83 protein-coding genes, 1 other RNA gene, 2 pseudogenes and 1 other annotated feature are annotated in these 83770 nt (G+C 44.4%); of the genes and pseudogenes, 21 read left to right on the top strand and 65 right to left on the bottom strand.

What is annotated here, in order from left to right; genetic code table 11:
• Nucleotides 1-491: 491 nt before the first annotated feature.
• From ACLTD4_RS06155 to tadA, 9 genes are all read right to left on the bottom strand, one after another.
• Nucleotides 492-1220 carry a CvpA family protein gene (locus tag ACLTD4_RS06155; protein WP_117622682.1) on the bottom strand — a complete coding sequence of 243 codons (729 nt, stop codon included), beginning with the start codon at nt 1218-1220 and terminating at the stop codon, nt 492-494.
• Nucleotides 1221-1231: 11 nt separating this feature from the next.
• A complete protein-coding gene (locus ACLTD4_RS06150) occupies nt 1232-2065 on the bottom strand; it encodes a Cof-type HAD-IIB family hydrolase (RefSeq protein ID WP_055659954.1) in 834 nt (277 codons plus the stop codon).
• Between the two features lie 94 nt (nt 2066-2159).
• Nucleotides 2160-5300: a hypothetical protein gene (locus ACLTD4_RS06145; RefSeq protein WP_117622683.1), complete on the bottom strand. Its 3141-nt coding sequence runs from the start codon at nt 5298-5300 to the stop codon at nt 2160-2162.
• 30 nt (nt 5301-5330) lie between these two features.
• A complete protein-coding gene (gene recR, locus ACLTD4_RS06140; protein WP_002605640.1) occupies nt 5331-5927 on the bottom strand; it encodes a recombination mediator RecR in 597 nt (198 codons plus the stop codon).
• Between the two features lie 2 nt (nt 5928-5929).
• Entirely contained in the window at nt 5930-6283 is a 354-nt protein-coding gene (locus tag ACLTD4_RS06135; protein WP_002605641.1) for a YbaB/EbfC family nucleoid-associated protein, read from the bottom strand.
• Between the two features lie 16 nt (nt 6284-6299).
• On the bottom strand, nt 6300-7922 hold the full coding sequence (gene dnaX, locus ACLTD4_RS06130; RefSeq protein ID WP_117622684.1) for a DNA polymerase III subunit gamma/tau: 1623 nt from the start codon (nt 7920-7922) through the stop codon (nt 6300-6302).
• A gap of 13 nt (nt 7923-7935) precedes the next feature.
• Complete coding sequence (locus ACLTD4_RS06125) at nt 7936-9015, bottom strand: 6-phosphofructokinase (protein WP_055659948.1); 1080 nt, start codon at nt 9013-9015, stop codon at nt 7936-7938.
• Between the two features lie 233 nt (nt 9016-9248).
• An RNA gene (gene ffs, locus ACLTD4_RS06120) (signal recognition particle sRNA large type) lies at nt 9249-9510 on the bottom strand.
• 119 nt (nt 9511-9629) lie between these two features.
• Nucleotides 9630-10127 carry a tRNA adenosine(34) deaminase TadA gene (tadA, locus tag ACLTD4_RS06115; protein ID WP_055659946.1) on the bottom strand — a complete coding sequence of 166 codons (498 nt, stop codon included), beginning with the start codon at nt 10125-10127 and terminating at the stop codon, nt 9630-9632.
• Between the two features lie 188 nt (nt 10128-10315).
• Here tadA and ACLTD4_RS06110 point away from each other — a divergent pair, with 188 nt between their 5' ends.
• Nucleotides 10316-11011, top strand: a complete 696-nt coding sequence (locus ACLTD4_RS06110; RefSeq protein ID WP_055659944.1) for an anaerobic ribonucleoside-triphosphate reductase activating protein — start codon at nt 10316-10318, stop codon at nt 11009-11011.
• A 16-nt stretch (nt 11012-11027) separates the two neighbouring features.
• On the opposite strand, the gene ACLTD4_RS06105 is transcribed toward ACLTD4_RS06110, so the two are convergent.
• A complete protein-coding gene (locus ACLTD4_RS06105) occupies nt 11028-13541 on the bottom strand; it encodes a DUF6128 domain-containing protein (RefSeq protein ID WP_117622685.1) in 2514 nt (837 codons plus the stop codon).
• Between the two features lie 120 nt (nt 13542-13661).
• Between ACLTD4_RS06105 and nagB the strand changes: the two genes are divergently transcribed.
• Nucleotides 13662-14402: a glucosamine-6-phosphate deaminase gene (gene nagB, locus ACLTD4_RS06100; RefSeq protein ID WP_055659941.1), complete on the top strand. Its 741-nt coding sequence runs from the start codon at nt 13662-13664 to the stop codon at nt 14400-14402.
• Nucleotides 14403-14673: 271 nt separating this feature from the next.
• Here nagB and ACLTD4_RS06095 read toward each other — a convergent pair whose 3' ends face one another.
• Genes ACLTD4_RS06095 through ACLTD4_RS06055 form a run of 9 tightly spaced genes read right to left on the bottom strand, consistent with a single transcriptional unit; the run spans nt 14674 to nt 23070 of the window.
• Complete coding sequence (locus ACLTD4_RS06095) at nt 14674-15336, bottom strand: RraA family protein (protein ID WP_055659939.1); 663 nt, start codon at nt 15334-15336, stop codon at nt 14674-14676.
• 58 nt (nt 15337-15394) lie between these two features.
• Nucleotides 15395-16141 (bottom strand): MBL fold metallo-hydrolase, encoded by a 747-nt coding sequence (locus ACLTD4_RS06090; protein WP_181988618.1) that lies wholly within the window; start codon nt 16139-16141, stop codon nt 15395-15397.
• 13 nt (nt 16142-16154) lie between these two features.
• The gene (locus ACLTD4_RS06085) at nt 16155-17309 is read right to left on the bottom strand and encodes a mandelate racemase/muconate lactonizing enzyme family protein (RefSeq protein WP_055659935.1); all 1155 of its coding nucleotides are present in this window, start codon (nt 17307-17309) and stop codon (nt 16155-16157) included.
• 11 nt (nt 17310-17320) lie between these two features.
• Nucleotides 17321-18334, bottom strand: coding sequence for a zinc-dependent alcohol dehydrogenase (locus tag ACLTD4_RS06080; protein ID WP_117622687.1), 1014 nt, complete (start codon nt 18332-18334; stop codon nt 17321-17323).
• A gap of 13 nt (nt 18335-18347) precedes the next feature.
• Nucleotides 18348-19190, bottom strand: a complete 843-nt coding sequence (locus ACLTD4_RS06075; protein WP_055659932.1) for an amidohydrolase family protein — start codon at nt 19188-19190, stop codon at nt 18348-18350.
• 30 nt (nt 19191-19220) lie between these two features.
• Nucleotides 19221-19934 (bottom strand): PIG-L deacetylase family protein, encoded by a 714-nt coding sequence (locus ACLTD4_RS06070; RefSeq protein WP_055659931.1) that lies wholly within the window; start codon nt 19932-19934, stop codon nt 19221-19223.
• Between the two features lie 16 nt (nt 19935-19950).
• Nucleotides 19951-20796, bottom strand: coding sequence for a carbohydrate ABC transporter permease (locus ACLTD4_RS06065; protein WP_055659929.1), 846 nt, complete (start codon nt 20794-20796; stop codon nt 19951-19953).
• Between the two features lie 18 nt (nt 20797-20814).
• Nucleotides 20815-21729, bottom strand: coding sequence for a carbohydrate ABC transporter permease (locus ACLTD4_RS06060; protein WP_055659928.1), 915 nt, complete (start codon nt 21727-21729; stop codon nt 20815-20817).
• 33 nt (nt 21730-21762) lie between these two features.
• Nucleotides 21763-23070: an ABC transporter substrate-binding protein gene (locus tag ACLTD4_RS06055; RefSeq protein WP_055659925.1), complete on the bottom strand. Its 1308-nt coding sequence runs from the start codon at nt 23068-23070 to the stop codon at nt 21763-21765.
• Nucleotides 23071-23293: 223 nt separating this feature from the next.
• On the opposite strand from ACLTD4_RS06055, the gene ACLTD4_RS06050 reads away from it, so the two are divergent.
• The 6 genes from ACLTD4_RS06050 (at nt 23294) to ACLTD4_RS06025 (ending at nt 29246) form a co-directional block, all read left to right on the top strand.
• Entirely contained in the window at nt 23294-25087 is a 1794-nt protein-coding gene (locus ACLTD4_RS06050; RefSeq protein ID WP_055659923.1) for a sensor histidine kinase, read from the top strand.
• A complete protein-coding gene (locus ACLTD4_RS06045) occupies nt 25080-26198 on the top strand; it encodes a response regulator transcription factor (protein WP_117622688.1) in 1119 nt (372 codons plus the stop codon). Before ACLTD4_RS06050 ends, ACLTD4_RS06045 begins: the two co-directional genes overlap by 8 nt.
• A 59-nt stretch (nt 26199-26257) precedes the next feature.
• Nucleotides 26258-26416 (top strand): hypothetical protein, encoded by a 159-nt coding sequence (locus ACLTD4_RS06040; protein WP_172683672.1) that lies wholly within the window; start codon nt 26258-26260, stop codon nt 26414-26416.
• A 149-nt stretch (nt 26417-26565) separates the two neighbouring features.
• Complete coding sequence (locus tag ACLTD4_RS06035; RefSeq protein WP_117622689.1) at nt 26566-27396, top strand: ABC-2 family transporter protein; 831 nt, start codon at nt 26566-26568, stop codon at nt 27394-27396.
• Nucleotides 27397-27436: 40 nt separating this feature from the next.
• A complete protein-coding gene (locus ACLTD4_RS06030; RefSeq protein ID WP_243009736.1) occupies nt 27437-28246 on the top strand; it encodes an ABC-2 family transporter protein in 810 nt (269 codons plus the stop codon).
• Nucleotides 28200-29246 carry an ATP-binding cassette domain-containing protein gene (locus ACLTD4_RS06025; protein ID WP_117622691.1) on the top strand — a complete coding sequence of 349 codons (1047 nt, stop codon included), beginning with the start codon at nt 28200-28202 and terminating at the stop codon, nt 29244-29246. Before ACLTD4_RS06030 ends, ACLTD4_RS06025 begins: the two co-directional genes overlap by 47 nt.
• A 447-nt stretch (nt 29247-29693) precedes the next feature.
• Here the strand turns inward: ACLTD4_RS06025 and ACLTD4_RS06020 are convergent, their stop codons facing one another.
• The 8 genes from ACLTD4_RS06020 to ACLTD4_RS05985 form a co-directional block, all read right to left on the bottom strand.
• Nucleotides 29694-30911, bottom strand: coding sequence for a phosphopentomutase (locus ACLTD4_RS06020; protein ID WP_117622692.1), 1218 nt, complete (start codon nt 30909-30911; stop codon nt 29694-29696).
• On the bottom strand, nt 30908-32065 hold the full coding sequence (locus tag ACLTD4_RS06015) for a YhfX family PLP-dependent enzyme (protein ID WP_117622693.1): 1158 nt from the start codon (nt 32063-32065) through the stop codon (nt 30908-30910). Before ACLTD4_RS06015 ends, ACLTD4_RS06020 begins: the two co-directional genes overlap by 4 nt.
• Nucleotides 32066-33163 carry an aminotransferase class V-fold PLP-dependent enzyme gene (locus ACLTD4_RS06010; protein ID WP_412331201.1) on the bottom strand — a complete coding sequence of 366 codons (1098 nt, stop codon included), beginning with the start codon at nt 33161-33163 and terminating at the stop codon, nt 32066-32068. It lies immediately after the preceding gene.
• A gap of 79 nt (nt 33164-33242) precedes the next feature.
• Nucleotides 33243-33599, bottom strand: coding sequence for a DUF2620 family protein (locus ACLTD4_RS06005; RefSeq protein WP_055659910.1), 357 nt, complete (start codon nt 33597-33599; stop codon nt 33243-33245).
• Nucleotides 33600-33633: 34 nt separating this feature from the next.
• The gene (locus ACLTD4_RS06000; protein ID WP_055659909.1) at nt 33634-34914 is read right to left on the bottom strand and encodes a YhfT family protein; all 1281 of its coding nucleotides are present in this window, start codon (nt 34912-34914) and stop codon (nt 33634-33636) included.
• 229 nt (nt 34915-35143) lie between these two features.
• Complete coding sequence (locus ACLTD4_RS05995; RefSeq protein WP_055659907.1) at nt 35144-35503, bottom strand: PRD domain-containing protein; 360 nt, start codon at nt 35501-35503, stop codon at nt 35144-35146.
• A 335-nt stretch (nt 35504-35838) separates the two neighbouring features.
• Nucleotides 35839-36771, bottom strand: coding sequence for a GntR family transcriptional regulator YhfZ (yhfZ, locus tag ACLTD4_RS05990; RefSeq protein ID WP_117622695.1), 933 nt, complete (start codon nt 36769-36771; stop codon nt 35839-35841).
• A gap of 632 nt (nt 36772-37403) precedes the next feature.
• Nucleotides 37404-37574, bottom strand: coding sequence for a hypothetical protein (locus ACLTD4_RS05985; RefSeq protein ID WP_181988617.1), 171 nt, complete (start codon nt 37572-37574; stop codon nt 37404-37406).
• Between the two features lie 540 nt (nt 37575-38114).
• Here ACLTD4_RS05985 and ACLTD4_RS05980 point away from each other — a divergent pair.
• Complete coding sequence (locus ACLTD4_RS05980; RefSeq protein ID WP_243008287.1) at nt 38115-38504, top strand: helix-turn-helix domain-containing protein; 390 nt, start codon at nt 38115-38117, stop codon at nt 38502-38504.
• Between the two features lie 122 nt (nt 38505-38626).
• Here the strand turns inward: ACLTD4_RS05980 and ACLTD4_RS05975 are convergent, their stop codons facing one another.
• The 3 genes from ACLTD4_RS05975 to ACLTD4_RS05965 all read right to left on the bottom strand — a co-directional run bounded on the left by ACLTD4_RS05975 (nt 38627) and on the right by ACLTD4_RS05965 (nt 42436).
• A complete protein-coding gene (locus ACLTD4_RS05975) occupies nt 38627-39466 on the bottom strand; it encodes a MerR family transcriptional regulator (RefSeq protein ID WP_117622696.1) in 840 nt (279 codons plus the stop codon).
• A gap of 93 nt (nt 39467-39559) precedes the next feature.
• Complete coding sequence (locus ACLTD4_RS05970) at nt 39560-40939, bottom strand: PTS transporter subunit EIIC (protein WP_117622697.1); 1380 nt, start codon at nt 40937-40939, stop codon at nt 39560-39562.
• A 21-nt stretch (nt 40940-40960) separates the two neighbouring features.
• Entirely contained in the window at nt 40961-42436 is a 1476-nt protein-coding gene (locus ACLTD4_RS05965) for a glycoside hydrolase family 1 protein (RefSeq protein WP_117622698.1), read from the bottom strand.
• 197 nt (nt 42437-42633) lie between these two features.
• On the opposite strand from ACLTD4_RS05965, the gene ACLTD4_RS05960 reads away from it, so the two are divergent.
• Genes ACLTD4_RS05960 through ACLTD4_RS05945 form a run of 4 tightly spaced genes read left to right on the top strand, consistent with a single transcriptional unit; the run spans nt 42634 to nt 45341 of the window.
• A complete protein-coding gene (locus ACLTD4_RS05960) occupies nt 42634-43497 on the top strand; it encodes a MurR/RpiR family transcriptional regulator (RefSeq protein ID WP_117622699.1) in 864 nt (287 codons plus the stop codon).
• Nucleotides 43498-43537: 40 nt separating this feature from the next.
• Nucleotides 43538-43957, top strand: coding sequence for an HIT family protein (locus ACLTD4_RS05955; protein WP_055659891.1), 420 nt, complete (start codon nt 43538-43540; stop codon nt 43955-43957).
• A gap of 30 nt (nt 43958-43987) precedes the next feature.
• The gene (locus ACLTD4_RS05950) at nt 43988-44539 is read left to right on the top strand and encodes a TIGR01440 family protein (protein WP_117622700.1); all 552 of its coding nucleotides are present in this window, start codon (nt 43988-43990) and stop codon (nt 44537-44539) included.
• 52 nt (nt 44540-44591) lie between these two features.
• Nucleotides 44592-45341 (top strand): N-acetyltransferase, encoded by a 750-nt coding sequence (locus ACLTD4_RS05945; protein WP_117622701.1) that lies wholly within the window; start codon nt 44592-44594, stop codon nt 45339-45341.
• Nucleotides 45342-45460: 119 nt separating this feature from the next.
• Here the strand turns inward: ACLTD4_RS05945 and ACLTD4_RS05940 are convergent, their stop codons facing one another.
• On the bottom strand, nt 45461-47131 hold the full coding sequence (locus ACLTD4_RS05940) for a peptide ABC transporter substrate-binding protein (RefSeq protein WP_117622702.1): 1671 nt from the start codon (nt 47129-47131) through the stop codon (nt 45461-45463).
• Between the two features lie 194 nt (nt 47132-47325).
• Complete coding sequence (locus ACLTD4_RS05935; RefSeq protein ID WP_055659886.1) at nt 47326-49059, bottom strand: oleate hydratase; 1734 nt, start codon at nt 49057-49059, stop codon at nt 47326-47328.
• 241 nt (nt 49060-49300) lie between these two features.
• Here ACLTD4_RS05935 and ACLTD4_RS05930 point away from each other — a divergent pair, with 241 nt between their 5' ends.
• The gene (locus tag ACLTD4_RS05930; protein WP_055659885.1) at nt 49301-49537 is read left to right on the top strand and encodes a hypothetical protein; all 237 of its coding nucleotides are present in this window, start codon (nt 49301-49303) and stop codon (nt 49535-49537) included.
• On the opposite strand, the gene dhaS is transcribed toward ACLTD4_RS05930, so the two are convergent.
• The 5 genes from dhaS to metG form a co-directional block, all read right to left on the bottom strand.
• Nucleotides 49534-50097: a dihydroxyacetone kinase transcriptional activator DhaS gene (dhaS, locus tag ACLTD4_RS05925; protein WP_055659883.1), complete on the bottom strand. Its 564-nt coding sequence runs from the start codon at nt 50095-50097 to the stop codon at nt 49534-49536. The two genes, ACLTD4_RS05930 and dhaS, sit on opposite strands and share 4 nt — an antisense overlap.
• Before the next feature lies 1 nt (nt 50098).
• On the bottom strand, nt 50099-50968 hold the full coding sequence (gene rsmA, locus ACLTD4_RS05920; protein ID WP_117622703.1) for a 16S rRNA (adenine(1518)-N(6)/adenine(1519)-N(6))-dimethyltransferase RsmA: 870 nt from the start codon (nt 50966-50968) through the stop codon (nt 50099-50101).
• Nucleotides 50969-50980: 12 nt separating this feature from the next.
• Nucleotides 50981-51745, bottom strand: coding sequence for a TatD family hydrolase (locus ACLTD4_RS05915; protein WP_117622743.1), 765 nt, complete (start codon nt 51743-51745; stop codon nt 50981-50983).
• A gap of 58 nt (nt 51746-51803) precedes the next feature.
• Nucleotides 51804-52559: a TraX family protein gene (locus tag ACLTD4_RS05910; protein WP_117622744.1), complete on the bottom strand. Its 756-nt coding sequence runs from the start codon at nt 52557-52559 to the stop codon at nt 51804-51806.
• A 134-nt stretch (nt 52560-52693) separates the two neighbouring features.
• Nucleotides 52694-54688, bottom strand: coding sequence for a methionine--tRNA ligase (gene metG / locus ACLTD4_RS05905; protein ID WP_117622704.1), 1995 nt, complete (start codon nt 54686-54688; stop codon nt 52694-52696).
• 138 nt (nt 54689-54826) lie between these two features.
• Nucleotides 54827-55090: a binding site (T-box leader), on the bottom strand.
• A 173-nt stretch (nt 55091-55263) separates the two neighbouring features.
• Between metG and ACLTD4_RS05900 the strand changes: the two genes are divergently transcribed.
• Nucleotides 55264-57084 carry a DUF885 domain-containing protein gene (locus tag ACLTD4_RS05900; RefSeq protein ID WP_117622705.1) on the top strand — a complete coding sequence of 607 codons (1821 nt, stop codon included), beginning with the start codon at nt 55264-55266 and terminating at the stop codon, nt 57082-57084.
• 268 nt (nt 57085-57352) lie between these two features.
• Here the strand turns inward: ACLTD4_RS05900 and ACLTD4_RS05895 are convergent, their stop codons facing one another.
• The 3 genes from ACLTD4_RS05895 to ACLTD4_RS05885 all read right to left on the bottom strand — a co-directional run bounded on the left by ACLTD4_RS05895 (nt 57353) and on the right by ACLTD4_RS05885 (nt 58999).
• Nucleotides 57353-57886, bottom strand: coding sequence for a GerMN domain-containing protein (locus ACLTD4_RS05895; RefSeq protein ID WP_055659876.1), 534 nt, complete (start codon nt 57884-57886; stop codon nt 57353-57355).
• Between the two features lie 19 nt (nt 57887-57905).
• On the bottom strand, nt 57906-58364 hold the full coding sequence (locus tag ACLTD4_RS05890) for a MarR family winged helix-turn-helix transcriptional regulator (protein WP_002605672.1): 459 nt from the start codon (nt 58362-58364) through the stop codon (nt 57906-57908).
• Between the two features lie 107 nt (nt 58365-58471).
• Nucleotides 58472-58999, bottom strand: a complete 528-nt coding sequence (locus ACLTD4_RS05885) for a spore maturation protein (RefSeq protein ID WP_117622706.1) — start codon at nt 58997-58999, stop codon at nt 58472-58474.
• A 195-nt stretch (nt 59000-59194) separates the two neighbouring features.
• Between ACLTD4_RS05885 and ACLTD4_RS05880 the strand changes: the two genes are divergently transcribed.
• Nucleotides 59195-59548, top strand: coding sequence for an arsenate reductase family protein (locus ACLTD4_RS05880; protein ID WP_117622707.1), 354 nt, complete (start codon nt 59195-59197; stop codon nt 59546-59548).
• A gap of 236 nt (nt 59549-59784) precedes the next feature.
• Nucleotides 59785-60906 (top strand): annotated as a pseudogene (locus tag ACLTD4_RS05875) (ISL3 family transposase).
• A gap of 255 nt (nt 60907-61161) precedes the next feature.
• Here the strand turns inward: ACLTD4_RS05875 and ACLTD4_RS05870 are convergent.
• Together ACLTD4_RS05870 and ACLTD4_RS05865 are read right to left on the bottom strand one after the other, a co-directional pair.
• Nucleotides 61162-61671: a hypothetical protein gene (locus ACLTD4_RS05870; protein WP_117622708.1), complete on the bottom strand. Its 510-nt coding sequence runs from the start codon at nt 61669-61671 to the stop codon at nt 61162-61164.
• Between the two features lie 13 nt (nt 61672-61684).
• Nucleotides 61685-62500, bottom strand: coding sequence for a DUF4367 domain-containing protein (locus tag ACLTD4_RS05865; protein ID WP_243008286.1), 816 nt, complete (start codon nt 62498-62500; stop codon nt 61685-61687).
• A 111-nt stretch (nt 62501-62611) separates the two neighbouring features.
• On the opposite strand from ACLTD4_RS05865, the gene ACLTD4_RS05860 reads away from it, so the two are divergent.
• Nucleotides 62612-63679 carry an undecaprenyldiphospho-muramoylpentapeptide beta-N-acetylglucosaminyltransferase gene (locus tag ACLTD4_RS05860; protein WP_117622709.1) on the top strand — a complete coding sequence of 356 codons (1068 nt, stop codon included), beginning with the start codon at nt 62612-62614 and terminating at the stop codon, nt 63677-63679.
• 14 nt (nt 63680-63693) lie between these two features.
• Here the strand turns inward: ACLTD4_RS05860 and ACLTD4_RS05855 are convergent, their stop codons facing one another.
• The 23 genes and pseudogenes from ACLTD4_RS05855 to dinB form a co-directional block, all read right to left on the bottom strand.
• Nucleotides 63694-64236, bottom strand: a complete 543-nt coding sequence (locus ACLTD4_RS05855; protein WP_025532466.1) for an RNA polymerase sigma factor — start codon at nt 64234-64236, stop codon at nt 63694-63696.
• Nucleotides 64237-64254: 18 nt separating this feature from the next.
• A complete protein-coding gene (locus ACLTD4_RS05850) occupies nt 64255-64671 on the bottom strand; it encodes an HIT family protein (RefSeq protein ID WP_055659864.1) in 417 nt (138 codons plus the stop codon).
• 19 nt (nt 64672-64690) lie between these two features.
• Entirely contained in the window at nt 64691-65311 is a 621-nt protein-coding gene (locus tag ACLTD4_RS05845) for a rhomboid family intramembrane serine protease (protein WP_055659862.1), read from the bottom strand.
• Nucleotides 65312-65358: 47 nt separating this feature from the next.
• Nucleotides 65359-66798: a DUF6382 domain-containing protein gene (locus ACLTD4_RS05840; RefSeq protein ID WP_055659860.1), complete on the bottom strand. Its 1440-nt coding sequence runs from the start codon at nt 66796-66798 to the stop codon at nt 65359-65361.
• Nucleotide 66799: 1 nt separating this feature from the next.
• Nucleotides 66800-67189, bottom strand: coding sequence for a hypothetical protein (locus ACLTD4_RS05835; RefSeq protein ID WP_117622710.1), 390 nt, complete (start codon nt 67187-67189; stop codon nt 66800-66802).
• Complete coding sequence (locus ACLTD4_RS05830) at nt 67186-67623, bottom strand: prepilin peptidase (RefSeq protein ID WP_055659856.1); 438 nt, start codon at nt 67621-67623, stop codon at nt 67186-67188. The genes ACLTD4_RS05835 and ACLTD4_RS05830 overlap by 4 nt, the downstream gene beginning before the upstream one ends.
• Before the next feature lie 26 nt (nt 67624-67649).
• Complete coding sequence (locus ACLTD4_RS05825; RefSeq protein WP_243008285.1) at nt 67650-68450, bottom strand: pilus assembly protein; 801 nt, start codon at nt 68448-68450, stop codon at nt 67650-67652.
• Nucleotides 68451-68633: 183 nt separating this feature from the next.
• Nucleotides 68634-70514 carry a DUF5702 domain-containing protein gene (locus ACLTD4_RS05820; RefSeq protein WP_117634077.1) on the bottom strand — a complete coding sequence of 627 codons (1881 nt, stop codon included), beginning with the start codon at nt 70512-70514 and terminating at the stop codon, nt 68634-68636.
• A gap of 1 nt (nt 70515) precedes the next feature.
• Nucleotides 70516-70620 (bottom strand): annotated as a pseudogene (locus tag ACLTD4_RS05815) (Flp1 family type IVb pilin); the annotation flags it as partial.
• A 153-nt stretch (nt 70621-70773) separates the two neighbouring features.
• A complete protein-coding gene (locus ACLTD4_RS05810; RefSeq protein ID WP_055650664.1) occupies nt 70774-71142 on the bottom strand; it encodes a DUF6262 family protein in 369 nt (122 codons plus the stop codon).
• Nucleotides 71139-71513 carry a DUF6262 family protein gene (locus ACLTD4_RS05805; protein WP_055650663.1) on the bottom strand — a complete coding sequence of 125 codons (375 nt, stop codon included), beginning with the start codon at nt 71511-71513 and terminating at the stop codon, nt 71139-71141. Before ACLTD4_RS05805 ends, ACLTD4_RS05810 begins: the two co-directional genes overlap by 4 nt.
• Before the next feature lie 15 nt (nt 71514-71528).
• Nucleotides 71529-71951 carry a DUF6262 family protein gene (locus ACLTD4_RS05800; RefSeq protein WP_081034912.1) on the bottom strand — a complete coding sequence of 141 codons (423 nt, stop codon included), beginning with the start codon at nt 71949-71951 and terminating at the stop codon, nt 71529-71531.
• Complete coding sequence (locus tag ACLTD4_RS05795) at nt 71941-73443, bottom strand: site-specific integrase (RefSeq protein WP_055650661.1); 1503 nt, start codon at nt 73441-73443, stop codon at nt 71941-71943. The genes ACLTD4_RS05800 and ACLTD4_RS05795 overlap by 11 nt, the downstream gene beginning before the upstream one ends.
• Nucleotides 73424-75400 (bottom strand): tyrosine-type recombinase/integrase, encoded by a 1977-nt coding sequence (locus tag ACLTD4_RS05790; protein WP_055650660.1) that lies wholly within the window; start codon nt 75398-75400, stop codon nt 73424-73426. The genes ACLTD4_RS05795 and ACLTD4_RS05790 overlap by 20 nt, the downstream gene beginning before the upstream one ends.
• Before the next feature lie 17 nt (nt 75401-75417).
• A complete protein-coding gene (locus ACLTD4_RS05785; RefSeq protein ID WP_055650659.1) occupies nt 75418-76536 on the bottom strand; it encodes a tyrosine-type recombinase/integrase in 1119 nt (372 codons plus the stop codon).
• A gap of 240 nt (nt 76537-76776) precedes the next feature.
• A complete protein-coding gene (locus ACLTD4_RS05780; RefSeq protein WP_002593743.1) occupies nt 76777-77172 on the bottom strand; it encodes a hypothetical protein in 396 nt (131 codons plus the stop codon).
• A 21-nt stretch (nt 77173-77193) separates the two neighbouring features.
• Nucleotides 77194-77541 carry a recombinase family protein gene (locus ACLTD4_RS05775; protein WP_055650658.1) on the bottom strand — a complete coding sequence of 116 codons (348 nt, stop codon included), beginning with the start codon at nt 77539-77541 and terminating at the stop codon, nt 77194-77196.
• Nucleotides 77542-77572: 31 nt separating this feature from the next.
• Complete coding sequence (locus tag ACLTD4_RS05770) at nt 77573-77926, bottom strand: type II toxin-antitoxin system PemK/MazF family toxin (RefSeq protein WP_081034911.1); 354 nt, start codon at nt 77924-77926, stop codon at nt 77573-77575.
• Nucleotides 77927-77978: 52 nt separating this feature from the next.
• Entirely contained in the window at nt 77979-78233 is a 255-nt protein-coding gene (locus tag ACLTD4_RS05765) for a hypothetical protein (RefSeq protein ID WP_002593745.1), read from the bottom strand.
• A gap of 635 nt (nt 78234-78868) precedes the next feature.
• On the bottom strand, nt 78869-79312 hold the full coding sequence (locus ACLTD4_RS05760; protein WP_002593746.1) for an RNA polymerase sigma factor: 444 nt from the start codon (nt 79310-79312) through the stop codon (nt 78869-78871).
• Between the two features lie 319 nt (nt 79313-79631).
• A complete protein-coding gene (locus tag ACLTD4_RS05755; protein ID WP_002593747.1) occupies nt 79632-79835 on the bottom strand; it encodes a hypothetical protein in 204 nt (67 codons plus the stop codon).
• A 15-nt stretch (nt 79836-79850) separates the two neighbouring features.
• Nucleotides 79851-80393, bottom strand: a complete 543-nt coding sequence (locus tag ACLTD4_RS05750) for a hypothetical protein (protein ID WP_055650656.1) — start codon at nt 80391-80393, stop codon at nt 79851-79853.
• Between the two features lie 14 nt (nt 80394-80407).
• On the bottom strand, nt 80408-81646 hold the full coding sequence (gene dinB, locus ACLTD4_RS05745; protein ID WP_055650655.1) for a DNA polymerase IV: 1239 nt from the start codon (nt 81644-81646) through the stop codon (nt 80408-80410).
• Nucleotides 81647-81844: 198 nt separating this feature from the next.
• On the opposite strand from dinB, the gene ACLTD4_RS05740 reads away from it, so the two are divergent.
• From ACLTD4_RS05740 to ACLTD4_RS05730, 3 genes are read left to right on the top strand one after another with little or no spacing between them, the layout of a single operon-like run.
• Entirely contained in the window at nt 81845-82282 is a 438-nt protein-coding gene (locus ACLTD4_RS05740) for a helix-turn-helix domain-containing protein (RefSeq protein ID WP_055650654.1), read from the top strand.
• A gap of 38 nt (nt 82283-82320) precedes the next feature.
• Complete coding sequence (locus ACLTD4_RS05735; RefSeq protein WP_002593751.1) at nt 82321-82842, top strand: ImmA/IrrE family metallo-endopeptidase; 522 nt, start codon at nt 82321-82323, stop codon at nt 82840-82842.
• An 11-nt stretch (nt 82843-82853) separates the two neighbouring features.
• Nucleotides 82854-83438, top strand: coding sequence for a hypothetical protein (locus ACLTD4_RS05730; protein WP_081034910.1), 585 nt, complete (start codon nt 82854-82856; stop codon nt 83436-83438).
• The last annotated feature ends 332 nt before the right edge of the window (nt 83439-83770 follow it).

Below are 83770 nucleotides of genomic sequence, written 5' to 3'. Positions count from 1 at the left end.
CAACTAACTAGCTAATTTATTTCCCGTTTTACTTGTTGTTTGGTTCGTATACAATAATTGTATTCGTTCTGAATTTTCTCATTCAAAGCCATCAAACAATGGCTTGTTTTATTAGAATTTTCAGGGTTTTACATACTGTTCAATCTTCTGTTTTCAAAGTGCTTTGTGTTGTTATGTTCTCAACAGCAACTCGTTTATATTACCATATCGTCTCTGTTTTGTCAACAACTTTTTTAAATTTTCTTTTCAGCTCTTCAGCTGAGCCTGCACCGGACTGTGTCCGTGCTGGAGTTATAATATATCATGTTCGCCAAATAATGTCAAGGGAATTTGTTCCATTTTCTCAAACAATTTTTTGCAACACTAAATATGCTCTTATTTCTTGATTTTTCCTATATTTTGTGGTTATAACAAAAATCGCCGGACAGACATTTTTTCATTCTGACCAGCGATTTGTTTTAATTGAATATATGATATCAACAATTGCAGACCTACAGCATACCATGGATGACGCTCAAAACAATTGCATTCAGGAAATTATGTTCATATAGAAAGGACAGCCATTTACTGGCTTCCACCTGATGAATCAGTGTCATTCCCCATGAAGTACCGGAGCACGCAGTTAGGACCAGACAGAGAATCCAGAGAAAAATCAGACCCTGAACACCTCCGAGGAGCGCACCCGCAATTTTATTCATTCCAGAAAGGATCGGAAGGCGGGCAATCAAATCCAGCCAGCGCACCACCAGCTTAATCAGAAGATATACGATCGCAAACATCAGGACGAAGCCCACGGAATTTAAAATCATGTCCGCCAGATAGTTTCCTATATAATCAGCAAAGGCATTGACTCCCAAAAACTCATAGACTTCGTGATTATTATTTTCTATCAGCGCCGATTTGACATTCTGAGGCAGATTAAGGTTCTCGATAATCGTCCGCTGTACGGATGGCACATCTTCATCTTTCTCTTCCTCATCACCAGTTTCTTCCGGCAGGCCGATGCCTGCAGCCTGCTTCATGCTGTTAGACAGTGTCTGCTGTATCGATGTATTTTCTTTTAAATATTCTGTTACTTTCGGCATGGATACGTGCACAATTGCCAGAGCCGCCACTAATGCCACCATAGATACCGCAAGCCGGATAAATCCCCTGTAATGTCCGTATAAAACCATGGACAGCAGGTAGACCCCGGCCGCGATCGATAACCAATTTTCCATAAAATTCCTCGTTATAATTCTGCCTCCAGGACGAATCGGTATATGGCCGATGCCACTCCATCTTCGTCGTTTGTGTCCGTAATATAGTCAGCTGCCTTGCAGAGATCCGGTCGGCCATTTTTCATGGCTACGCCGATTCCGGCCTCTAAGATCATGGAGAAATCATTTTCCCCGTCTCCCATAGCCATCGTTTGCTCTCTCTTAAGCCCCAGATGCTCCGCCAGCCGGCGGATACCACCACCTTTTGTCGCTCCTGGCGCGTTGATTTCAAGATTCGTGGGCATGGAGGAGGTAATGAGAATTCCATCGATCTCTTCCAGCACCTTTCTTACCTTTGTTCGTTCTTCTATCTCAGGAAAAAACAAATTAATTTTCTCCACTGGCTTCCGGCAGGTTTCAAGAAACTCAATAATATTCGGATAAACATCTCTGGTCATCCGGACCACTTCCTGAAGCTCCGGCCTCAGACCGTATTCCGTTAAATGTTCGTAGAAACGCGGTTCGGTAATGCCGCGACGCTCAATGTATGGATCGTACATTACGTGATACTGATCAATAATTTTTAATATCTTCAGCGCCAGCTCCCATGGAATGGTACACTCCGACAGCGTTAAATCTTCTTTCATATCCTCTACCACGGCGCCATTCGTTGTAATGGCATACCGTACTCCCGGCAGTTCCCGGACGACTGAAGGAATCCCAGACACGGTTCTTCCGGTCGTCGGAACAATGTGAATGCCTCGTTCCAGGCATTCCGTCAGCGCCTGTCTGTTACGGGAAGACAGACGCTTCTGGCTGTCCAGAAGCGTTCCGTCCAAATCAAGTGCAATTAATCTGATATCCACAGTTCATGCTCCAATTAGTTATTTGATACCGCCGTCCACCAATTCGGTTCCTGTGCAGAATCAAAGGTTTACAGCAGAGTTACCGCCGTTTTGATTAGTAAATAAAATGCTCTTCTTTCAGGATCAGAAGGCCGTCTTTATCGTATTTGGATGAGAATATTCCCTTGACGCGCTTTCCGAAGGATGGCTTTTCTGCACGGTCTGCCGCTTCTTCAATCAGGCCTTCCGCATTCTCTCTTGTCAGCGCCACTCCATCCTCTTCCATGATCTCGATTCGCTCATACAGGGCCAGCATGCTCTTGCCGGTTATGCTGCAGTCAATTTCATTAGCATAACGGCAGGCGTACTGAGCGAACTCGTCAATATCCATCTCTTCCCCGTGACTTCCAGGACCATCATCATTGCGGTAAGACATGGCTTCCTCGCCGTCTTCGTCTTCTTCCACATAGTAATCGTCATTTTCATCATAGGTCTCTTCCGGTTCCATCTCCTCGTAAACCGGCTTTTTACGGTTGCGGAACAGACCTTTTTTCTTTTTCGGCGCCGCTTCCGCATCCGGGAAATCATCGTAAGCTTCCTCTTCATAAGAATCCGTCTCATATGACTGTGCATCTCTGATATCCTGATCGTAAGAATTCTCTTCATAAGGTTCATCGGCGTAAGCCTGCTGACGGCGCGGTTCAGGAATAACCTCCTGGACTGGTGGAGCCGGCTGGCGTCTGACCGGAGCATCATTTCGTTCCGGATAGAGAGGTCTCACCGCAGCTTTGGGAGCAGCAGCCCTCTTAGCAGGCTCTTCATTTCTTACCGCCGGACGCGGCTCCTGTGCCGGAGATATGGTTTGAGTATACTCCTCGCCAGGTTCATAGCCTTCTCCGCTTCCTATGCATTCAAACTTGCTGGCAAGACGCGGATGGTTTCTGTGAAGATTCTCCATCTGTTTGGGATTATCGATCAAAACGACGATCATGCCGCTGTTATCGTGATTCATCAGTTCATATAATTCTTCTAAGGCTTCCGGAGTCAAATCTCCCGCCTCTTCTATAACAAGATCTTTTCCGGCCAGTTTAGATGCGGATGCGAGCACACCTCTTTTGGAAAGCTTCTCTCCTGTAATCTTGGCGACCGGATTTTTTATGCCGGATTCATTATGAATCTGCTTTAATGCCTCTACAGCAATTTTAAGTCCTTTTTCAGGAGTCCTGGCTTCAATCATCAAATGATTTAATACAGGAGGTTCTTCCTCTTCCTCTTCAAGGTCTTCTATCTCAAGAACATCATCTTCTGTACGCCGTTTGTTCAAAACAGTGACATTTACGGTATGGTCTTCCTGTGTGCTGTATTCAGAATCCCCCTGAACGTAAGCGGAATTATCGCATTCTGATTCATCATAGGATGTCTCTGGTTCATCATAGGCAGTCTCTCCATAGACCGGATCATCACCAGTTGATTCACCATCTGCGGAATCGCTGTATGCAGTCTCACTGGAAACCGATTCACCGGAAACTGATTCACCAGTAACCTCGTCACTATAAGCAGCGTCGCCGTATGCAGTATCGCCATAGGCAGTCTTACCGTATGCAGTGTCACCATAAGCAGTCTTACCATATTCCGGATCGTCATAATCAGATGCACCGTAAGCTACGTCATCAGCCAAATCCCCGCCATAGGCCGGTTCTTCAGAAGTATTTTCTCCATAGGCTGCTTCCCCATAGGAGTTATCTCCATAAGCTGCGCCTTCATGGTTGTTTTCTCCATAGGCAGAATCTCCGTAGGTGTTTTCACCATAGGCGGTCTCTCCATAGGTACTCTGGCCATGGGAGGCATCTCCATATGCATGCTCCCCATAGCCTGGCTCTCGATATGCATTTTCTCCATAAGCTGCCTCTCCATACGCATTCTCTCCGTATACCGGCTCGCCATAGGAATTCTCCCCATATCCTGGCTTTCCATAGGTATCTCCGCCATAAGCCCGTCCGCCATAAGAAGTGTCGCCATAGGAGCCGTCCTCATAGGAGGCATCGCCATAAGAAGATTCCCCATAGGATTCTCCATATCCAGAATTTCCATAGGTGTAATCTTCCTCTATCACCGGCTCTGCAGGGACTTCATCAGCCATCTCCGGCATACGCATCATTCCGCGCGGTCTTGGCATCGCAGAGGCAAGGCGCTCTGCATTCCCAGCCATATGGACTACGGCATCCGCTGCACCGTATGCAGCACCAGCCATTCCGTCTGCTGCCCCGGCAAATGCACCTCCTGCATATGCAGTTCCTGCTGCCGCGGTCTCTCCGGCCGCTATGGAAGCGCCATCATATTCAGAGTTCCTCATAACCGGGCGGTTAATCCGTCTGATATCATCGAGTACCCGTGTGTTGTCATGTCTTCTGGGGCGCTGTTCAGCCGGCGGTTCCTCGTAGGACATGCGGGACATCTCCCGGGCCAGTCCTTCCTGAACCTCGGCCTCCTGCATCCTGGCCTGTAAATCTCCATAATAGGGTTCCTCCGGCATGTCCATCCCCGGATTACCATCATCATAGTACTCTTCATCCTGCTCCGGAACATTCATCTGGCCTCCGCCGAGTCCGTATTCCTGTTCCACAGCACGAAGCTTTGCCTCATATTTATCACGGTTTTCCACCAGATCCATCTGGTAGGTCGTAAGCGGTGCGTACTGGATTTTCAGTTCCATCGCCTTATCCACGTATTTTCCAAGACCAAACATCAGCATGATCTTATCGCAGGTCTCCACGCATCTGTCGGCCATACCTGCTATGCTGTAAAGCTCAGCCAGCTCATACAGCCATTTCTCATCAATTTCCTGACTTGTATAAGATTCAAGAGAATGGATTAACTGCTGGGCAGGCGCACCTTTTGCTTTCAAAATTAAATAGCGTAGAAGCTGCTGTCTCGGATCATCTCCGGCCAGATCGCTGAATTCCCTGTAATATGCCTCAGCCTCATCAATATTGCCCTCTTTTAATGCGAGTTCTGCCAGCTTATAGAGCAGACGTTTCCCAATGGGGGCACGTTCAAACGCCAGAAGAAGAATCTCTCTGGCCTCTTCATAGTCCTCATTTTTTTCGTAAACCATGGCTACCATAGACAGCAGGTTCGTGTTCCGCACACGCCTCCAGTCAATGGTATCGGCAATCTTCATGGCCGTCTCATAATCACTCTTGCCGACAAGCTTCTTTATCTGTTCAACTTTAATATTAAACTCGTACTTATCCATTCTTTTGCATCTCCTAACAAGGTTAATGAGTTACAGTTCGACCCGGCCTTCCAGGGCCCGTAACAATGTCACTTCATCTATGTATTCCAGATCTCCGCCGACGGGTACGCCACTGGCAATACGGGTTACCCGCACGCCTGTAGGCTTTATCAGCTTGCTTAAATACATCGCCGTAGTTTCCCCTTCGAGACTGGAATTGGTAGCGATGATAACTTCTTCCACATCACCCTGAAGCCGCTGCATCAGCTCCTTCAGTTTGATATCATTCGGGCCGATTCCCAGCATGGGAGAGATCGCTCCATGAAGCACATGGTAAACACCGTCATACTTCCCCGTTTTTTCGTAAGCCGCCAAATCCCTTGTATCCTCAACAACCATGATGACTTTATGGTTGCGTTTGTCACTTTTGCAGATCGGGCACAGCTCCTGGTCTGTTAGAGTGAAACACTCCTTGCAGTAATGGACATTATGCTTCGCCTCAGTAATAGATGAGGCGAGGCTCGTTACTGATTCCTCCGGCATATTGATAATGTGAAATGCCAGACGCTGTGCAGATTTGCTTCCTATTCCGGGAAGCTTGGAAAGCTCTTCTATTAATTTCGTTATCTGACTGCTGTAATAATCCATGATTAGAAAGGAAAGCCTCCGCCCATACCGCCGAGGCCGCCGGTCAGCTTGGACATGGCCGCACTGCTCTCTTCCTCCATCTGGCGGAACGCCTCGTTGGTCGCAGCCACAATCAGGTCTTCCAGCATCTCAATATCATCCGGATCCACCACTTCTTCAGTAAGCTTCACCGCAGTCACTTCCTTCTTTCCGGAAACGGTAACGGATACTGCTCCGCCGCCCGCTGTCGCCGTATACTCTTTTGTCTCCAGCTCCTTCGTCGTCTCTTCCATCTGACGCTGCATTTTCTGAGCCTGCTTCATTAAATTATTCATATTGCCAGGCATTCCGCCTGAAAAACCGCCACGCTTTGCCATGGTGTATGTCCTCCTGTTAATCTTCTATTATAATATCCATGTGAATGTTTTCTTTTAATTCTTCGTCACTGACGTAAATGGTATCGAGGCGTTCTCCGCCGCCCCGCAGTCTTGCCTTAAAATAAATTGATTTCTGATAATGTTCTTCCACATACCGTTCGATGTCTCCCAGAGTCGTCGGACGGCTGCCAATAATAAAATTGCTCTGGTCTGTGAACACAACGCAGAGACAGCTTTCTCCCGCCGGTTCTACCACCGTATCCCGGAAACTGGCCCGGATCGGACCTCCCAGGTCTTTTACAATCTTTCCCCACTCGTTACGGACCAGATTTAAGTCTTCCAACTGCCCCTTGGGGAGCGCAACGCGTTCCGCAGGTGTCACCGGTTCTGACGGGGCGCCGTTTCCGCCCGTTCTTCCATTGTCTCCGGCCGGTACGGAATCCATACCGATACCACCTGAAGGTATGGCGCCAGTTACAAAGACGCCTTCTTCCAGCTGTTTTTCAATGTTGCCGATTCGCTGAATGACGGAATCCAGATTTTCTTCCATCTCGGGGCGGGTCAGTTTAATGAGAGCCACCTCGATCAGCACCCGCTTCTGGGATGCGTAGCGAAGTTGGTTCGAGAGATCGGAGAACACCCTGATAAACCGCAAAAGCGTCTCTCCATCGACCAGGCCGGCTTCTTCCATCAGAAGATTCATATTCTCCGCTGACATATCCAGCATATTTTCCGCGTCATCCACAGACTTTACAATGAGAAGGTTTCTGAGATACCAGATAAAGTCTGTTACAAACTGCCCCAGCTCGCGTCCCTGGATTACCATCTCCTCCAGACTCTTAATACAGTCCTTCGTCCGGTTCTCCACGACAGCGCGAAATAACTGGCTGAATACCGTAATATCTACGGCGCCGAGGACATCCAGCACATTGTCATATGTCAGAATCTCTCCATAATGGAAGGCCACGCACTGATCCAGAAGGCTCAGCGCATCACGCATGGCCCCATCCGCCGCTTTGGCAATATAGGCCAGCGCCTTGTCCTCCACTGAAATATTCTCAGCTTCGGTCAGCTTCTGCAAATGAGACACAATGGTATCAACCGTAATCCGCTTAAAATCATACCGCTGACACCGTGACATGACCGTGACCGGTATTTTCTGCACTTCGGTGGTCGCCAGAATAAAGATGACATAAGATGGAGGTTCCTCCAGCGTCTTTAAGAGGGCGTTGAAGGCTCCTGTAGAAAGCATATGAACCTCATCAATAATATAAACCCGATATTTTCCTTCCGTAGGGGGATACTGGACCTCGTCCCTGATCTCACGGATATTCTCGACGCCGTTGTTGGAAGCGGCGTCGATCTCCACTACGTTTAAGGAGGAGCCAGCCGCGATATTCTTACACGTCTGGCACTCTCCGCAGGGACTGCCGTCCACCGGATTCTCACAGTTAACCGCTTTCGCAAATATCTTTGCAATACTGGTCTTACCGGTACCTCTGGTACCGCAGAACAGATACGCATGTCCGATACGGTCGGATACTATCTGGTTTTTCAAAGTCTGTACTACATGGTCCTGGCCTCTGACATCCGCAAAGGACGCAGGACGCCATTTCCGGTATAATGCCGTATACGACATGCTCTATGGCTCCTTACTCATCGCCGAAGCTGATGCCTATCATCTTGGCTTCCTTAATGATAGAACTCTCAGGATCGACCGTCTTTAATTTACCGGCAACTTCTTCCAGCGGCACCTTCACGATCTCATCGTTGATCACTGCCACCATATTGCCGTATTCCTTATTCTTAATCAGATACGCGGCCTCCGCGCCCAGACGTGTCGAAAGAACCCTGTCGTATGGACATGGTTCGCCGCCTCTCTGCATATGGCCGGGAACAGTCACACGGACTTCCTGTCCCGTGCGTTCTGTAATCTGAGCGCCGATCTCATAAGCGACCGACGGATAGATCACTCCGTTTTTCTTCTTTTCTTTCAATTCTTTCTTGGTAAGAGCGGCGTCCTCCTTGGAAATGGCACCTTCCGCCACTGCCAGGATAGAGAAACGTTTTCCTCTCTTCGTCCTGCTCTTTAAGGCTTCCACGACAATATCCAGATCATAAGGGATCTCGGGAAGTAAAATAATGTCCGCTCCCCCTGCAATTCCTGCATACAGGGTAAGCCAGCCTACTTTATGGCCCATGACCTCCACAATAAATACACGGCCGTGAGATGCCGCCGTGGTGTGGATGCAGTCAATGGCGTTGGTCGCCACATTGATGGCGCTCTGAAAACCAAAGGTCACATCGGTTCCGTATAAGTCGTTATCAATTGTCTTCGGCAGATGAATGATATTCAGCCCTTCCTCGCGAAGAAGATTTGCCGTCTTCTGACTGCCGTTTCCTCCCAGAACAACGAGACATTCCAGTTTCAGCTTTTTATAGGTGTGCTTCATCGCTTCTACCTTGTCGAGTCCGTTCTCATCCGGTGTACGCATCAGTTTGAACGGCTGTCGAGAGGTGCCAAGGATTGTCCCGCCTTCCGTCAGAATCCCTGAAAACTCTGACTGCTGCATAACACGGTAATCAGCATAAATCAGGCCCTTGTATCCGTCTTCAAAACCAATTATCTCCACATCGTCATACATTCTGTACAGCGCCTTTGCCACACCGCGCATTGTCGCGTTTAAGCTCTGGCAGTCGCCGCCGCTTGTAAGCATTCCAACTCTCATCATCAAAGCACACCCCTTCTTAGATTCATGTTTAGGAAAATAGATACTATATACCCATTTTGTACATAATTATAATACAAAGGGAAGGGTGGGGCAAGGGAAAACTTTGTTCTATCGGGAAATGTAAGAAAATTACCAGTTAAATGGTAATGATTGTACATATAGAAAGACACCGGATTTTGCTTCCCCGGTGTCTTATTGTCTTCTATTCGCTGTATTTTATTTATATTTTTAATCCGTGCGTCTCACTTTGTATCGTTACCACAGGCGTTACCCTGACAGTTAACTCAGTCCAGGCTGCCTCACGGCACACAGGAGGTTCCACTTAGTGCTGCTGCATTCCTGCCCTGACACGGTTCATGAATTCCTGTTGCGTAAGACCCAAACGTCATCGCCACTTATCAGGGGCAGCCCTGCAATAGACGATCCGAGGTGAGACATCACCCCTGCTAGAGCGGATTGCAGGTACAGGGCACCGCTATCTCCCCGGCTGCACGGAAACTTTATGACATGTGTTGGTCTGTATGCGAACTTTCCATATATATACATATATTAACGCACACGTATACATCTTTTCATGTATAGCCAATTTAGTATACATGGAATCCGGCTATTTGTCAAGGAGTCGTCTCTTCCTGTTTTTGTTTTTTTATGGCTGCTTTCTTTTCCCTGAGAGCCTTAAAAAAATCCTTCATAAGCCGCGAACACTCTTCCTCCAAAACGCCGCTCTCCATCTCAACCTGATGGTTAAAACCGTCCTCATGAAGCAAATCGAGCACAGATCCGGCACACCCGGCCTTCGGGTTCATGCAGCCGATTACGACTTTGGGTATTCTGGCCTGGACGATTGCCCCGGCGCACATGGGACATGGTTCCAGGGTCACATACATGGTACAGCCTTCCAGCCTCCAGTCCCCCATCTTCTTACATGCTTTTTTTATGGCAATGATCTCCGCGTGAGACAGAACATTCTTATCAATCGTTCTCCTGTTATATCCCCTCGCAATAATCTTGTCCTCATAGACGATGACGCATCCGATGGGTACTTCCCCGATAGCCCCCGCTTTCCGGGCCTGTCCTATAGCAGCACGCATATATTTTTCATCAGCATTCATGCCGGTCCCTCTTTTCACTCATTTCAAAAATATGGTATACAATGAACACTTGCCAGGTTCTTTCAAACACACCGGGAGGTCTTTCACGAACTTAGTGTTTATGATATACTTACTTTTAAGTGCACTGATAACCAATGCATTTTAGTATATCACGAAAAATACACCATGAAAATAAGGAAGCGAAAATTATGAAAATTTGCGGTCTGCAAAAAACAACTCTCCTGGATTTCCCCGGCCATGTCGCTGCCACCATATTTTTAGGCGGCTGCAACTTCCGCTGCCCTTTCTGCCACAACAGCGGACTCCTGGGAAATGATGCCGAAGAAGCCATGAGTGAGGCTTCTCTCTTCACCTTCCTGAAGCGGCGCACATCTGTCTTAGAGGGGGTCTGCATCACGGGCGGAGAGCCAACACTCTCCGACGATCTGGAAGATTTTATCCGCAGGATCAGGCAGATGGGTTACTTAATCAAACTGGATACCAACGGCTATAAGCCCGCCGTCTTAAAGGATCTCGCCGGGAAAGGGCTTCTCGATTATATCGCAATGGATATCAAGGCCGGCCGGGAAAATTACCCGCGCGTGGCAGGCATTCCCGGCATTCAGATGGAAAAAATAGAGGAAAGTGCGGCATTTCTGATAAATGGCTCCATCCCGTATGAGTTCCGCACCACCGTCGTGAAGGAACTTCATGACAGCCAGGATTTTCTGGATATCGGACGGTGGCTTGAGGGTTGCCGGCACTACTACCTCCAAAACTATGTGGACTCCGGTGAAGTCCTTTGTTCCGGCTTCAGTTCGTGTACCAAGGAAGAGCTTCTGGCTTTTGCAGAAATTCTCCATCCATATATGGCTGGCGTTTCTCTGCGCGGAATCGATTATTGACAGATGGCTGACGGTATCAGCTTCCAATCTTTACATCGGTATACCAGTATCCGAAACGTCCGTCTTCTATTGGCTGATTCTTTGACAGAACAAAATTGGGGAAACCAAACATCGATGCCATATACCGCTCATTACTGTAATAATGCCCCGGGACCCCCAGCAGATAGCGTGGAGTCCCCTCCGGGTTAAACAATTTTGCCAAAATTAAATAGCGGTAATTATAATATCCATGAAGCAGGAAACTGTTATTTCCGTATACCCATATCTCTCTGGGCAGAAGGCCGATATCCTGTGGCTTAATAGTCAGGATTTCACAGCCCTTTTCATAATCAAAATCCAGGATTTTTGTGTGATCCCGTCTCAAATTCTCCCATACCCGTTCGCTGGAATCTTCATCCTCTTCCTCAGTCTTTAACAACCGTTCCAGTTCCATTGGATTGCCCGGAACAGGCTGAGGTTTCTGAGCCTTTTGGGGCTCCGGTGCCTTGGGTTCTTCATCCACCGTATGTGCCAGCGCGGCTCCCGATACTTCATCCGTTCTGTGGGATTCTGCATTTTCCGGTATTATTTCCGGCACTGGTTTTGATGTTGTTAACGGCGATGGTTTTGATGATGAGAACGCTGCTGATTTTGATGCATATCTATCCGGATTTTCACCTCTTACTGCGGCCGGTTCTTCGGGCTCTCCGGATTCCTGTATAGGTTCCGCCATACGAGATTTCGCTGCGTAATTTTCTAAGGCGCTCATTTTGAGAGAATCATGTGTTTCTCCCGCCGGGCGTATGTCAGAACTGTACCACATACTTTCTACCGGACGATTAAGCGGATATCCGCGCATTCCTTTTGGCGCGGCGGTTTCTGAAGAGCTTTGAACAGCGTCTTTTGAGGTCATTTCCGAAATGTCATCAATTCCGTCTGTCGAATACGTTTCTGATATTTCCTGCATGGATTCCTCTGTATGGGAACTGGAAATATTCTGCGTACCGGTCATTGTGCCGGAGATAACAGAATTTTGTGTATTCTCCATGGCATATGTGCCTGGAATGCCATATATATCGCTTGCTGAATGGGCGCCGGACGTTTCATATGTGTCCTGGCTGCCATACATGTCTGGGGCTTGCTGCGCATATTCCGATGCGTGCTGTGATGCATATCCCGATATACGTTCCGGCTCATTTTCCGGACCATTTTCCGGTACTGCCATCTCTGCTTCCCGAAGTTCTGGCGCATATACTCCTGATTTTATTGACTCCGGCGCGCTCAGCTCTGGTTCATTCATCCTCATTTCTTCGGCTAAACGCTCTGAATTTTCCATTTTTTCAAGCTGCTGGTACGATCCGCTTTCCGGTCTGGAGACAAAGGAACCTGATGTATCGGCCCGGTAGCAGATCGTCTCTCCCTGGATATCTTCCAGAAAATCACTCCGGGTTTCAGTCTCTTCCACATTATACAGCATCTCTTCCGGGTCAGCACCACACTGCCCTTCAGCCATAAACGGAGCCTGATTTTTTTCTTCTATATAATAAGATTCCTCCGTATCCGACTCCATTATTCCTGTGTGAAGTGTGGTAACCGTCTCGATATCCGGCATCAGTTCAGCGGCATATTCTACAGCCGGGATACTGGAAAAACCGGTGTAGCTGCGCGCAGAATTACCCTGTTTTCGATATGATCCCTCATCCGCGTGTGCCATTTTCATGGGTTCCTGCTGCTGCCGATACGGTTCCTGAATTGGAGTATCCTTATCTGCAGCCGGTTCCTCCGTGCTGTGAAGATCACTCACCGGCTCTTCCACCGGCACCATTTCCGGCTTCGCCGGCTCATTCATGGATTCTATGTAAGAAGCTTTTGCTCTGGACCATTCCATCCTGGCTTCCTGCTGCCTGATCCATGCTTCCGCCGTCTGCTCCGTCGTATCTGCAGACTGTTCCACCTGTTTTCTGATGCTCTCCGCAAATGCTTTCGACTGCTCTCTGGCGCTCTCTGTAAATGCCTTTAACTGCTCCCGGGACATTTTATCCTGCTTCTCAATTTCCTTTGTTTCCTGGACAGCTTCTACAGGGAACTCTTCCTCAATTTCCTTCATTGCCTTTTTAATCTGCGCTTCCTGAGCCGTTTCTTCTCTTTCCTTTTTCTCGGGAAGTGTGTTGGAAAGTTCTACTTCAGCGGCGTGGGCCACCGCGTCCTCCCAGATCGTCGTGTAAGAGCGCCACGTATTTTCCACATCATGGACCGTCAGACCGTAACACTGATCCATGGGAATTCCGGAGTGTTCCACGTCGCTTACCGAAACGACCGTACGGAATTCCCCGGAACCTCCGCGGATAAAAATATTTCCCAGCAAGATTTCCTTTTCACCGGCCAGCAGATAGACGCCGATATCATTGCCGCCCACATAAACCTTCTTAACATTCACCGTAATCTTACACTGGCTGCCCCGCGTTTCTATTTTCGCGAACCCAATGTTTTTTCCTTTGATTCCGCCTTCATAGGCATAGATATATGAGATTAGTCTCCGATAATTGGACATGATATCACCCCTTTTATAAATATTTTATGCAATTAGCCATTGAAACTATGCCATAAAAATGTTATCCTAATGCTATAAATGAAATAAAATTTTTTTTCAAGAACATGGAGGGCTATAAAAATGAGACTTTACCGCGCAAAGGATTACAATGACATGAGCCGCAAAGCGGCACACATTATTTCCGCTCAGGTTACCATGAAACCAGACTGCGTACTGGGACTCGCTACCGGATCCACACCGATCGGGACCTACAAGCAGTTGATCGAATGGTACAACAACGGTGATCTGGATTTTGCTGAAGTAAAGACTGCCAATCTGGACGAATACAAGGGACTGACAAGAGATAACGATCAGAGCTACTACTATTTCATGCACGAGAATCTGTTCAAACATGTCAACATCAAGGAAGAGAACACCAACATCCCTGATGGCACAGAGCCTGACGCTGCAAAAGAGTGTGCGCGTTACGAAAAGGTAGTCCATGAGTTAGGCGGTGTAGACCTCCAGCTTTTAGGCCTCGGCCATAATGGCCATATCGGCTTTAACGAGCCGGCCGATGAATATCCGAAGGAAACTCATATCGTAGACTTACAGGAAAGCACCATCGAAGCAAACAAGCGCTTCTTCGCTTCCATTGACGATGTTCCGCGCCAGGCTTATACCATGGGTATCGGAACCATCATGAGCGCGAAAAAAATACTGCTGGTAGTAAGCGGCGAGGACAAGGCTGCCATCTTACGTGAAGTCATCTGCGGACCAGTGACTCCTCGCGTTCCAGCTTCCATCTTACAGCTGCATCCGGACGTAACGATCGTAGCTGATGATGCTGCCCTTGCAAAACTCGATGACTGTTGCAAATAAAAACTGCGGTACTGTTTGAACGGTACATAAATGAAAAGCCCCTTCCGGTTTCATACCGGAGGGGCTTTTCGTTTAATCCCATCATTACGTTTAATTCCATTACGTGCGGCATTTAGTGACATATAGTCCATGGAATTTCGTCGTTTTTTGAGTCACAGAATACCTGCCAGAGTCTTATCGGTCATCGTTCTGACACCTCGGCGAATTATTATAACAAACCTAAGGTTGAAAGAACCGTTTAGAATTATGAAAATCATGTAAGGACATCATATTACAGTGCCCCGTACTTATCATATACCTCTCTTAAGGTTCTTCCTTCTAAAAGCTCTTTTCGCGATACGTTCTCCATAGCGGCCTTCTGTTTTGCCAAATCCAGAACATCTTCCTCAACCTCTTTTGGAATCACCACAACTCCATCAAAATCTGCAAAAATCAAATCACCTGGATTCACCAGAACATCACCACAGCGCACCGGAACATCATAATCCACCACCAGCCCCCGTCCTTTACTGTCCAGCGGACGGATTCCCGCATAAAATACGGGAAATCCCATTTTTTTGATGCGGATACAGTCGCGGATCTGGCTGTCACAGACACAGCCAACCGCCTTCCTCATCATAGCCGCTGTCGACATCAATTCCCCCCAGGGTGCGTTTGTCCCTCCGCTGTCTGTAGAGTGAACCGCTACATCATTCTCTCCCAAGCTGTCCATAGCTTCAATCTCTCTTCCATATGGATTATCCTGGACCACATAATCAGTCTCAAGCCACCGGAAAGTCCTGGCCCGCCCTACAAACACACAGCAAGTCTCGTCTAGCGGCCGCAGCCGCTGATGCATAGCCTGATGCCGGTATCCCAATTGATCCAGAATATCACACACTACCGGCACATATAAGTTATCCTTTATCCATTTATACTTTTCATGATCTGTCATTTCTGCATCTCCCTTTTTCTGTCACCTTAAGAATTCACGCTTTCGTACATTAGTGATCTTACCATTCCAGCATCTCCAATGGTTTTAAAATCCGACACTTTTCTTCCATTTCACTCTGAGCGCAGAAATATCGGAATACGTTCGGATTTTCTCCGTTCAGCTCCATGACATCATAATGGTGGGGCACAACATACTGTGGATTAACTGCCTGGGTAAGCAGAACGGCCTGTTCCGCTGTCAGATTCCCAAACTTTCCATTAATGCAGGGCAAAAGAACATCTGCATGAGGACACGCTCTCAGCAGCAAATCGCAGAATGAAGTGTCTGAGGTATGATAGACGCTTTTCCCATTTTCAAATCGAATTCGGTATCCAGTCGTATCGAGAACGCCTTCATCAGTACCCAGTGCAAAAACGCCTTGTATATTGACCCCGCTTACAGCTAATCCATCCCCCTGATCCACGATTCGGATCTGCTGCGGGTTAATTCCTAAAATCTCCAGTTTTTTAGCGGCATGACGCGGCGCCACGAATATAGTCTCCTCTTTATGGGAATAGGCCCGGATTGTAGACGGATCCAAATGATCCAGGTGGTCGTGAGTCACAATATAGATATCCGCTTTTAAATCATAAGGCGATACCGGTGCCGGATAAATCCTGGTAAATAATGGGGAATTCTCCCCGACGCAGTCACTTAAATATGGGTCAATGACCACGGATACTCCTCCGCTTTTTAAATAGAACCCGGATTGACCAAGAAACCATAAGGCGGATTTTTCGACGGACTCATATTCCTGCCAAACCATTATTCTCCCCCCTTTACCATTCATAAACCCGGTATTTTTCTATAGCCTTTTCATTCACTGTGATTCCGAGCCCCGGCCCCTGTGGGACATCCATCATACCATTTTCATCCATCTGTACCGGATTATCAATAATTTCACGAAGCATGGGACTGGAACTCACATTATATTCCAAAAACAGACTCCTTGGGAGCACCGCATTGACATGGAGACTCGCCGCAGTCAGCAAGTCCGTAAGCCATGCGTGAGGACAAACATCAATTCCCGCTGCTTCTGCCTCCCATATAATCTTTCTGATCTGGGTAAAACCTCCACATCGTGAAATGTCGGGCTGCGCAACATCTATCTTCCCTTCCTGAATGAGTCTTCTGAATCCCCAGCCAGTTGCTTCCTGCTCCCCTGCGGCCAGTCTCGTCTTCACCCCTGCCTCTTTCACCTTTCGATAGCCTTCATAGTTCTCCGGATGCAGAAAGTCCTCCAGCCAGTAAATGCGATACGGCTCCAGTCTCCGCAGCAGCTCCACCGCATCATAAGCACTGCGGCTGGTCTTCCAGCCTGCATCCACCAACAGCTCCACACGATCTCCCACGGCTTCTCTTGCCGCCTTCACAAGCTCTATATCACGGATGACATTCTGACCAAAAACTCCCCAGCCAAATTTAATTGCGGTAAAGCCCTTTGACATATAGTAATCGCAGGCTCTCTTTATATCAGCCGGCGTCGGCCGGAATAAAGTGGACGCATACGCTCTCACCTGCTTTCTGTAACCGCCTCCCAACAGCTGATATACCGGTCTTCCCACTGCCTTTCCTATGATATCATAACAGGCAATATCGACCCCTGACATTACCTGGATGGCTACGCCGCGCCGGCCATAGTAGGCGGTCCCCAGGTAAAGCTTATTCCATATCTTCTCCACCTCGAAGGGATCTTCTCCTATAAGCATTTCCCGGATTCCTTCCATCATATCGGACCCCGTCCTCGGCGCGCCGATCAGGGAACTGGCCACATGAGGAGCCGTCTCCACATCAGACCAGCCGGTTATTCCCTCATCCGTACTGATCTTTATCAGAAAACAGTATGCGACACCAGTTGCTTCCTCGCTTCCTGCCGGATTCAAGTATTTATCCGGAGATTCCAGTATGATGCCTTCCACATCTGTAATCTTCACAAGCTACCTCCTCACGTAAATGTCAACGTCACCTTAAGCGCTTCATCTTTTCCCTTTTCCGCCAGTTCGAAAGCCTTTTCCCAATTATCAAATGGAATTCGATGCGTAATCATGTCCTTTAGTCCCAGCTCCTGCTTATCCAGCAGTTCCAGCGCCCTGTCCAGATAATTCTCATCGTTGCAGGAGCCGCATAAATTCAGCTCCTTAACATGAACACGGAACAGATCAATTGCCGGCATTGGCGTAACTGCGGAAAATACGGATAATGTTCCTCTCGCCTTCAAACAGGTAATAGCCGTGTTTACAGCCTGCCCGGTTCCCACACAGAGTACCGCGCTATCGACACCTTCGCCATTTGTCAACTGATATACTTTTTCTGATACGTCTGCCGTTTCACGTTCATGAATCGTATCTCCATTTCCAGCCATAGCCAAGCGGAATGAATGACGCCCTGTAAGAATGACTCTGCCCGGATTGTATGCCCTCAACAGTCTCGTCATAATAATTCCGAAAGGTCCGTCACCAATAATCAGTACAGTCCCGTCCTTTTTTACATTTGCCCGTTCCAATGCTTCGATACATACGCTGACCGGCTCCATCAGGCTTGCCACATCATAGTCCATAGTATTGGGAATCTTCCTTGCGCGGTCGGCTCTGATACAAAAATATTCTGCAAAAACTCCCTCCCGGTTGATTCCCAGATGCTTCATATTGCCACACAGATGCGGCAGCCCTCTTAAGCAGTTTGAACAGGTGCCGCAAGGCATAACCGGATGAGCCGCTATGCGGTCACCTATATTAAATCCAGTTACGTTCTTTCCGACTGCCGCCACCACCCCGGCGCCCTCGTGTCCCATAATCATTGGAAAATGAATTCCAAAGGAGTTGTGTTTGATATCGTTTAAATCAGATGTACAGATCGTCGCCGCCTCTGTTTTAACCAATAATTCGTCCGGGTCAGGCTGGCGAACCGAACATTCTTTTTGTGCCAGCCGCCCTTGTGCTTCCAGAACAAGTGCTTTCATCCCATTCCCCCCCTTATTTGATTCCCAAAATCTCCAGGGAATCCCTGTTTATAATTGATTCAATCAATTGTTCTGATACCGGAGGCAGCCCGGTTCCCTTAACGATAGCATTCACACCTCGAAATCCCCGGATCGAATCCCCTGTCGTCGTTGCGGGGAAATCAGAACCGAAAAAGACCTTATTTCCGGCACCATATTCTTCTACCAGCCGCATTGCGTTATAAAACTGCCACGGCCTGTAATACAACGCTGAAACATCCGCAAATAAATTTGGTTGATGCCGAATGGCGGCAATGCATTCTCCCACCCATGGATGGCCGAGATGCGCCATCACTATCTTAAGATCTGGAAAGTCGCATGCCACCTCGTCCATCAAAACAGGATTTCCATAAGAAAGTGGTACTCCAGAGGAAAATGTCGTTGCCATGTGGGTCATAATGGGAAGATGATGCTTTTCACAATATTCATAGATCTTGTAATACTCCGGAGCATGCGGGTGCAGCCCCTGATAAACCGGACCGATCTTAACCCCTCTGCAGTGATACTTCTCATAGTCCTCTTCCAGCATTCGCATGAAATCAGCCTCTGTCGGATCAATCGATGTAAAAAACAGATACTTTTCAGAATTCTTCGAAACAAATTCCGCTGCTACCCGATTATCCACGCGCCAGCCCGTCTTTTTCCCCCTCAATCCAAATACCACAACACGGTCTGCCTCCTCGGTTCCCTTTAAATACTCTTCTTCTGAGTAATTCCAGGACTCCCGCGGAATGCTACACCTATCCAAGTCGCTGAAAAATGGCTCCGTAAAGTCATCCGGGTACCGCACATAGTGCGTATGTAAATCTACAATCATCTGTTTTCCGCCTTTCCATTTAAAAATAATTTATGGAAGTACCTGAAAGCCTTTCACAAAGCCTCTTGTCCTCATCGGTACAAATGCCTCCGCATGGCTGCAGCCGCACTGACGCCCTCGAAAACCAGAGATTTTTCCAGCCCATTCCTCGATTCCATAGCCATTTCCAAATGCCGCTTTAAATGCCTCATCCTGACTCTGATGAAGCTTTGCAAGTCGCATTTTCTCTGCCATCACGTCATCAATATCCACCCAGTGACTCGGCTCAAACTCAAAGCCATCCGCCGGTTCCACTAAGAATACAGCCGGAAATCCTTCCACAGGCGGCGCAGCCGTCTTAATCATAGGAAATGCCATCTGCATGGCGCACTGCCGCACAAGCCGGTTCACTCTCATATGATCCAAATTGTAATCGACCGGATAATGTGTAAAAATCACGTCCGCCTTTGTCCTCCGAAGAGCATCGATTAAAGCCAGCCTGACCTCTTTTCCGTCAAATAAGAATTCATCCTCAAAGCCCAGGCACTGGTAACTCCCCCCTGCCTCATTTGCCAGTGCCTCCATTTCCATTTTACGGCACTCCGAGGCCTCCTTACTGCTCATCTCCGGGTACTGCACCATCCCCATTTCGCCTCCGGTAAGACAGATAAAGTGCAGGCTGTCCCCTCTGGCCTTCATTTTCAGCATAGTTCCCAGACACATCAGCTCATCATCCTGATGCGCCATAACAGAAACAACATTCATCACATTCTCCTCTTTTCTATCCTTTCACACTTCCCGCCATGACCCCCTTGATAAAGGATTTCTGCATCATCAAAAATAGCAGAATCATCGGAAGACAGGTCAGAAGCGCCCCTGCAAATACAAGATCAAAATTACCAATTCTTGACTGGGCGAATACATAAAGCCTTTGCTGCAGCGTCTGCCTTACCGGATTATTAATCACAATCAGAGGAACCTGAAGATCATTCCACACATAGACCCCTCGCAGAACGAGCACGATTCCCGTAACAGTCTTGAGCAGCGGCATATACACATATGCATAAACCTGAAAATAGCTGCATCCGTCAATTCGTGCTGATTCCATCAGTTCTTTGGGCAGAGACCTCATGAACCCGGTATATAAAAATACAATAAACGGCATAAACATGGCTGAATATATCAGCGCCAGTCCAAAAAAATTATCAGAAAGATGAAGTGTCCTCAAAAGTGTTACAAGCGGTACCATAGCCGCCTGAAACGGCAGTGCTATCAGAGCGACAAACAGCACATAAAGCCGGTTAAAGAACTTATGGTCCGCAATATAGATCCCGTAGGCCGTCATAGACCCTAATAGGATAAAAATCAGACACGATATCACAAGTACTGAGAAGCTGTTAAAAAAAGCGACCGGATAATTCATTTTAGAAAAAGCCGAGATGATATTATCCAGTGTAAAAATATCCAGATTGATGGTGAATGGCTGCAGTGAAATATAGGAACGCTCCTTAAATGCATTATTCACTACATACCAGAACGGTAAAAGGTAAAAGACCATAATGACAATCATAATTCCATTGGTAACTGCCGCCTTCAATCGCCGTTTTCCCCTGACGCTTAAGTTCATCTGTCAACCTCCTTTCGCTCAGTCAGATGACTTTCTGTTCAGAACAAACAATTCTGCTACCGCAAATACCACCGTGATTAAAGTCAGCATAACAGCCATCGCCATCGCCTTCCCCTGTGACATTGCCTTAAACGCATACTGGTATGACATCAGCGCCATGGTCTGTGATGCATATCCTGGCCCTCCCTGCGTCAGAACGTACGGCAGATCAAACAAGGTCAGAATTGCAATCGTAGACACGATGATATTGATGGTCACAGACTGCACAATCAGAGGCAGAGTGATTCTCCAAAGCTTCTGCCACCAGTTGATTCCATCCACAGCCGCCGCTTCGTAAAGTTCCTCGGGGACCGTAGAAAGGCCCCCAAGATAGATTAAAACATAGAATCCTACGGCAAACCACACAATTGCCGCGCTCAGCGCCGGCATTACCGTCTGCTTCTGCCCCAACCAGTCCTGAATCAGGTTTTCCATCCCCATCTTTTCCAGAAGGTACACAAGCGGCCCCGTAGCCGGATTATAAATCGTTCTCCATATAAATCCCACGACTACCATGGAGACAATATTGGGAAGAAACAGGACCACTTTATAGAAATTAGCCGCCCTTCCGATATCATAAATAATTACAGCAAAAAGGATGGCCATAATATTTAAAACCGGTACATACAAGATAATTAAATAGAATGTATTGGAAAAGAGTGTCTTAAACTCCGAAGAAGCAATTACATTCCGGTAATTCTCCAGTCCGATCAAGTGGTACTCCTCTGACACTCCATTCCAGTCAGTAAAACTGTACTTAAACGAAAGAATAATCGGATATACCAAAAATACAGTAACTAACAGGACTGCCGGCAGAACAAACAGCGCCGCATTGATATATTTACTGTCCCGTCCGCTCCATTGTTTCTGTTTTCCGTTGTCTTTTTTTTTCAAAGCCGGCATCCTCCTCTCGCTAAAATCTGTGTTTTATTTCGCTGTATACAAATCCTGTAAAATCTTGGCGGCATCCTCCGGTGATATCTCATCTGTCGCCACCTGTTGAAAGGTCTGCGGAAGACGTGCATAAACGGATGGCGGCAAAATTTCAAACCAGTACGCCCCTGTTACTTCAATCTCCATCAGCCTGTCCACATATTCCTTTACTTCGTCCGTCATCTTCACCTTGTCCTGATCATATTCAATCAGAGACGGAATACTGCCTCTTGACTGCTGATACGTATAAAAACCCTCTTCATTTGCAATATAATTGACGAATTTAATAGCAGCCTCTTTATTCGGCCCATCAGCGACTGCAAATCCTGTTTCCGTTCCAAGAACAACTGCCTGTTTCTGGCCTTCCATGTTCCACGGTGGCACCATCATCCCCACATCAAATGGGCTTTCCATGAAAGAACCTGCCATCCAGATCCCCTGAAAACACATAGCTGCTTTTTCCTGTTTAAAGGAATCGAGGAGAGTGGAAACCATCGCACTGACCGAACCGGTTAGCAAATATCCATTATCATTCAAAATCTTAACCCGTTCAAAAATCCTGGCCTGCTCAGGTGTATCAAACTGGAAGGTACCGGCTGCAATCTCTTTTATGTAGTCAGGATTTTGAGATGCCACTTCCACCGCATTTCCTGTGCTCCAGGCTGTATTGGATATAGCGCCATCTCCCATGGCAACCGCAAGCGGCGCGTATCCTTTATCCTTTAAGGTCTGGCAGACTTGAAGAAATTCATTCCAGTTCTCTGGTTCTTTCGTGATTCCGGCATCCTCAAAAATATTCTTGTTGTAATAGATCAGTGTCGAAGACAGGCCCCCTGCCACTCCAAACAATTTTCCGCTTTCCGAGGTAAAAACCGGTTTTAGACTTTCAACCATATTTTTTGCCGCATCAATCTCTGCCAGATCAATGATCAGGCCGTTTTCTGCTAAATCTGCGCCAAACGAGCCTGCATTGATTGACATCACATCGGGAAGCGTGCCGGCCGCTGCCTTAGGCTGCAAATACTCCTCTACCTCACCGGGCATTGGCGTATATTCAACCTTAATTCCGTATTTCTGAGTAAAATCACTGGCAATCTGTTCCGCCGCATCTAACCAGTCATTCGACATCAAAGCAACAGTAATGGTCGTATCAGACTCCGGCGCCTCTTTTTTGCTCTCTGCTGCCGCCGTTGTTTTTTCGCTGCCTCCCTGGTCACTACCTCCTTTCGTCTGCTGGCACCCAGTCATCATAACCATGGACAGAACTGCCGCCAACATCATCACAAGCTTAAACTTTTTCATAAAATCCTCCTTTTCCTGTGCAGTTTCCAATGTTTCTGCAAAAATTGTGATCTCGTTCCGTATACCTATATTTTATCTGGATTTATTTTCGTTTAACAGGTATGAAATTTATAAAAAGGTTTAAATTCTTTTACAGTTTTATTCGATTCTCCTCTTTATATTTACTCACAAAATATTTAATGGTACAATATAGTAAGTCATATATGGCGAGGAGACATATTTTATGAAAAAATGGTACCTAAATCTCAGTATTAAGTACAAACTACTGATTATGTTTTATTTTTTCCTGGCATTATTATCCATGTCTTTTTACTACTATAATAACAGGATTGCCGCCGCTAACCTTATGGAAAATGTTGGCAATGCCAATCTCTATCTCCTGGAACAGATTAACTCCAATGTTCTGTTTCTGCGGCGTGAAATTGAAGACATGACGACGCAGCTTATGGTTCAGCCACAGGTACAGGCTTACATTCAGCCCTATGATTCTGCCACCAGCGAGACACAGAAAATGTATATCGACTCCAGTCTGAAAAACGCAGTCAATCTTATTACCTCCAAGGATTATGTCTCTTCGCTCTCCGTCTGCGGCTTTCAAAATAACTCTGTTCCATTTATTCGAACAATTGACAGTCGTTTTTCCCTTCCCGACTATGAAGAACTGTCCCATACAGAATTTTTTCAGGCTGCAAAAGCTGCAAAAGGAAAGCCTGTATGGCTGGAAAACTCAGATGAAACATACCTCTTTGCAGCTAATAATAAATACAACCGTATTTTTATGATCCGTATGATAAGGGAGTACAATACCTATGAAAATATGGGATTGATCGTGGTCGGCATCAGCGAACCCGCACTGCGCCGGGAGTACACCCGGGGAATTAATATGAATGAAGGCGGTATTGCCATCTTCAGCAAAGCAGGAAGCCTTATATCAGGAACTGGTAACGCCAACCTGTCACAACTGCCTCAAGATAAACTTCTTCAGTATCAGACAGAGAAAAACGGTGTGGAAATCTACGAATCATCAAAAAACACGCTTCTTTTAAGCCATATAACGGATGAAAAAACAGGCTGGACCTATCTTTATGGAGTACCAACCGCATTGCTTACAAAAAGCATTGACAATTCCGCCAATTACCTCATTCCATTCTGTTTTACAGCACTTTTGCTTTCTCTTCCTCTGGTACTGTTTGCATCTCTCCTGATCATACGACCCATCCGAAAACTGCTGGCCGCCATGCATTCGTTTGAAAACGGTAATTTTGACTCTTCTATATCCTTTCATTACAGAGATGAAATCGGACAGCTTGGCAATGGTTACAACGAGATGGTAAAAAGCCTGGCCGAGTTGATCGATAGAGTCTATGTTCTCCAGATCAGAGAACAGGAAGCAGAATTAAATGCCCTTCAGAGCCAGATTAATCCTCACTTTCTCTACAATACTCTGGATTCTATCTACTGGAAAACACTTGCAAAGGGGGAGACTGAAATTGCTGAAATGGTGTGGACTCTATCCAATCTGTTCCGAACCAGCTTAAATAAAGGAAACCGTTACGTAACGGTGGACCACGAATTTCAGTTTCTTGAACAGTATTTAAGGCTGCAGCAACTAAGATATGGGAGTAAGATTACGTATCAAATTGATTTGGCAGAAAACGCAAAGACTCTTTTTATTCCAAAGCTCATCCTTCAGCCAATCGTTGAAAATGCGATTTACCATGGCCTGGAACCCAAAGGTGAACAGGGATCCGTAACGGTATCGTGTTTCTTACAGGCTGACAAACTGCACTTTCGAATGAGTGACAATGGAGTGGGGATGGAGACCCAGGTCCTCACCGCTCTCCGCGATGGTACAAACCAGTCTACCACCACCGGAGGTTATGCTCTGCATAATGTAAGAGAGCGTCTGCGCATTATCTATCAGAACAATTTTACCATGACCATAACCAGCAATAAGGGCCTGGGAACCACTGTCACTCTGATTCTGCCAGCATTACAGGAGGGAGAATATGCTTAAACTGTTAATAGCAGACGACGAAACCGATACCAGCAATGCAATCCGGCGTACGATTCCCTGGATAGATTACGACATCCTTCTCTGTTCAGAAGCCACTAACGGAAAAGAGGCCATAGAGATTATCGAAGCCGAACATCCGGATATAGCCCTGCTGGATGTCCGCATGCCGCTTTTAGACGGATTGGGGGTTGTAAAATATATTCATGATAAACAGTTAAACGTTCGAACGATCATCCTGAGCGGGTACGATGAATTTTCTTATGCCCAGACAGCCCTTAAGTATGGCGTCTCCGATTATCTGCTGAAGCCATGTCGTATGGAGGATATTATAAGCAGCATTAATAACTGTAAAAAAATGCTTCTCCAGGATCTGGAGCATCAGAACCTTCTGCGAGGAATCGGTCAACCCTTTTTTGACGATCTCGTTGATCTGGCCCAGGATTCTCCAGCGTTTACAGATGCGCAATATATGCAATTTGAAACGCAAAAGAAGAGACTCTTAGAATTTATAGGAGCAGGAGACTCCCGGAAATCCCAGGAGCTGTTGCAGAATATATTCCAATCAATTGAAGCGTATCCCCGAACAAAAAACATTATTATCAATCATTTTCTCTCATTGATGCTGGATGTTATGAAGCTTTGTAAGGACTGTTCACTGTCAATTCCCTCTGAATTATACGCACTGATCGATTACAAACAGATGGCTTGTTTTACAACACTAAAGGATCTGGAAAAAATCACCGATGCCGTAATATCTCAAATTGTGGACAGCATTCGCATAAAATCCGAAAAAAGCGTTTCTGTCCGCGCCGCCGTTGACTATATTCACCAGCATTATAGTGAAACCATTGATTTAAATGTTCTCGCTGGCCATATTCACATAACTCCAGCCTATTTAAGTTTGATCTTCAAGGTTCAGACCGGTGTTAATTTCCTGGATTATTTGACGCAGTACCGAGTCGAACAGGCCTGTCGTCTTTTGAAAGAAACAGGTCTTAAAAATTATGAGATTGCATACGAAACGGGCTTCCGTGATGAAAAATATTTTTCAACTGTATTTAAAAAAGCAACTGGTATGACCCCATCTAGATATCGCAAAATATATTCTTGACTCCTCCTCTCTTCCATGGTATGCTGAAACAAATATTTCGAAAAAAGGAGGTGGACGCTATGCATTGCATCACAATCGAGGCTACAACATTATGGTCAAATATTGACAATGTCGCTGTCATTACGTATAAAAATGACGCTTCCGTGTATCAGTGCGCCCATTTTTACGATAACTGCAGCGTCTACCCTTCAAATTCATCGATTCTCCGGCTGTCCTAACAACTGGTTTTCATGATGATTTATTTACCCGAAGGCGTCTACGCTTTTGGGTATTTTTATGTGATGGAATCATGTTCCTGTCACATAAAAAATCTGCCCTTTTCGGAAAATGGGTTCTATTATTCCATTTTTAGAAAGGTAGTTTTATCATGAATAAATTTAGGACATTTCTTGCCGGACATGGCTGCGGGCCCCGCGCCATTGTCTCCACTATTTTGATGTGTACAAAACAAATTTTTGACGGCGGCATCCTGTGTATCACAGGCGGATACCTTGTTTCTGCCGTACAGTTTGTCATGCTTATTTTTATCTGGACCGCCCTAGACCGGGAAGGTGCCAATTTAGGCGGCATGGCGTTAAATCAGCTGATGACATACACTCTGATGTCGACCGTATTGCATCAGGAATTAAATATTGTTTCACCAGCCACCGCCTCGCTGTGGGAAGGTTCTGTCATTGGACGTTTTACCAGGCCGGTTCCCGTTCCCATAAGCTTTATCGCTGAGACGATCGGACGATGGTGGATTCCGAATTTTCTGTTTTTCGGCCTCCCTCTGCTGATTATCGCCCCGTTTCTGGGCGTGAATCCGGCGCCGGCGGATTTGACATCCGGAGCTTTGGCGCTCATCAGTCTGGCACTTTCAGCTTCTCTTGGATTTGCCATGGACTTATTATTTGCCGCCTTTGCCATGTTCCTGAAAAATGGCTGCTGGGTAGCAAACAATATACGAGAGGCGGCATTTTCCCTCCTGTCGGGGGAAATGATCCCCTTCGCCCTGTTTCCCTGGGGACTGGATCAGGTCTTTTCCTTCCTCCCCTTTGGCTCCATCGCCCATGCGCCGCTCACGATCTATACCGGAACGGCCGCTGCTCCTTTAAGTACCATCGGGCTGCAGCTCGTCTGGAATATCGTTCTGTGGATCGCCGCGGCCAGGGTGTTCAAGAAAAGTAAAGAAAGGATGATCTCTTTTGGTGGATAATTTAAAAATACTTTTACGCCTCTACAGGCAATATACAAAAATGGATCTTTTATGGTTCCTTCGGGACACTCGCTACTGTCTGCTTCAGATCGTTTCAGATACTATATGCGCTTGCTGCACCATCGCCGGCGTATTCCTTCTGTCCGAAAAATTCGGCGGCTTCGGCGGTATGAATCAGGCGGAGATTCTCTTTATGATGGGCTTCTCCACCCTCGTTGACGGAGTTTATATGATGTTTTTTATTGGAAATAATACAGCCATGATAAGCCGTATTATCGGGCGAGGTCAACTGGATCACGTCATGATACAGCCAGTTCCCATATGGGCGGAGCTGCTGGCCCAGGGATTCTCCCCGCTTTCAGGAAGCAGCATGCTTATATGCGGGATTGGACTGACCACATATGCTGTCAACCGGCTACCCATATCCGTCACGATGCCATGGCTTATGCTGCTGCTTATTTATGCAGTAAGCGCTACAGCTCTGATTATCTCCTTTATGACCCTGCTGTCCTGCGCCGCATTTTACGCACCCGCGGCAGCCGAGGAGATCGCCCAGGTGGGCAAGGATTTATTTACATCTCTGAAGACTTATCCGTTAGGTACGATGAGCCATTCAGTAAGACGGCTGTTCCTGACCGTACTCCCAGTGGGACTGGCGGCCTGGTTTCCATCGGCGCTGCTTTTAAAGGCAGGCTACGGCGAATTTGGCCTTCCCATGCTCCTGCAGGCATGTTATCTGCCGACAGCGGCGTTTGCATTGTCACTACTCACAATTTATGTATTTAAGAAAGGAATGAAATATTATGCAGTCAATGGTTCACCACGATACTCCGGCTTTGGTCATAGATAATGTTACAAAACAATACTCCCAATGGCAGAGAAGCGGTCACGCCCGGGATATCTTAAAAAATATGCTTCACCCACAGAAACGCATCATCACCGCTCTCGACCATCTTTCCTTTGAAGTGGCTCCAGGCGAGTTTGTCGCCTACGCCGGGGCCAACGGAGCCGGCAAGAGCACGACCATAAAGATTCTCTCCGGCATCTTGAGTCCTTCTGAGGGCACAGTATCCGTATCCGGCTTAAGCCCGGTCACTGACAGAATTGAGCTGATGCGCCATATCGGTGTACTGTTTGGACAGAGAACAGAGCTGTGGTGGGATCATCCCATCATTACCAGCTTTGAATGGAAAAAAGAGGTGTGGGGCATCCCGGAGGATATATATAAAAAGAACCTTTCCCTGGTGACAGAACTGCTCGATCTGGAAGACATCCTGCGCACCTTTGCCAGGGAACTGAGCCTGGGCCAGCGTATGCGGGCAGACATTGGGATGCTGCTGCTGCACGACCCCTCCGTCATATTTCTGGATGAGCCGACTCTCGGCCTCGACGTGCTGGCCAAACAGCAGATGATACATTTTTTAAAGGAAATTAACCGGGAATGCGGAACCACCATTGTCGTCACAAGCCATGACATGGATGATCTGGAGGAAATGGCACAGCGGATTATTCTGCTCAACAAGGGGCAGATTGCATTTGACGGAAATTTTGACAAGCTCAGAAATACGGCCGGCGCCTGCTCACGCATTGTTGTCACCATGAAGAATCCAGACTCTAAAAAGCAGTCTTTAACATCTGATAAAGCATTAACCGCTCCCACAATCCCGGGGCTGCAGCTGCTTTCTTCCAATGAGGGCATATACGAATATGAGTTTAACCGAAGCCAGACGGAAATCCATGAGGTTCTGGGTAATCTTGCGGGATTTCAGGGAATCGAAGATGTGGAAATCAGAAGAGCTCCTATTGAGGATGTGATAGCGAGACTGTATTTAAGCTGGAAAAAGTCGTAGAAAGCAGAGGATAAAAGAAGTAGTTCACCACCGGTAAACTATTTTCATGGAACAATCGTGTTACAGGGTGGTTGACCTCCTTTCTACATAGAATGGAGGTGGTGCGGGTGAAATTTGACTTTAAGGACTTAATGACTTTTGGGCTGTTCATCCTGGCATTGCTGACTTTCGTTTTTACGTTCTGTCGATAGTGCTTATTTAAAGCATAGAAAAACCACCCTCTATACTTTGACAGGTCAGTGGGTGGCATTTCTATGAATGTAACTTATTAACCAGGTCAACCACTTTGTGGGCGGTTGTTCCTTCTACATTTTTATTATAATCAATTTAAACCTTGATTTCAAGCTTTTCCGAATCTCATTCTGGATTTTTCAGGCGGATTTTCAGCCATTTTTCTGAATCTCATTCTAATTTCTCGATCAGCACGTTACATTCAGTTCTTACCATTCATAATAAACTGAAGTCTGTCATAAATGAAGTTCCATTCTGTGGACTCTTCACCCCAAAGCAGGCGCATACTGACGCACCAACATCTGAGAGCGTCTTTCTGGTGCCTGTTTCACAGCCGCTCATCCCCCTTTTATAAATGAGTAAGGGCACGCATTCCCTCGTATGACGGCTGTGACCGATATCGGGATCATTGCCATGATCCGCCATGACCACCAGGATATCTTCTGCTGTCATTTCTTCCAGCACCGCGCCGATTCCCTGGTCGGCGATCTCAAGTATCTCCCGGTAAGCCGCCGCAGACTGTGAATGGCCTGCAAGATCAGTCTCCTGTACATTTGTACAGATAAAACCTTCTTCCATGCTCTTTACTGCCTGGACAGTAAGCCGCATCACCTCCTCTGTCGGCACACAGGAGATACTCGCACCGCCGTCATTTGCCACAATATCTGCCACTTTACCAATGAGTGTGCAGTCAAATCCTGCGTTTGTCAGTATTGTAGGGGCCTGTACATTTTTATCCACTCCATAGCCCAGATGCCTGCACTGATAGCCATGTTCATAGGATCTCGATTTTGCGGAAGCGATGCCAATATATTTTCCAAGCTTTATCTCTTCCGCATTCCACAAGTCATCCATTGTATTGCCAGTTCCGCCAAACACAATGACCCGCCCCACAGTTACTACCTCACGGACCAGACGGGCAATCTCCAATTCTTTATCAAACGGCATAAAATCAAGCGGTGCAGTCACATTGTAACACATACCCGGATCTGCCTCCAGATTGTCTGCCACAGTAGCATACTGATCGACCAACAGATATTTCAATCCCTGCTTCTCGATCACGCGGACCTCATGGCCGTTCTGTATCAAATGCCTTTTGACCTCTTCCGCCTTATCCAAAAACGGATGAGCCTCCGGCTTTTTCGGAAGCGTTCCCATGATCTCCTGATGGCCCATAAATGTATCCGCGCCATAGTGCATCAGTTCGCATCGTCCAAAATTGGCGGCGGGGCTGAATTTCATATTTCTGCTTTCCCTTCCATATGCATTCATCAGCCCCAGCCGTTCCAAAACCGGCAGCTTCATATCGGGACAGTCCTTTAAAATACTTTCCAGTGTATTGGCCGTTTCATCCCCCGGCCTCACGATATGGGCATCTTTCATGGCCCCGATTCCAAATCCATCCAATACAATAACGATAAATCGCTTTCTCATTTTTCTCTGCCCGCGCTGTCATAGATTCCTTCAATCCTCGGCGCGCCCTTTCTAAGTCCGGTGACTAAAACGACGTCTGATCGGGTTACAAATATCTGATATCGAAATGCCATCACCACGGTTTGGCCGACAGGGCACTCTTTCGATAATCCAAAATGGTAATCAATGCTGTCATCCGAAGGCGGAATTACTTCCACATGTCTTGCGCTTAGGAGATTTTCTCCCACTAACGCATTCTTCATATGGGAACGCCTGTAATGGCCGCCTCCAAAACAGTATCCGCGGCCTTCAAAATTATGTGATATTTCACTTATGTAAACCACGCATGGTTTCTCTGGCTGCTCATGGGCGGCATGCATGGGCGTCGTCCCGGAGAATCCGTGTCCCGGTTCGCCGCAATTTCCTCCGTCCTGCTTCATGCGTTCAATCGTCCGACAGCAGGTTGCAGATGGCGTATTGATGATACGGCAGATTATTCCCTGCGCCTCCAAAATGGCCGCCGCCTTTTTTACAGTCTGTAAATTGGCCGTAGGTATAATGTCATCCAGTTCTTCGTCATACAGGTAACAGGGAAAGGAAGTCACACCCGCGATTCTCACATGAGGGCTTGAAACAACGATACGGCTCACCAGTTCCTTCAATGTATTCAGCTTAAAACCGGCAGTCTGGCCGGAATAGATCATATCTCCATCCCCATATACCCGCAAAAGAATCTCCTGGATTACCCCCAATTCCGACGCAGCCTGATCGATCTGGCGGATCTTCTCCTCAGAGTAGACCGTGATTACCTCCGGGCGGCAGGAGACAATCTGTCTCACTAAAGCCGTCGGTATCTGAACCAGATGTCCCACGTTTCCAATGGGAATCCCATGCTCCATCATCACGGCAGCCTCTTTATAGTCAACTGCCACCGCGCCGGAGTATCCCAGGCGCATGAGTTCCCTGGCCAGATAGGGATTACGACCCAACTGTTTTAGCATAAAATAGAGTTTTACGTCATTTCGTTTGGAACACGCCAACATTTCGGCCGCATTTTGCAGAAAGGTATCCACGTCGATGAGATAAGAATCCGGCGCTATTACTCCCTTTTGATGAAGGCTGAATGCCAGGCGAACCAGTTCGGAATTCCGTTTTACTGTTTGTTCCAGGAACATTTACACCACTCTTTCTACAGATTCTCTTATGATTCTCAAAATAGTGTCGGCTCCGGCTCTCATAGGATTAATACGTATCATCCGATGCTCCAGTTCCGGATCTGCCTTCCGAAACGTGCCGGATATCCGGTAAAACATGGGTACCATCTCATATTTGGATTCCGCACCCACGGGATTGGGCGCAGCACCATATTTTTCAGCTTCCTCCAACACCTGTCCAGCGATATCTTCCCTGAACTCCACTAGAAGGACTTTAGACTGGGCGTTTGCCAGAAATGCCTGCTTTACTGCCGGTATTTCACCGCTGTTCAGGCGTCTGACACATTCCTCATTGACCTGCGCCTGAAGAGCCAGTGCTACCGGCGCATAAACCAATCCATGCAGAACATCGAGCGCTTCATGGCCCTGTACCTGCATACCGCCGGAATAGCTCTCTTTAACCAGCCTGTCAATCAGTTCTTGTTTTCCAACGATTACGCCTACACCTTCCGGACCCAGCAGTTTAAATGCTGAAAAGCAGGAAAGATCCGCTCCGCACTGTACACCAATCTCTTTTACCTTCATGGCCGCATAATTGTCGTCGGTCAGCACAGGGATATCAGCGGTCTCTTTGATCACACGCACCACCTCATGCATATTGTAACGGTCTTCCGGCAGCTGTCTCGTATACTGAACCAGCGTACCCCTGATATCCGGATTCTCCTTCAGGACCCGGCGAAGCTCTTCCAGTTCATTAAAGTCGGCTTCCACCGCGTCAATTCCCATCATTTCGAGAGACGCCGCCGTAGTATTATAGATAGGCGCCCTGTGTACCAGGATCCGGTCGCCGGACCTCATCATGGAATGAAGTCCAAAACGAATTGCGGCACTTCCCGCCCCCCGTACCAGGATACACGCCTCCGCGCCAAATACATCGGCAATCACCTTTTCGGCCTTCCAGGTCGTCACCGGTTTATTAAGGCCCATGACAACACCCAAATCTCCCCTGGTCAGCGATTCATGCCCCTCAAATACTTTTGTCATGCAGTCCACCACAAGAAATTGAAGCCTAACTGCCGCTTCCATGGACATGCTCTGTAACGGATATGTCTGCATCATTTCTCCTTTCTGCCTGTACTGCATTGCGCTGATCGCAGATGCTATGTGACCTTGATTGTGCAATGCAATATCCGGTTTCTCAATTACACATGACTTCTTTCGCAAGCCTTACAATTACCGGAACCACCGTTTTCGATATGGAAGGAGTAAACCCAAATGCTTTCTTTCCCGATTCCAGTGCCTTTCTAATGGTATTTTCATCCGCATCGGCTACTGTCATACACGTTCCATAGCCCAGAATGGCAATGGCCATCGCAAGCGCACCTCCGCCTCCAGTCATACACGCTCCCAGATATAAATCGGCCTTCCCGCCCTTTACATCCATAGCCGCAGCCACATCGTCCTTGATGACGACTTCACCTTCATCTCCCATAGCCGTGACTGCCAGTTCTTTTATCTCTTCTTTTCCCATCTGTCCGCCAATTACTATCTTCATGCTGACTGCTCCTTTCACGCGTCACTGTATAATATTAAACGCTGTACAAACCTACAACTGCCAGTACATTGACCAGAACTCCTACTGCGATTACGGCAATTGGCCCTACCGCCATCCGCACAATCGGTTTCTTAAAATACTCATTCATGACAAAGAAACCGCCGACTACCAAAAATCCAAATCCAGGTGCCATGCCCTCCGCTGCCGACATGGAGCCCACCAGTATGGCTACCTCCAGTAGCTTGGTCATCGCAACACGGATACTGTCAGCTGATTTTTTTATACTTGGAACCTTATCAAACAGTTTTGCAACTACTGCCAGAGACAATGCCTCCAGAGACATTACCACTGCACCAAATACCGCTGCCAGCACTCCGTTCGGTGCCAGAAGACCTGCTGTTGCGGTAAATCCAAATCCATCCGTCACGAAAGTACCTGTTGTCAGGGAAGTCAATGCCTTTAAAGGAATAAAGGATAATGCTCTCGCGAAGCTGATGCTGACTGCAGAAGAAATATTTCCATCCTTTAACGCAACCAGGGACTGTGGACCTTCCATCAGGAGATGCATATTGCAGGCAAGTCCATAGATTGCGCCCATAATGGCAATCCAGATAATGTTCTTTCTAATATTCTTTACACGATCTCCAAAAATAGAAGCCAGATTTCCTGTTGATTCGGATTTATCCCTTACTGCAAATACAATAATAAGAACAAGACCGGTTAACAGGGCAACACCATCAGCAATATCTCCTTTTCCTATAAATACCATGATCTGCCGAAGCAACACAGATGCAACCAGCGATGCCAGACCCTTTTTCCAACCGTAATCCATGGTAATCACAACACACGGGAATGCAATAAATGCAGAAATAACCGGGCCTGAAATATTCTGCCATGCATCAAATACATTAACCGGCAGAGCCTGCATCATATTGACAAACCCCTGGAGACCTGCCAGCAGCAGCACTCCGTACAGACCGCCTACCAGAACGGAAAGACCCGCACCAATCAGACTCTCTTTGTCCAGATACCATTTTTCAATATTCTTTGCCGGGAAGAAAATGCCGATAACATCGGTTCCCAGCCATAGAGAATGGACAAGTATAATGGGTGACATAATAGAATACGGTATTCCAAATCCAATGACCAGACCGAAACTTAAGGCAAACGTCGTCGTTGCAAATTCCAGCCTTGTCATACGTCCCTCCCGGTATTCCGGAACAACCGGTCTTACCGCATCATTAAAAACCGCAATACCCCTGTTAGCTAAAAGTGCCCCAAACGCGCCGGCTAAAAATATAACTATATAACGCATATTTTTCCCTCCTAAAATTTATAGTTTTCAAAACTCCCATATGTAAATGCATTTCTTGCCTTTTTATTTTGCGTTTACTTCTCTCTTTTATTATACGATTCTTCCTATCCTTCTTTTCCTGTCCCCATCTTTATCTCCTTCTCTTTTACATTCAATTTACTGAAGTATCTCATCCCCGTCAGCATACGCTTTACATTAGTGCATTACTGCCTTACAACCTTCCAAACCATCACATAAACAGGTTACATAGATGAACCGTTAAAAAATCCTTTTCCGTATCTGGAAATTCCAGATCAGTCTGATTCAGCATGTATGTCAAAAAATCCAATGCACTGCCATAAACTGGCTCCTGCTTCACTGTCTCTAAAATCTGGCCATCCAGCGGCTTTTCCTCCTTTCCCTCTAAGATCCTCTGCCCGGCCATGGCCAGATGCGTAATAAACATAGCAGCCCTGTCACTGTCTGCCTCCGGTTTTTGATTAATCAGCAGCTTCACCACTGTTTTCGAATAATCAGAAATGCTCTGTGTTATGACACCGCTGCTTAAAAGAATCTCGAGACGCTGATTTAAGGATTCCTCCAGATTCATAATACTCCTCCTCCTTCTTTAATATACAATATTTTGTACATTCATATAAAATATTTCTGCTATACCCTTTTTGACGGCTATATTCCAATTCATTGCGTTACGGCTGTTCGTACACCTGAACGCTGGATTATTTGTTACCACCATCAAAGGCAAACTCGCAGTTTGGCTGTTGGTTATATGGTATAAATATCACGTTGTTGCTTATATTGTATAGATACCGCGGCTGTAATCCTCGCGATATCTATACTACGGCTAACCGGCTGCATTACCAATAAAACGATATCCTGATATACTGATACAGGGTATTCGAGCCCACTGGAATTATTTCTTTTACATCAGAAAAATGGCTCCCGCCTCTTCTCTCTGACCTCAGAAAGAATTCCCAGTACACGTTCCACACTTATATATTTTTTAAGCAGTGCCTTCAATGCTTCGTCACCTGATTTTATCACCAGGACAGCAGTCGAAAAAGAATTATTATAGTCTGTTTCAGCCAATGAAACCACTTTGAGCCTGTCGTGATGATTTTCCAACACGTCGTCATAGTTCCATACTCCAGCATCTATGGTACCATCTATCAGAGCACCAATCGTCTGCTGTGTCCTGATCGGTATCAGTGTTATCTTTTTTCCCTTGACGATATTATCCGTAATCCTGCTTTGGTCAAGGGACTTGCTGTCGTACGCAACCTTCATTCCATCACAGATACCATCTTTTGATTCATCAGCCAATAAGAGCACGTGTTTTGAAAGAAAACTACCCTGTCCGAAATCAAAGGCTATCTCTATCTTCTTGCCGCTGCTTATGGATTGTTCCGCTGCATAGCGGGAACAAATGGCAAACTGATAGGTTCCCGACTCCACAAGTTCAATTCTTCCAACTGCACCTCTCGCATAAGCCATATTAAAGTTAAGTTCATCCAGTTCCGAGTAAATAGCTGTAGCAAATCCCTCATAAGTTAGAGAATATGGCAGCGGCATGATACCCAACAGCTCTTTTCTCATACAGTTTTCCTGTAATTTGTGGTAATCCAGCTTCTCTATATAGGTTCCCTGATGCCCATGATGCTCAAGCACCACTGCACCACACTCTTTTAAATATGTAAAAGCATTCTGAACAGTCCCCCTGGACACTCCAAACTTTTCCTGATACTCGGAGATAGGCTGTATTCTGTCACCCGTATTCTTGGACAGTAAGTCCAACGCCAGCAGACTTTTGGCTAATCCTGTTTTTTGATATAAAATGCTCTTTCCAACTTCATATCCCATCTAAATACCTGCTTTTTTGTTGTTATGTTCAATATTCAATATTTTGTACATTCATACAATATCACATTCAACAAACAATGTCAACAATAATCTCATTACATCTTTGTTTTTTTACAGCATATCCACTAATTTTTTAAGTTAATTGGAATTATATTAAACTGATCATCTTCCTCAAAAGGCCGTTACTGAATTTTGAGTTAAAGATTCTTCCGAATATAGCCAAAATGATCATTCTGAATACAAAGCATTCTGCGTGAAACCAGAATATTTAAGACCAGGGTCATTATCTCTTCCCTATGCTTCAAACATAATACATTAATCGTATTAAATAATCGGTAAAACGCAGCATTATAAAAAACCATGCACATATTATCGAAAAGCTATACCGGCAGGGGCTGATGGTTAATAACAATAATTTTATTAAAAACCACCCTCATCAGGATGGACTGAAAAAATTAACTCCAGATAACGAATAAAAGCTTCTATCCTTATTGGGTTTTATGAAATAATGACAGACTGTTCGATCTTAAATTCTATAAACTATTCAGAAATGTGCATAGAATTGGGCATAACTATTGCTGAATTTAATAATTCCAACCTAACTCAAATATTTATTTTCACAATAAACAAACTCATTCTTTTTCGTCTTTATACTCACTATTTTTTAAAAAACAACTTCTGGTAAACACCATTCCTCTTATTGTTGCCAGAATACATTCCTGCTCTTTAACAGAAAGCTTTCCAGACTCTTCAAGGATTAATTCCGGACGGTTCTTCTCCTGATCTCTTTCTATGGACTGCAATCCTACATCCTCCGCCTTTGGTTTTTGACTTGATAAATCTTTTTTATGTTTTATGAATACATGCTATCATGTTTCCACCACATTGTCAAGACGTTTGTCCGTCTTTTCAATACATTTTTGTCTTGACAAATCATTTTTACCGTGTTAAGATTAGTTATCAGGATTTTTAGTACCTTGTTTATACATGATTAATTACTGTTACTGACCTCTGTTACGGTACTCACATTGTATTTTCAACGCATGCGTTACTGCATACGTAAACTACCATGGTTAATTAGCTTCCTATTTGTGTTTAACCTGTACCTCCAAAGTAATCGTAATCACATGCGTTTGATATGTAACATGTATTTTTCCGTTTAAGGTTTCTTTTGAATCGTTGGAAAGTGCACTGTATATTATTCATATTACAGATAAAGTCTGAACGAAACCACCAAGTACAGGATTCACAGAATTTTATGAAATGTTTTATTAATCTAAATTAAATGGCGGATTGGCGTATGTCCTACCATCTTATCGATTATGGCGCAGCGCCTACGCGGAATGGAGTATCATATGGGAATAGGTGCCCGTCTCAAACAGGCCCGCAGTTCAAAAGGGTATACACAGAATTCTCTTGCTGATGCAATTGGTGTCTCCCGCGGTGTCATCACAAACATTGAACACGAAAAAGCAGAACCGCAAATGCTCGTCATTCGGGGAATCTGTTACGAACTGGGAATTAACAGCTCGTGGCTTCTTCAGGGTGAAGGCCCCATGGAATCAGAAAAAGACGCGGAAAGAAGTGCTCATCTTCTTGCCGAGATCTATCATTTATCTACCTTACTTTCAAAAGAAGAACAGGATTATGTCCTTGATATGATTAAGACCTTTCAGAAACACAAAGAAAGTCTCCGTAACAACAGCGATATACCAAAAGAAACGGAGCCATAGTAATTTGCATTATTTATATTTCTTATTTATCTTTGCATACTATCTCTTATTCACTACAGTTCATATGAAAAGCAGAGCTGCCGGCCGGCAGCTCTACCATAAAAGCTATATTCCTTTTTATATTAATTCCTAAGGCCATACTCTTGCCCAACTGTCACCGGCAGCTGCAGCTCTGTTACAAACCGTGTAGTATCGTTTGTCATACCCGCATCCACTAACGTAATTTCAATAGAATTTCCGGCCAGTTCATAGCCTCTCACTTTCATTTCAGACAAAAGTTTTTCATAGTAGACCGATGACTGCGTATGCGTTCCACAGTACCTCAGTGTTAGGTATCTTCCGCCCGGAATATCCGCTGCCTCTCCGTCATAGACATCTCCAGGTTCCAGCACAACAAATATGGAGCAGAACTCATCGAATTTATGTGACATCACATGACGCATTGAAATGGACACGCCCACCTTACCCAAAAACATGGCGGCCTCCAATTGTGTCTGCCGTTCCAGCTGGCGGATAGAATATTCCAGATCATCCGTGGCCGGAATTTCCGTCCGCAGCATAGCCAGCTTTCTGTCCGGCAGAGCAACCTCCTCCACCTGGTTATATATGGTATACAGTGCATCATGGAGCTGTGAGAGGCGTTCACTGATCTTGTGCTCTATGCGTTCCAATTCTCTGCGTTTTACAAGAACCTCCTCCTGCTGCTCTTTCAGAATCTCCATCATCTGACCGATATCCTTGTTTTCAAAAAAACGCATAATTTTAGCCAGCGGCATATCCAGTGCTCTTAAATATTTAATTGTATTAAGGCGCTCAAACTGCCCGGTAGAGTAATAACGGTATCCTGTCATGGGGTCCGTATGCTCCGGACGGATCAATCCTATTTCATCGTAATAACGCAGCGTTTTCGCATTAATACCGAACAGCTTCGCCATCTCGCCGATAGTAAATAATTTATTCATGGGGCTGCCCCTTTACTCCATACATTTTCTCAATCATAGCATACCGTTTTTTTAATGTCCAGCCTCTTAGCCGTCACCCTCATCGTCCATAATCTATTTCTCCATTTTTTTGCCTAATACATAAGTAACTCCAAAGGCAACCGTTACTGCAAGGACCATGACTACTATAGCCCATATCAAATTAGCTGACGTACCATCTGGATTGATATATGCCGGTATAGAGATAAAGCCTGGCGTAGAGATTACATACTGGGTCATCCCCACCAATCCGGCCAATAGTCCGCCGATTCCGCCTCCAACCATGGCGCCGATTAAAGGATACTTCTTCGTAAATAACACTCCGTAGACACCCGGCTCAGTAATTCCACACAGCGCAGTAATCCCCGCGCCAGTAGCCACACTTCTGTCATTGATGTCCTTTGCAATCAGCGCAGCCGCAAGACAGGCTCCCCCTACGGCGACATTAGCCGGGGCCATGCCGGTACAGATCAGCGGATCAGATCCAACCTCTGCCAACAGAGCAAATACAATAGGATAAGTCGCATTATTCATACCAAAGAAGACCATCAACGGCGTCGTTATACCGATAATCATAACAGCGACCGGCGGAGCCGCACGATAGATGGCAAATACACCGTTTGCCAGCCATGTTCCCATCAGATTACCAATAGGGCCTAACACAATTAAAGTCACAGGCACTGTGATCAGCATGGTAATCAACGGTACAAAGATAGTTCGCAGATACACGGGAACCACCTTAGAAAGGAAGCGGTATACGACTGCCATAAAAAGCACACCCAATATAACCGGAAATACCGTAGAATTATAACTAATCTGCTGAATGGGAATACCAAGAAAATTAAGCCCCTCTGCATTGTTAATAGTGGAGAACAGCAGTATTGCCCCCAGAAAGGCCCCTAGAAAGCCATTGGACTTCAGTCGGTTTGCTGCAGAAAAGCCTATGAAGATCGGCAGGAAGTAAAATGTTGCCTGGTTAATCGCATAGATAACCGTATAAGTACCCGACTCTGTGGATACTCCAAAGAATGCAGTCAGCAGCGTCAATACGGCCCCGGTAAGACCGCCAGCTATTAACACGGGAATCACAGGAGAAAAAGTTCCACCAATAAAAGACATAATGGTATTCATTACATTTCCCTTTTTCGCTTCCGTATCCTGCTTTAATGCAGCGGCGTCTGTAACTTCTCCGCCAGTCTTAAGCCCCTCATGTTTAATAAATTCTGCATACAAATTTGGAACATCCTGACCGATGACAAACTGATATTCACCATTTTGTACTACCAGGTTCAGAACTCCGGCTATTTTTCCTGCTTCCTCTCTGTTTAATCTACTTCCGTCTAAAAGCTGTACGCGCAAACGAGTCATACAATGACTAATGCGGGAGATATTATTTTCACCACCGCACACCGCGATGATCGAGTTACAGATTGCCGCATAATTCTTTTTAGCCATGTTGGTACCCCCTCTTATTGTTTATTCTACCTTATTTTTAGCAAAATTACGCCACTGTGACATATCCGTTCCCCATTCCTGACCGTTAGAGTGTATCAATGCGGAATACCAGTCAAACGAGTCCTTTTTAATCCGTTTCATATCCCTTAAGTCATCGTCGGTCCTGTTTACAAAGACCAGACCATAACGCTTTGCCATGCCGTTTCCAGTGCTGAGAAGATCGGTAAAGGACCATGGATTGAATCCGAATACCTCTACCCCATCCTGAATCGCCAGACCTACATTATAAACATACTCTCTAAGATAATCAATACGGGCCTGATCATGAATCTTACCATCTTTTCCCAGCTCTTCATGAGCACCATAGCCCGCTTCCGTTATAACCATCGGCAGGTGGTAGTGATCCCACAGGTAACGCAGTGAATAGCGCATGCATACTGGATCAATATGCCAGTCCCAATCCGTCACTTCTACATAGGGATTTCTGGCCAGCGCATATTCACCTGGCAAGTTAGGATATACGAATTCCCCCTTGATACCGGATTTATTAAGACCGATTTCCTGCTTATAGCTGTCATCGGGGGCCATTCCCACATCAGATCGATAGCAGTTAACCGCGATAAAATCGATTTTCGCCTGGGCTATTAATTCCATATCGCCAGGCCGAATATCCGGATCGATATCATTAACCTTCCAGTAATTTTTTACAAAACTGCTGTACTCGCGGAATACATATAAGTCATCCCAGATTTTCTGCGTCAGTTCCTCCGCATTCATGGCACCTATCTGATCCTCCGGCCGGCAGGAATAAGGATAAATCGGCACGTATCCAGGTACTGGACCGATTTTCCCATCTTTAACCAGCTCATGGCAGGCGACAACGGCTTTGGAGTGACACAAATTCATAATGTGGTTTATCTGCCACTTTTCCTTAAACCAGTCTGTGCAGCCCTTGGATACACCTAACCAGTCACCATAGACAATCTGCATATTCTGTTCATTAATAGTAAGCCAGTATTTTACACGGTCCCCGAAGTTCTCAAAGCAGACACGGCAATAGTAATCGAATTCATCAATAATGGCCCGATTATGCCATCCACCGTACTTTTCATCTACCCAGCATGGCATATCATAGTGATACAATGTGATAATCGGAGTAATCCCTGCCTCTAGCAATTCATTAATCAGGTTATTATAAAATGCGATTCCCATGGGATTCACCTCACGGTCAGCCGCTGGAATTACACGGGACCAGGAAATTGAAAAACGGTAGCTGGTAAAGCCGCACTCCTTCATCAACGCTACATCCTCTTTATAATGGTGGTAATGATCAGATGCTACCGAGTTATCTGCATAAGGTTTCTTGGTTTGGGAATTCAAATCAATAATCGCGGGAGTACGGCCATCTTCACTGGTTGCCCCCTCTACCTGCCATGCTGCGCTGGATGCTCCCCATAAGAATCCTTCTGGAAATACCGGGTTCTTTGAATACTTCATAAAATATGTCTCCTTTCAAAATTCGTCTTTCGCTTTTTACGTTTGGTTCATACAAACAGTGTACCAAAGAAGCGAAATCGATGGGGTTCAACATTTGAATCCACATTTTGTGAAAAACAATGCATTTATGGAAAGTCGAATAAGAATTTATTGTGAATATCGATGACAGAATAAAAAACCTGTGATATGATTTGGCTATGAATACAGATAAAATCCAAAACAAATTCAGTTTAAGTTATTTTAATTTGATGACGTCTTTATTGGCAGTCCTAAATTCCAATGAAGATGATGATACCAACCTGGTGTTGGCAAGATATTTACTGGAACATTTTCATGAATTGAAAAACCTGAGTATCTATGATGTGGCGGAGGAATGCTATGTTTCCCGAAGCAGTATTCAACGATTTGCCAAACTGATCGGCTACGAAAGCTTTACTGCCATGAAACAGAATGCACCAATTACCCGACAGCACATGGATGCCTTTGTTCAGTATGCCTGCCATCCGGAATTCGACCAGTATCTTCGTATTTCCATGGATGATATGATGCAGGATATCAATGAGATGTTCCTGGCCCAGAATCTCGATGTGCTGGTAAAACGCATCCACGATAGTGAACAGGTCGTTATCCTGGCTGCGGATCTGTCCAGTTATCCAGCGAAGGTACTGCAGCAGGGACTGGCTGCGATCGGTAAACTGATTCGTATTGTTACAGATGCCTATCCTGATACTGCTCTCCTGCAAAATCTAAAGCCTGAAGACCTGGTTATTGTTACCTCAACCACCGGCAATTACGCCATAGCTACGCTCTACGACCTGCAGAACGTCCACGCCTTCAAAGTGCTGATTACCCTTAATCATTCCGAAAAATTTGAGTCCTGCTATAACAATGTGATTTATCTCAGTCACAAATTTCATTCCAGTGACCGCATTACCGAAGGCATTCAAAATGTATACACCCGATACGGCGTAAGTTATTTCTTTGACCTGTTGTTTAATCTCTATATTGAGAAAGTTAACACTCTGCCCTCTTCCCATCCCCACTCTATTTTGATAAAATAGATCCAGAATAAAAAAATAAAAGAAAGAAGGTACTAATATTATGAAAGATCCAAATTGCGCATACTGTATGCAGGGAGAACTGGTCGCAAAATTTGGTTATCCTGTCTGCGAGATGGAAACCGGCGTTTTATATTTATTCAAGGAACAGAGCAAACGCGGCAGAGTTATTCTCGCGTATAAAGAACACGTCAGTGAATTGATCGATATCAGCGATGATGAACGCAGCGCATTTTTTGCTGATGTTGCCAAGGTCTCCAAGGCTGTACACAAGGTATTTAATCCTGACAAAGTGAACTATGGTGCTTACGGAGATACTGGCTGCCATCTTCATATGCACATCGTGCCCAAATACAGTGGCGGGGATGAATGGGGCGGAACATTTGCCATGAATCCAGACAAGGTTTATTTAACTGATGAAGAGTATGAAGACATGGCTGTTGCGATCCGCGCCGCATTATAATTGATAAACCAAAAAGGAAGTGTGGAATCCATGTTAGATGACATCAGAAAGCAGGCGGCCGACGCCGCTGCAGAATTATTGGAAGCCGCTCATTTAAAAGAACACGATCTTGTCGTTATCGGTTGTTCTTCCAGTGAAATTGCAGAATACCGCATCGGCTCTCACTCCAGTGAGGAGATCGGCGAAGCAGTATACACCGCTATTTATCAGATTATGTCTTCTCACGGCATTGACGTAGCTGCCCAGTGCTGCGAACACCTAAACCGGGCTCTGATCCTGGAAGCAGAAGCTGCCGCACGCTATGGATATGAACCAGTGAATGTAGTTCCTCAGTTAAAGGCCGGCGGCTCCTTTGCCACTGCGGCGTACCATACTTTACAGCATCCGGTGGCAGTGGAACATATTCAGGCAGCCGCCGGCATTGATATCGGAGATACTCTGATCGGCATGCATTTAAAAGCAGTTGCGGTACCCGTGCGCATCGCCACCAAATACGTAGGTGCCGCCCGCGTTGTCTGCGCACGAACCAGGCCTAAATTTATTGGCGGAGAGCGGGCCCATTACAATCCTGAACTAATGTAAGATACCGCAAGGCTAAGAAAATAACAGCCGTTTATTGAAAGCGAGGCAGCATATGGATACTGAATTTATAAACTTGACGACAGAGAACCTTGCCAATGAGCATTTATGCTGTATTATCCGCAGTAAAAAATCCCATCCCGGTGTTGAGGCAAAGCGCCAATGGCTTTCAGAACGGCTGAGTGAAGGTCATGTTTTTAGAAAGTTAGATGCAAAGGCTACAGTTTTTATAGAATATGCGCCTCTTGAAACAGCCTGGGTCCCTATAAACGGGGACAACTATCTGTATCTTTATTGCTTATGGGTTACTGGCAGTTACAAAGGAAAAGGATATGGGAAAGCTCTGATGGAATATTGTCTGGCTGATGCCAAAGAAAAAGGAAAATCCGGTATTTGCATGCTAGGGGCAAAAAAACAAAAATCCTGGCTTTCCAACCAGGCATTTGCAAAGAAATTCGGCTTCGAAGTTGTCGACACTACTGACAATGGATACGAGCTGCTTGCTCTTTCTTTGGATGGGACAACTCCAAGATTTGCACCAAACGTCAAAACCCCTGGAATCGAAAGTAAAGAGCTGACCATTTATTATGATTTGCAATGTCCCTATATTCATCAAAACATCGAGATGATTAAGCAGCATTGTGAAGAGAGTAAGATTCCCGTATCTTTTATTCAAGTAGATACGCTCCAAAAAGCAAAGGAACTTCCTTGTGTATTCAATAACTGGGGTGTGTTTTATAATGGTAATTTTGAAACAGTAAACCTGCTGGATATTAACTATTTAATGAGAATACTAAAAAAATAACAAATGATCCAGTATGTCAAAAAGGATCCCGCCACATTGTCTGACAAGTGGCGGAACCCTTTCCAATATTTCTTAGATATTTAATTCTTTATAGATCTCTAATTTTCTGTTATTTCCAATTACTCTTCCATGGTTGCGTACATGAAGTACCAGTAACCATATGGAGAATGCCATGTTCCCTTTAACTTCGGATTCTGCAGATAGAAATCACTTGAATAAACAAGCGGAGAAACAGCTGCATCTTCCATGATCAGGTTCTCTGCAGCATGAAGCTTCTCATAATGTTCTGCCTTATCAGCAGTAGAACGCGCTTCTTCAAGCAGCTTGTCAACTTCCGGATTGGAATACTTTCCATCGTTGTTTCCGCTTGTGCTCGCAAGTAAGTTCAGCATATTGGAAGGATCATCATAGTCATATACCCAGCCGCCACGACAGATTTCAAAATCACCGGCACGGCGAGTTGGTGTGAAGGTAGACCACTCTACGATCTTAATGTCCATTGTTATACCAAGGTCTTTCCAGGCACTCTGTAAATATTCGGCAACCGGTTTATTATAACCTGCATCATTGGTCATATATTCAATGATCGGGAAGCCTTCTCCATTCGGATATCCTGCTTCAGCAAGGAGTTCCTTCGCTTTTGCCAGATCAGCCTCATAATCACTTACATTAAAGAAATCCCCGCCGTTATTCGCACGTGTTACTTCTTCAAAGGAGGAACCAGCTTCTACGTCAGAGATGCCAGGGCCTACGAAGTTGGTTGCCGGGGCAACGGTGCCGATCATCAGTGTATTAGCTACATACTCACGGTCAACAGCAAGGCTCAGAGCCATACGCACTTTTGCATTATCAAATGGCGCCTTCTGTGTGTTAAAGATCGTATAAGAGGTAGCAAGACGAGGATCCAGATGGTAATCCGGGCTATCCTGCAGACTTGGAATCTCCTCAGTCGGAATATCCTTAATCATCTGTACTTCGCCAGTCTGATAAGCACTGTAAGCCGCATTGGAATCTTCCATCAGAACGAACTTTAAGGAATTTAAGGTAACTTTGTCAGCATTCCAGTAATTTTCATTTTTTGCAAAAGTCATATGAGATCCCGGTACCCACTCGATCATCTTTAACGGTCCGTTGGATACATAGGTCTCAGGAGCCAGAGCCCACTGATCACCATTAGCATCTACAACATCCTTTTTAACAGGAGCCATGCTTGCGTGAGTTATGATTTTGTCAAAGTAAACACAAGGGCTGGCTAATTCTACAACCAGAGTCTTTGCGTCAGGTGCGGACACTGCCAAAGCGTCGATGTCTCCGGCCGCAGCTTCTTCATAGCCTTTTACCATAGACAGCATGTCTGCTGCATACGGAGCCGCCGTCATCGGATCGGCCAGACGCTTCCATGAATAAACAAAGTCTTCCGCTGTAAAATCAGAGCCGTCGCTCCACTTTAATCCATCACGAAGATGGAATGTATAAGTAAGTCCGTCATCGCTCACATCAAAGGATTCTGCCTGTCCAGGAACAATATCATTGTTCTCATCAAAGGTAAGAAGCGTCTCAAATGCGTGCAGAATAATATTAGATGCATCAATTGCCGTGTTTAATGCCGGATCTACAGTCTCCGGATCAGGTCCAACCTGAACTGCAAGATCAAGTCCGCCGGTGGCTGTGGTTGTGGTCGATGTATTATTACCTGTTGTTTCCTTCGCCGCATTGCCGGATCCGCCGCACGCGGTCAGAACCATACCAGAAGCCAGAACAGCAGCTAATACAAGTGCCATTTTTTTCATGTTACTTTCCCTCCATATCTTTTCTCTTTGTCTGTCTGTGACAGACAGCGCAGATTATAGCATACCATACATTTAACTTTCTTGCAATCCATAAAATCTTTTCATTTTTTGGAAGATTCGTGGAAATATTAATAAATAGAGCAATTAAAAAGCCGGGAAGCTTAATTTCTCTGCTCCCCGGCTTTTCCCTCCAATTAACGGTATGCCGTCTGTACTGCTTTTAAAAGTACCTTTGGATCCTTTACATATGGTGTAACTGGACAGATCGTCTTATCCACGTCCATCAAAGTATATACAGCGATTCTGGCTGCACGCACGGAATACTCTTCTGTAAATACCATGTCATCCGGAATCTCTACGAACTGACTGATCATGGCGAAGTTGGTAGAGCCCTCCGGTACCACGTTCGGACGGTCGGTCATCTTACGCGGCTGGAACTGGGCATCTACATAAGGCATCATACATGGAATAACATTGACCACATCGGCCATGATCTCATCGATATGGTCCTCCATATGCAGATGATGAAGAAGTTCTGTCAGCATTTCTTCCCCCGTACAGTCCTTCATCGGTTTCTTCACATAATCACCCACATGATCCGTATACAGGCCATAACCCCAGAATATCGTCTCATCCATTGGCTGATTAATAAAGTGTGGCTGCGCTGCTATTACTATGCTCATCAGCCAGTTAGAGTCTTTAAATGTCATCAGGGCGCCGCTTCCCGGTACGTTGCCAGTTAAATCCTCGATCATTTTTAACAGCTTATTACCACGGCTTGTCACAGTAAAACTCTCCCAGTTTGTCTCATGTACGTCTCCAAAGAACGGTTCCGGATTTCCCAGTCCTGGCTTTTTCATCGTCACCTTGCTCCAGAGTTCACCCGAAATAGGCTTTAATTCCGGTTCCGGAGCAGGTGTATGGAGATCACCCAGAGTTGCACTGTCTGTCATACACGCATTAGTCATAATACAGATATCACCCGCTTGGATTTCAACAGTTTTCTCTTCTCCGTTATCATCCAGATGCAGTGTTTTTGCAGTAATTCCATCTCCGTCTGCAAAATCAATATCTGTCACCGTACAGTTTTCAATAAAATTAACACCCTTATCTCTCAAATATGTTTCCAGTGGCTTAATTACACTGTCATACTGGTTTAATGGGGTTCTCGTCACGCCTTCCAGCGTCTCAATTCTCGAAAACTCCAGAATCATCCGGCGCATATAACGGCGGAATTCAAACAGACTGCTCCATTTCTGGAAAGCAAAGGTCGTTTGCCACATATACCAGAAATTCGTAGTAAAGAAATGAGGCATGTCCGCAAACCACTGCTCGATTGTCATATCATCCAGTTTATCTTCCGGTGTGTTCATCAGCTTCAGCAGGGCCATTCGCTCTTCCTGAGTGAATCCCATGCTCCTCACATCAAGAATGTTTCCATCCTTATCCACCAGCCGGGCCTTTGCATGTGTCGGATGAGCGTGATCGAAATTCAATATCTCCTCTGTCACACTTCTGTCAGGATTATTGAGTGATGGGATTGAGCCAAATAACTCCCAGAAATTCTCATACGTCTCTTCGTTTAACATTCTGCCGCCGCGGCATACAAATCCGCCTTCCGGAGTACCGATTCCATCATTGCTGCCGCCGAGAATATGCATTCCCTCATAGATTGTGATCTGCTCTGCCGGGAACTTACAGTCACGGATTAAATACGCCGCGCCTGCCATGCTTCCGAGTCCGCCGCCAACAAAATAGGCGTTCTTTCCCTCATAGCTGCGGTTTTCCATAACCTGATCCGATACGTTATCTACTTTCTCTTCCTGTTTCTTTTTTGAATTATCATACGCTTTTTTTGCCGCTACACCGGCCGCCGCTGCTGCCGCGCCCCAGACAATCGCTTTTCCCAGTCCATTTTTTTTCTTCATATCCGTTTCCTTTCTTACCTCGTCAATCGGTTACTGTTCATAGCCTAATATTAGCATACTTCATCTGGCCTGTCACCATACATGAAATTTTTAATGTCAAAAAAAACGACACCGTCAATACGGTGTCGCAAAACCAGACATTTTTTCTATTTTGTCTATCGATAAATCGATTCTCATCTTTTACAATATAGTCAGATTACAGCGTTCAATTACAGAGTCAGATTAGTCAGGGGGGATTGTCATGTATGCAACCATGCAGGAACATCTAAGAGAATCCGTGTTTAAAACGGCGCTCTTCCATTTTTTAAAAAACAGTAAAAAATCACCGGAACGGACGGCCCGCAACATCGAGGAACTTTTAAACAAGTTCAGTACTTCCCCGTGTGAGTGCCGTATGAAATACGATGAGCTGCTCCAGCTGATCAAGACTTCCTCAATGGAAGAATGCATCAGCTATATCATGAATAAGATTTCTTAAACAGTGCCCTGGCTTCGGATATAACCGATCCGCTCTGTATCCTTGGCCAGGCTCCTTAAGTGTTCCGCCACAACTTCTGGTTTTATTCTCATTCCACTCTGAGTCCAGGAAACGATAACTCCGCAAATACCATACGCATAAAACTCGGCATCAAACTCCCGCTCTACATCATTTAAATGATTATTCTCATCCAATCTGGCAATAGCCTCTAAAAACAGGGCTTTGGCCATCTCAAATAAATAGCTCTCAAAGGTGTGTTCCTGTTCTTTCAGTGTGTTTACATAAAACGGCTTTTCTTTTTCCATAATCCGAAGCATCTCCAGGAATTTCTGATCCCAGTTATCGAAGGTAATATCTTCTGTGATTTTAGAAAAGTTCTCGTTATAATAGATCCAGCTGAGCAGTTCATATTTATCCTGAAAATGATAATAAAACGTCTGACGGTTTAATCCGCATACCGCGGTAATATCCGCGATCGATATCTTATCAAACGGCTTTTCCCTGCAAACCTGTTTCAGCGCCGCGGCAATCGCTTTTTTTGTAATGAGTGAATCTGACATATTACCCCCTGTTACGTGTAAAATAGTTGCTTAAATCTGCAAACTGTTTCAGTGTCAGCGCCTCCCCACGTATCTGAGGAGTGACGCCCAGACTCTCGATGGCATCTGCGATCTCATCTTTGGCAAAAGGCAGTTCCGGCGAATTGTTCAGCCCATTCTGCAGCGTTTTACGCCTTTGATTAAAGGACGCACGTATGAGCTTAAACATCAGCTTTGGATCATCCACTTCTACCGGTGGTTCTTTATGCCTTGTCAGCCTGATTACTGCGGATCCAACCCCCGGTCTCGGGATAAAACAGTTAGGCGGCACATTGGCCACAATATAGGCGTCAGCATAGTACTGCACCGCCAGCGACAACGCTCCGTAGTCCTTGGATCCCGGCCCTACCTGCATACGTTCCGCCACTTCTTTTTGAACCATGACGGTAATATTGTCGATGGGAACTCCTCCTTCGAAGAGCCCCATAATAATTGGCGTCGTAATATAATAAGGAAGATTGGCAACCACCTTAATCGGCCGTCCACCATTATATTCCTCTGTCAGTTTATTTATGTCAACCTTCAAGATATCGTCGTTGATTATGGTGATGTTCTCATACTCCTTCAGTGTCTCCTGAAGAATCGGAATCAGATTCTTATCGATCTCCACCGCTACAACACTTCTGGCATGTTCCGCCAGATACTGCGTCATAGTCCCGATTCCCGGTCCAATCTCCAGCACGCAGTCATCCTCCGTCACACCCGCAGCCGCTATAATCTTTTCCAGCACATGGGTATCGATCAGAAAATTCTGACCAAATTTTTTCTGAAATGCAAATTCATATTTCTGTATGATCTCTATCGTCTTTTGGGGGTTTCCCAGTGTCGCCATTCGCGCCCTCCATTAAAGCCTGTACATTGTTTTCGCGTTTCTGTTTGTGATTTCTATTACCTCGTCCGCCGAAATCCCTTTTAAGCGGGCCACTTCCTCCACCACATACGGGAGATTCAGCGATGAGTTGCGTTTACCACGGTTTGGAACAGGCGAAAGATAGGGACAGTCTGTCTCTAAAACCATCTGCTCCATCGGCATATATTCCACGACTTCCTTCAGCTTCTTTGCGTTTTTGAAGGTTACGACTCCGCCGATTCCCAGATAGAAACCCATATTTAAATATTCCCGCGCCATCTCCTTCGTATAGGAGAAGCAGTGAATCACTCCGCCGAGATTCTCTGCATGAAATGACTTCATAATATCCAGCGTATCTTTCGCAGCATCGCGGCTGTGAATCACAACTGGAAGCTTCACTTCCCGAGCCAGCTCCAGTTGACGCAGGAACCACTTTTTCTGAACCTCCCGCCCCGGCTCATCCCAGTAATAATCGAGACCAATCTCACCGACAGCCACAATTTTCGGCAAAACAGAATTTTCTTTCAGCCAGGCAATACCACCCTCATTCAGTTCGTCGACCTCATTGGGATGGACGCCTATTGCTCCATAGACAAACGGATACTTCTTTGTCAGTTCAATCGTATTTTGCGAGGTAGCAAGGCTGGCCCCAATATTAGTAACCGCTTCCACTCCACATTCCTGCATGGAAGCAAGGAGTTCATCCCGGTCCTCGTCAAACTGCTCATCGTCATAATGAGCATGTGTATCAAATATCATCATTTTCTTCCCTCATATCACTGAACCCAGTTCCGCCCGCGCTGACAAAACGAGCCTGTCACCTGACAACCAGGAGCTGAATCAGATATAATACCATTATATGGACCGGATAAAACCAATAGAAAAAATACTTTAAATTTATCCGGCCTCTCGTACCATTATACATGCTGATTGGAATAAATGCCAGCACTGCCGCTCCAAAAAAGCTGATGCTTTCCAGCGCCGCCATAAGTCCGCCCACAAGCACCTGATATCGCTTATTTCTCCGAAACTCATATAGAATAACAATCATCAGTATACCGCTGATATCATAATCGCATCTCAGCAGATAAGCCGTCGCACAGCCAGCCGCAACCACTAACATTTTCTTAACCGCGTCATACTCCCAGCGCCGGTATCCAACCAGGACCACCAGGCCAATAAAAAGTGTAATATAAACGTTCTGATATGCCGGATAAAACCAGGTACCAAAGAATGCCAGATCAAATGGAATCTCCGAGATCAGACCGAACAGAAGCAGACGGCTCCCGTATTTTTTCACATTATGTGTGTGGAGAAATCCTTCCACCAGCAGGAAGCAGAAAATCGGAAAGGCAGCTCTTCCAATGATGCGCAGCCCCATATCCAGGTAATAGAGACGGCCAAGCAACTCATTTCCTTCCATCGCTACCATGTTCATATTGAGATATGGTTCCACAATTCCCGCTCCGATATGATCAATAAGCATGGTAACAATCGCAACCGTCTTAAGTGTATTTCCCGAAATTCCACCTGACCGTTCGCCGGCTCCATATTTTGCTGAAGTCTGCTCCATCCATACTCCTTTCATAAAACCAGTAGTCTGTCCTCCAAATCCTGGCGTGTATAGCAGGTACTGAGTACGCAAAGATTTGGAGTATAGATTACTGGGGCCGGATTCCCGGAACCCAGCCCCAACCTTCTACTCTATTAACAGATTTCTGCTCCCGCAGGCATCGTTTTTTCCGGTACCATAAGGGATAAATTGCCTTCCGCGTCCTCTGCGCACAGAAGCATGCCCTCAGAAAGTACTCCCGCCAGCTTCGCAGGCTTTAAGTTTACGACTACCATAACCTTCTTGCCTACCATCTCTTCCGGAGTATAGTGCGCTTTAATTCCGCTTACAATCTGCTTTACCTGGCTTCCGATACGTACCTGGGAACAAAGAAGCTTCTTCGACTTTGCCACTGCCTCGCAAGCGATTATTTCACCTACCTGAAACTGCAGCTTCGCAAAGTCATCGTAGGTAATCTCCTGCTTTGCCTCAATATCGATAACCTCAGGTGCGTCTGCTCCCGTCTCTTCACCAGTGCCTTCCTGTGCGGTTCCGACAGCCGAGGCAGCCTGCATGGCCTCTACTTTCTCCATTACCTCTTTGATATCCATACGGGCAAAGAGGATTTCCGGTTTATCCGTCACATGATTTCCACATGGGTAAAGTCCAAACTGATCCATCTGCTCCAGACTGCGTTTCTCAGTATGAAGCTGCTCCAGAATCTTTGCGGAAGTATCCGGCATAAAGGATTCCAGCAGAGATGCTCCAATGGTAATGGCCTCTGTCAGATTATAGAGCACAGTCTCTAAACGGCCCTTTTTCGCTTCGTCTTTCGCCAGAACCCAGGGTGTCGTCTCATCAATATATTTATTGCTTCTCCTGAATATGTTAAAGATTTCCGTAATGGCATCCGCCACACGAAGCTTCTCCATCTTTTCGCGGGCCTTTTTCACTTCGTCCAGTACGACTGCCTTTAAATCGTCGTCTAACGCCTCCATATCGCCTGCATTGTTGACCACGCCGCCAAAGTATTTATTGGACATGGAAATTGTACGGTTGACCAGATTTCCAAGGATATTAGCCAGATCAGAATTCATGCGCTCTACCATCAGCTCCCAGGAGATCACTCCATCATTGTCAAATGGCATCTCATGAAGGACAAAATACCTTACGGCATCCACGCCGAAGAAATCTACCAGAGTGTCTGCATAGAGGACATTTCCTTTGGACTTACTCATCTTGCCGTCGCCCTGAAGCAGCCACGGATGGCCAAACACCTGCTTCGGAAGCGGCAGGTCAAGAGCCATTAAGAAGATCGGCCAGTAAATAGTATGGAAACGGATGATATCCTTTCCAATCAGATGAAGGTCTGCTGGCCAGAGTTTCGCAAACTGTGCACTGCTGTTTCCATCACAGTCATATCCAATTCCAGTGATATAGTTAGTCAGCGCGTCAAGCCATACATAGGTAACGTGCTTCGGATCGAAGGTCACCGGAATTCCCCAGCTAAATGTCGTTCTGGATACACAAAGATCCTGAAGTCCTGGAAGGAGGAAATTGTTCATCATCTCATTCTTCCTGGATACTGGCTGAATAAACTCCGGATGCTCATTGATATGATTAATCAGGCGGTCTGCGTACTTACTCATACGGAAGAAATATGCCTCTTCCTTCGCCGGCTTAACTTCACGGCCACAGTCTGGACATTTGCCGTCAACCAACTGGGATTCCGTAAAAAAAGATTCACACGGAGTACAGTAAAGTCCCTCATAATAGCCTTTATAAATATCCCCCTGATCATACAGCTTTTTGAAAATTTTCTGTACCTGGGCCTCATGATCCTTATCCGTTGTACGAATAAACTTATCATAGGAAGTGTTCATCAGATCCCAGATCGTCTTGATCTGCCCCGCGGCATGATCTACGAATTCCTGTGGTGTTACGCCTGCTGCCTCGGCCTTTTCCTCTATCTTCTGACCGTGCTCATCTGTTCCTGTCTGGAAAAATACATCATACCCTTCGGCTCTCTTAAACCGGGCAATCGCATCCGCAAGCACTGCCTCATACGTATTACCAATGTGCGGTTTTCCCGACGCATAGGCAATGGCAGTGGTAATATAATATGGTTCTTTCTTACAATCTTTACACATTGTTTTTCCCTCCTGTACGTTTTATAACTAACTGCATTTCATTACTGAAAAGAATAAAGAGTCCGGCAAGCGTTTTTATTTCATAAGACCTGTTTTTCTGTGAAATAAAAAACCGCCTGTAAATATCCTTTCAGGACACTTAAAGACGGAATATTTCCCGTGTTACCACTTTAATTTATCCGTCTCTCACGACACGGACCTCTTCGGCTGCGCTCCCGTTTGAAACGGGAATTACAGTCTGACACGATAACGGGTGTAACCGTCAAAGCTTAAAGGCGGTAACCGCCACTTCGGCTCTGCTGCTCCAAGACCATGTTGGGAAGTACCTCAAGCTCCCTTTTCAGCTCCCGGGAGTCTCTGCACATGAAGCGCTCTTCTTACTCTTCTTTTCTCTGCATTCCTATATAAACTGGATTTGTAACTCTTAGTGTAATAGTTTCCATCCGGTTTGTCAAGCGGGAAACTGGTTAGAAATCCCGATAAAACTGAAAAACACGTTGTTTTTCGTCAAACTTTAACTCATGAGTTCTCTTTTTCTCCATATAATTATAATAGTGAATATTGGAGGAATAATTATGACAAACAAACACGTAAAACAGGCCCGCCGTCTGCTGGCCATTCTTCTCTCGGCCTCCATGCTGGCGGCCTGCGCGGGACCAAAGACACCTACACCGTCTGAAACGTCTTCCGCCCAGTACGAACAGTACAAATCGGAAAATGTGAGCGTCCAGAATCAATTTGACGCCCTCACTCAGACCATTTTCAAAGAAGAACTTAAGAATTCAGGCCTGGATCTTCATTACACGTTGGCTGATCCTGCTTCACGCGGCATCACAGAAGTTCCTGATACTTTTGGAGAATTTTCTCTGGGCAACATGAAGAAAAACTACGGTGAAATGCAGGATTTAAAGAAAGCGCTTGGCTCCATTGATATAAAAAAGCTGACTAAGGAACAGAAACTCACCTACAAGATTCTCTCCTCTTATCTTGAGACGGAACTATCTTCGGAAGGCCTGGAACTCTATGCACAGCCCTTAACCAGCACGATCGGCATTCAGGCACAGCTCCCGATCCTTTTGGCCGAATACACCTTTTACAGTAAAAAAGACGTAGATCACTACCTGGCCCTGCTGTCCACGATTGATACATATTATGGACAGATTCTGGAATTTGAGAAGGAAAAATCGGAGGCAGGACTTTTCATGTGTGACACCGCCGCCGACCATGTTCTACAGTCCTGTGAGGCCTACTTAATTCAACCGGATCACAGTTTCCTGGCGGAGACCTTTAACGAACGGGTTGATGCTCTTACCGATGCATCACCGGAAGAAAAGGCTGCATATAAAGAGCAAAACCTTGCGGTATTAAAAGAACATTTTATCCCCGCCTATAAGAACCTCATTGACGGGATCACTTCGCTGATGGGAACAGGGACTAATGAAAAAGGACTGAGTGAATTTCCACAGGGAAAGGAATATTTTGAATATCTTGTAAAATCCAACACGGCCACCTCCTATGACAGCGTTGTAAAGCTTCAGAAGGCAATTGAGAAACAGTTAAATTCTGATCTAAAGGCATTGGGAGAAATCGTGCAGACTCATCCCGAGCTGGTCGATGCCCTGGATACCTATGCATTCCAGTATACAAAGCCCGATGAAATTCTGGAGACCTTAAAAGCGCAGATTTCCAAAGATTTCCCCGCGCTTCCCAAATGCAGCTATAAGGTCAAATACGTTCCAAAAGCACTGGAGGGTTCCTTAAGTCCTGCATTTTACCTTGTGCCCCCGCTGGACCGTTACCAGGATAACGTCATTTACATTAACGGCGGCACCAGGTTTCAGAATGAAGATTTATTTCCGACACTGGCTCATGAAGGCTATCCAGGCCATCTATATCAAAATGTTTACTTTATCAGCAATAACACCTGTGATCTTCGGAAGATTTTGTCCTTCTCCAGCTATTCGGAAGGCTGGGCCACCTATGTAGAGTATTATTCCTACACGCTCGACAATGGACTCGATCCGAGCATGGGGCAGCTTCTGGCCCACAATGCCGCCATCTCTCTCGGCCTGTATGCACTGCTCGATATCTGCATTAATTACGATGGCTGGGACAAAGGACAGGTAAAAGAATATCTCAGTAAATTTTATAATATCGGTGACAGTGATGTCGCAGATACCATCTATTACAGCCTGGTGGAGAATCCTACCAACTATATGGAGTATTACGTGGGATACATGGAAATTATGGAAATGAGAAATACAGCGGAAAAGATTTTGAAAGATCAGTTTGATTTAAAAGCATTCCACACCTTTCTCCTCGACATCGGTCCGGCTCAATTCAGCATAATACAGCCATATTTCCGGTTGTGGCTGGCGGAACAGATGGATCAGTAGAATCAGAAAATGAGTTTAATGGGTATTTATTTGGCCACTTATCCAACTCTATTTATTGAACATTTAACCAACTGACGATTTCATCGAGCATGCATTTTCTAATTTCTTAGTATGTTTATTCAGCCCTTAATTTGTACTGAATAAAGGTGCCGCTTAATCACATTTACTTAGTGATTAAGCGGCACCTTTATCTATCTGCCATATTACTATTTTATAATTTCACACATAACCAGTATCTTCGATATGATAATAATTATTGCATGCCTCTTTACAGCTTTTTATAATCTCTGTTGTATTCCAGATAATCATTATCGCCATGCTCAATGTGCCCGCTGGAATAATTCTTTCCATCTACAAGAAGCTTCAGCTTGTCCAGTTCAAAATTTTCCGTAAATGTATTCCCAATGGCTGTCAGCATTAATAATTCCCCTGATGTCCCGCTGGATGGTACTTTTGAAAGATCAAGGGTACCGATGCCATCTTTTGTGTCAAAATTAAGGACCTCAGTCCCTTCTTCTAAAACACCATATTCAATCAGCTTATCAACCAGCGACTGCGCTGTCAGTTCATCTACTGCATCCATCGCCTGATTTAATCCTGTCGCATCTTCGTTAGAACTGTATACAGATATGATCTCCATCGGTTCCACGTTCGGGTCCGGTACTTTATCGCTGGCCCCGCCGGTCGATGCCTCAACCATAGGCTCTGTTGCTGATTCTGACTGTTTTACGGGAGTTGGTGTACATGCCGCCAAAGATAATACCAGCATAGCTCCTACAAAACACATGATGAATTTTTTCATGATTAATTATAGCCTCCTTCTAGTTCTCCTCAAGGCTCCGAAACCAGGTATTTAACTTGGTCAGAGCTTTAATCAAAGCTTCTACTTCATCTCCGCTCAGCTGACCGATAACGCCATCGATCATATCCTTATGGAATCTGGCATGATGCTCGTAAGCAGCCCTTCCTTTTTCTGAAAGAAATATATAGACAACGCGGCGGTCCTCTTTTCCTCTCTGACGAGTCACATAGCCTTTCTTAACCAGACTGTTCATCGCAATCGTCAGTGTCCCGACTGTCACAGAAAGCTCTTTTGCTATAGTTGACATATTCTTCGGTTCTTCGATCCCAATGGCTTCTATAACATGCATATCATTATTTGTCAAGTCCTTAAACTCAGACGTAATAATGGCCTGTTGTTCTATGTCCATAATATCGCGAAACAATCTTACCAATACTTCGTTAAGAGTCCCGTAAGTATCCACGTCTATCCCTTTCATACGTTCCTGCCAATAAAAGCTTCCTCATGATTATACATGATAATGAATCCTAAGGCAACCACCTGAATTCTTATGAAATTCTTAAAAAACTGTTTAATTACTGGATTTTATGCCAAAAATCGGCTCAAAATAATGCTTGCTGCCACTCCTGCCGCTGTAGCCACCAAAGCACCTCCCATAGTATACCTTGTTTTTTTGATTTTCACAGTGCCAAAATAGATACTGAGGCAGTAAAACACAGTCTCTGTACAACTCATTAAAATTGAGGTCAGCATGCCAACATAGGAATCTGTACCGTATTCCTTAAAAATATCAAGCACAAGTCCTGTCGCTGCGGAGTTTGATACCAATCGCACCAAAATCACAGGTACCACCGGTGCCGGAAGACAAAGCCAGCTTGCAGGATTCTTCAAAAGATCTCCCAGAAAATCCAAAAAGCCCGAAGCGCGCAGTACTCCCACCGCGGTCATCAATCCGATCAGCGTTGGCATAATCCCTGCAACTGTTTTCATCCCATCTTTTGCACCATTGATAAAATCATCAAAAACCGGACGTTTCGAAAGAATTCCAAATCCAACAATATAAAAAAGAATCAGCGGAACCATTGCCTCCGATAAAAATAAAATAAAGCTCATTGAAACTCCTCAATCCTGTCTATTACTACATTCTATTCAAAAATCCCCTTTTCATTCAGGGCAATCCAGGATAAAATAGAGTCAATGGCAGTTGTACCAAAAGTAACGCGCTCAATCGCCAGAATGGGCTTTTAACCCATGCGAAAGTCCCAATAAATATATGAAAAATATGATAAAAAGAAAGGAATATCCAATATGAGCATATTATTTTTACAGTATCCCCCATGCAGCACCTGCCAACGCGCCCGAAAATGGCTGGATGACCATGGAATCTCCTATGAAGCCCGCCATATTAAAGAGCAGAACCCCACCGCGGCAGAACTGGAAACCTGGTACAAGAAAAGCGGGCTCCCTCTGAAAAAGTTTTTTAACACAAGTGGAAATCTTTACAAAGAACAGAATTTAAAAGATCGTTTACCAGAAATGACTGAGGCTGAGCAGTTGGAATTATTGGCTACAGATGGCATGCTTGTAAAACGGCCGATTGTTGTGGGGGAAGATTTTGTTTTGGTTGGGTTTAAGGAAGTGGAGTGGGAAGATAAGTTGTAAAAAGGTTTAACTAAATTAAAAGATGATTTTATTTACTTAAATGTTTTATTGAAAAACAAGATACACTAAAACTTTTTATAGCAAAAAGACCTTTGGGCTTAATTTAATTAGGTTCTATACTGAATGTTGGGGTGTGCTAAAAAAACACTTCCAACATTCTTTTGTTTGTAATTAAGAAGCCTCCCAAACGCATTATCCCGACCAAAGTTTAAAGTTTACGGAGGTGCCCCTTATAGATGTACCCTAATTATACCAAGGCTTTCCTCAATTTGGAAGGTGCCTATATATAAAAAGTACTCCAGGCGGACTCCTTTATTAAAATTTTTATTCAGTTACACCCCTCAGAACAGACCTGTCCTTGCTGTGGGGCCAAAACTATACGGATTCTTGATTACCGCTTACAAGAAGTCCAGGACACCCCTTTACAGGGAAGGTAATCCCGGTCCTTTGTAAACGACGGTATGTCTGTACCTCCTGCCGCAAACGTTTTACGGAACCGTGCTCGTTTCTGCCATTCTGTCATCGCAGGACCCGCAGGCTTGCTTTCTACATTGTTTCCTTACTTCGCCAGACCTTTTCCGTAAAACAGATCGCAGAACTTACTGGTGTTTCCGTCCAAACAGTCTGCCGGCTTCAGGATACCATCAGCTATCCTACGCCCGACCGACTCCCGCAAACACTTTCCATTGATGAATTCAAAGGCAATTCTTTAACTGGCAAATATCAGTACAGCCCGGTTGATCCGAAACAACACCGAATTCTCGACCTCCTTCCGGATCGGACCCAGAGCCACCTGGCTGTCTATGGGCGCAGCATCCCCAAGAAAGAGCGATTAAACTTAAAGTTCTTCGTCTGTGATATGTGGCCGTCATATACAGAGCTTGCGCAGACGTTCTTTCCAAGTGCGAAGATCATTATAGATAAATATCATATTTTCCGCCAGGTTACATAGGCCATTGAAAACGTACGCAAACAAACTCAGTGCTCCATACTAGCTTCTCTGCGTAAGTATTTTAAACGCAGTTGAAAGGTCATTCTAACCCACTATAAAAAGCTGAAAGATGAGAACAACCATGCCTGTGACCTAATGTGAATATCTGCGTCTGGCACACTGCACGAAAGAGTGCTTTTATGATATCTGCCAGATAGATGCCTACAGTCAGCAGCAACGGGAATTTGATGACTGGATTACGAATGCCTTGAACTGCGGAATCAAGGAGTTTGAAGACTGTGCCAGGACCTACAGAACCTTGCGGAAAGAAATCCTGAATGCCTTGAAATACGGGCTGACAAATGATTCTACAGAAGGCTTCAATTACAAGATAAAGATATTAAAAAGGAGCAGCCACGGAATTTGAAACTTCAAACGTTTCCGGACCCGGATACTCCACTGTACATCATAGGATAAAATGGTTGGTAATACGAGGCTTATTTGGCATACCCAAAATCAGTATAACCTGGAATTATACATAAAAAGTACCCTTATTAAAGAGATGGGGCAAGATTTTAACAAATCCTACCCCGACTATTGATAAAGAGCCTTTAATTATAATCAACTCCAAAGGTCTTCTATAAAATTGCGTTATAAGTTATATTTTGCAAACACATTTTATTTATTCTGAGTCTTTAACTAATATACCATCTGTCTTGCTTGAAAGCATTTCTCTTATTCCTCCCGAAACTACCACATGAACTCCACGTAATCTATAATTACAGTCTAACGGTTGCCCTATTATGTTGAATGAGATTGCCTTAGTCATTAAATCATCGTCCGGACTATTCTCTTTGTTATATACAAACTTATAGTCAGCTACATTAGCCCACCTCTGCTCACTTTCTATCCAACGGTCTAAGTAAATACCAAATGTTGTCTCATCAATATCAACATGAGTTAATGTTTGCATATAGACTCCTATTTCTCCATTGCCAGGACTCGATATTTCTAAAATACCAGCTGAAATAACATTTCCTCTTGGCTGTTTTACTATAGCTCGACTTCCTTTAGTTGCAGCATTAAAAGTCTGTTGTGGCTCTGTGAAATATATATTTTGTGCAGAAGCCGGCATTGCACAAAATAATGTTATTATAAATATTAAAAATATGTTTAAAACTCGTTTTTTCATATCATACCTTTCTTTAGTAACTTAAATTTTCAATTATTTTCACAAATTCATCTTCCTCAATAATACCTGATATATAATAATAACATCCTTTTAAATCAAATTTAGCACTATATTCTACAGCCTCATTAATAAGCTTATTTTTCTCGATAGATATAGTAATATCTAACCATTTATTATATATTTTTTTATATTTACTTCTGTCAGATACTACATTATTAGAAGACGTTACAGGTTTTTTTGATTGTATAAAATTAAAAGCTTTATCTTCTAACAAAAATTTTATATTTGCATGATCAGCAAATATTTTTAATTCTTCGAATTTCATGTTAAATGGTATATACATTAATTTTAAAGGTTTTATATTTAATTGTTCACCAATATCTAAATATACTCTATCCACTTCATCATCTAATGTCAATATATACTCATCATTATTCCAAACAATATCACTTTTTCCCGAATCCCTCTCCCTCATTCTATAGTTATAAGCCTTCTTCGCCGATGTCCCCACAGAAGTCCCACCAATTATCAAAAACACTAACAGCGCAACAAACGCAGGCCTATGCATATATCTTCCTGCGTTGGTCAGACAGTTTTTTAGTTTTACCTGCCTTTTAACAGCAGGCTTGATTCCTCTTTTATCCATCTCAGCCAATATTTTCTGAAATTCACCGGGCGGTGCTTCAAGTAGATCAGAATCTGGTGCTATTTCCGGGTGCTCCTGCATAAAATCAAGCAACCGTGCATCCATTCTTACTTGTCGTGTTAAAAAATATTTTATTCGCTTGAAAACAGAACATTTTTTTCCATGATTCCTATCTTGGTCCACGCACACACCTCATAATTACAGGTTATCCTGAAGTTCCCACACGCTTTGGGGTTGACATTTTGTTGCTAACGTTTACTATAATAGTATATCGATATTGGGAGGCAACGTCTTATGAAAAAAATCATTTTAACCGGCGGCGGAACAGCCGGACATGTTACCCCGAACCTTGCTCTGATTCCATCTCTGAAAGAACATGGCTATGAGATCCGTTATATTGGATCCTATCAGGGAATCGAACGAAAACTCATCGAAGGAGCAGGGATTCCCTATGATGGTATCTCCTCCGGTAAACTCCGCAGATATTTTGACATCAAAAATTTCTCCGACCCATTCCGCGTTGTGAAAGGCTATGGCGAGGCCCTGAAGCTGATAAAACTCCACCGGCCCGATGTCGTCTTCTCCAAAGGCGGTTTTGTTGCCGTTCCCGTTGTTCTTGCGGCAAAGCATTATAAAATTCCGGTTATTATCCATGAATCCGATATGACTCCCGGACTGGCTAATAAAATCTGTATTCCATCAGCGGCAAAGGTCTGCTGTAACTTCCCGGAGACTCTGGGATACCTTCCAAAAGAAAAGGCATGCCTTACCGGTTCACCGATACGTAAAGAACTGTTACAGGGCGATCGGCTTACCGGACTTAAATACACCGGTTTGTCTGCCAACCGCCCTATCATTCTTATTATCGGCGGTAGTCTCGGTTCTGTTACCGTTAACCGCTCTGTACGCCATATACTTCCAAAACTGCTTGAGACCTTCCAGGTAATACATATCTGCGGCAAGGGCAATCTGGATGAAAGCCTGAAAACCACCGAAGGATATGTACAGTACGAGTACGTTGACGCACCATTGAAACATTTATTCGCTGCAGCGGATCTAATGATATCAAGAGCAGGTGCCAATTCTATCTGTGAAATTCTGGCACTCCATAAGCCTAATATCCTGATTCCACTTTCTGCTGCTGCCAGCCGCGGTGACCAGATCCTAAATGCGCGGTCATTTAAAAAACAGGGCTTCAGCTGCGTCCTGGAAGAAGAGAATCTTTCTGATGATTCCCTGTTCCAGGCCATTACCCAAACATATAACGACCGTCAAACCTATATCAGCCGCATGGAACAAAGCGAATTGCATAATGCCGTCGATACAATCGTGGATATGATCGAATCTCTGGCTTCAAACTAAACATTGTTAAATTGTTAAATATCGTATTTTGGTCCGAGAATCTTTTTCAGACACATTCTTGTCCTGTAAATCCGGGAGCGGCATACCGTTCCCGGTATCTCCAGCATCTCACAAATCTCCGGTATAGTTCTCTGTTCAAGGAAATACAGAACGGCCATCTCTTTCCATTCCTGTCTCATATTGGCGATTTCTGTAGTTATTCTCTGTATTGCTTCCTCACTGATTATAATATCAATGGGATCCGTTACCACATACGTGGTCAGCATCTCAATACATCTTACCGAATTTTCCTCATCAAGACTGACCTTTTCATAGCGTCCATTCTTTCTGAGACAATCAATCGCTTTTCCTTTCAGGATTTTCACCAGCATCGCTTTCTTGCGTGTTGGCGACCATGTTAAGGAATACTTCCTAAAGTAAGCTATGAAAGTTTCCTGAACTACATCTTCAAGTTCCATATTGGGAACATTCAGCGCTCTCGCAATCCGGCGGAGCGTTCCCTGATACTCTTCGTAAATCGACTGTAAAAGCATATCTTCATCTTGTTGCATGCTCATCTCCTATGCCCCCTTTGGTTACAGGGTGCTCCTTATGGCAGCTCCTGTTTCTGTTAATTCTTCCGGGCTCACCTCTCCCGGTACCCACGAAACCATAACAGGCCCTTTCTCATAACGAGGAATAATGTGCACATGAAAATGAAATACAGTCTGTCCTGCTTCCACCCCGTTATTCTGGACTACGTTAAACCCGGCGCAATTCAAAGTTTTTTTCATCGCCGTTCCTATCTTTGCTGCCAGTGGAAGGACCTTGGCCGCAACATCCTCATCCAACTCGCAGATGTCGCTGTAATGCTGCTTTGGAAGAATTAAAGCATGTCCTTTCGATGCCGGGCCCAAATCCAGAATTACACGAAACGTCTCGTCTTCGTAAATGGTTTCTGACGGTATCTCGCCATTAGCAATTTTGCAGAAAATACAATTGTCATCCCTCACACTCTCACCTCCTTCCATTTTATCCCCATATCTCGGTATTGCGTTTTTTCCTGGGCTTGCGATATAAAAGGACCCCCATTACAATGCCTATTAATAAACCTGCAATATGTGCGGCATTATCAACACCTGTGCTGGTAAAGCCAAAATACAGGGAACATACAATCATCACAACCAGTTGTCTGGTACTCAAGTCTTCCAACCGGCCACGATTTATGATGACGGCGTATAAAAGTCCGCCTATCACACCAAATATAGCTCCCGAAGCGCCGGCTGATACGACGTTTCGGTACTCCCCTAAATTCACGGCCATGGATACGATATTCGCCCCCACTCCGCAGATCAGGTAGAAAAACAGATATTTTATATGACCCAGGGCTCTTTCCAGATTATCACCCAGGATAAAAAGAATCAACATATTGTTCATAATATGGCTGATTCCAAAGTGCATAAATACAGAGGTAATCAACCGGTAATATTCACCTTTTTCTATTACCAGCGGCGCATACATGGCGCCGTGTGCCACCATGAATGATGTATTCTCCGAAGAACCTGTCGCCTCCAGAAAAAGGAAGTACAGCACGTTTAGCGCGATAAGGCCGGTATTCACATATGCTTTTTTTCGTCCGTACAAATCTTCCATTGTGCTCTCCTTATAATCTTACGACCATTCTAGCACAATTTGCCGCTTTATGTAAATATAAATCCAATATTTGCGATATAAACTTCTTCTCCAGGCAAAAGTACCGCGGTTTCATTCATCTCCAGCAGCCTTCCGCCTACCGTAGTTCCGTTTGTCGAATTTAAATCCGTAATCCTGTACTCCTCCCCCTCTCTGTCTATTCTCGCATGGAGACGGCTGACTGTATCACGGGCTAATACATAGTCTGCCAGTCCTTCCTGTTTACCAATAATAAACGGTACGTAGGAAATGATAATGTCAGGGATTCCCGGTTCTGTACTGCGGAGGCATCTGGAATTTAAAGGCCGTTCCGGTTCAGTCAATAGGGCCGTAGTACACTCCTCATGCTTAAAATTTACCTCATGATTACCTGTAACCGGAATTTCATGACTGTTCTCAGATTCTTCCTGAAATACCATCTGCCACTCATGACGACTTTCTTTCTCATCATAGCTGTTTTTGTCCTCTCGTTCAACAAAATCTCGTTCCTTCTGATCCCCCTCAAGTAATTCCGGAATGACGATACGCACAAATAAAAAAATTACTGTCAGCACATCCAGCGCAACCAGAAGCGGCCAGTATCGTTTTATACCTCTTTCTCCATATAAAAACCAGCAAAAAACAGGTCCACCTGCAGCAATAACGGCAAAGGTTAGAATATTACGGAACAGGACTCTCTTTTCCACCAGATTTTTCTCTCTCTTTTCACTGCCCTCCTGTAATGTAGTTCTGTTCTCAAACTCCTTTTTTCCGCGCTCTTTCCACTCAGATTCTCTTCGCACTGTTTTTTTATTCCTGCTCACCAATCGTAACAGTTCCGCCTCTCTATCGGTTTCCCTCGCATCCGCCTGCCACTCATTATCTTTCATCTCCGGTTCTTTCCCCCACTCGTTTCTCATATCATCAGACTTGTCCCGGCCTGTCAGCCTCAGAAGATCCCCCATTCCATAGTTCTCCTTCAAGCTCTCCTGATAAAGGCCGTATGCCATTACTACACACTCCTTATCCTGATGATTCACCTTTCCCAGAAGGTATTGCAGAAGAGCCGTCATCTCTTCCGGAAATATCCCCTGACGTCCTGGAATAAGACAGAGATACACCGTAAAATTTTCCGGCTCCACATAGATATAATCCGGCTCTAACAAAATCTGGCCTTCCTGCAGTAAATATGTCTCCATCCGCTCCAGAGTCCTGACGATCCCCGTAATCAGGCATCGGAGCTCCTCTGCCCCCAGGCTCTGGTATTCCAGAAGCCGCGTCAGAGGCTGTCTCGATGTAATCTCATAGTAGTAAGATCTTATGTTATCCACCTGCTTCACATGAAATTTCAAAAGTCCATCGATACAGTTGGAGGCCATCATCCGTATCTCATAGCTGTCGTAAAAAGTTTCTTCCGGGATAATAATCAGATAATTATGCTTCAGTTCTCTTTTATATTTGATTTCCATTTCATTCCTCCTGGTTTAAAAGACTGCACATCCGCAGGAAATTCTCCGGATCATATTCATTCTGGCGGATTGAAAGGGACCAGGTTCCCCCTTTTCCAGAGGCGCTGACGCTCCGTCCCATCAGTGCCGTTCTTTTTTCCTCTATGATGAATTTATAGCCGCTCCAGGAGAATGGTCTTCCTGCCAGGCGCTCTGCATAGGCCACCGCCTCCTCCGCCGCAATCTCCTCTCCATGACGTAAATACTCTGAGGCTCCCTGCAGGGCCATCGCTCCCACTGTCTCATCCCGCAGCCTGTACGCTGCCTGAACAGAAAACAAAACTGCCCACAGGACAAGCGCCATAATGAAGGCTGCCTCTATGGTATAACTTCCTGCCAGTCTTTTTTTCATGAAATCACCATCCAGATCCATCCGGGAATGAGGAACGGCAAAAATGGCACCGTCATTCTGTGTATATTTATTCCATGTTTTTTCCCATGCAGAAATAAAAACAGGCAAAATATACCGCCCCATAATATTCCGTATAAAAGCAGCCGCACATTATCATAAAAGCTTAAATAAAGCCCGCTGACCACGAAAAACAAGCCATCGCCAATTCCGATCGCACCTGCGGTCATCCAGCCTGCTGCCAAAAGCACCACCCCCACCAGGCCCCCGCTCAGGGCCTGTAAAACAGGCTCCCCACCAGTCAGCCTGATGGCACCTGCAACTGCCCCATAGCCCAGATACAGCCATACACTTACACTTTTATTCCGCAAATCCTGCCAGGCCGCAGCCGCTAAAAATGTCGTAAATATTATATGTACCCGGTTTATATCTTCCATTGAGTCTCCTCCTTTCCCGTCCCTCTCTATTTTGCGCAATAAGAACATGGCCCCAGATATTCCACCTCCGACAACGGCACTGCGCGCACATAAGCAATAATAGATGAGCAGTTCCTGTCGCCATGATAGCTCTCCCCACTTGGCATGATATATACAGAACTTCCCGGTCCCGCAAGGCCGCCGCATCTGGCACACGGTTTATACTTCCTGCCATCTGAATTTCTCACAGTTTCTACATCTGCAAAAGAGATTACGCTGATATGATTGTAAAGATAGTGGCAATTCCTGTTTCTATGGTACCGGGTACTGCTCTTGCCGATATAGACCAGTTCATCTTCCATATCCTGTCCAGTATCTCCATTCCCCTTTCCGCCGTCTCTGCCGATCCATGCTCTTCTGCAGCTTCTGGCTGTCATTGGCACGCTCTTCATGCGAAACACAGGAAATGGAAGAACCATCTGGTAGCTGAGAATTAAGTCTATAGTTTCTCCGTCCTCCAGAATCCGGGAGCCGGTCAGGGAAAACTGACCCGCCTTCTCCGTATGAATCCGGCTTCTTATCCTTCCTTCCGCATATAAGCGAAAGCCTGTCTTCGTCATATCTTCAATAAGTTCCTCCGGAATTCCGCTTTTCTTATAGTCTTCGCTTTCCAGCGTGGAATCGGACAGCACCCCCGCATACTGGCTGATTTCCGCGCACACCTGTTCCAGCTCCGTCTGTATTTTTCTGCTCTCATTCATCAGTACCATCGGCATCATCAGGATCATCATGGCAAACAGGAACAGCGGCAGTGCCAGCGCGGCTTCTACCGTTATGCTGCCGCACACACAAAGCCGGTCTCCCAGTTGTCTGCACCAGACATGCCGGAGGGAGGCGAAAGATAATACCCTTTTTACAGGAGGGCCGTAAATCTCAAGGGGGATTCGTACCTGGAGAGTAACTGATCTTTTTTTATTAAAATCCTTTGATAAAGGCCGCTGAAAAAAGGGCATTATCCTTCGCCTCCTGTTCTAATACGCTTTGTCCGTATGTACTTCCATGGTATAGTGTGGATCCCCACCCAGCCAAAACAGATGCTTTCCAATGCCAGTGCCAACAATCTCAGCCTGGTACGCGCACCGTTCCATGGTAAAATCCGGCTGTTTTCTGGAGAGATTTATCTGGACTACGTCCATCACCCGATAATACAGACGCTCTGACGGTTCTATAAACAGCAGCATCTTTAAGTAATCCTCATAGCGCTTTCCCTCCCCCTTCTCCTGTCCTGCTTCCACTTTTCCCTGTTCTCCCAGGGTGAGAAGTCCGTCTAAATTCAGTTTCCACGTCTCCCTCGTCTTTATAAGCGGAACTCTGTCTCCGGCCAGAAGAGCCTTTAGATCTGCCGCCGCTTCCCCCAGAGCCCAAACTGTCATAACAAAGAACGCTACAATCCCCGTAAGCGGTGCGGTCCCGGTAATACCGGTAATTGCCGCGGCCAGCGCACGCGCCTCCTCTCTTTTCTGGCTGTCTGACAAGATATGAATAAGATTAAGACCTTCCCGCATTGCCAGAACTCTCGCCGCGGCGAATTCCAGATTTTCTTCATCTGTTGATTTGCCTCCCAGTACATATTCCTGCTCATAACGCACCTCCTTCTGGTCAGCCGACAAAAAACAGGTTAAAAATCTGCCTATATATTCATCTGTCAATATGCGTTCCAGAAAATTGTCTTTCAAAATGTCTTCTGTATAAATTACTGACGGAAGTCCCTTTGTCTGAATCACACCTTTAGAAACCTCCTGTCCTTCAGGAAGGACTAACATCAACAGATCCAGTCCCGCCATCTGCTGAATCTGTTCCAGAAGATTCTGCTTTTCCGGTTCCTTCAGCCCCGCCCGAAAGGAGAGCTCCGGTATCTTCACTCTATCCCAGACAGCCTCAACAGATCCCCATAATGCATCCTCATCCGGCCCATCTCCCTCGTCCTCGTCATCCCATTCATCGATAATTTCTTCGACCTCATAAGACCGCTCCACCGCACGGTCGATCAGCGCCGCATTTCCTTCTGTCCCGGGGAGCATGGCTTCTATCTCCCTCCGCTTCTCTCCGTTCTCAGAAATGTATGACTCATAGCTGGCCAGTTCCTCCTCCATGGCCCTCCGTATACCTTTGCTTAAATCATCCCTCTGCTGCTCTGTGTCCGCCCTCGTTTTCTCCAGATGTGCAGCCAGTTCGTCAGCTTTCTTTTCGTAGGTCTTTATCAGCCCCGAAAGGCGCTCCGCCTCTTTTTTTAACTGCTTTGCGGCGGTCCGAAAACCGGATCCATCCCAGCCGGACAGCCTGGCGGCGGCCTTTTTACGATACTCTTCCTGGTTCTCCAGCGATTTCCATATGGCTTCAAGCGCACGTTCCATGCGTGCCGCCTCCCTCGCGTGGCCGCTGTACGCCTCTGAAACGGTCTGCAGGGATTCCGCCTCTTTCAGTTCCTTCCATAGAGTTTCCGCTTCGGATTCCTCCGCCACAGTATCCCAGATTCCATACCGCATGTAATCCTGTATCTCCTGCTTAAGGTTGGCTCCGTGCTCATCGGTAATACGGGAAATTTCTTTGACCGAGGCAGTCTGAATGACAGCCGGATACCAGCCATGGTTTTCCATATAAGGCTCCATATACTTCAGCCACGTACTGCCTGACTCGTCCTCCTCTTCGTATTCCAGCAGGAAAAGCCGGTACTGCTCCCATGCCGCCCGGTGATAGCCGCTGAATACAGAATCCATGGCTGAATCTGCCGCCATCTTCAGATACCAGCCTGCCCCTGCGGTCCTGGCGGACTCGACGAGCCCGCACACCAGACTGCAGACGCACAGCATAACCAGACTTAAGAATACGGTTATCTGCCCGCTTTTGCGCATATTAATATACCTCTTTCGACTGACTGTTGATTTCTTTGAATACATTGTTCAGCAGGGTTGTAATCTGTTTCTTAAAGATGATTACAAGACCGATCAGCACGACCATAAAATCCAGTACCTGCCCCGGAATGCTTGAAAATACTTGTTTTATCTTTCACATCACTCCGATGTGTAAATTATTTTTCTTTTTAATTTAGTAAAAAAGCAGACTCTTGGATATCCTCTTGTCCAAAAGTCTGCTCTCTTACTTTATGTAAAATTATCTATTTTCTTTCAACCTCTGATTTTCCTCTTCTAGTAATTCTATCTGCAGCTCTAGCTCTTTAATTCGTCTCTTGTATAAAATCATTTGTCTTTTCAGCTGTTTATTAACTTCCTCAGTTGCTCTATCAAAAATTGCCTTTTTAGGATTATAACATTCCCCCTGCTTCAACTGTGCATCTTCTACCATTTGTTTGGCCTGTAAATTTCTATAAAAATAACTTCTATCAACTCCTGCATATTTTGCCAAGGTAGTAATCGAGATCCTCTCCTTTCTTCGGAGCATCGCATCAATCTCTCTCTGAATAATTTCTAAATTCTCTTTTTCTTGTTGTTTCTTGAGACCTACGATTTTATCATACTTCATTTAACATCACTCACACCTTTCTGTTGCCTTCGCAAAGTATCTAACTCTGATTCCAGCTTTTGATTTTCCGCTTTCAATTTTATAATTTCAATTCTCATAGCTAACAACTTTTCCTTATACTCATCAAGGAGTTCCGCTTCGTCTATGTTCATTTTATAGCTTTGATTTTGAATATCAACAGCTTTATGTACTTCTTCTTTGATTTTTTCATTTCTGTAGAAAAACGAGTTAGATAATCCTGTTCTTTTGCATAATCCGGAAACTGTAATCCTTTCACCCTCATTACGCATTCTTTGAATTTCTTCCATTGCTAGTTTTACTTTTTGCCTACTTTTCTCCTGGCTCATTTCGATGATTTTATTTGCTTTCATCTTTAATCACAACCTTTATAGTTTTTTCAACAACGCAATCTCCTTTCGATCCAACCGTTTCTTCAATGTGTCCACCTCTTTTTGAAGTATACTGCACTTTTGGAGAAGCTGCTCATTTTCAACCTTTAACCTTTGATTCTCTGACTGACATCTGTTAAAATCCTTCTTCAATTCCTGAAAATTATAACCCACAACATTTGTTTCTTCAGATGGCTGCTGTACATCTATCCGCCGTGGCAGTTTGACAGCTTCCTCAAGTCTCTGACGGACTTGCATATTCTTATAAAAAAATCCTCTTGATAAACCTGTCCAACGAACCAATTCTGTTACAGATATCGGCATCCCTCTGGCACTCATATCATCGATTGCCCGAATCGCCTTTTTTATTTTCTGCTCACTCTCAGCTTTGTTAACAGCTATCATCTTATCATATTTCATACCCATCCCACTCCTTTACCACATCCATTAAAATCATATCGATTTTCTCTCTGACTGCCCTCGTTTCATCCGCCATTATCTTGTTCCCAATCTTTCGATAATGATGTACACTTTGTAATGTTTTATGCCCCAAAAGCCTTGCGATCATCCAGTCGTCGATATGCATTTCTGTCAGCTTTTTCCCATAACAATGTCGGAATGTATGTGTTCCAAAATTCAGCAGTTCTCCATTCTCATCCCGAATATCATTTTTCCTAATCATTTGCATGACTCGATTTTGGAGCATGCTATACTGAAATGGTTTCGATGGATCATCTTTTTTTACAAAAATATATTTTGTCTTTCCATAATGTTCCTCGGTATAATCAATTGACTTTATAATAAGCTGTGCTATTTCATCACTAATTGCTTTTTCAAATGTAATTGATTTTACCTGCTCGATTCGTATAAAATATCGATTTTCTCTTATACTCAAACAGTCTGTTTTTAGTGTAAGCGTATCCGAAATTCGTGTTCCCAGCAGCTGATGAAGGATTAACGCCCTCGCTATTTGTTCATCCATCTGAAAAATGTTTTCATTCAGCTTCTTTATGGTTTCGTCCGAATAAAACTTAAATAGATATCTTGGCGTGCTGGGAAAATCTGTACTTATAAATAGGTTTTTGATATCCTGCCTATCATAATGATTTCCCACATCTTCAACTACCCTTCGTAGACCATATAAATCAGAGCGATAATTTTTCCTTTCCTTTGCCTCTGTCTGAAGATAGATCAAATAGCTTTCCATAATATCCCGTGTCAAATCTAGTAATGATATAATCTTAGGATACCTTAATTCCAGATATCTACAAAATCTTTTAGTCGCTACCACCTCAGCCATAATACTTCCTATTGCCATATATTTCAAATGCATAAAAATTACTGTTTTAACTTCTTTTCGGATTGTTATTTGACTAATTCCTTTAAAATTTATAGTCTTTACATTCTTTATCGGGTTGCTGCGGAGAGGAAATTCAAACTTGTCCAATTCCCACACATCTCTCTCCTGTTCTAAGCACCCCCCATCTTTCTGAGAATACCTCAGAATTTTCTTCATATGCTTTATTATGCCAGGTGTTTCTGTTGCTACAATTTCATAAACGCTTCGATACTTCTTACTTGTAAGGGCATATCCCTTTTCCATCATCCAACTCTTTAGCTGCAAAATAATCTTATTCTCGTCTTCATATCTCAGGATTTTAATATTCTTTTCTATAAGAAAATTCCGGATATTATTAAAATATAATATTTCAGATGCCAAACTACTTGGAGCAAGTTTCTTTCCCCTTTCCCAGACAAAATCTTCTAGGAGCTTTCTTACTTCTTCTGACGGAAGTCCCTCCAGGTCGAAGTAACGGTCTTTCCGAACCCTCATTCTCTTTTTTTGTTCTTCAGTCGCATTCTTATAGCAGTCTAATTCATAGATATGTATCTTATTTTCCAGTTTTTTCACCCCGTTTCTTTGGAATAATTCCAGTTGCAAGAAGATTTTCTGCCTGATTGAAATATTCCTTATTCGCCTGTTCGATCCGTTTAGGCATGTAGTCTATATACTGCTTTGTCATATTTTCATTGTTATGCCCTAAATAATCCCGAATCGTCTGAATGGACACTCCTTCATCATAGAAACTACTTGCCAATGTATGCCTGTAATCATGCGTCTTGAATGTTTCGCCCGAAATATGTATTCCATACTTCTTACAATTTGCTTTGAAGCCCTTAACAAATGTACCAGTCCTATATGCCCCGCCATCCTTTGATTTAAACAGGAAATCGGTAGGTTTAATATGATGCTTTTTTATATAAATTTTCATAATTTGATAAAGCACCAATGAAATTGGTATCATTTTTTCCGCTTTCATTTTGATTTGATAAACCTTAATCCATGCATCTTCCCCATCCCAATAATATGCACCTCCTTTTAATGTACACACTTCACTGATCCGTAATCCTGTTGCCCATAAATTTAGAAAAATAAGTCTTTGTACCTCTGGAAAAAACTTCAGCCTTTTTAATATTTCCATATACTCATCTTCCTGAACACTTCGATCATGGTGATATGGAAAAACTTTCTGGATGTAATAATTCGGATCAAAAATTATTCTCTTGATATGTCCTTTAGCATTTAAGTACACAAAAAATCTGTGAATATCAAATATCTGTCTGTTTACTGTTTCTGCTTTAATTTCCTCTTCCTGCAGAAGTTTGAAATACTCTGCTATTTGTTCTTCCGTAATTTCACATATGGATTCCAATGTGTTAAAGTAAACTAGAAATTTTTTAATATAACACAATTGATTTCGTATATTTCCAAGTGCTAAATCACCGATACCTACTTGATATTTCATATACTCTTGCAGCAATTCTCTGTTTCTCTCATTCGTCACTTCGTAAAAACTGAGTCGCTGCACAGGATTGCTTGGATTTACACGCTCTGGTGCAAAATTGAATCTTTCCATATACCAGACATTTGCATACCAGTGAATTTCTTTTCCACTCATAAAAAGTATTTTGCGGCTGTTATCCACAATCTGCATACTATTCTTCACATTTGCAACTTTCCTGGCTACAATTGTTTCCAATTTCTTTATTTGCTCCAGTTCAAGCCGCTCGATATCATCAATTCCTTCCTCTACGCAAAACTCATACATCCACCTTAAAGGAAGTAGATAGCGCACTCTGCGATCCTTGCTGTCTTTTATATTTCTCAAGGCATAGCACAAAATCTGAAAAATTTGTTTTTTTAAAGTTTCTGGCGCTTTTTGGCTAAAATCCCATACCAGTTCGCTTTTATCTTGGATATAATCAAAATCTGATGCTATGTCCTGATCCGGTATGTAGGGAAGAAAAATCACTTGCCCTTCATACTTGAGCCGCTCTTTATTTCTTCCAGAAAGGGTTTCCATTTCTTTTCGGATATCAAACTGTTTGATCCGATCCAATGTCTTCAAATATTCAAGACCTTTAGAGGAAGTTTTTGTCCTGCGCAACTCACTTTCATACAGTTCTCTGATTCTATAATCAATTTCCTTTACATGATGAATTCCCTGCCGTATCAAGAAATTCCTGACATTTCCTTTCAAGCGTTCTTGCACTGTATTGCACTGCTCAATTTCATCCAACAACTCTTTATACTCTTCTTGGATGAGAGTCTTCTTCAAATTTCGCAGGAACCCAGTTCGCTCAAATACCTGTTTCTTTGTAAAGTTCCCTGTTTCACGCAAAAAGATTTTATAATTACGGAAATCCTGTTCTTCTATAAGGAAAACATCATATATCCCTACACCTTTTAAGTAGGACTCTGCACACTCCCAGTATGTACTCGGTACATTTATATCTGTTATTAACTGGTTGTGAAGATAATCCGCTTTATCCTGTGATTCCGTATTCAATAATCTTAATGCAGTCACATACTTCTCCTCCTTCCCTAAAGTAATTTGTCAATTTCATAAATGGACTGATGTTTTCTATAAAATTCATCACTGACATCCATCAACTCCTGATCCGATATATTTAAATATCTCATCGTTGTTTCTATATTTCGATGCCCAAGCGCTTGACTGATAAGTTCCAACTTCCATCCAGCCTTCCGGCGAGCATTTGCAAAATAATGCCGCAGCATATGTGGTGTTACTTTAATCCCAGTCTTCTTCTGCAGCCGTTCCATCAATGCATAGACGCCTGAGTTCTGCATCGGTTTTCCTGCATAATCTCCCGAAATGTTAATAATCAAGTATTCCTGCTGGAAAATAAGGTCTTTATATTCCTCTATATAAAACTGCAGAATTTCAAAGGTGGCATCGCTGATTTTTGCCTTTCTGTATTCTGCATTCTTAGCCCTGGCTCCATTTTCATTATCTTCTCTAAAATTGACATACAGCAAGTGTCTCTCATAATCAATGTCTGTCGCATACCGGACTCCCAAAAGTTCCCCGATGCGAAATCCCGTTTCTGCTAATAATAAAAGCAGGATTTGATCGCGACAATTGGCACATGCCTTTAATAAAATCACGATCTTATCCTGCTCTATGGTCTTCCCTATATGTCCTTTTTCCTGTAGATATCCATGAAATGTATTCCGATATAATGTTCTTTTTACTCCCACTGAATTATGTACAATAATTCTCATATCAGAGAGGACTTTCAATTGCTTTGTAGATTCATCCTGCTGTCCAGAAAATCTATAAAATCGGAACACCTCTTTTAAATACGCATTACAGGTCTCATTATATGGTTTCTTTTTATAACTATCTCCACTATGCAATCCTGCCTGTAACCATATCAAATAGTCTGTAAAGTGTTCCTGCTGCTTATCATATGGCATCTCCCATACATCATCTAACTGAATGCCAGTCTCATCTATATAATTCAGATAGTATGAAATGGCTCCTGCACTTCTTCTGATAGTGTTAGGTGACAATTTTGATCTTTTTTTATGCATTAGATACTTGGAGGGCAGTAACACTATATCTTGGCTCTCCTGTTCACGAATGAAATAATATTTTTCGTGATTATCTATCTGGGAATCCACAATATACCTTGCCATATTACTTTACTCCTTTCCTCTAACGCTATACACAGTATACCGTGTTACTCTTCTCATAGCTATCACACAATGTAACAATCTTTCCTTTTCAAACGAAGCATTATCAATAAACAACGTCAATCGATTTGATAACTCCCTGCTATTCCAAATGCAATACCTGCAGTTAACAAAAATCCAATAATTCCAACTGCCGCAACAATCAATATCCCAATCATGATCGTTCTACCTCCTCAACAATCTCTATAACATCTGACATTCTGCCATCGTAACCGCTTCATCTTCCATAGCAAAATATTCATCTGCCACATTGCGTTCCACCGCCAAAATCTCTCCAGCCTCCTTCTCTCCCAGCTGGATCGGCGCCAAATACTCAATAATTCTCCCACATAATTTCTGGTCCGGACAAACATCCAGCATCCCCATACAGGTATTCACAATCAGGCGATCCAACACATCGGTAATCACTATTTTTTTAGCATCATATCCTCTCGCACCGATAAAATTTGCCAAGTTCTCCGGGGTCAGTGCCAACATATATTCTTTTCTGGCTCCCCCACCATATGGATACTCATAGGCATATCCCATCGTTTCTGTGTCCATGATCCGTTCTACCATATTCTTTTCTTCTGCTCTCATAAAATCTTCTCTCCTATTTTTTCAACTGCCAAACTCAATTTTCCCTTCCAATGGCGAATATGCATCGACATCATAGTTTTCCTGAAGGATCTGAAATCTTGCGAGCTGCATGGATGATCTGGACAGCCTGCCACGGTTTACAATCAAAAGAACATCTATCTGTTCTTTCTGAACCGCTTCTATAAAATGACGAAATCCATTTCGATTCCAAAGCGGAGTTGTCCCCACATCACTGGAACTTCCAACCAGTTCAAATCCCATCTGCTCTCCATAATCAATCAGCTGTTTAAACTGACTTTTTAATGCACCATTTCTATCTTCCGGTGCATCAATCGCACAATAGATCCACGCACGTTTTCCCTGACCCATTCCTGCCTCCTGCTCCTTTTCCAAACACCCTTTATGTTCTTCTCTGTACTGTTACACCAAAACTCACGAGAATTGCCTCATCTACTTTACGCATCATGGCTTCACTCAGACTTCCTACATACCCTCTTAATCTTATCCGGTCAATCGTCCTTACCTGCTCCAATAAAATAACAGAATCATTATGGAGTCCTCTTACATGATTTCCCAATTCGATATGTGTAGGTATCCAGTGCTTATTAGGCCGACTTGTAATTGCTGCCACAATGACGGTTGGACTGTAACAATTACCAACATCATTCTGAATAATCAAAACCGGCCGGATTCCCCCCTGTTCAGAGCCTATTACCGGCATCAGGTCTGCATAATATATATCTCCTTTTTTTATCGTAACACTTCCCCTCCTTCCATCTACTCTGGACTACGAATGTTCCTACTCTTTATGAAAAGTCTCTATCTCTATGTAATTCTGCTGTCATATGGCAAATGCCCTTTTTCCAGCTTACGCTGATGACCTCGCCTGCCAAAAGTTCATCAGCTCGGATTCCCTTTCCCAGCTCCTTCTTGGCTGCTTCTTTCTGCCCTTCCAAAAGTATGGATTTTACCTGGTCAGAATTCAGAAATAAATATCCTTTCGATGTCATAAAATGAAAATTGCTGTCAGAATATAATTCCATAAATTCTTTGACACGCATATACATCTTCCTCCTTATCATTTTGTGATTTAGAACACAAGGATAGCGGCAGCCTTATCCAGCTGATCTATCTTTCCTTTTCCGCTGGATAAATATAAAGCTGTCGCCATAGTTTTTGTTAAAAATCACTTGTTCTTCATTTTCAAAAGTTCCTATTCGACACAACTTCCCGGAACCAGATATCGGAAATACTGATATTCCTGTTACAACCGATATCTTTGGGCGGCAACACTGACCAGCCATGGCTTAAGGCTGTCATGGGATTGTTCCCCTCCGAGGGTCTCTCCGAGCCGCCCTCATTGCGTGTTCCCGTTTTGCGGGGCTGTGACTGGACGGAAGTATCATTATAGGCTGTTCAGGTCATTGCAGGCAGTCTGCCAAAACTGCTTTAAGGACAAATTTTTTTCGCTCTGCACCTTTGATGTCATCTTATTGACAGACACTCTGACTATCTGCAGGTGGTCGTGGCGGATTTTCCTTTGTGCTTTTCCTTTTGGGCTGAACAACTAAGGTATCTGTATTGCCGGATATGACTGTTTCACACAGTTTTTGCCAAAGAACAGAAAGAGAAATCAGTCCCCTTCACTTCTTTCCACGCTGGCAGAGAAGTTTGAGAACCAAAAACAGAAAAATAATTAAAATAATTTTCTCAGTTTCTCTAAAATCTTCTGTCTCCGTTTGTTTATCGCCTTCTGTGACAATCCAAGTACCGAAGCTACCTCCCGTTCCGTCCGTTCCTCAAAATAGAGTTCCTGAATCAACCACTGTTCTTCTTTCGAGAGTTCTAAAAGGAATTTATGTAACTGTTCACACTCTATTTTTTTCAGAATCTGATCCTCAACACTTCTGTTTTCTTCTGGAAATTGCACAGCCATTTCCTGCAGGCGTTCATAGGAATCCTCTCTGCTAGGAATGGTCATTTTCTCTCCTGTTTTAGGATCTACGATATTTCTTGCTCTTTTTAAGTCATATTCCTGATACTGCATTTTTCTTTCACTTGTTCTCAATACAGCGATTACTTCCTCGCTGGCTTCCGGATACATTTTTCTAAAATCCGGTATCTTATACGGTTTTGCCATGTTCCTGTCCTCCTTAGTTTTCGTTGGGTGGTGAAAACGAAGGACAAGTGGCGGACTACGACATAGGTTTCTGGCAATCCTCAAGCAAGAGCTTTTCTCCATACGCTGCTCCTTAGAAAAAAAGAAGCCAACGGGAGGATCCCGCTGGCTTTTAACAAACTTGAAATTGGATGCAGCGCACAAAACACTATAAAAAAAGACCCCATACATTTCTGTATGAGATCTTCTCGCTCAGCACACTGACCATCCAGTGTACTGACTATAACATGAGAGAAGTCGGACTTTCAGTAGGACTATTGTCGGACTTTAGTCGGACTATTTAATTGATATGAAGCGTTCTCGGTTTGCTTCCGTCACTTTCAATCAGATGTTCTTCCTTCAATTGCCGAAGATAACCATGCACAGTTGATGGGGAACGATACCCTAAACCTTTTCCGATATCCCGCACAGTAGGCGGATATCCATACCTTTTTATGTATTGCTCAACAAAATACAAAACTTCCATTTTCTTTTTGTTGCTCATAAAACCACCTCTCCTCTATTCATAAAGTAACGGTTCTTCCAAAGCCTGTTTGATTTGAGGAAGAGCACTCCCCCAAAGGGATAGACCGAATATTTTAATTGCTTCCTTTTTTCTATCATAATATGTGCTTCTTTCCATCCGAAGCGTTTCCAGTAATTCAGTCTCTGTATATCGGAACCGGCTTAAATAACACTTAAACACAATGTCAAAATAAAGCTGTGGTGAATATGGAAAATCACGCATTTTAACCATGGCCGAGTCTACCAGTTCCACAAGCCACTTGGTCTGGAACAGGCTTTTTACTGTTTCTTCAAACTTTTCCCTCTCTACAGTAGGAGCAAAATCATTCAGATATAGAAGCCCCGCCTCCAGTTCTCTGCCATAACAATATTCTGCTTCTTCACGAAGCATTGCAGCACGGTCACAGGCCGTCCAGCATACATTTCGATAAATAGATAATAACAATTTTGACCTTTCATATAAATTTTGTTCATCCAGATGCTGCATCACACACAGCATCTGAATACTGTTTTTTGCCAATGAGTTTTTCCGTCCCATAAGCCCCTCCTATCTTACCGGTTCATAACTCCCGGCATAATCAAACCATGATCTCGGTATTCCGGCATCTTCAGATCCTTCATCAAGGCCGCTGGATAGATAGCCCTTTTTCCAAATCGCCGCCGAATTTCCTCAATCGCCAAAAATAATTTTTCTTCTTTCTCAAGCCGGATTGGATCCGAAAACAAACAGATTTGCTCCGGTTCTTTTGCTGATACCAAGTTGATTGCACGAACAGTTACCGAACGCACAGGTTCCTTCCAATCATAATTTCTCTGAAATAGTTCCCTCGCCAGTTTAGCAATTTCCAAAGGCACTATCGTCGGAAGGGAAAGTTGACCTTGATACTGCCTTGTAAATAGTTCCTGACTGCGAATCGCTATCTGAACCCCCTGTGCTTTCAATCCATGAATCCTTAATCGATGTCCTATGTCCTGGCATAATTCCAGAATAACCTTCCAGACCTCCTCTTCTGTTTTAAGATCTGCTGTACAAGTAATTCCATGCCCCACACTTTTCGTCGGAGACACAAAGTCCTTCTCCATTACCGGACTATCATCCAGACCATTTGCATATGACCACAGCATCAGCCCATTTTTACCAAGAAGCTGGTTCACATAATCATGATCCATTTCTGCCAAATCTCCTATCGTATAAATTCCAACTTGCTCCAGCTTCTTTGTAGTTGATCGGCCACAGAATAATAATTCCGATACCCGAAGCGGCCAAACCTTTTGTTTCCATTCTGATTCTTCAATGCTAGTTATGGCATCCGGCTTCTTCATATCACTTCCCAGTTTTGCAAATATTTTATTGAATGAAATTCCTATACTAACAGTCAATCCCAGTTCATTCTTCATCCTGCAGCGAATCTGGTCTGCAATTTCTTTTCCAGAACCATAAAGAACCTGACTTGCTGTCACATCCAGAAAGCACTCGTCCATTCCGTAAGGCTCTACCAGGTCTGTATATTCCTGATAAATCTCTCTTGCCATATTGGAATATTTTAAATACTGTTCATACTGGGGTGGAACCAAAATCAAATCCGGACAAAGTCGTTTTGCCTCCCAGTTAACCATTCCTGTTTTTATTCCTGCTTGTTTCGCTTTCTCTGATTTTGCAAGAACAATTCCATGACGGTTTTCTGTGGACCCGCACACTGCTACTGCTTTTCCCTGTAGCTCTGGGTTCAGCATCATTTCTACAGAAGCATAAAAACAGTTCATATCACTATGAAGGATTGTCCGATTCATATTCTGTACCCTCTTCCAATTTTTTCTAGCAAGTATTAGCACACTTATTCTTGACAGCTTGCACACTTACCATTATAATGTGCATATAGTCACTGACACTTGCCAACTCTTGCTAATCCAAATATTAGCAACTACATGCACACTTGTCAATAGCACAGTTAGCAAGTTTACGCACACTAAAACGAATGGAGGTCTGACATGAAATCTTTTGGTGCTAAAGTTAAAGAACAACGCGGAAATCTTGGATTAAGTCAGAAACAATTAGCAGAAAAAGCCGGAATGGGTATCCGGACAATTACTTCTTATGAATTAGGCGAAAGAAAACCATACCAGGCACAGCTTTATAAACTGGCAAAGGCACTGGAGGTATCAACCGAGTATCTGCAGAACGATAACATAGAGGATCCATCTTACGGCTTAGACCGCATGGAATATGTAGAAGATATGAGAAAAAATAGCGGAACCAGGGAGGCGTTGGATCTACAGAAAATGCTGGCTGAGAACACAGCTCTTTTTGCAGGAGGCACTCTAAGCGAAGAAGCAAAAGATGCTTATTTTCAGGCAGTTGCCGAAGCATACTATGACTGTAAAAAAGCAGCCAGAAAAACCTTTAGCAAAAAGAAAAATCCACAATAATCTTCTCCCGTAATATAGTCCGAAAGGAGGGAGCTGTTTTGACTATTCAATCCATATCTGAAGAAGTCAGACGGATCCAGAAAAAATATGGTGAATCGGATCCATTCCGTCTGGCACAGGCAATGAAAATTATCGTGGTATTAAAACCGATGGGAAGATATAAAGGGTGCTGCAAAGGATTTTATGTTCAGCACCGCAGAATCAAACATATCACAATCAACAGCGATTTACCGGAAGTGATTCAACGGGTCATACTGGCTCATGAAATTGCTCACTCCGTGCTTCATACAAACATAACAGCTGCGTTTCATGAATTTACACTATTTGACGATACAGATCGGCAGGAATATGAAGCAAATCTCTTTGCTGCCGAACTGCTGTTATCCGATGACTGCGTATTAAATGCATTAAACGAAGACCAGTTTTTCTTTCAGGCGGCCAAAGCTCTTTATGTACCAGCAGAATTACTGGACTTTAAATTTCGTGTCATGAAACGTAAAGGTTATAAACTGGAGTCTCCCATCGTATCACATGGGAATTTTCTGAAAACAATTGAATAGGAGGACTACTGATGAACGAAGATACTATCCGCGATATATACTATGTAGAACATAAATGGAACCCCCATTTTTTCTATCTTTCCCCAAAATCATTTTGTCAGGATCTTGAAAAAAATGGCTCCGATCTATACCTTGACTTGTTCCATGCCATGTATCAGGAAGAGTCTGATTATATTTGTCCATATACGGAAAACGATTTTTCCCTTAGAAAAGAACTTTGCAACAATGGGACAACTATCATCTATCAGCTTATTACTCCATCTCCTGTCCTCTCCCCTCTTACCCGGTGTGTCTATTTCTGCTGTCAATTAGATAAGCAGCAATATTTTTACTATACCTCTGAGCTAACACATACTGGTGATTATCTGCTATGCGGATGGACAAAGGATGAAGCACATCTCATTTTCCATTCAGATGCATCTACACTTGAGGAAGAACTGGAAGAAGTTAAAAAACTTTTTAAGGAGGTAGAACTATATGAGCGGTGTTCAGACAGACTGCAAGGTTTATGTAAACGTAAGAGCAGCCTTCCTTCCAGACGGAAAAATGCTTCCAGAAGAACTTACCTGGGAAGACGGAACGCCTTATACAATTGACCGCATTTTGAATATGAAACCCTCTGTCGCAAGGAAAGCTGGAGGTCAGGGCGACTGTTATACAATTTTGGTAAACGGAAAGCAAAGCCATCTCTTTTTTGAACGCAGTACAAATTTAACGGGAGCTTATATAGGCCGGTGGTTTGTAGAACGAAAACCTTAACCAAAACCCTTATATAAAAAAGGTAGCTGTCATTTTACGATATAATGTCAACTATCTTTTTTATATGGCATCATTTTATATTAACGCATTCCAGACGCACACTCTCCCATATTAATGTCCAGCACCCCTCTGGGCGGCTGGATCAGGGCGTCCTCATACTGGCACTTCC

Source organism: Hungatella sp. (assembly GCF_046966825.1).
Note: the sequence above shows the minus strand (reverse complement) of the source record. Positions and strands in the feature narration are given on the sequence as shown.

Excerpts from the sequence above, each read along its gene's own strand:
- ACLTD4_RS06155 (WP_117622682.1), bottom strand. The coding sequence starts at position 1,220 with ATGGAAAATTGGTTATCGATCGCGGCCGGGGTCTACCTGCTGTCCATG.
- ACLTD4_RS06145 (WP_117622683.1), bottom strand. The coding sequence starts at position 5,300 with ATGGATAAGTACGAGTTTAATATTAAAGTTGAACAGATAAAGAAGCTT.
- recR (WP_002605640.1), bottom strand. The coding sequence starts at position 5,927 with ATGGATTATTACAGCAGTCAGATAACGAAATTAATAGAAGAGCTTTCC.
- ACLTD4_RS06135 (WP_002605641.1), bottom strand. The coding sequence starts at position 6,283 with ATGGCAAAGCGTGGCGGTTTTTCAGGCGGAATGCCTGGCAATATGAAT.
- dnaX (WP_117622684.1), bottom strand. The coding sequence starts at position 7,922 with ATGTCGTATACGGCATTATACCGGAAATGGCGTCCTGCGTCCTTTGCG.
- ACLTD4_RS06125 (WP_055659948.1), bottom strand. The coding sequence starts at position 9,015 with ATGATGAGAGTTGGAATGCTTACAAGCGGCGGCGACTGCCAGAGCTTA.
- tadA (WP_055659946.1), bottom strand. The coding sequence starts at position 10,127 with ATGAATGCTGATGAAAAATATATGCGTGCTGCTATAGGACAGGCCCGG.
- ACLTD4_RS06110 (WP_055659944.1), top strand. The coding sequence starts at position 10,316 with ATGAAAATTTGCGGTCTGCAAAAAACAACTCTCCTGGATTTCCCCGGC.
- ACLTD4_RS06105 (WP_117622685.1), bottom strand. The coding sequence starts at position 13,541 with ATGTCCAATTATCGGAGACTAATCTCATATATCTATGCCTATGAAGGC.
- nagB (WP_055659941.1), top strand. The coding sequence starts at position 13,662 with ATGAGACTTTACCGCGCAAAGGATTACAATGACATGAGCCGCAAAGCG.
- ACLTD4_RS06095 (WP_055659939.1), bottom strand. The coding sequence starts at position 15,336 with ATGACAGATCATGAAAAGTATAAATGGATAAAGGATAACTTATATGTG.
- ACLTD4_RS06090 (WP_181988618.1), bottom strand. The coding sequence starts at position 16,141 with ATGGTTTGGCAGGAATATGAGTCCGTCGAAAAATCCGCCTTATGGTTT.
- ACLTD4_RS06080 (WP_117622687.1), bottom strand. The coding sequence starts at position 18,334 with ATGAAAGCACTTGTTCTGGAAGCACAAGGGCGGCTGGCACAAAAAGAA.
- ACLTD4_RS06075 (WP_055659932.1), bottom strand. The coding sequence starts at position 19,190 with ATGATTGTAGATTTACATACGCACTATGTGCGGTACCCGGATGACTTT.
- ACLTD4_RS06070 (WP_055659931.1), bottom strand. The coding sequence starts at position 19,934 with ATGAATGTTGTTTCTGTTATGGCGCATCAGGATGATGAGCTGATGTGT.
- ACLTD4_RS06065 (WP_055659929.1), bottom strand. The coding sequence starts at position 20,796 with ATGAACTTAAGCGTCAGGGGAAAACGGCGATTGAAGGCGGCAGTTACC.
- ACLTD4_RS06055 (WP_055659925.1), bottom strand. The coding sequence starts at position 23,070 with ATGAAAAAGTTTAAGCTTGTGATGATGTTGGCGGCAGTTCTGTCCATG.
- ACLTD4_RS06050 (WP_055659923.1), top strand. The coding sequence starts at position 23,294 with ATGAAAAAATGGTACCTAAATCTCAGTATTAAGTACAAACTACTGATT.
- ACLTD4_RS06045 (WP_117622688.1), top strand. The coding sequence starts at position 25,080 with ATGCTTAAACTGTTAATAGCAGACGACGAAACCGATACCAGCAATGCA.
- ACLTD4_RS06040 (WP_172683672.1), top strand. The coding sequence starts at position 26,258 with ATGCATTGCATCACAATCGAGGCTACAACATTATGGTCAAATATTGAC.
- ACLTD4_RS06035 (WP_117622689.1), top strand. The coding sequence starts at position 26,566 with ATGAATAAATTTAGGACATTTCTTGCCGGACATGGCTGCGGGCCCCGC.
- ACLTD4_RS06030 (WP_243009736.1), top strand. The coding sequence starts at position 27,437 with ATGGATCTTTTATGGTTCCTTCGGGACACTCGCTACTGTCTGCTTCAG.
- ACLTD4_RS06025 (WP_117622691.1), top strand. The coding sequence starts at position 28,200 with ATGCAGTCAATGGTTCACCACGATACTCCGGCTTTGGTCATAGATAAT.
- ACLTD4_RS06020 (WP_117622692.1), bottom strand. The coding sequence starts at position 30,911 with ATGAGAAAGCGATTTATCGTTATTGTATTGGATGGATTTGGAATCGGG.
- ACLTD4_RS06015 (WP_117622693.1), bottom strand. The coding sequence starts at position 32,065 with ATGTTCCTGGAACAAACAGTAAAACGGAATTCCGAACTGGTTCGCCTG.
- ACLTD4_RS06010 (WP_412331201.1), bottom strand. The coding sequence starts at position 33,163 with ATGATGCAGACATATCCGTTACAGAGCATGTCCATGGAAGCGGCAGTT.
- ACLTD4_RS06005 (WP_055659910.1), bottom strand. The coding sequence starts at position 33,599 with ATGAAGATAGTAATTGGCGGACAGATGGGAAAAGAAGAGATAAAAGAA.
- ACLTD4_RS06000 (WP_055659909.1), bottom strand. The coding sequence starts at position 34,914 with ATGCGTTATATAGTTATATTTTTAGCCGGCGCGTTTGGGGCACTTTTA.
- ACLTD4_RS05995 (WP_055659907.1), bottom strand. The coding sequence starts at position 35,503 with ATGAATCTGGAGGAATCCTTAAATCAGCGTCTCGAGATTCTTTTAAGC.
- yhfZ (WP_117622695.1), bottom strand. The coding sequence starts at position 36,771 with ATGGGATATGAAGTTGGAAAGAGCATTTTATATCAAAAAACAGGATTA.
- ACLTD4_RS05980 (WP_243008287.1), top strand. The coding sequence starts at position 38,115 with ATGGAGTATCATATGGGAATAGGTGCCCGTCTCAAACAGGCCCGCAGT.
- ACLTD4_RS05975 (WP_117622696.1), bottom strand. The coding sequence starts at position 39,466 with ATGAATAAATTATTTACTATCGGCGAGATGGCGAAGCTGTTCGGTATT.
- ACLTD4_RS05970 (WP_117622697.1), bottom strand. The coding sequence starts at position 40,939 with ATGGCTAAAAAGAATTATGCGGCAATCTGTAACTCGATCATCGCGGTG.
- ACLTD4_RS05965 (WP_117622698.1), bottom strand. The coding sequence starts at position 42,436 with ATGAAGTATTCAAAGAACCCGGTATTTCCAGAAGGATTCTTATGGGGA.
- ACLTD4_RS05960 (WP_117622699.1), top strand. The coding sequence starts at position 42,634 with ATGAATACAGATAAAATCCAAAACAAATTCAGTTTAAGTTATTTTAAT.
- ACLTD4_RS05955 (WP_055659891.1), top strand. The coding sequence starts at position 43,538 with ATGAAAGATCCAAATTGCGCATACTGTATGCAGGGAGAACTGGTCGCA.
- ACLTD4_RS05950 (WP_117622700.1), top strand. The coding sequence starts at position 43,988 with ATGTTAGATGACATCAGAAAGCAGGCGGCCGACGCCGCTGCAGAATTA.
- ACLTD4_RS05945 (WP_117622701.1), top strand. The coding sequence starts at position 44,592 with ATGGATACTGAATTTATAAACTTGACGACAGAGAACCTTGCCAATGAG.
- ACLTD4_RS05940 (WP_117622702.1), bottom strand. The coding sequence starts at position 47,131 with ATGAAAAAAATGGCACTTGTATTAGCTGCTGTTCTGGCTTCTGGTATG.
- ACLTD4_RS05935 (WP_055659886.1), bottom strand. The coding sequence starts at position 49,059 with ATGAAGAAAAAAAATGGACTGGGAAAAGCGATTGTCTGGGGCGCGGCA.
- ACLTD4_RS05930 (WP_055659885.1), top strand. The coding sequence starts at position 49,301 with ATGTATGCAACCATGCAGGAACATCTAAGAGAATCCGTGTTTAAAACG.
- dhaS (WP_055659883.1), bottom strand. The coding sequence starts at position 50,097 with ATGTCAGATTCACTCATTACAAAAAAAGCGATTGCCGCGGCGCTGAAA.
- rsmA (WP_117622703.1), bottom strand. The coding sequence starts at position 50,968 with ATGGCGACACTGGGAAACCCCCAAAAGACGATAGAGATCATACAGAAA.
- ACLTD4_RS05915 (WP_117622743.1), bottom strand. The coding sequence starts at position 51,745 with ATGATATTTGATACACATGCTCATTATGACGATGAGCAGTTTGACGAG.
- ACLTD4_RS05910 (WP_117622744.1), bottom strand. The coding sequence starts at position 52,559 with ATGGAGCAGACTTCAGCAAAATATGGAGCCGGCGAACGGTCAGGTGGA.
- metG (WP_117622704.1), bottom strand. The coding sequence starts at position 54,688 with ATGTGTAAAGATTGTAAGAAAGAACCATATTATATTACCACTGCCATT.
- ACLTD4_RS05900 (WP_117622705.1), top strand. The coding sequence starts at position 55,264 with ATGACAAACAAACACGTAAAACAGGCCCGCCGTCTGCTGGCCATTCTT.
- ACLTD4_RS05895 (WP_055659876.1), bottom strand. The coding sequence starts at position 57,886 with ATGAAAAAATTCATCATGTGTTTTGTAGGAGCTATGCTGGTATTATCT.
- ACLTD4_RS05890 (WP_002605672.1), bottom strand. The coding sequence starts at position 58,364 with ATGAAAGGGATAGACGTGGATACTTACGGGACTCTTAACGAAGTATTG.
- ACLTD4_RS05885 (WP_117622706.1), bottom strand. The coding sequence starts at position 58,999 with ATGAGCTTTATTTTATTTTTATCGGAGGCAATGGTTCCGCTGATTCTT.
- ACLTD4_RS05880 (WP_117622707.1), top strand. The coding sequence starts at position 59,195 with ATGAGCATATTATTTTTACAGTATCCCCCATGCAGCACCTGCCAACGC.
- ACLTD4_RS05870 (WP_117622708.1), bottom strand. The coding sequence starts at position 61,671 with ATGAAAAAACGAGTTTTAAACATATTTTTAATATTTATAATAACATTA.
- ACLTD4_RS05860 (WP_117622709.1), top strand. The coding sequence starts at position 62,612 with ATGAAAAAAATCATTTTAACCGGCGGCGGAACAGCCGGACATGTTACC.
- ACLTD4_RS05855 (WP_025532466.1), bottom strand. The coding sequence starts at position 64,236 with ATGAGCATGCAACAAGATGAAGATATGCTTTTACAGTCGATTTACGAA.
- ACLTD4_RS05845 (WP_055659862.1), bottom strand. The coding sequence starts at position 65,311 with ATGGAAGATTTGTACGGACGAAAAAAAGCATATGTGAATACCGGCCTT.
- ACLTD4_RS05840 (WP_055659860.1), bottom strand. The coding sequence starts at position 66,798 with ATGGAAATCAAATATAAAAGAGAACTGAAGCATAATTATCTGATTATT.
- ACLTD4_RS05835 (WP_117622710.1), bottom strand. The coding sequence starts at position 67,189 with ATGAAAAAAAGACTGGCAGGAAGTTATACCATAGAGGCAGCCTTCATT.
- ACLTD4_RS05830 (WP_055659856.1), bottom strand. The coding sequence starts at position 67,623 with ATGGAAGATATAAACCGGGTACATATAATATTTACGACATTTTTAGCG.
- ACLTD4_RS05820 (WP_117634077.1), bottom strand. The coding sequence starts at position 70,514 with ATGCGCAAAAGCGGGCAGATAACCGTATTCTTAAGTCTGGTTATGCTG.
- ACLTD4_RS05810 (WP_055650664.1), bottom strand. The coding sequence starts at position 71,142 with ATGAAGTATGATAAAATCGTAGGTCTCAAGAAACAACAAGAAAAAGAG.
- ACLTD4_RS05805 (WP_055650663.1), bottom strand. The coding sequence starts at position 71,513 with ATGAAAGCAAATAAAATCATCGAAATGAGCCAGGAGAAAAGTAGGCAA.
- ACLTD4_RS05800 (WP_081034912.1), bottom strand. The coding sequence starts at position 71,951 with ATGAAATATGATAAGATGATAGCTGTTAACAAAGCTGAGAGTGAGCAG.
- ACLTD4_RS05785 (WP_055650659.1), bottom strand. The coding sequence starts at position 76,536 with ATGGCAAGGTATATTGTGGATTCCCAGATAGATAATCACGAAAAATAT.
- ACLTD4_RS05780 (WP_002593743.1), bottom strand. The coding sequence starts at position 77,172 with ATGAGAGCAGAAGAAAAGAATATGGTAGAACGGATCATGGACACAGAA.
- ACLTD4_RS05775 (WP_055650658.1), bottom strand. The coding sequence starts at position 77,541 with ATGGGTCAGGGAAAACGTGCGTGGATCTATTGTGCGATTGATGCACCG.
- ACLTD4_RS05765 (WP_002593745.1), bottom strand. The coding sequence starts at position 78,233 with ATGCGTGTCAAAGAATTTATGGAATTATATTCTGACAGCAATTTTCAT.
- ACLTD4_RS05760 (WP_002593746.1), bottom strand. The coding sequence starts at position 79,312 with ATGGCAAAACCGTATAAGATACCGGATTTTAGAAAAATGTATCCGGAA.
- ACLTD4_RS05755 (WP_002593747.1), bottom strand. The coding sequence starts at position 79,835 with ATGAGCAACAAAAAGAAAATGGAAGTTTTGTATTTTGTTGAGCAATAC.
- ACLTD4_RS05750 (WP_055650656.1), bottom strand. The coding sequence starts at position 80,393 with ATGGGACGGAAAAACTCATTGGCAAAAAACAGTATTCAGATGCTGTGT.
- dinB (WP_055650655.1), bottom strand. The coding sequence starts at position 81,646 with ATGAATCGGACAATCCTTCATAGTGATATGAACTGTTTTTATGCTTCT.
- ACLTD4_RS05740 (WP_055650654.1), top strand. The coding sequence starts at position 81,845 with ATGAAATCTTTTGGTGCTAAAGTTAAAGAACAACGCGGAAATCTTGGA.
- ACLTD4_RS05730 (WP_081034910.1), top strand. The coding sequence starts at position 82,854 with ATGAACGAAGATACTATCCGCGATATATACTATGTAGAACATAAATGG.